Source organism: Leifsonia shinshuensis, from assembly GCF_013410375.1.
Taxonomy (GTDB): domain Bacteria; phylum Actinomycetota; class Actinomycetes; order Actinomycetales; family Microbacteriaceae; genus Leifsonia; species Leifsonia shinshuensis.
The window spans coordinates 282,568-393,723 of sequence record NZ_JACCFL010000001.1 but is presented as its reverse complement, the minus strand read 5'-3'; the positions used below and the strand labels follow the sequence as shown (position 1 = coordinate 393,723).

Genomic DNA, 111,156 nt, shown 5'->3' with positions numbered 1-111,156 from the left:
GCCGGGCGCCGGCGGCACCGACGGGACCGTCGCCGACGCCATCTCCCAGCTCGGCACCGGCCCGAACGCCGTCGACAAGCAGTGGTCGGCCTTCGTCGTCCGCGTCGGGACCGCCAGCAAGACCGAGCAGCAGCAGTCCGACCTCGCCGGCCTGGCCGCGAGCAACGCCACCAACGCGCAGCTCGCGAACTCGTCCGTCGACCTCGACGAGGAGAACATGAACATGCTCACGTTCCAGCACGCCTACCAGGGCGCCGCTCGCGTGATGACCGCCGTCGACGAGACGCTCGACACACTCATCAACCACACCGGACTGGTCGGGAGGTAGCCCGTGTTCACCCGCGTGACCAACGCAACCCAGACGGCGAACGCCCAGCGCAACCTGCAGCTCAGCCTGCAGCGCCAGGCGAAGCTGTACGACCAGGCGACGAGCCAGAAGCAGATCACCCGGCCGTCGGACGACCCGACGGCCACGGCGAGCGCTCTGAACGTGCGTTCCGACCAGGCGGCGACCGCCCAATACCAGCGCAACGTCGACAACGGCGACGGCTGGCTGACCACCGCCGACTCGACGCTGACCAACGTGGAGACGCTGATGCGCCGCTTCCGCGACCTCACCGTGCAGGGCGCGAACGACGGCTCCCTCTCTCCGGAGGCCAAGGAGGCGATCGCGACCGAGCTGGACGGCATCAAGAAGAGCATGCTCGCGCTGGCCAACACCACCTATCTCGGCCGCACGGTGTTCGCGGGCAACTCGGACGCGGGCGTCGCCTTCCAGCCGGACTACACGTTCACCGGCGCAGCCGGCAGTACTGTGGAGCGCAGGATCGGTCCCGGCACGACGGTGCGGGTCGACGCCGACGGCGCCGCCGCGTTCGGCTCCGGCGCCTCGTCGGTGTTCGCCCTCATCGACTCGACCGCGAGCGACCTCCGCTCGGGTGTCAACGTGGGCCCGAGGCTGGCGCAGATCGACGACAGGATGAAGGCGATCGTGGGAGAGCACGCGCAGATCGGCGGACGCCAGACCCGCATCGACAAGGCCAAGGACACGCTCGCCGTCGGTGCGAACTCGCTGGAGTCGCAGCGCGCGAGCCTGGAAGATGTGGACCTCAGCAAGGTGATCCTCGATCTGAAGACCCAGGACGTGAACTACCAGACCGCGATCGCGGTGACCGCCAAGGTCCTGCAGCCGACCCTGATGGACTTCCTCCGGTGAGCGGCGTCCGGTTCATCACCCCTCCGCCCGGCCTGGAGCCGCTCGACGCGTTCGAGCTCACCGCCGTCGCGGGCGCGGACGGACTCTACTCGCTGGCCTCGGTCGAGCGTCCGGAGGTGCGGCTGTTCACCATCGACGCCGAGGTCCACCTCCCCGGCTACTCGCCCGAGCTGCCGGACGATCGCGCCGCGGAGCTGGGCATCGGCTCGGCGGAGGAGGCGATGCTGCTCGCGGTCGTGACGCCGTCGCGGGAGGGGAGCACGGTCAACCTGCTCGCGCCCGTGATCGTCAACCGTGCGACCGGCGCCGCCCTCCAGCTCGTGCTGGACGACGACGCCCTCCCGGTGCGCGCCGAGCTCTCCGCCCTCGCCCGCGCGTGACCACCTCGCGAGTACGCGGATTCTCCGCGTACTCGACGGTTTCCGACCGATTATGCGCGTACTCGACGGTTACTTGGTCGGGCACGGGGCGGCGGCCTTCATGGCCGCGGCCGCCTGGTCCTCCGACCAGGGCAGGGAGGCGACGACCTTGGCGCCCTGCTGCGCCGCCGGCACTTTGGACACGATCGACGCGAGCCGTTCCGCAAGGGACTGCGCGAAGCCCGCTCCCGGGGTCGAGTCGTTCAGGGCCACGACGATGGTGAGGCCCGACGACGGGTCGGCGTACGCCGCCGAGAGGTAGCCGGGAACGGCCGCCGAGGCTCCGCGCAGCGGGCCGACCTGCTGCACGCCGAGTCCGTAGCCGAGCCAGGACGCGCCGGCGCCCACTGTCGCCGCCTGCGCGTCCGCGGACCTGCTGCTGAGCAGCGAGCCGCTGGCGAGCGCCTGCACGAACGCCTTCAGATCCGGGACGTTGGAGACCACGCCCGCGGCCGTCCAGCCCATCGAGGGCGACAGTGCGGTGACATCGTGGGTCTGAGCGCACACTGGCGCACCCGCGGCGTCGAGGGCGGCCGCATAGCCGGCCGGATGCGGCCCGGGGACGGTGAGCACACTGTTATCCGGGAGCGCGCTCGCGGTCATCCCGAGCCTGCTGAACACGTAGCCCTGGTACAGCTGCTGCCAGTTCCGGCCCGCCGCGTTCTGCAGCGCCATTCCGACCAGAAGCGCGTTGGTCTGAGACGGGCTGTACTTCTCGCCGGGGTTGCCCGTGCGCGCCGTGGCGACGCCGTCGCTCACCAGCTCGAGCGGCGGCCAGTAGCGGGTCGGATTCGCCAGGAACTCGGTTCTCAGCTGACCCGCGTAGTCGCCGATCCCCGAGGTGTCCTGGCAGAGTTCGCGCAGGGTCACGCCGCCGACGCCCACCAGCCCCGGCACCCACGTGGCGACCGGGTCGTCGAGTTCCACGGTCCCGTCGTCGACCAGCTCGAGCAGGACGGTGCAGGTCATCGCCGTGGTGAGCTGCCCGGCGCGGAAGGTCATCGCGGGGGAGACCGGCACGGACCCGCCCCGGGTGGTGGTGCCGATCGCGGCCGTCCAGCTCCCGGCCCACGGGGCCCAGACGCCGACGAGCGCGGCGGATCCGCCGGAGAGCGCGATCGCGTCCGTCACCGCCGCCTTGAGCCGCGCGGAGGTCGCGGCGGGGAGGCCGCCCGGCTGCTGCTGCGGGAAATCCGGGTTGGAGACCGTGGTGCCGCACGCGGTGAGCGCGAGCGCGAGGGCCGCGGCGGAGGCGGCGAGGACCGCCCTCCGGAGACCGGCCCCTCGTCCCATCGCATCCCCCCGACGCTTGCGGCCCGGCCCACCACGGCCGCCCTGTGCTGCGATTGTAGCCCGCGGCGGCGTCCCGTCGAAGGGGTCCCGTCCGCGACCAATCCGATCGGCGGCCCGCGCCGAACCAGTGATGAGGCGCGCACGCCGCGCGCCGTCTTCCAAGGAGGAACGACACATGCGCACATCACCGAACCGCCTCGTCGCAACGATCTTCGGCGCGGTCTATCTGCTCGTCGGGCTGCTCGGCTTCGCCTTCACCGGCGGCGTCGGCTTCGTGGCGACCCAGGGCGGCCTGATCCTCGGCATCTTCGAGGTCAACCCGCTGCACAACATCGCCCACCTGCTGATCGGCGCGGCGCTGCTCATCGCCGGCCTCACCCGGCTCGCCGCCGCGAAGGCCGTCAACATCACGGTCGGGGCCGTCTACCTGCTCCTGGGCATCGTCGGCTTCTTCCTCGTGGGGACGGGAGCGAACATCCTCGCCCTGAACACCCCCGACCACTTCCTCCACTTGGTGAGCGCGATCGTGCTCCTCGGTGTCGGTCTCGGCGCCGAGCGGACTGTGCGCGCCTCCTCGGCGACCGTCTGACCGGCTGGGCCACGGCGCTTCCCATGAGCAGGATGAAGGAGTCAGCCCCGGTCGCTCCGGCGACCAGGGCCGTCCTCGCCGTGGCCGCGCTGGGGGCCGGGCTGCTGCACGCGGCACTGGCCCCCAGCGCACCTCCCGCACTGCTCGCGCTCCTGGTGGCGGTCGCCGCCGCGGAGCTGACCTGGGCGGTGCTCGCACTGGCCCGCGAGCGACCTCCCCTGTTCGGCCTGATCCCGGCACTGGCGCTGGCGCCGCTCGGGATCTGGGCCGCGCTCGCGACGGCCGGGGCCACGGCGACGTCGGGCACGGTGCTCACGCTCCCATTCCTGCCGATGGGCGTGGCGTCGCTGCTCGACGTCGTCGTGGCGGGGATCGCCGCGGTGGTCCTGCGCCGCGGCCGGGCAGCGCGGGAGGGCACCGGCGCGCTCCGGTTCGTGGCGGCGCTCGCGGTCAGCGCGTGCGCGGTCTGCGCGGTGACCATCCCGGCGCTCGGCGCCACTGACGCGGGTGTCGCGGCGGTGACGGTGCACCACCACCACTGAGCGAGGCCCGGCTGCGTCCGGCTCGGCTCGGGCGGCTCAGCTCCGGCGGCTCAGCTCCGGCGGCTCAGTGCGAAGGACGCGTTCCCGAACCGCACGATCGACCCGGGGTCGACCTCGTGCCGGGTGTTCGGGTCGCAGGCGAAGGTTCCCTCGCCCGGGTAGGTGATCGTCGTGCCGTTCGCGGAGCCCAGGTCCATCACCCAGAACACGCCGTCGTACTGCCCGAAGGCGAGATGCGCGCGCGACACCGACTTGGCCTCGTCCGCCACGGTCACCAGCTCGATGTGGGCCGGATCCTCGAACTCCGTGCCCGGCGTGTGCGAGGCCGGGTTCCGGCCGATCACCCCGTTGCCCGAGGTCTCGACGTGCTGCCCGTCGCTCAGGTCCATTGCGAACATCACCGCCATCGGCGTCTCCTCTCGTCGGCGCACACGAAGCACCTCGCTTAGCATGCCATGTCGCGCCGCGCGCTCCTAGAGATCGCCCTCCGGGGCGAGACTCACTCGGACGCCACCGGCACCCGCATCGACCGGGCGTCGCGCATGAAGCGCTCCACGTCCGGATCGACCGTGATGTCGCTGGGCCGCAGCGGCCGGGTCAGGTAGAGGCCGTCGAGGCTGGTGATCCGGCTGAGCGCCACATAGGTCTGGCCGGAGGTGAACGCGCGGGTGCCGAGGTCCACGATCGCCGCGTCGTAGGTCTTGCCCTGCGACTTGTGGATGGTGACCGCCCAGGCGAGCCGCAGCGGGAACTGCGTGAACTCCGCGACGACATCCTTCGTCAGCTTCTTGGTCTCGGGGGAGTAGCTGTAGCGGTACTTCTCCCAGATCGCCGGCTCGACCTCGTGGACCTGGCCGTCGACCTCCACATAGACGTTGGAGTCGATGCGCGTCACGGTGCCGATGGTGCCGTTCACCCAGCGCGGGCCGTCGCCCTGGCCGACGTCGTTGCGCAGGAACATCACCTGCGCGCCGACCTTCAGCTCGAGCACCTCCTCGGCCGGGTAGTTGCGGCCGCCGAAGTCGCCGCTCACCTCGGCCTTGGCCGTCAGCGGACGGCCGGGGAGGCGCTCCAGCGCCAGCGCGTTGATCCGGTTCACGGTGTCGTTGCGGGTCGCGAGCGTGATCGTGCCGTCGCGCGGCGCGGGCCGCGCGCCGACCTCGTTCAGCCGGTCGGCGATCTCCTTCGTCACCTGGCCGTGCCGGACGGCGTTGAGCATGTAGCGGAAGTCGGACTCGTGCTGCCGGTGCACCTGCAGCAGCTCCACGATCTGGAGGTCGGCCTCCCGCCACACCTTCGCGTCGAAGAACCACATCGACCGGTAGGTGTCGGCGAAGTAGGCGCGCTCCTCGTGGTCGCCCGGCACCGGCGCCAGCTGGTACGGGTCGCCGAAGAGCACGATCTGCACACCGCCGAAGACCTCCTTCGGCCGCTGCCTGGCCTGGCGGAGGCTGCGGTCGACCGCGTCCATGAGGTCCGCGTTCACCATCGAGACCTCGTCGATCACGAGGGTGTCGATGCTGTTCAGGAGCTTGCGCAGCTCGCTGGTCTGCTCGATGTCGTGGTCCGCGATGACGCCGATCGGCAGCTTGAACAGCGAGTGGATGGTCTGGCCGCCGACGTTCAGCGCGGCCACCCCGGTCGGCGCGGCGATGACGATCGACTTCTCGGTGTTCCACGACAGGTGGTTGAGCAGCGTGGACTTGCCGGTGCCGGCCCTGCCGGTCACGAACACGTGGTCGCGCGTGTGCTCGATCAGTTCGAACACCGCCCGCTGCTCGGGCGAGAGCGAGAGTCCGCCCATCCGGATCCCTTCCCTCGCGCGACCTGCCGAACTACTCTAACCCCGCGTGCAGCGCCGGGGCCGCTTATCCACAGGCCCATAGGATGGCTGCTATGGGCGGGGACGGCAGGGGAGGCGAACTCCGCCCCGTGCTGCTCTGGTCGGGGTTCGGGGTCCTGCTCGTCGCGGCGTTCCTCGCCGCGCTCGGCGCCGTCCAGCGCACGTACTACAGCCCGGAGGGCTTCGTCTCCGCCTACGTCGGGGCGCTCGCCGCCCACGACCTGCCCGCCGCGCTCGCCATGCCGGGGGCGGCGCCGACGAAGCAGGCCCTGAGCGGCGCCGGGCTCCCGACGGACGCCTCCGCCGAGCTGCTGCGGTCCGACCTGCTTCCCCGCTACAGCGGCCTCCGCATCGTGTCCGACACGGCGACGGGGGTCGGCCGCACGGTCGTGGTCCGGGTCCTCGCCGACGGGCACCCGGTGACGGCCTCCTTCGAGCTCCGCCAGACCGGCGCGATCCTCGGCCTGCTGCCCACGTGGGAGTTCGCCCGCACTCCCGTCGGCGTCGCGCGCATCACCGTCGCCCACGCCCAGACGTTCACCGTCGGCGGCCACACCCTGAACCCGCGCGCGGCGGCGCCGGCCCAACCCGCCTCGGCGTTCACGGTCAGCGCCGGCTACCTGGTCCCCGCCCCGTCGCTGTACCGGCTCGGGCACTCGGACACCTACACGCAGGCCGCCGCGGTCGCGCTCCAGCCGTCGCCCGGACGGACAGTGGAGGCGACCGTCGACGCGCAGCCGAACGCGCACTTCACCACGGCTGTGCAGAAGGAGCTCGACGGCTTCCTCGACCAGTGCGCGAAGCAGCAGGTGCTCCAGCCCGCGGGCTGCCCGTTCGGCGTCGTGATCGACGACCGCGTGCAGGGCGCGCCCACCTGGACGATGAAGACCTATCCGCCGGTTCGCCTGGCCGCGGGGGACGGCGCGTGGACGATGCCCTCGACCGGCGGCGTCGTGCACCTCTCCGTGACGGTGCAGTCCATCTTCGACGGCAGCATCGAGCACCGCGAGTCGGACGAGAAGTTCACGGTGTCGCTCACCAGCGTCGTCATCCGGCCGGACGAGTCGCTCGACATCGTGGTGGGGGAGTAGCGGCTAACGCTGCGCCGTGCCGTCCCGGGCCGCGAGCCGGGCGAGCTGCTCGTTGTACGCCTTCAGCTCGGCGTCGTTGGTCCGGTCGGCGTTGCGGTCCTGACGCTTGGTCTCCCGCTCGTCGCTGCGGCTCCACTGGATGGCCACGACGATCGCGAGGATCACGGTCGGGATCTCGCCGACGCTCCAGGCGATCCCGCCCCCGGTCTGCTGGTCGATGAGCGGCGTCGCGCCCCAGGTGCGGCCCATCGCGCCGAACCAGTCGGCCAGGATGAGGCCGTGCATCTGCATGATGGACAGGCCGAAGAAGGCGTGGAAGGCCATCGTGCCGAGCAGGAGCAGCAGCCGGAACGGGTACGGCAGCCGGTACTTGACCGGGTCGATGCCGATCAGCGACTGCACGAACAGGTAGCCGGTGATCAGGAAGTGCATCACCATCCACTCGTGCCCGATGTGGTCGGTCGTCGCCCACCGGATCAGCGGCGTGTAGTAGAACGCCCACAGCGAGCCGGCGAACAGGCCGGCCGCGACCAGCGGGTGCGAGATGATCCCGGCGAAGCGGGAGTGGACGGCGAGCAGGATCCACTCGCGGCCGCCGCGGGAGCCGTCCTGGCGCTTGCGGATCGCCCGGGCGGCGAGCGTCACCGGGGCGCCGGGGACGAGGAGCAGCGGGACCGCCATGGTCAGCACCATGTGGGCGGACATGTGCGCCGAGAAGAGGTACTTCTCGTAGACGTTGACGCCGCCGTTGGTGATGTAGAACAACAGGACGATGCCGAGGGTCCAGAGCACGGTGCGGTAGATCGGCCAGGCGTCGCCGCGCTTGTGCAGCCGCCACACTCCGGCCAGGTAGAAGAACAGCGCGAACGCGCAGCCGAGCACCCACAGCAGGTCGAAGTTCCAGCTGGTGAACAGGCGGCCCCAAGTGAGCTCGGGCGGCAGCTTCTCGCCGGTCAGGATCTCCGCGGGCGTCGGCGTCGCCGCGCGCGTCTGCGGAACCGGCGTCACGGTGCGCGCGAGGGCCGCGGCCACCCCGGACGCGATGCCCATGAACGCCAGTTCGGCGGTGACGATCCACCAGAACGTCCGGCCCTCGCCGAGCCGCTTCAGCCGGTCGATGAGGACACGGCGCTGCATGAGGCCGAACAGGCCGAGCACCACGAGCGCCGCCACCTTGACGAGCACCAGAATGCCGTACGGCGTCGCGAGCTCCGCCAGCGTGCCCACGCGCAGCTCCGCGTTCACGTAGCCGGAGGCGGCGACGACGATGAAGCAGATCAGGGCGATGCTGGAGTAGCGCTCCAGCACCGTCACGAGCCGCCCGCCGCCCAGGGTGCGCTTGATGACGATGAGCGTGACAAGTCCGCCCAGCCAGATCGCGGCGAAGAGCACGTGCAGGCCGAAGGACGTCACCGCGGCGTCGTGGCCGGCCGCCTCCGAACTGTGCCCCTGCTGTGCCATGGGCACGACGGCGGCCATCGCGAGCAGCGTGACGAAGACGATCGCCGTCTGGTTGCGCACGGCGAAGCACAGCACCGTGACGGCGGCGGCGATGAGCGTGATCCCGAGCCAGGCCTGCCCGAGCGAGACGCTGGTGACGAACGAGCTGAGCCCGTTCGTGAAGGTCTGGTCGAACGACCACGGCACGTTGGCGACGCTGACGAAGGTGAAGAGGCCGGTCACCGCGGCGGCGACCGTCATGATCGCCGCGCACGCCGCGGCGAAGTCGAGGGCGATCCCGTACTCGGGGCGGTCCGAGCTGAACGCGAAGCAGGCCAGGACGAGCGCTCCGACAGTCCCGGAGAGGGCGAGGTTGACGACGAGCGTCGAGATGGGGAGGCCCCAGCGCACGAGCGCTCCCGGGTCGAGCAGGAGGGGCGCGGCGGCCCCTCCGCCGAAGGCGAGAGCCGCCACGACGGAGACGAGAGCGGCCGCCAGGAGTACGGCGGGACCGATCACGCGGAGAAGTCGGGGCACCCCTCAAGCCTACGTCTCCGCCGCTGTGCGGCTGCCCACAGGGCTCGCCGGTCGGGGGCCGCGGATCCCTGTCGCCGCAACGGAACGGGGGCGGCGCCGCAGTCGCGACGCCGCCCCCGCAAGAGCCTGGTTCAGGCTGTTACTTGACGGCAGCCTTGAGCTTGGAGCCCGCGGTCAGCTTGACGCGGTGGCCGGCCGGGATCGAGATCTCCTCGCCGGTCTGCGGGTTGCGGCCGGTGCGAGCGGCGGTCTCGGTGCGCTCGGCGGCGAGCCAGCCCGGGATGGTGACCTTGCCGCCACCCTTGACGGTCTCGCTGATCGTGGCGAAGAAGGCGTCGACGACGCTCGAGACGGTGGCCTGGCTCTGACCCGACGCCGCGGCGACGGCAGCAACGAGCTCGGTCTTGTTCAGGTTTTCAGCCATTGAGTGTCCTCCTCGGACCTTGTGCTGGATATTCAGCTGTCTTGTGGAACGGTTGAGGCCACGGTGGGCCGTAACGTTTGGTCGGTTGACCGCCTCGAATGTATCAGAATCCCGCGGAATTACGCGGATTCTCGCGGATTTTCGGCCGGGTTGACACGGCGTGTCCAGGCGAGGATACGACGAAGGGGCGCCCGGCGGATGCCGGACGCCCCTCCGAAGGGTGTCGACCGCTGCCTCTCAGCAGCGAAGGCTGGGTCTTACCAGCTCGACTTGGTGATGCCGGGCAGCTCGCCTCGGTGCGCCATGTCGCGGAAGCGAACGCGCGAGATGCCGAACTTGCTGAGGTTTCCGCGGGGACGGCCGTCCACGGCGTCGCGGTTGCGGACGCGGATGGGGGAGGCGTCGCGGGGGAGCTTCTGGAGGCCGACGCGGGCGGCCTCACGGGACTCGTCGGTGCCGTTGGGGTCGACGAGGGCCTTCTTGAGCTCGGCGCGCTTGGCGGCGTAGCGCTCGACGATGACCTTGCGCTGCTCGTTCTTGGCGATCTTGGACGTCTTGGCCATGGTTTAGCGCTCCTCTCGGAAGTCGACGTGCTTGCGCACGATGGGGTCGTACTTCTTGAGCACGAGACGGTCGGGGTCGTTGCGGCGGTTCTTCTTGGTCACGTAGGTGTAACCGGTGCCCGCCGTCGAACGGAGCTTGATGATCGGACGGATGTCCTGCTGCTTCGCCATTGTTAGATCTTCTCCCCACGGGCCAGGAGGTCCTTCACCACGGACTCGATGCCACGGGCGTCGATGACCTTGATGCCCTTGGCGCTCAGCGTCAGGGTGACGTTACGACGAAGAGACGGGACGTAGTACGTCTTCTTCTGGATGTTCGGGTCGAACCGGCGCTTCGTGCGACGGTGCGAGTGCGAGATGTTGTGACCGAAGCCGGGGGTGGCTCCTGTCACCTGGCACACTGCTGCCATTGCTTTCTTCTCCAATACCGTGATGCAGTTGCATCACCCAAGGTCACTTGTCGGCGCACGACTTCCCGACCGGTTTATGAGGTTGGGGTTTCGTACACGGCTAACGGAGTGGGAGGAGCCCACTCAGCCAAACATTCATGATACGGCACAGATGGCGGTGGCGACAAATCGCAGTAGCGCTTGCCCGGCGCCATTCAGCTATTCCGCGCCTGCCGCCTTCGCCGTGCACCCCGCGCACAGCCCGAACACGTCCACCACATGCTGCGCCTGCGTGAACCCGTGCGACGCCGCCGCGGCGCGCGCCCACTGCTCGACTTCGTCCGCCTCGATCTCCACCGTCAGGCCGCAGTTGCGGCAGATCAGGTGGTGGTGGTGGCCGGTGGTGCAGGCGCGGTAGAGGCTCTCGCCCTCCGGCGACTGGAGCGAGTCGGCGTCGCCCTCCGCGGCCAGGTCGGCGAGCGCGCGGTAGACCGTCGCGAGGCCGATGGGCGAGCCCGTCTCGTGCAGCGACAGGTGGAGTCCCTGCGCGCTGATGAAGCCCTCCGTCGAGGACAGGGCCTCGCGGACGGCCTCCCGCTGCCAGGTGTTGCGCTTCACGGTTCCAGGCTAGCCGTTCTGGCTCACGAGTCGCCGGGAACCCCGGGCGCCCGCCAGCCGGCACACGACGTAGATGAGGAAGGAGATCGTCGTCACGTACGGGCTGATCGGCAGGGAGCTGCCGAGCGCCAGCAGGATGCCGCCGACCACCGAAAGGAGGGCGAAGCCCACGCTCAGCAGCGGGACGACCAGTGGCGACGAGGAGACGCGCATGGCCGCCGCCGCCGGGGTCACCAGCAGGGACAGCACGAGGAGGGCGCCGACGATCTGCACGGAGACCGCGACCGCGAGGCCGAGCAGCACCATGAACGCCAGGGCGACGAACCGGGTCGGGACGCCCCGAGACGCCGCCACGTCGGCGTCGAGGCTGTCGAACATCAGCGGGCGCCACATCAGCAGGAGGCCGACGAGCACGATGGCGCCGATGACGAGCAGCGAGCCGAGCTGCGGGTCGTCGACCGACACGATCTGGCCGGTGAGCAGGCCGAACTTGTTCGCGGAGCGGCCGGGATAGAGCGCCAGGGCCAGGATCCCGAGCCCGAGCCCGAAGGGCATCAGCACCGCGATGATCGAGTTTCGGTCGCGCGCCTTCGCGCCGAGGAGGCCGATCAGGATCGCGGCGATCAGCGATCCGACGATCGACCCGGCGACGACGTTCACGCCGAACAGCAGCGCGACCGCGGCCCCCGCGAACGACAGCTCGCTGATCCCGTGGACGGCGAACGCCATGTCCCGCTGCATCACGAAGACGCCGATCAGGCCGCCGACGACGCCCAGAACGGCGCCCGCGAAGATCGAGTTGCGCACCAGCGCCAGCAGCTGGCCGTAGTCGGTGAAGTTGAAGAGTTGCGACCAGAGATCGTTCATGCGGCCGGCTCCGGGTGCGAGGTTCGGGTGTGCTCGTGGTGCGCGTGGGTCTCGGCGTCCGGGATGCCCACGACGACGATGCGCCCGCGGCTGCGGATGACGTCCACGGGCGTTCCGTACAGGTCGGTGAGCACCTCGCTGCGCAGCACCTCGTCGGGCGTGCCGGTGCGGAACCGGCCTCCCGCCAGGTAGAGGACCCGATCGACCATCCCGAGCACCGGGTTCACGTCGTGCGTCACGAAGACGACGGCGCTGCCGTGGTCGCGCCTGCGCCGGTCGATCAGCTCGCTGACGCCGCGCTGGTGCTGGAGGTCCAGCGACAGCAGCGGCTCGTCGCAGAGCAGCAGCGCGGGATCCCCGGCGAGCGCCTGCGCGACGCGGAGCCGCTGCTGCTCGCCGCCTGACAGCGACCCGACCGGGGTGTCCGCATAGCGGCGCGCGCCGACGGAGTCGATCAGCTGCTCCACCTGCTCCCGGTCGGCGCGGTTCGGGAGGGGGAGCCCCCAACGGTGACCGTTGACGCCGAGCGCGACGAGGTCGCGGGCGCGCATCGGGGTGCCGGCGGGGATGAGCTTCTGCTGCGGGATGTACCCGATCCGCCGGTCGCCGCGCCGGACGGGGCGGCCTTCGAGGACGATGTTCCCGGAGTCCAGCGCCTGCTGGCCGAGGATCGTCTTCAGCAGGCTGGTCTTGCCCGAGCCGTTCGGCCCGAGCACGGCGACGAACTCGCCGGCGTGGACGTCCAGGTCCAGCCCGCTCCACAGTGTGCGGTCGCCGAAGCCGAGCGCGGCGTCGCGCAGGCTGAGCACGACGTCGCGCTCGCCCGGCGCCGCCACGCGCTCGATCGGTTCGCTCACTTGGCGAGCGCCGAAGCGACGGCGTCGAGATTCGCGTTCATCCAGCCAACGTAGTCCTTGCCGGCGGGCAGCGTCTCGGTGACGGGCACGACGGGGATGCCGGCTGCCGTGGCCGCGGCCTTCACGCGCTCGGTCTCGGGGCCGCTGGTCTGCTCGTTGTAGGCGAGCAGTTTGACCTGGTGCCCGCTGAACAGCGCCAGCGTCTCCTGCAGGACGAGCGGGGACACGTCCGTGCCCGCCTCGATCGCCGCACTGAACTTCTCCGGCGTCTTGTTGACGAGCCCGGCGGCCTCCAGGAGGTAGAGCGGCACCGGCTCCGTCACGGCGATGCCGGCACCGGCGTACTTCGCCTTCAGCTCGGCCTCCCGGTTCTGGAGGGCGGCGAGCTTCCCGGAGAAGGCCGCGGCGTTCTTGGTGAAGGTCGCCTTCTGGGCCGGGTCGGCCTTCGAGAGGGCGTCGGTCAGAGTGGTCGTGAACTTCTCGATCGTGGGGAAGTCGTACCAGACGTGCTCGTTGAGCTCGCCGCCGACGGCCTTCTTGCCCGAGATGTCGACCACGTTCAGCACGGTGGCCTTCGTGTTCTTCGAGCCGGTGCGGAGGGTGTTCATGAAGTCGTCGTAGCCGCCGCCGTTCTCGATCAGGATGTCGGCCTTCGAGACGGCGAGCTGGCTCTGGGCGCTCGCCTCGAACGAGTGCGGGTCCTGGGCGGGGTCGGACATGAGGGACGTCACCTCGACGGCGTTGCCGGCGATGGTGGAGGCGATGTCGCCGTAGACGTTGGTGCTGGCGACGACGCGGACCTTGCCGTCGTCGGCGGACGAGCCGGCGGAGCAGCCGGTCAGGGCCGCTACGGTCGCGGCGGCGAGGGCGAGGGCGAAGACGGAACGCTTCTGCATGGGGACCTGTCTAATTCGTGGGTGTACCACGAATGTATCCCTAATTGAGAACGATTGTCAAAATCATTAACGGCCCACGCGCGATTCAGCACGAATGTCGACTCTGAGCGCGCGAGAAGCGACATTCGGCACGAATGTCGAGGGTTCAGTCGAGCAGCAGCGCGGGCTCCTCGATGATGGAGGCGACGTCCGCCAGGAACCGCGAGGCGACATCCCCGTCCACCACGCGGTGGTCGAACGACGCTCCCAGCGTCGTGACGTAACGCGGGCGCACCTCGCCGTCCACGACCCACGGCTTCTGCTTGATCGTGCCGAGCGCCACGATGCCGACCTCGCCCGGGTTCAGGATCGGCGTCCCGGTGTCCATCCCGAACACACCGATGTTCGTGATCGTGATCGTGCCGCCGGCCATGTCAGCCGGGGGAGTCTTGCCCTCGCGGGCGACCAGGGTCAGCTCCTCCAGCGCCTTGGCGAGCTCCAGCAGGGTCATACCCTGCGCCTCCTTGACGTTCGGGACGATGAGCCCGCGCGGTGTCGCGGCGGCGATGCCGAGGTTCACGTAGTGCCGGACGATGATCTCCTCGTCGGTCCACGTGGAGTTCACGGTCGGATTGCGGCGCACGGCCCAGATGATCGCCTTCGCCACGATGAGCAGCGGCGACACCTTGACGCCGACGAAGTCGGGCGAGCTCTTCAGCCGCTTGACGAACTCCATCGTGCGGGTGGCGTCGACGTCCACGAACAGGCTGACGTGCGGGGCGCTGAACGCGCTGGTGGTCATCGCGTTGGCGATCGCCTTGCGCACACCCTTGACCGGGATGCGGTCCTCGCGGTCGTCCGGCCAGGCCGGGGTCTGGATGTTGCGGAACACGCTCGCCTGGGTCGCCTCCCGGAGCACGTCGTCGCGGGTGATGTCGCCGATCGGGCCGGTCGGGGTGACGATCGTGAGGTCGACGCCGAGGTCCTTCGCCAGCTTGCGGATCGGCGGCTTGGCGATGACGGGGGCGCGCCCGGCGGGGGAGGCGCCGGCCGGAGCAGCCGCGGGAGCGGTCGGAGCGGCGGCAGCGGGAGCCGCGGCAGCGGCGGGAGCGGGCGTGAACGTCACCGGGATGGACGCCGTCCCCGGGTGCGTCACGCGGCGCCGGCGGCTGGTCCCGTGACCGGCCGCGCCGTAGCCGACGAGCACGGCGCCCGCCTTCGGCTCGTCGGCCTCGTGCGACACGCTCTGCGCGGCGTCGGCCTCCGCCTCCGCCACTTCGCCCACCGGCTCGGCCGGGGCGGACGGCGCAGACCCGCCGGTGACGGTGATGATCGGCGTGCCGACCTCCACGGTCTGACCCTCGGACACGAGCAGCGCCCCGACCGTCCCCTCGAACGGCGACGGCAGCTCCACGAGCGACTTGGCCGTCTCGATCTCCACGATCACCTGGTTGACCGCGACGGGCTCACCGGGCGCGACCTTCCAGGAGACGATCTCGGCCTCGGTCAGACCCTCGCCGACGTCGGGCAGCAGGAACTGGGACTCGCTCATGTGCGGCTTCTTTCGTTCGTCGCGGGCTCAGTACGCGAGCGCGCGGTCGACGGCTTCGAGGATGCGGTCGGCGTCGGGCAGGTAGACGCCCTCCAGCTTGGCCGGCGGGAAGGGGGTGTCGAAGCCGGCGACCCGCAGCACGGGCGACTCCAGCGAGTAGAAGGCCTTCTCGGCGACCACCACGGCGACCTCGGAGGCCACGGACACGGTGCCGGGCGCCTCCTGCGCGACGATGAGCCGGCCGGTCTTCTGCACCGACTGGAGCACCGGCGCGTAGTCGATGGGTGCGAGCGAGCGCAGGTCGACGACCTCCAGGCTGCGGCCCTCCTCGGCGGCGACCTCGGCGGCGCGCAGCGCGACCGGGACCATGCCCGCCCAGGCCACGATCGTCGCGTCCGTGCCGGTGCGGACCACGCGGCTGGCGTGCAGCGGCACCGGGTTCTCCTCGGTGTCCACGTCGCCCTTCGGCCAGTAGCGGCTCATCGGCTCGAAGAAGATCACGGGATCGTCGGAGGCGATGGCCTCCTGGATCATCCAGTACGCGTCGTTCGGCGTCGACGGCGCGACGATCCGCAGGCCCGCGGTGTGCGCGAAGTACGCCTCCGGAGCCTCCTGGTGGTGCTCGACGGCGCCGATGTGGCCGCCGTGCGGGATGCGGATGACGACGGGCATCGAAACCGCGCCGCCGTGCCGGTTGGTCAGCTTCGCCAGCTGCGTCGTGATCTGGTCGAAGCCGGGGAAGACGAAGCCGTTGAACTGGATCTCGACCACCGGGCGGTAGCCGCGCATCGCGAGGCCGATCGCCGAGCCGATGATGCCCGCCTCCGCGAGCGGGGTGTCGAGCACGCGCTTCGCGCCGAACTCGGCCTGCAGGCCCTCCGTGACGCGGAAGACGCCGCCGAGCGGGCCGATGTCCTCGCCCATCAGCAGGACCTTCGGGTCCGCGGCGAGCGCGCGCCGCAGGCCGGCGTTGAGCGCCTTCACCATCGGCATCGATTGGATGCGCGGGCCGGCGGGCTCGGCAGGAGCCTCCGACTGTGCCGCGACTCCCGGCTGGGGCTCCCCGACCTCCGACTCGGCGTCGATCGCGTCCGCCTGCTCCGGCACCGTCTCGTTCTCGACCACGAACTCGCGCGTCCACTCCTGCTCGGCCACGTGCTCCTCGAGCACGCGCGAGCCGGGCTCGCTCTCCACGATCTCCACCACGTCGATGGCCTGGGTGTCGTCGAACGGCTCGTCGCGCTGCGGCGTCTCGTCCTCCATCAGCTCGGCCTCCACGTATCCGGTCTCGCCTCTCAGGTCGCTCATGCGTCACCTCCGAACGACGCCTCGTACTCCTGCAGCCAGCGTCGCTGCTCGTCCATCACGGGATGCGGCTCACTGTAGACGTTGTCGAACATGCTCTCGATCGGCGGCACGCCCAGCTCCAGCGTGCGGCGGCGCACGTCGGCGGCCAGGTCGGCCGCCTCCTCGTGCGCCGCGTCGAAGAACGCCTGGCCGACGCCCTGGTTCTCCAGGAACGCCCGGAACCGCAGGATCGGGTCGCGCTCGGCCCAGTAGGCGACCTCATCGTCGGTGCGGTACTTGGTCGGGTCGTCGCTCGACGTGTGCGCGCCCATCCGGTAGGTGAGCGCCTCGATCATGCTGGGGCCCTCGCCGTTGCGCGCGTCGTCGAGGTGCTTCGCGGTCACCGCGTAGGCGGCGAGGACATCGTTGCCGTCGAGCTGCACGCCCGGGATGCCGAAGCCACTGGACCGCAGGTAGAGCGGCGTGCGCGACTGCGTCTTCACCGGCACGGAGATGGCCCAGTGGTTGTTCTGCAGGAAGAAGACCTGCGGGGTCTGGTAGCTCGCCGCGAAGACGAACGCCTCGCTGACGTCGCCCTGGCTGGTCGCGCCGTCGCCGAAGTAGGCGATGACCGCCTCGTCCACGTCCGGGTTCCCGGTGCCGACCTTGCCGTCGAGCTTGACGCCCATGGCGTAGCCGGTGGCGTGCAGCGTGTGCGAGCCGATGACCAGCGTGTAGAGGTGGAAGCCGTGGATGGCGGGGTCGGTCGGATCCCAGCCGCCGTGCGTGGTGCCGCGCAGCAGGCCCATGATGCCGACCGGGTCGATGCCGCGGATCATGCCGACGACGTGCTCGCGGTAGGACGGGAACAGATTGTCCTGCGGCTTGGCGGCGCGGGCGGAGCCGACCTGGGCGCCCTCCTGGCCGCGGCTCGGCACCCACAGGCCGAGCTGGCCCTGGCGCTGGAGGTTGGCCCCCTCGTCGTCCACGGCGCGCACGCGCACCATGTCGCGGTAGAAGGTGCGGTAGTCCTCCTCCCCGAGTCGCTCGAGGTAGGGGAGGTACTCGCCGGCCGGGTCGCTCGGCTGGAACCGGCCGTCTGCGGTCAGCAGCTGGACGGTGTTCGCCGGGCGCGGGGTATCGTTCGTCGCAACCACCGTTCTAACCTAACCGCTTGCCGGGGTGCCCATTTGGTAGGTTCCGCACAATATCGGCGGTGACCTCCAGGAGTTTCTCCACAGATTCCTGCTCGCCGACGCTGATCCGGATGCCTTCCGGCGGGAACGCGCGCACGGTCAGGCCCGCGTCGAAGAACGCGTCGTTGGCGGCCGCCGTCTCCGCGCCGGTGTCCAGCCAGACGAAGTTGCCGTTGGCCTCCGGCACGTTCCAGCCCTGCTCGATCAGCGCGTTCCGCAGCTTGTCGCGGCGCATGGCGATCCGTGCCACGCGCTCCATGAGCTCGTCCTCGGCGTCGATGGAGGCGAGCGCGGCGACGCGGGACGCGTCGGTGACGGAGAGCGGGATGGCCGCGGAGCGGGCCGCGTTCAGCACCGCCGCCGGGCCGACCGCGTAACCGATGCGCAGGGCGGCCAGGCCGTACGCCTTGGAGAACGTGCGCAGCACCACGAGGTTCGGGTAGTGCGAGAGCAGCGGGATGCCGTCCACCGAGGCGTCGTCGGTGACGAACTCGTAGTAGGCCTCGTCGAGCAGCACCAGGAGGTCGCGCGGCACTTTGGCCATGAACGCCTCGAACTCGGCGGCCGTGACCACCGGGCCGGTCGGGTTGTTGGGCGTGCAGACGATCACGACGCGCGTGCGGTCGGTGATCGCCGCGGCCATCGCCGGAAGGTCGTGGCCGCCGTCCGGACGGTTCGGCACCTGGACACTGGTCGCGCCCGCGACGGTGACCAGCCCCGGGTAGGCCTCGAACGACCGCCAGGAGTAGACGACCTCGTCGCCCTGTCCTGCTGCCGCGGAGATGAGCTGTGCGAGCAGCGCGACGGAGCCGCTGCCCAGGTGCACCTGCGCCACATCGACGCCGTGCCGCTCGGCGAGCCGCTCCCGCAGGTCGGCGCCGCCCGCGTTCGGGTACCGGTTGAGCTCCGTGAGCGTGGCCGCCACGGCCTCCACGACGGAGGGGAGCGGGGGATAGGGGTTCTCGTTGCTGGACAGCTTGAAACCGTCCGCCGGCGCGGGCCGACCCTGCTTGTAGGCGGGGACCGCCACGATCTCGGGCCGCAGCCGCACGCCGTGCGCGTCTTCGTCAGTCACAGACCCAACTTAGTCGCGGGCGCATTCCCGCGGGAGCATTCCTCTCTATCGGGAGGGCAGCGCGCGACGACGCTCGATGGTGAGGCGGATGGAGGAGTTGAGGAAGGCGGCGGCCCAGAAGACGAACTCGACGACGAGCATCCAGTCGATCGGGGCATGAATTCGTGGACTGAACGCGCCGAACGCACCCCAGGCATAGAAGACAGCGAGCCACCATCCGGCGCGAGGGCGAGCGGTGAGTCGCCACCACGCTCGGGACGGCTCGACCGGCTCCCCGTATCCCCTGAACGACCGCGCGAGCAAGAACTGACCCACGAACAGGAAGGGCTCCGTGATCGAGGAAGCGATGTCCGCCGGAACCACCAGCCGCAGAAGCGACGTGACAAGGAACCCAACGGCCCACAACCCAAGGAGGGCTGCGAGCTTGTGCCACGGATTCATCACCCGCAGCGGCCACCACTGCAGCGGCGGATACACCTTCTTCACGCGCGGCGCGTCGAGGAGCTGCGGCGGCACGAGTCCGTTCGTATCCGGCAACCGGCCGTCTCCATCGGGCATGACCGCGACTCTAGCGGCGAGCCCCTGTCCCGCGCGCCTCCCGTTTGGGAGGATGTGGCCATGCGATTCCTGCTCAAGGTGATCATCAACGCCCTGGCGCTGTGGCTGACGACCCTCATCGTCAGCGGCGTCACCGTCGTGCCCTACGCCCCCGGCTCCACGGCGACCGTCCTGACCTACCTGCTCGTCGCCCTCATCTTCGGCGTGGTCAACGCGATCGTCGGCACGGTGATCCGCATCGTCGCGTTCCCGCTCTACATCCTCACCCTGGGGCTCATCTCGTTCATCGTGAACGGGCTGCTCCTGCTCCTGGTGTCGTGGATCAGCGGCCTGATGGGCTTCGGCCTCCACGTCGCGGGCTTCTGGTGGGGCGTGCTCGGCGCGCTGGTGCTCGGCATCATCGGCTGGCTCATCGGGCTGATCTTCCGGCCGTTCACGCGCGAGCGCTGACCCGCTGGCGCGAGTGCGGGAGAATAGAGGCGAATCCACCACGCCGATCCCGCGAGGAGCCCCATGACCGCCCTGCCTCCCCAGCCGCTCAGCCCCCTGGACGGCCGCTACCGGTCCGCGGTGCTCGGCCTCGGCGACCACCTCTCGGAGGCGGGTCTCAACCGGGCGCGCGTCCAGGTCGAGGTCGAGTGGCTCATCTACCTGACCGGCCACCGGATGTTCGGCTCCTCCCCGCTGACGGACCAGCAGATCGCGCAGCTCCGCGCGCTCGCGGACGAGTTCGGCCAGCCCGAGATCGACCGGCTCGCCGAGCTGGAGGCCACCACCAAGCACGACGTGAAGGCCGTCGAGTACCTGGTCCGCGAGCGCCTGCACGCGCTGGGCCTGGACCACATCGCCGAGCTCACCCACTTCGCCGCGACCAGCGAGGACATCAACAACCTCTCCTACGCGCTCACGGTCAGCGCGGCGGTCGCGCAGGTCTGGCTGCCCGCGTTCCGCAACGTGATCGCCGAGCTGCGCGCCCAGGCCGTCCAGTACCGGGACGACGCCATGCTCGCCCGCACTCACGGCCAGCCCGCGACGCCGACGACGATGGGCAAGGAGCTCGCAGTCTTCGTGCACCGCCTCGACCGCATCCGGAAGCAGGTGGAGGCCACCGAGTACCTGGGCAAGTTCAGCGGCGCGACCGGCACCTTCGCGGCTCACCTCGTGGCCGACCCCGAGGCCGACTGGCCCCGTATCTCGCAGGAGTTCGTGGAGAGCCTCGGCCTCGACTGGAACCCGCTCACCACGCAGATCGAGTCGCACGACTGGCAGGCCGAGCTGTACTCCCGCATCTCGCACGCGAACCGCGTCCTCCACAACCTGTGCACCGACATCTGGACGTACATTTCGCTCGGCTACTTCCGGCAGACCCCGGAGCCCGGCGCGACCGGCTCCTCGACCATGCCGCACAAGGTCAACCCGATCCGCTTCGAGAACGCGGAGGCCAACCTCGAGCTCTCCAGCGCGGTCCTCGACTCGCTCGCCGCCACCCTGGTCACCAGCCGCCTGCAGCGCGACCTGACCGACTCGACCACGCAGCGCAACATCGGTGTGGGCCTCGGCCACTCGCTCCTGGCGCTCGACAACATCCAGCGCGGCCTCGCCCAGATCTCGCTCGACCGCGACGCCCTCGCGGCGGACCTCGACCTCAACTGGGAGGTGCTCGCGGAGGCCATCCAGACGGTGATCCGCGCGGAGGTCACCGCCGGCCGGTCCACGATCTCCGACCCCTACGCGCTGCTCAAGGAGCTGACCCGCGGCAAGCGCGTCGACCACGAGGCGCTGACGGCGTTCGTGGACGGCCTGGAGATCGGGCAGGCCGCGAAGAACCGGCTGCTGGCGCTCACGCCCGCCGGCTACATCGGGCTGGCGTCGGAGCTGGTCGACCGGCTCTGAGGTCTGCGGCCGGGGCCGCTGGACGGTCCCGGCCGACGCCCCCTCTCGGCCGGATGCCGGTCGAGAACGCGTGGGCCGGGCTCAGTGCCCGCGCGGCCCGTCGTCGCGTCCGCGGCGGTCGTCGCGCTCGACGCTCGGCTTCGCCGCGTCGCCGTGGCCTGCGGCCTTCTCCTGCGCCTCCGCGTCCTGCTCGTGGATGTCCTCCACCTCGGCCGCGGTCGGCTTGAAGGCGAGGGCGAACAGCGCCATCAGCACGAGCGACAGGATGAACGCGATCCCGAGCGCGACGCCCGCGAGGATGAACTCGCGCGTCGCGATGAGGACGATGAGGCCGACGAACACCCCGAGTCCGGCGGAGATGCCGAGCAGCTCGGCGGGGAGGAAGCGGTCGCGGCGGGTCGGCTGGAGGCTGTTGGTCACACTGGGGTCTTTCTTGTCGCGCTTGGTCACGATCCGCTCCCCGTCCGGCGTGCGGCCGTGGCGGACCGGGCGGCGGAACGCAGCGACGCCGCTCCGATGCCCTGGAAGACGCCGACGATGACCGCCCAGGCACCGAAGAGGCCGATGGCGAGCACCGCGTCGGCCGGCACGAACAGGAGCACCAGGGCCAGGATCGCGGTGAGCGCCCCGGTGATGAGCCAGTCGCGGGCGGCGGCGTCGCGCCGGCGCTCGCGCACCCAGCTGTAGAGCTCGAGCACGCCCGTCAGCGCGGCCCAGACGGTCACGATGTAGAGGTAGAGGCCGAGGCCGCTGGTGTTGAGGGCGATCGCGATCGCTCCGGCGAGGATGCCGATGCAGCCCTGGACGGCGAAGAGGGTCCGGGTGAGCCCCTTCGCGGCGAAGAGGAGGGTGAGGACGCTGGTCGCGAGGCCGTCGGCCACCGCGAAGACGCCGAAGACGATGAGGCCGAACTGGGCGGTGTGCGCGTCCCGGGTGAAGGTGACGACGGCGGCCGCGGCGAGCGCGACGATCGCGCGCACGGCGGGGACGACCCAATACCGGCTCGAGTTCGGATCGCCCTGATTCTGGGGAACGGCGGGTGCCACTCGGCGACCTCTCTCAGTCAGGATTCGCTTCCCAGTCTAGTCGCGGGCTACCTGCGCGTTTGCCGCGCGACGGCCTCCCGGCGCCGCTACGATCGCGCCATGCGGGTCGGTTTCGGTGTGCTCCGCGCGCTCATCGCGCTGCTGGTGCTGGCGGCGATCGTCGCCCAGCTCGCGACGAGTGTGCGGACGGTGGCCGGCAAGGGCGGCGACGTCGCCGGTTTCGTGGTGAACTTCTTCAGCTTCTTCACAATCGAGTCGAATGCCGCCACCGTCGTGGTGCTCGCGATCGGCGCGGTGCTGCTGCTCGGGACGCGCACGGACGATCCGGCGTGGTTCGGGGCGTTTCGCGCGGCGGTCGTCACCTACATGCTGACCACGGGCGTCGTCTACAACCTGCTGCTGCGCAACATCCCGCTCCCGCAGGGCACGACGGTCGCCTGGTCGAACGAGGTGCTGCACGTCGTCGCGCCGCTCTACCTGGTGCTGGACTGGCTGCTCGCGCCCGGACGCGTACCGCTGCGCCGCCGCACGGTGTGGGGGATCGCGGCGTTCCCGATCGTGTGGGCGGTGTACACGCTGGTGCGCGGACCGTTCGCCGCCGACGCGGTCACCGGGCGGCAGCCGTGGTACCCGTACCCGTTCCTGAACCCTCAGACATCTCCGAACGGCTATCTGTCGGTCGCGTCCTACATCGTGCTGATCGCCGCGGTGATCCTGTGCGCGGGCTACGGCGTGGTCTGGGCGTCGCGGCGCTGGCGGGGCGGCCGCGCCCTCCCGGGCGACTCGGCGACCGCCTGACTCCTCGCCTCTGTCTTAGGCGGCGACCGCGGTCGCGTCGTCGCTGTCGGGCCGCGCCCAGGCGACGATCCCCGCGATGGCGCCCACGATGAGGACGAACGCCCCGGTCGGCAGGATGGTGCTGCTGATCGGGTGGTGCCAGCTGAGCGCCGTCAGGACGCCGGCGGCGGCGCCGAACAGGGTGACGATCGAGAACGCCACGGAGACCACGCGCGCGATCCCGGTCTGGAGGAGCGAACGCACGCCGAGCGCGGCGGCGACGATGACCCAGGTGGCGGCGATCGGCGCGACTACGACCGCGCCGAAGTCGTCGCGGAGCAGGACGCCCGGGACGACGTACACGACGGTCGCGGCGAGCAGGAGGAGCACGCCGACGGCGGCGAAGCCGGTGAGCCGGCCGCGCTCGGAGCCGAGCCGGCCGACGGGCTCGATGAGGGTGGGCCAGGTGAAGGCCAGCGCGAACGACACCACGGCGAGCGCGACGGGCCCTGCGCCCTGCAGCAACGGGATGAGGATGGTGTTCACTCTTCCATTCCACGCGGAACGGCGGCGACGCGCGTCCTCCCTGAGGATGATCCGCGCTCGGAGAACGCTCTCAGCCGGCTTTCGGCCGGCCCAGCGGCGGCGTGCCGGTCAGGGCTCCTCGGCGAACGGGCTACTTCTCCTCAGCGAGCTTGGCCTTCGCGTACCCGACGAGCGCGTTCGCGTGGCCATGCCCCATGCCGAACTCGGACTTCAGCCAGCCCACGACCTCCATGTGCGTGGCACCGGTGTCGAGCCGCTCCACGACGAGGTCCAGCCACTCCTGGACCGGCCGTCCGTAGTTCTTCTCGATGCTCGGGAAGTAGGAGGGCGGCCCCATGACCTTCTCGCCGGGGGCGATCACGGGCGCGACGACGCGGTGCTGGGGCATGGGGGAAGCTTAGCGGTGGGCGCGTTCGGCGGTCAGGTCGGTGCGCGACGCCGGCCGGCCCGCGTACCGCATGAGCGTCGAGTCGCGACGGACGAATCCGACCGACTCGTAGAGGGCGATCGCCGCGGCGCGGCTGGGGCGGGAGGTCAGGTCCAGCGTCCGCAGCCCGCGCTGCTCGGCCAGATCGATGATCGCCTCCAGGAGCTTCCGGGCGATGCCCCTCCCGCGGTGCGCGTCGTCGACCACGACATCGTCGACATGACCACGCCACCCGGTCGGGAGCGGGAACGACGCGAGCGTCGCCATCCCTCCCACCTCGCCATCGATCCGGGCCAGGAACAGGTCGGTTCCCGGGTGGCCGATCATCGCGGCAAGGCGCTCTTCGTCGAAGGCCGCGGAGCGGGACAGCTGCGGCAGCAGCCGGCGCAACGCCTCCACGTCCGTGCTCTCGAGTGCGGCTGGGACGGCGACGTCGATGGTGGTCATGCCCGCCACGCTATCCCTCGGGGGCGTGTCGCGTCGGCTCTGGCTCCGCTCAGATCGGCGCCATGTCCGCGAAGCGGGAGTACATGCCCTGGAAGGCCACCGTCACGGTCTTGGTGGGGCCGTTGCGGTGCTTGGCGACGATCAGGTCGGCCTCGCCGGCGCGGGGGTTGTCCTTCTCGTAGGCCGACTCGCGGTGGAGGAGGATGACGACGTCCGCGTCCTGCTCGATCGAGCCGGACTCGCGGAGGTCGCTCAGGGCGGGGAGCTTGTCGGCGCGCTGCTCCGGGCCTCGGTTCAGCTGGGAGAGGGCGATCACGGGGACCTGCAGCTCCTTCGCGAGGAGCTTCAGCGCGCGGGAGAACTCGCTGACCTCCTGCTGGCGGCTCTCGACGCGCTTGCCGCTCGTCATGAGCTGGAGGTAGTCGATGATGACCATCTTGAGGCCGACCCGCTGCTTGAGGCGGCGGCACTTGGCGCGGATCTCGACCAGCGTCATGTTCGGGCTGTCGTCGATGTAGAGCGGGGCGTCGTTGATGCGGCCGCGGGTGGAGGCGATGGTGGTCCAGTCGCGGTTGTCGACGGTGCCCTTGCGCATGTGCTGCAGCGGCACCGACGCTTCGGCTGAGAGGAGGCGCATCGCGATCTCGCTGCGCCCCATCTCGAGGGAGAAGAAGATGGTCGGCATGTCGTGCTTGATGGCGGCGGCGCGCGCGAAGTCGAGCGCGAGGGTCGACTTTCCGAGCGCGGGGCGGGCGGCGACGATCACCATCTGCCCGGGGTGGAGGCCGTTGGTCAGCTCGTCCAGCTCGGCGAAGCCGGTGGGCACGCCGGTCATCGAGCCGTCCTTGTGCTTGGCGGCCTCGATCTCGTCGATGGCGACCGTCACGGCCTCGGTGAGGGGGACGTAGTCCTCGACCTCCTGGTGCCCCGTCACGGAGTAAATCTCGGCCTGGGCGTTGTTGACGAGGTCGAGGACCTCGCCCTCCGCCTTGTAGCCCATCTGCGTGATGCGGGTGCCCGCCTCCACCAGGCGGCGCAGCAGCGCCTTCTCGGTGACGATGTTGGCGTAGTAGCCGGCGTTGGCGGCGGTCGGGACGAGGCTGGTGAGCGTGTGCAGGTACTCGGCGCCGCCGGCGCGGGAGAGCTCGCCGAGCTTGGTCAGCTCGTCGGTCACGGTGATGACGTCGGTCGGCTCGCCGTGCGAGTACAGCGAGAGGATCGCGTCGTAGATGATCTCGTGCTTGGGAATGTAGAAGTCCGTGCCGCGCACGACCTCCACGACGTCCGCGACGGCGTCCTTGCTGAGCAGCATGCCGCCGAGGGCGCTCTGCTCTGCGAGGAGGTCGTGGGGAGGGGTGCGCTCGGGAGAACGGGCCTCGCCCGGTTCGCGGCTGTCGGCGAGACCGATATGGGCGATCGACACGTGCTCTCCTCACTTCTCCTGTTCGGCACGCACCGTTCGATGCGGCCGCCACTCCAGCCTGCGCCGCCCGCGACCGAACGGCGCGCGGGCACGCCGAGTGCGGCCGCCCCGGTCACGCCCGATTCAGGCTGTCCCGGGGAGACCGCGCCGAAGCGCGTCCGCTCGCAGACTACGGACGGCCACCGACAACGCCCCGCACCCTGTGCGAGCCGATCCTCGGCGGTCTTCCGTCGACGTCGCTCCACCCTACGAAGCGCTCACCGCCCCCACAACTCCACCTGTGGATAAGTGTGGGGAGAATCTGGGCGAAACGCCGACGCGTCTGTGCACAAGATGTGGGATGCGCTGTGGAAAACCAGAATTCTTTGCGGAGAAAACAGCTCTTGACCAGCTTTTTCCTATTCCCCAGGCTGTGTGTAAAAACTTCTCGGCGCCCTGTGATCTGCGGTGTCCACGGGTGTTTCTGCTCTGTGGATGGAGCCGGGGAAAACTCCCTTAACGCGGTGTAGCGGCGGGCCGGAGCCCGCCGCTACACTGTGAGATTTCCGACCGCTACTTGGCGGCGACCACCTGCAGGGAGATGACGGCCGAGAGGTCGTCGTGCAGGCGGACGGTGGCCTCGTGGTCACCGGTCACCTTGATGGGGTTGGGGAGCTCGATCTTGCGCTTGTCGAGCTCGCCGATGCCGGCGGCCTTGACCGCGTCGGCGACGTCGCCCGTCTTCACGGAACCGAACAGACGGCCCTCGCGGCCGGCCTTGACGACGAGCTTGACGCGGGTCGCCTCCAGCTTCGCCTTGAGGTCCTGGGCAGCCTCGATCGTGTGCAGCTCGCGAGCGGCGCGCGCCGCCTTGATCTGCTCGACCTGCTTCTCGCCACCACGGCTCCACACGATGGCGAAGCCCTGCGGGACGAGGTAGTTGCGTGCGTAGCCGTTCTTGACGTCGACGACGTCACCGGCGGAACCGAGGCCGGTGACCTCGTGCGTGAGAATAACCTTCGACATTGTGTCTCTTCTCGTTAACGGCCAGAGCCGGCGTAGGGGAGGAGAGCCATCTCGCGCGCGTTCTTGACGGCGCGGGCGATCAGGCGCTGCTCCTGGACGGAGACACCGGTGATGCGGCGGGCGCGGATCTTTCCACGCTCCGAGATGAACTTCCGCAGGGTCGCGACGTCCTTGTAGTCAATGACGCCGACGCGGACGGACTTCGCCGGGGCGGCGTTCTTCCCGTCCTTGCCCTTGCGGATCGGCTTGCGGCGGTCGCCGCTCGACTTTCCAGCCATGATTTCCTTTGCTTTCCGCCTGGCAGGCGCAGGGCCTGCCAGACAAACTCAGTTGTTCGGACCCGTTAGAACGGGGTCTCGTCGTTGTAGGAGCCCGGAGTGTTCCAGACGTCGGCGCCCGCGGACGGGTCCGCGGGGGCGGAGGCGGCCCACGGCTCCTCGACAGCGGGAGCGCCGCCGCCGAAGCCGCCAGGACCGCGCGACGACTGGGTACGGGTCACCTGAGCGGTGGCGTACCGCAGCGACGGCCCGATCTCGTCGATCTCGAGCTCGATGGAGGTGCGCTTCTCGCCCTCCTTCGTCTCGTAGGAACGCTGCTTGAGACGTCCCTGGGCGATGACGCGGGACCCCTTGGTCAGCGAGCCTGCGACGTGCTCGGCGAACTCGCGCCAGACGCTCGCGCGCAGGAAGAGAGCCTCACCGTCCTTCCACTCGTTCGCCTGACGGTCGAACGTGCGGGGAGTGGACGCGATGGTGAAGTTGGCGACGGCCAGCCCGTTCTGCGTGTAGCGCAGCTCGGGGTCGGCCGTGAGGTTGCCCACCACGGTGATGACGGTCTCGCCGGCCATGGGACTAGGCGCCGGCCTTCTCGGAGACGGCAGCGGCCTTGTCGGCGGAGGAGGACGCCTTGCGGGCGGCCTTCTCGTCGGCGCGCTTCTGAGCGGCCGCGACCTGGGCGATGGCCTCTTCGGCACGGAGCACCTTGGTGCGCATGACGGCCTCGCTGAGCTTCAGCTGGCGGTCGAGCTCCTTCGTGGTGTCACCGGTCGCGGTGAGCTGCACGACGGCGTAGATGCCCTCGGACTTCTTGTTGATCTCGTACGCCAGGCGGCGACGGCCCCAGATGTCGACATTGTCGATGGTTCCGCCGTCGTTGCGAACGACGTTGAGGAACTTGTCAAGGCTGGGAGCAACGGTGCGCTCATCGATCTCGGGATCGAGGATGACCATCAACTCGTACTGATGCATGACTAACCCACCTCCTCTGGTCTCAGCGGCTGCAGACGTTCTGCAGCAGGAGGGTTTGACATCGGTTGCGCAGGCAGGACTCCGCCCGGGCAACTTACCAAGGGTAGCGGATGGGCTGGTCCCGCGCCAATCCGGGCGCTGGTCGGTGGTGGCTGCGACGGTCTCTGCGATGCTCATGCGTCCAGCCTCGCGACGATGCGAGCACCCGAGGCCGGAGATCGACGATGTGTGGAGAACTCGTCCGCCGACCGACCCTGTGGAGGACGACTACCGCGACTCCCACCACGCCAGCAGCCGCCGCGTGGCCTCCTCCTCGCCGAGCGGGCCCTCGTCCAGCCGCAGCTCCAGCAGGAACGCGAGCGCCTGGCCGACCTCCCGCCCGGGCTTCAGACCGAGCAGGCGCATGACCTGCTCGCCGTCCAGGTCGGGCCGGACGGCGTCCAGCTCCTCCTGCGCCTTCAGCTCGGCGATCCGCTGCTCCAGGTCGTCGTAGGCGAACCCGAGCCGGTCGGCCTTGCGCCGGTTGCGGGTGGTCACGTCGGCCCGGGTCAGCATGTGGAGGCGCTCCAGCTCCCCGCCGGCGTCCCGCACGTACCGGCGCACGGCGGAGTCCGTCCAGTGCGCGTCCGAGTAGCCGAAGAAGCGGAGGTGCAGCTCGATCAGCCGCGCGACGGAGTCGATCGTCGCTTTGTCGAAGCGCAGCGCGGTGAGCCGCTTCTTCGCGAGCTTCGCCCCGACGACGTCGTGGTGGTAGAAGCTGACCGCGCCGCCCGGCTCGAACCGCCGGGTCGCCGGCTTGCCGATGTCGTGCAGGAGGGCCGCGATCCGCAGCACCAGGTCCGGCGGCGTCCCGGGGTGACGCTCCTTCTCATAGCCGATCGCCTGGTCGAGCACCGTGAGGCTGTGCTGGTACACGTCCTTGTGGTGGTGGTGCTCGTCCACCTCCAGCCGCAGCGCGGGCACCTCCGGCAGGACGTGGTCCGCCAGCCCGGAGTCCACGAGGAGCTCCACGCCGGGCCGCGGGTCGTCGGCCTGCAGCAGCTTGGTCAGCTCGTCGCGCACGCGCTCGGCGCTGACGATCCCGATGCGGCCGGCCATGTCCGCCATGGCCTCGCGCGTCTCCTCGTCGACGACGAAGCCGAGCTGGGCGGCGAACCGCGCGGCGCGCATCATCCGCAGCGGGTCGTCGCCGAACGACACCTCCGGGCTCGAGGGCGTCGTGATCCGGCGGGCCAGGAGGTCCTCGACGCCGCCGGACGGATCGACCAGGCGGACCTCGGGGACGCGGAGCGCGAGCGCGTTGACCGTGAAGTCCCTGCGCAGGAGGTCCCCGTCGAGCGTGTCCCCGAACTGCACCTCCGGCTTCCGGGTCGCACCGTCGTAGCTGTCGCTGCGGTAGGTCGTGATCTCGACCGTGTCGTCGCCGAAGCGCGCCCCGATCGTCCCGAACGCGCGGCCGATGTCCCACACGGCGTCGGCGATGGGCCGCACGACGCCGAGGATGTCGTCGGGTCGCGCGTCGGTCGTGAAGTCCAGATCGTGCACGTCGCGGCCGAGGAGCGCGTCGCGGACCGGGCCTCCCACGAGCGACAGCTCGTAGCCCGCCGCGGCGAACGCCCGGGCGAGCCGATCGACCGTCGGGGTCTTCGCCAGGGTGCCGAGGCGGTCGAGGGATTCGGCGACGGACTGCATGGTGCCTCAGTTTAATGGGAGGCGGGAGCCCCGCCCACCTCGGCGGACGGCCGCGTGCTCGCCGGGCTCTCACAGGGGCCGGCCTCTAGAATCATCGACATGGAGGCGGAACCGGGAACGTGCGTCGGCGCATGAGCGCATCCGGCTTCACCCTCCGGGGTGCGCGACTGCCTGCTGCCCTGATCGGCGCCGGAGTCGCGCTCGTGGCCCTGCTGGCCGGCCCGGCGGCGGCCCCGGCGACCGCCTCGCCCGCGGGCTCGATCGCCGTCCAGCCGCAGCGCGCGGCCGGCGAAGCCGCTGTCACCGCGTCGCTGACCACCGACAACGGGGGAGTGCTCGCACCCGGGCAGGACCTCGTCGCCTCCGTCACGGTCACCAACAGCACCGGAACGGCGTACGAGCCCGGCTCCGTCGCCCTCTGGCTCGACCCGAAGCCGCGCACCTCGCGGAGCGATCTCGCCTCCTGGCTCACCTCGTCCGACGCCGTCTCAGGCCGCGTCGACCTCGGGAAGGCCACCCTGCAGACCCTGGAGCCGGGCGCCAGCGCGGTCGTGCGGGTGACCGTCCCCGCTGCCGCGATCCCGTTCGGCGCGCGGCCGACGTCCGCCGTGTACGGGATCGGCGCCACCGTGGAGGCCGGCCAGGCCGATGCGAGCGCGCGCGGTTCGGTGGTCTGGAATCCCGGTGCTCCGGCCGCCCGCTCGGACGTCGGCGTGGTCATGCCCATCGTCAGCCCGTCCACCGGGAACGGGCTCCTGTCCGCCGACGAGCTGACGACGTACACGGCGGCGAACGGCGTCCTCACCCGCGACCTCGACGGGGTGCAGAACCACGCCACCGTCGCGATCGGCATCGACCCGATGATCATCGCCTCCATCCGCGCCCTGGGGAACTCCGCGCCGCCGACCGCGACGGCCTGGCTCGACCGGCTGAGCTCGCTCCCGAACGACACCTTCTCACTCGGTTACGGCGACGCGGACGTCGCCGGACAGCTCCAGGCCGGTCTTCCCGCACCACTGCAGCCGACCGCCCTCGGCTACGCGCTCGACCCCAAGAACTTCACGCCGACCCCGACCTCGATCGGCGAACCGCAGACCGCGACGGCGACGCCGGCCGCGACCCCGAGTCCGACGCCCACGCCAGGGACCAGCCCGTCCCTCCCTACGCTGGACCGCCTCCTGGCGTGGAAGTACAGCCTCAGCGGGGTCGCCTGGCCCGGCGACGACACTGTTCGGACCGCCGACCTGGCCCCGCTCGCCGCGTCCGGCCTCGGGACCGTCATCCTCTCCGGGAGCAACACCAACGCGGACAAGCTCGCGGCCACCCCGAACGCCCCCGCTCGCAACGGTTCGTCGACGCTCGCGGTGTCCGACCAGCGGCTGTCCGACGCGCTCCGGCAGGCCGTGTCCGCGCCGAGCGACCTCGCCTGGAACACCGCGATGTCGAAGCTCAACGCTCAGCTGGAGCTGATCAGCGCGGAGGGCACGGCCTCCCACCATGTGCTCGTCGCGATGGACCGCTCCTGGCCGTCGAGCGGGACGCAGCTCCAGCGCACGCTGGACGCCCTGTTCACGAGCCCGTGGGCGGCGCCGTCCACCTTCCCCGCACTGCTCAAGGCGTCGCAGTCCCCCGAGCTGTCGCTCACGGACTCCCCGGAGTCGCAGACCCGGATCGACAGCATCCACCTGCTGCTCCAGGACGAGAAGTCGATGGACGAGTTCGCGACCATCCTGGCCGACCCGACGACGCTCACCGGGCAGACCCGGGCGCAGCTGCTCACCCTCCTCGCGGTCTCCTGGCAGAACCCGCGCACGGACTGGACGGCCGCGGTCGACGCGAGCAGACAGGGCACGATCAGGACGCTGCACGCGGTGCACATCCTGCCGACCGAGAACGTCAACCTGGTGAGCGCGCAGGGCTCCATCCCGTTCACCGTCAGCAACGAGCTCACGAACGAGGCGGTCACCGTCGTGCTCAGCGCGTCGCCGTCGAACAGCCGCCTGGAGATCGACGCGCCGACGACGAAGACGATCCCGCAGGACTCCCGCGCCACGATGCTCGTCCCGGTGAAGGCGAAGGTGGGCAACGGCCAGGTGATCCTGTCGCTGCAGCTGTACAGCCCGACCGGGGTGCCGATCGGGGATCCCAGCTCGGTCACGGTGGATGTGCACGCCGACTGGGAGGGCATCGGCGCACTGATCTTCGGCGGCCTGCTCGTGCTGCTGTTCGGGTTCGGGATCGTCCGCAACATCCTGCGCCGCCGCGATCAGCGCAAGAAGGGGGAGCTGCGGCCGGAGGGCGAGGGCCCTGAGACGGATGACGCGCCCACCGAAGCCGAGCCCTCCGCCGCCGAGCCCTCCGCCGCCGCGCCCTCCGCCGCCGCGCCCTCCGCCGCCGCGCCCACCGCCGCCGATCCCACCGACCGAGAGGCCGAGGCCCCGACCCGTCCGGGAGGCGCCGATGGCTAGCGTCGGCCGCGCGAGCGCGATGCTCGCCTCCGGCACCCTCGTCTCGCGCCTCCTCGGCTTCGCCAAGGCCTGGCTGCTCGTGCAGGCGATCGGTGCGGTCTCGTTCGCCGCGAACGCCTACGCGACGGCGACCACCATCCCGAACAGCCTGTACGCGATCATCGCCCAGGGCATCCTGAACGCGGTGCTCGTCCCGCAGATCGTCCGGGCGTCGGTCAATCCGGACGGCGGCCGCGCGTACATCAACAAGCTCGTGACGCTGGGGATGGTGATCTTCGCGTCGATCGCCCTCGTCGCGACCTTCCTCGCCCCCGCGCTGATCGCGCTGTTCGGCGTCCCCCTCGAGCAGCGCGGGCTGGCGACCGCGTTCGCGTACTGGTCGCTGCCGCAGATCTTCTTCCTCGGGCTGTACACGCTGCTCGGCGAGGTGCTGAACGCCCGCAAGTCCTTCGGACCGTTCACCTGGGCGCCGGTCGTGAACAACATCGTCGCCATCGTCCTGCTCATCGCCTTCATCCTCGCCTTCGGCACGGCGTCGCGCGGCGGCCACGGCACCGAGTGGTCGTTCTGGATGATCGCCCTGCTGGCCGGCGGCGCGACCCTCGGGATCGCGGTGCAGGCGCTCGTCCTGTTCGTCTTCTGGCGCCGCGTCGGGTTGACCTTCCGGTTCGACTTCGGCTGGCGGGGCGTCAACCTGGGGACGGCGGGCAAGGCGGCGGGCTGGACGTTCGCGATGCTCATCGCCACGCAGCTCGCCGGCCTGATCGAGGTCAACGTCTCCAACTCCGCCGGCCCCGGCTACGCGGGCTCATTCGTCATGCAGAACGCCTGGCTCATCTTCATGCTGCCGCACGGCATCATCGCGGTCTCGATCGTCACCGCGTTCTACACGCGGATGGCCGAGCACGCGCACCGGGGCGCGGTGAACTCGTTCCGGCAGGACTTCTCGTCGGCGGCGCGCTCGATCATGCTGTTCATCGTGTTCTCGTCGGCCGCGCTCATTGTCACGGCGTACCCGATCGCGCGGGTGTTCACCGGCGACTTCCAGGCGTTGGGGCTCGTGCTGATCGCCTACCTGATCGGCCTGGTGCCGTTCTCGCTGGTGTTCATGGCGCAGCGGGCGTTCTACTCGCTCGGCGACACCCGCACGCCGTTCTTCTTCACGCTGGCGCAGGTCGTCGTGATCGTGATCGGCGTGCTGATCTGCTTCGCCGTTCCCCCGTCGGTGCGTGCGGCCGCCGTCGCGCTCGTCGTCTCGCTGGCGAGCCTCCTCCAGGCGATCCTCGCGTTCTGGCTGCTGCGCCGGCGCACCGGGGGAGTGGATGGGACCCGGATCTTCGCCTCGCTCTGGCGGTTCCTCGTCGCCGGGGTCGCCGCGATGATCGCCGGCGCGGGCTTCCTCGTCATCCTCGGCGGGGTGTCGCCCGGGGCGTTCCCCGTGAGCAACCCCATCGCCGCCATCGTGTCCACCGCGATCGTGGGCGCCGTGATGCTCGTCGTCTACCTCGGCTTCCTCGGGATCCTGCGTTCAGACGACCTGGAGGCCGGTCTCGCGCCGGTTCTGGAGCGCGCCGCGGGCCGTTTCTCCGCTCGCAGGTGACACGGAATAGCATCCGCCTAGGATGTGTTCTACAGGGCGGTGTCTCCGGACGGAGCACCGCAGACCATCAAGGAGTTCCTCCGTGCGGCAGATCATCATCATCGGTTCCGGCCCTGCCGGTTACACGGCGGCCATCTACGCCGCTCGCGCCAACCTCAAGCCGCTGCTGATCGCCTCCTCCGTCGAGGCGGGCGGCGAGCTGATGAACACCACGGAGGTCGAGAACTTCCCCGGCTTCCCCGACGGTGTCATGGGCCCCGACCTCATGTTCAAGATGCAGGCGCAGGCCGAGAAGTTCGGCACCGACATCGTCCTCGACGACGTCGTGTCCGTCGACCTCTCCGGCGACGTCAAGACGGTGACGCTCGGCTCGGGCGCGGTCCACGAGGCGCTCGCGGTCATCTTCGCCACGGGCTCCGCGTACCGCAAGCTCGGCCTGGAGGACGAGGATCGCCTCTCCGGTCACGGCGTCTCCTGGTGCGCCACCTGCGACGGTTTCTTCTTCCGCGAGCGCACGATCGCCGTCGTCGGCGGCGGCGACTCCGCGATGGAGGAGGCGACCTTCCTGACCCGCTTCGCGGACAAGGTGTACGTCATCCACCGCCGCGACTCGCTGCGCGCCTCCAAGATCATGCAGGAGCGCGCGTTCGCCAACGACAAGATCGAGTTCATCTGGAACTCCGAGGTCGTCGGCATCAGCGGCGACGAGCAGGTGCGCGCGGTGACGCTGCGCAACCTGGAGACCGGCGAGCAGAGCGAGCTGGAGCTGCAGGGCCTGTTCATCGCGATCGGCAACGACCCGCGGGTCCACCTGGTCCACGGCCAGCTGGACCTCACTCCGGAGGGGACCATCGCGGTCGCCGGCCGGAGCTCCAAGACGAAGGTCGCGGGCGTGTTCGCCGCGGGCGACGTGATCGACCCCACCTACCGGCAGGCGGTCACCGCCGCCGCGTCGGGGACGGTCGCCGCGCTCGACGCCGAGCACTACCTCACGACCCTCCCCAAGGACCTGCTGGAGCGCGCCGTGGAGGGCGCGGCCGGCGATCTCGAACTCACGACCACCGCATAAGGAGAAACAGCAACTATGTCAGCAGCACGTTCCGTCACGGACGCCACCTTCGAGCAGGACGTCCTCAGCAGCGGCAAGACCGTCCTCGTGGACTTCTGGGCCGAGTGGTGCGGCCCGTGTCGGGCCGTCGGCCCGATCCTCGACCAGATCGCCGCCGAGCACGCGGACAAGATCGAGATCGTCAAGCTCAACGTGGACGAGAACCCGCAGACCGCGGCGAAGTACCAGATCACGTCCATCCCCGCGATGAAGGTCTACCAGGGTGGCGAGGTCGTCAAGACCGTCATCGGCGCCAAGCCGAAGCCCGCCCTCGAGGCCGACCTGGCCGCCTACCTCGCGTAGCGCGACAGCCAGGCAGCTTCCACACACTGTCAGACCCGTCCGGCGCTCATCCGCCGGGCGGGTCTTTCGTGTATCCGGGAGTCGGCTCGATTTCCAGAGGGATACGTGCCGCCCCTAGCATGAATGAACGACACGAGAAACGGACGATTCGTGACAGAACAGGGCAGCCCTCGCCAGCAGGGCAACAATCTGGACCCGTGGTATCACCACTACGCGCAGCGCACCAGCGGCCTGGCCGCCAGTGAGGTCCGAGCCCTGTTCGCCGTCGCCAGCCGCCCCGAGGTGGTCTCGCTGGCCGGCGGCATGCCGTACGTCGCGGCGCTCCCCGAGGACCTCGTGGTCGGCGCGATGGACCGCGTCATGCGCGAGCAGGGTCCGGTTGCGCTGCAGTACGGCTCCGGTCAGGGCGTTCCCGCGCTGCGGGAGCAGATCCTGGAGGTCATGGCGCTCGAGGGGATCAGCGGCAGCGCCGACGATGTCATCGTCACGACGGGGTCCCAGCACGCGCTGGAGCTCTTCAGCAAGCTGTTCATCGACCCGGGCGACGTCGTGCTCGCCGAGGGACCGAGCTACGTGACGGCGATGGTGATCTTCCGCTCCTACCAGGCGGAGGTCGACCACGTCCCGATGGACGAGCACGGCATGATCCCGCAGGCCCTGCGCGAGCACATCGCGCGGCTGAAGGCAGCGGGCCGGCGGGTGAAGTTCCTCTACACGGTGCCGACGTTCCACAACCCTGCCGGAGTGACGCTGTCGTGGGAGCGCCGGCTGGAGATCCTCGAGATCGCCCGCCAGAACGACATCCTCGTGCTGGAGGACAACCCGTACGGCCTGCTCTACTTCGGCGAGAAGCCGCCTGCGGCGATGCGCTCCGTCGAGCGCGACGGCGTGGTCTACCTCGGCACGTTCTCGAAGACCCTGGCGCCCGGCTTCCGGGTGGGCTGGGCGCTCGCCCCGCACGCCATCCGGGAGAAGCTGATCCTCGCCAACGAGGCGGCCGTGCTGAGTCCGAGCTCCTTCAGCCAGCTCGTGATCTCCGAGTATCTGCGCGACGCCGACTGGCGCGGGCAGATCGACACGTTCCGCGGCGTGTACCGGGAGCGCAAGGAGGCCATGATCTCCGCGCTGGAGGAGTACCTCCCCGAGCTGTCCTGGACGAACCCCAACGGCGGCTTCTACGTGTGGCTCACGCTGCCGCCGCACCTCGACTCGAAGGCGATGCTGCCGCGCGCGGTGACCGAGCTGGTCGCCTACACGCCGGGCACTGCGTTCTACGGGAACGGGTCGGGTGCGCAGAACATCCGGCTGTCGTTCTGCTACCCCACGCCGGAGAACATCAAGGTCGGCGTCCGCCGCCTGGCCAACGTCATCAACGGCGAGCAGGACCTCCTGGACACTTTCGCCGGCACGGGCCCGCTCACCGCGGCGCGCGCCGACCGCACCAGCCCGAACCCGCCGACCGACCTCCGCTGACCGGGCCGTCCGCCCAGAGAAAGAGCAGATCATGGCCCAAAAAGAAGCCCTCGACATCGTCGTTCTCGCCGGCGGCATCTCGCACGAGCGCGACATCTCGCTGCGCAGCGGACGACGGGTCGCCGACGGCCTGCAGTCGCTCGGTCACCGCGTGACGGTGCGCGAGCCCGACGGTGAGTTGCTCGGCTTCCTCACCGACACCCGGCCGGACGTCGTCTGGCCCGCACTGCACGGGTCGAGCGGAGAGGACGGCGCTCTCCGCGCGCTCCTGGAGCTCGCCGGAGTGCCCTTCGTCGGCTCGACGACCGACGCTGCGCGACTCGCTTGGTCGAAGCCGACCGCCAAGACGGTGGTCGCGCGTGCGGGTGTCTCGACGCCGGCGTCGGTGACCCTCCCGAAGGAGACCTTCCGGGAGCTCGGCGCGAACAGCGTGCTGGCGACAGTCATGAGTGCGTTCCAGGTCCCGCTCGTCGTCAAACCGGCCCACGGCGGTTCAGCACAGGGCGTCACCATCGTCACGGCCGCGGACGAGTTGCCGCGCGCGATGGTCGACGCCTACACGTATGCCGACGTCGCACTGATCGAGCAGAAGATCGACGGGGTCGAGGTGTCCGTCGCAGTGCTGGACACCGGGGACGGCCCGATCGCGCTTCCCCCGGTCGAAATCGAGCCGATCGAGGGCACCTACAGCTTCGACGCCCGGTACAACGCGGGGGAGACCCGGTTCTACGTTCCGGCGCGACTCGATTCGAACACGACGGAGGCTGTCTCCGCCGCAGCCACCGCGGCCCACTCCGCTCTCGGCCTCCGCCACCTCTCGCGGGTCGATCTGATCGTGGACGCGAACGGTGTGCCGTGGTTCCTCGAGGCGAACGTCCTGCCCGGGCTCACCGAGACGTCGATCATGCCGCAGGCGATCGCCGCCTCTGGTCGCGACCTCGGCGACGTCTATGCGACGCTCGCCGCGGCCGCCATCGCTGACGCGGGGGAGTAGCCGGGGTTTCACGTGAAACGGGGAGGCCTGGTCAGGCCTCCCCGTTGTCATGTCCGCGGACGTTTCACGTGAAACGGACCGTCGAGCTGCTGTAGGTCGGCTGGCCGATCTCGTCCAGGATGCGGTTCAGGTCCTGGATCGTCGCGAAGTCCACCACGATCTGACCCTTGCGGGCGCCGAGCGTGATCTTGACGCGGGTGTTCAGGCGGTCACCGAGGCGCTCGGCTACCTCGTCGAGGTGCCCGCGGTGCTTGCCGGGGGAGGCCTTGGTACGAACCGGCTTCGGCGCCTTGCTCGCCGCCGCCTCGGCGGCACGGACCGACAGATCCTCATTCACGATCTTGTCCGCGAGGCGGACCATCGCCTCCTCGTCCTCGCCCACCGAGAGGATCGCACGGGCGTGGCCGGCGCTGAGAACGCCCGCCGCCACGCGCGACTGCACAGGCGCGGGCAGCTTCAGCAGGCGGATCGTGTTCGTGATCTGGGGACGCGAGCGGCCGATCCGCGTCGCCAGCTGCTCCTGCGTGATGCCGAAGTCCGCGAGGAGCTGCTGGTAAGCCGACGCCTCCTCCAACGGGTTGAGCTGGGAGCGGTGCAGGTTCTCGAGGAGGGCATCCCGCAGCATGTCCTCGTCGGCGGTGTCCTTGATGACCGCCGGGATGCTGTCGAGCCCGAGCTCCTTGGTCGCGCGCAGCCGGCGCTCGCCCATGATGAGCTCGTACTTGTCCGGCTGACCGACGACCGGACGGACCACGACGGGCTGGAGCACGCCAACCTCGCGAATGCTCGCGACCAACTCATCGAGCGCGTCGCGATCGAACTCCACACGCGGCTGCACGGCGTTGGGAACGATGCTGGCGGGGGAGAGGTTGGCGAGCCGGGCGCCCGGGACCGCGACGAGCTCCTCCGTCATCACAGCCGACGACGACTCCGGGAAGAACACATCGACCGGTCGCGTGGACTGATCGCTCGTCGGGATGAGCGCTCCGATGCCTCGTCCCAATCCGGTGCGCTTCGCTGCCATTAGCGGGGTACTCCTCTTCGTGCGATTTCTGCGGCCGCTTCGAGGTACGAGAGCGAGCCAGACGAGTTGGCGTCATAACTGATGACGCTTTGTCCGTAACTCGGCGCCTCCGAGATCCGTACGGACCGCGGAATGATCGTGTCGAGCACCTCGTCGGGGAAGTGTTGGCGAACGTCCTCGGCCACCTGGTGGGCGAGGTTCGTGCGCGAGTCGTACATGGTGAGAAGGATCGTCGAGACGCGCAGTTTCGGGTTCAGGTGACGCTCGATGAGCTGGATGTTCTTCAGCAACTGGCTCAGACCCTCCAGCGCGTAGTACTCGCACTGGATCGGGATGAGCACCTCAGTGGCGGCGACGAACGCGTTGATGGTGAGCAGCCCGAGCGACGGCGGGCAGTCGATGAGCACGTAGTCGATGTCGTATTCGTCGAGGAACCGGCCGAGCGCCCGGGACAGCCGCTGCTCGCGCGCGACCATGGAGACGAGCTCGATCTCGGCGCCGGCGAGGTCGATGGTGGCCGGAACCACGAAGAGTCCATCGAACTCGGGGCTCTTCTGGATGACGTCTTCGAGCTCTTTGTCGTTGACGATGACGTCGTAGACGCTTGGAGTGCCCTCCCGATGCTCGACGCTGAGTGCGGTGGACGCGTTCCCCTGCGGATCCAGGTCGATCGCAAGCACGCGCGCACCGGATTTCGCCAACGCTGCAGCGAGGTTCACGACCGTGGTGGTCTTGCCGACACCGCCCTTCTGATTGGAGATCGTGAAGATCCTCGTTCGGGCCGGCAGTGGCAGGGTCGTGGACGCGATGGCTTGTCTCCTCCTGGCCAGATCTTGAATCTCCCGCGCAAGTGGGGTCGACGCATCGAATGTCGCTTCACCCACTTCAGCAGGAGCATCCTGATCGGGTTGTTTCACGTGAAACCTCGTCGCTTGGTTCAGTGCACGGCCTCGCCGCGGGGTCGGAACGGGAACGCGGAGCGCACCACTCGTCAACTCTAGCTTGCATGTCCGACCACACCTCCCAGCATCGCGGAGGGTGTGGAGAACGGATCTGTCCTCAGCGAACCTGTGCCCGGATCACCCGGGTGATGTCCTCCAAGACGCCCTCTCCGAGCGTGAGCACCTCGACGTCATGGACCTTGAACTTCCGCAGTTCCTTGGCCGCTGCGTCGACCTCCGCCGCCGCGCCAGCGCCCTTCATCAGCACCAGTTCGCCGCCGTCGCGGAGGAGGGGAGCGGTCAGCGGAATCAGCTTCCGGAAGGCGCTCACTGCGCGTGCGGTCACCTGGTCCAGCTGCCGGGCGAGCCGGACATCCTCGGCCCGATCGCGGACGACGGTGACATTCCCGAGGCCGAGTTCTTCCACCTGTTCGGTCAGCCAGGCGACGCGGCGTTCCATCGGCTCGATCAGCACAAACTCGACGTCGGGCCGTGCGATCGCCAGCACCAGTCCCGGCAATCCGGCACCACTCCCGACATCGCCGACGAGCCCCGGCCGCAGCAGGGGCGCGACGATCGCGCAATTCAGGATGTGGCGCGACCAGATGCGGGGGAGTTCGAGGGGGCCGATCAGGCCACGCTCTTCACCCTGCGCGATGAGGTTGGCAGTGAACGCGCGCGCGACATCGAGGCGCTCACCGAAGAGCTGCGAGGCGACCGCGGGTTCGGTCTCGACGGAATCAGTCACCGTTTCACGTGAAACTACGCGGCGGTGATGACCGTGTGGCGGTCACGACCCTCGCCGCGGGAGTTGGACACGTAGCCGCGCTCGGACACGATGTCGTGCACCAGCTTGCGCTCGTACGACGACATCGCGGGAAGCGACGCCTCCGACGAGCCCTCCTCGAGGCGGGCGATCGCCCGGTCGACTAGGGTGGCCAGCTCCGCCTGGCGCGCGTCGCGCGAGCCGGCGATGTCGAGGATGAGACGCGAGAAGCCACCGGTCTGGTTCTGGACCGCGAGCCGGGTGAGCTCCTGCAGCGCCGCGACCGTCTCCGGCTTCGACAGCAGACGCAGGTTCGTGCCCTCTTCGGCGTTCACCGAGATGTAAGCACGGCCGTTGCGAGTGTCGATGTCGATGTCACCGTCGATGTCGGCGATGTCGAGCAGCTCTTCGATGTAGTCCGCGGCGATGTCGCCCTCGCGGTCGAGGTCGGCGGGGGCCGCCGACGCCGTCTCGCCCTCGACATCGGTGGTGATGGGGGAGTGGACGGCTTCCTCGTCGGAAGGCGTGAACTCGGTCTGCACGTCGGTCATATCCCTACTTCTTTCCGGCCTGCTTCTTCGCGCGGTTCTTGCTCACCGGCTGCGTGCGCTGCGTCGTCACCGGCTTCTGCGGCACTTCGTTCACCTGCAGAACGACGGCGCCGTCCTGCACGAGCTTGCCCTTGCGGGCCAGGCGGGCCTCACGGGCGATGGCCGCGTCGGACCCCGGCGTCGGCATGTTGCGGATGACGAGGAACTGCTGTCCCATCGTCCACAGGTTGGAGGTCAGCCAGTAGAACATGACGCCGAGCGGGAAGGCGAAGCCCGAGAACAGGAACACGAAGGGGAGCAGGTACAGCAGGATGCGCTGCTGCTTGAACTGCGGGCTCGCCTTGGTCTCCGGCGACATGTTCTTGGAGACGATCTGGAGCTGGGTCAGGAACTGCGACCCGGTCATGAGCACGACCATCACCGCGGCGATCACCATGACGGCGACCTGCTGCGGGTGGGCGTTCATCGCGCCCTGGAAGCTCTGGTGCAGCGGGGCGACACCGAACAGCGTCGCACTGCCGAACTGCTCGGCGAGTGTCGCATTCAGCGGACCGACGCCGGCCTTGCCGCTCTGGGCTCCGTTCAGCACCTGGAACAGGGCGAAGAACACCGGCATCTGCAGCAGCAGCGGGAGGCACGAGCTCAGCGGGTTGGTGCCCGTCTTCTTGTAGAGCTCCATGGTCTCGCGCGACATCGCCTCGCGGGAGAACTGGTCCTTCTTGCCCTTGTACTTGTCCTGGATCTTCTTCAGCTGCGGCGCGATCTCCAGCATGCGTCGCTGGTTCTTGATCTGCCGGACGAAGATCGGGATGAGGGCCGCACGCACGACGACCGTCAGACCGACGATGGACAGCACCCAGGTGATACCCGCCGCCGGGTCCATTCCGATGGCGCTGAACACCCAGTGCCAGGCGACGAGGATGAGCTCCACGACCCATTTGATGGGCCAGAGGATGGTACCGATGATGTCCATGTCTGGGTGCTAGGCCTTTCCCTGGCTGGTGGCGACGACGAATCCGAACGGAGTGACCCGGTAGCGGCGCTTCTTCTTGAGGGGGACGTCATCGACCCCTCCGGCTGCCCACGGGTGGCAGCGGGCGATCCTGCGGATCCCGAGCGCGCTCCCGACGATCACTCCGTGCTCCTGAATCGCCTGGAGCGCGTAGGCGGAGCACGAGGGGTAGTAGCGGCAGACGTCGCCGTACAGTGGAGAGATCACAGCGCGGTAGGCCCGGAGCACCAACACGGCAGCGTTCCTCGGAGCGAGGAGCACAGCTGCGATCGCGGTGTTCATGGACGGACGTTGCCTTCGCTGGTGCCGCGCGGACCGAGGTCGCGCGGACGGGTGGTGTGGCGGCTGAGGAACCGGTCGGCGGCACCCGAGACCTCACCGTGCAGGTTAGCCCACGTCAGGTGAGCGGACGCTGGCAATGCCCGGATGACCACGTCGATTCCGGCGCCGTCGATTGCCGCCGGCGCGAGCCGGGGGAGGAGGTCGTAGGCCGCGGCCTTGAGCCGACGTCGCACGCGATTGCGCACGACCGCGTTGCCGACGGCCTTGCTCACGATGAATCCGAAGCGCACCACGTCGGAGTCGCGGTTGAACCGGACGTACGCGACGGTGCTCGCTCCATTGAAGCGAGCACCTCGTCGGACCGTCGCCCGGTACTCCGCGCCCCGCGTGATGCGATGGTTCTTCGCGAGCACGCGTCGTGCCCTTCTCCCGGAAGCGGCTCTGTCCCGGAAGGGATCAGGCCGAGAGCTTCTCGCGACCCTTGGCGCGGCGCGCCGAGAGGATAGCGCGGCCCGCACGCGTGCGCATGCGGAGGCGGAAGCCGTGGGTCTTGGCGCGCTTGCGGTTGTTCGGCTGGAACGTTCTCTTGCTCATATCTATCTCCGTGATGGTCTCTTCACAGGCCGGTGCTGAGTGGATTCGGCCAGCACGGGGAGGCCAGGAAAGTTTCTGGGCAGCCGAAACGGCTGAAGTCAACTGATTAAAACTACGACCTGAGGGTGACCGAGGTCAAACCGATCGTCCCGAAACCCTTGATTATGCACGGGATTAGCAGGAAGCGCGCGATCGACGCGCCGGAGTATTCCGGGAACCGAATTTGATCCACACCTGTGGACAAGTTAGCGTGAACTCGAAAGTTATCCCCAGCCCATCCCAAAAGCGGCCGGAGATCGCTACGGTATTGCACACACAGCGGTGGATAACTCTGTGAATACCCCACGGCGGCATCCTTGCCGCCAGCCCGACGTGAGTCACACGGGGGACGACTCGTCTCACGGCGGGCCGACGGCATCCACGAATTCGAAGACGGGGAACGATGGCAGGCGGCGAAGAGTCCATTTCTGCGGCATGGCAGAACGTGCTCGACAATCTCGAGACGGACGACCGCATCACCCCGCAGTTGCACGGCTTCCTCAGCCTGGTCGAGCCCAAGGGCATCATGGCCGGCACGTTCTACCTCGAAGTGCCCAACGAGTTCACGCGCGGGATGATCGAGCAGCGCAGCCGGGTCCCGCTCCTCAACGCGATCGGCAACCTCGACCAGGCGCTCGAGGTGAACACCTTCGCGATCGTGGTCAACCCCGAGATCCAGCAGGAGTCGATGGCCGGCCCGTCCGAGCCGGAGCCCGCCCCGTATCTGGAGGCCGTCGCGCCCATGGTGGCGCCGCCGACCGAGATCACGGCGCCCCCGCGCAACGGCGACACCCGCCTCAACTCCAAGTACAGCTTCGACAACTTCGTCATCGGCCAGTCCAACCGCTTCGCCCACGCCGCTGCCGTCGCCGTGGCGGAGGCCCCGGCCAAGGCGTACAACCCGCTCTTCATCTACGGCGACTCCGGGCTGGGGAAGACGCACCTCCTGCACGCCATCGGCCACTACGCGATGAGCCTGTACCCGGGCATCCGCGTCCGCTACGTGTCGAGCGAGGAGTTCACGAACGACTTCATCAACTCGATCGCCAACAACCGCGGCTCCTCGTTCCAGGCGCGCTACCGGAACATCGACATCCTCCTGATCGACGACATCCAGTTCCTGCAGCGGGCGGTCGAGACGCAGGAGGCGTTCTTCCACACCTTCAACACCCTCCACGACCACAACAAGCAGGTGGTCATCACCAGCGACCTCCCGCCGAAGCACCTGACCGGCTTCGAGGACCGGATGCGGTCGCGGTTCGAGTGGGGCCTGATCACCGACGTCCAGGTTCCGGACCTCGAGACCCGCATCGCGATCCTCCGCAAGAAGGCGCAGAGCGAGAAGATCCTCGTCCCCGACGACATCCTCGAGTTCATGGCGTCGAAGGTCTCCAGCAACATCCGCGAGCTGGAAGGGACCCTCATCCGGGTCACCGCGTTCGCGAGCCTCAACCGCACCCCGGTCGACATGCCGCTGGTGCAGACGGTGCTGAAGGACCTCATCACCCTCGACGACGACAACGTGATCGCGCCGACGGACATCATCACCAACACCGCGGAGTACTTCAAGCTCAGCGTCGACGACCTCTACGGGTCGAGCCGTTCGCAGGCCGTCGCCACCGCGCGCCAGATCGCGATGTACCTGTGCCGCGAGCTGACCAACCTCTCGCTCCCGAAGATCGGGCAGCTCTTCGGCGGCCGCGACCACACCACCGTGATGTACGCGAACAAGAAGATCAGCGAGCTCATGAAGGAGCGGCGCTCGATCTACAACCAGGTGACGGAGCTCACCAGCCGGATCAAGCAGAACCACCGCTACGGCAAGTAGCCGGCGGCCGGGCACGGGAGCACGCCACGCCGCGGCCGCTCGAGAAAGTTATCCACAGATTGATCCCCAGAGTGGGGAGAGTTCGTTATTAACACCTGGGGATAACTTGTGGAGAAGTTCCGGAAAGTCGCTCGATTAATGGGGACGAACGGTCCACGGCTGTGAAAAGCCGTGCGGCGGCTTCTCGTCCGACATCCTTGTCAACAGTGGGAATCCACCGCTCATCAACAAGTCACGGAGCTGTAGTTCCCGGTGATTGCAAGGTATCCACCGAGTTATCCACATTTTCCACAGCGGTTAACACCATTAATGATTAATCCTTCTCAGTTAAGGCCGGCCGACAACCTCAAGCGCTTGCTCGAATGACAACTTCTGCGCCGAAGGCCAAGCGCTAGGATCGGTGTCGTTCGTATCCGAGCGCCGACCAGGGGAGACTTCGTGAAGTTCCAAGCCAATCGGGATGTCTTCAGTGAGGCCGTCTCCTTCGCCGTGAAGCTTCTTCCGCAGCGGACCACCCTCCCCATCCTGAGCGGCGTGCTGATCGAGACGACCGACACCGGCTTGCAGCTCTCGTCGTTCGACTACGAGGTCTCCGCGCAGACCGAGATCGCGGCCGAGGTCGAGGAGCCGGGGCGCGTCCTCGTCTCCGGGCGCCTCCTCGCGGAGATCGCGGCCAAGCTGCCGAACGCGCCCGTGCGGTTCTCGACGGAGGAGTCCAAGATCGTGGTCCGCGCTGGATCCGCGAACTTCACGCTGCTCTCCATGCCGGTCGAGGAATACCCGAGCATCCCGCAGGTCGGCGGGGAGGCCGGGCTCGTCCCCGCCGAGGAATTCGCCGAGGCTGTCGCCCAGGTGGGCGTCGCCGCGTCGCGCGACGACGTCACCCCGGTCATCACCGGTGTCCAGCTCGAGGTCGGGAACAACACGCTCGGCCTCGTCGCGACCGACCGCTACCGCGTCGCGGTCCGCGAGATCGACTGGGACAACGGGACCACCTCCGGCGAGCCGCAGACCGCGCTGGTCCCCGCGCGCACGCTCACCGAGATCGGCAAGACCTTCGGCCACTCCGGCACGGTGTCGATCTCCATCACCAACCGCGACGACCGCGAGCTGATCGCGTTCACGGCCGACAAGAAGACCGTCACGTCGCTGCTCATCAAGGGCAACTTCCCGCCCGTCCGCCGGCTCTTCCCCGAGCAGGTCGACAACTACGCGGTCATCAACACCGCCGAGCTGATCGAGGCCACCCGCCGCGTGTCGCTCGTCCTGGAGCGCGAGGCAGCGCTCCGCTACACCTTCACCGCCGACGGGCTGACGCTGGAAGCGATCGGCTCGGAGCAGGCGCAAGCATCCGAGAGCATCGACGCTCTCCTCACTGGCCAGGAGACGGTGGTTTCATTGAAGCCGCAGTTCCTGCTCGATGGTCTCGGTGCCGTGCACTCGGAATTCGTGCGCATCTCCTTCACCAAGACCGAGAACCCCAACAAGCCGGGTCCGGTGCTCATCACGAGTCAGACCTCGAAGGATCAGTCCGGTTCGGACTCCTACAAGTACCTGCTGCAGCCCAACCTGCTGCTGCGCTAGGACCCGGTCCCGCTCCACGAGAGAAGAAGGACAATCATGCACATCGGCCTCATCGGTCTCGGACGCATGGGCAACAACATGCGTGCTCGCCTGGAGAAGAAGGGCATCGAGGTCACCGGCTACGACACCAATCCCGAGGTGTCGGATGTGGCCACCCTCGCCGACCTCGTCGCCGCGCTCGCCGCTCCGCGCACCGTGTGGGTCATGGTGCCGGCCGGCCAGATCACCGACTCGGTCATCACCGACCTGGAACCGCTGCTCGAGAAGGGCGACCTGGTCATCGACGGGGGCAACTCCAAGTTCACCGAGGACTTCAAGCACGCCGAGCAGCTGGCGCCCAAGGGCATCGACTTCATGGACGCCGGCGTCTCCGGTGGAATCTGGGGCCTCGAGAACGGCTACGGCCTGATGGTCGGCGGCTCCAAGGAGCAGGTCGAGCGGGTCATGCCGGTCTTCGACGCGCTGCGCCCGGAGGGTCCGCGCGACGAGGGCTTCGTCCACGTCGGGGAGGTCGGCGCCGGCCACTACGCGAAGATGGTGCACAACGGCATCGAGTACGCGCTCATGCAGGCGTACGCCGAGGGCTACGAGCTCCTCGACACCCGGAAGGACATCATCAAGGACGTCACCGGGACGTTCAAGGCGTGGCAGCGCGGCACGGTCGTCCGCTCCTGGCTGCTCGACCTCCTGGTGCGCGCCCTCGAGCAGGACCCGGAGTTCGAGCACATCGAGGGCTTCGTGCAGGACTCGGGCGAGGGCCGCTGGACCGTCGAGGAGGCGCTCAACAACGCCGTCCCCGTGCCGACCATCAGCGCGTCGATCTTCGCCCGCTTCGTCTCGCGCCAGGAGGACTCGCCTGCGATGAAGGCGGTCGCCGCCCTGCGCAACCAGTTCGGCGGCCACGCCGTGAAGGCCGTGGACTAACCCTCCTTGAGAGTTACGCATCTTTCCCTGACCGATTTCCGCAACTATCGCACCGCGGATGTCCCGTTCGCGGCCGGCGCCAATCTGTTCGTCGGCCGCAACGGTCAGGGGAAGACCAACCTCGTCGAATCGCTCGGCTACCTGAGCACCCTCGGGTCGCATCGGGTGTCGAGCGATCAGGCGATGATCCGCAAGGATGCCGAGTCGGCGATCGTCCGGGCGCGCATCGAGCACGACGGTCGCGAGCTCCTCGTGGAGGTGCAGCTCAACCGGTCCTCGCCCAACCGGGCGCAGGTGAACCGCGGCGCGATCAAGCCCCGCGAGCTGCCGCGCTACTTCTCCAGCGTCCTGTTCGCTCCGGAGGACCTCGCGCTCGTCCGGGGTGAGCCGGGGATCCGCCGGCGCTTCCTCGATCAGCTGCTGATCCAGCGGAACCCGCGCTTCTCGGCCGTCATCGCCGACTACGAGCGCGTGCTCAAGCAGCGCAACACCCTGCTCAAGTCGGCTCGCGCCTCGCGGGTGAAGGCCGATCAGCTCGGCACCCTCGACATCTGGGACGAACGGCTGGTCGCGCTCGGCTCGGAGCTCCTGGACGCGCGCCTCGATCTGGTCGCGCGGCTGAGCGATCCGCTGGTCGCGGCCTACCGGTCGGTCGCGGGCGACGACCACCACCCCCGGCTCCTGCCGCAGCTCACCATCCGCGGCGCGCACGTCGACGACGAGGACGATGAGGACGACACCGCTGTAACCACCTCAGCCGGTGACACTGCCGAGGTGTTCCGCGGCGCCCTGGCGGCCGTGCGCCCGAAGGAGCTGGAGCGCGGGCTCACCCTGGTCGGGCCGCATCGCGACGACGTGCTCTTCGAGCTCAACGGGCTGCCGGCCAAGGGGTACGCCAGCCACGGCGAGTCCTGGTCGTTCGCGCTCGCGCTCAAGCTCGCCTCCGCCGAGCTGCTGCGTCGTGAGTCCTCCACCGGCGACCCTGTGCTCATCCTCGACGACGTCTTCGCCGAACTCGATCAGGCCCGCAGGCGCATGCTTGCAACCGCCGTAGCCGGTTACGAGCAGGTGCTCATCACCGCCGCCGTCTACGACGACGTCCCCGAGACCCTCACCGCCCACACCGTGCGGATCGAGGCCGGGACTATCGTGGGATCGTGAGCGAGGCGTCGGCCGTCTACCTGCGGATGAAGGAGCTCTTCACGGGCACCCCCTCCCGCAGCCGTCGCGCCCGCCGCGAGCAGGACGACCCGTCCGCGTCGAAGCCCTTCGGGGCCGGTCGCGACCCGCGCGGCCTCGGCGACGTGGTCGACGCGCTCGCCCAGCAGCTCGGCTGGACCGCGCCGCTGGCGAAGTCCGACCTGCTGGAGGGCTGGGAGCAGCTCGCCGGCGAGGAGACCGCGAAGCACGCCGTCCCCGACCAGATCGCCGACGGCGTCCTGGTGGTGCGCTGCGAGTCCACGGCGTGGGCGACGCAGCTGCGGATGATGCGGTCGGAGCTCCTGGCGCGCATCGGCGAACGCTTCCCCGACGCCGACATCCAGTCGATCCGTTTTCAAGGGCCGGACGCCCCCTCCTGGAAACGCGGTCCCAGGTCGATTCCAGGGCGCGGTCCGCGCGATACTTACGGCTGACTGCACAAAAGAGGTCGCCCGAGCAAAGAAAACGCGTCAGAGGGGCGATTTCGGGCATTCCGGCTCCCTGCCCTTGGTAGAATGGAGAGTCACTGTCGAGTGCGGTCAGGAGCCAAATTTCATATGACGATGGAACCGAACAGGGCCGAGGCGGAACACGACTACGGCGCGAATGAGATCCAGATCCTCGAAGGTCTCGAAGCCGTCCGCAAACGACCCGGAATGTACATCGGCTCCACCGGTCCCCGCGGCCTCCACCACCTGGTGTACGAGATCGTCGACAACTCCGTCGACGAGGCTCTCGCGGGCCACGCCGACAACATCGAGGTGACGATCCTCCCCGACGGCGCCGTCCGGGTCGACGACAACGGCCGTGGCATCCCGGTGGACGAGCACCCCGTCGAGAAGAAGTCGACGGTGGAGGTCGTGCTCACCATCCTGCACGCCGGCGGCAAGTTCGGCGGCGGCGGTTACGCCGTCTCCGGCGGACTGCACGGCGTCGGCAGCTCGGTGGTCAACGCCCTCTCGTCCCGGCTCGACGTCGAGGTCCACCGCCAGGGATTCGCCTGGCGCCAGAGCTACCGCGACGGTGTCCCGCAGGCTCCACTGGAGCAGGGCGAGGCGTCGGAGCGGACCGGAACGATCATCACGTTCTGGCCGAGCCCCGCCACCTTCGAGACCGTCGTCTTCGACTACGACACCCTCCGGACGCGCTTCCAGCAGATGGCGTTCCTCAACAAGGGCCTGCGCATTTCCCTGAGAGACGAGCGCGCGCCCGAGGTCGAGCCCGTCGAGGGCGAGGTCGAGGAGGAGGCCGAGGTCTTCGCCCCCCGCTCGGACGTCTTCCTCTACGAGCGCGGCCTGACCGACTACGTCCACTACCTCAACGCCGCGAAGAAGGCCGAGGTCGTGCACGACGAGATCATCTCCTTCGAGTCCGAGGACACCGATCGCAAGATCGCCCTCGAGGTCGCGATGCAGTGGACGACGAGCTACAACGAGTCCGTCTTCACCTACGCGAACACGATCAACACGCACGAGGGCGGCACGCACGAGGAAGGCTTCCGCGCGGCGCTGACCACGCTGGTCAACCGGTACGCCCGTGAGAAGAACATCCTCAAGGAGAAGGACGACAACCTCTCCGGCGAGGATGTGCGCGAGGGACTGACCGCCGTCATCTCGGTCAAGCTGTCCGAGCCGCAGTTCGAGGGTCAGACCAAGACCAAGCTCGGCAACACGGAGGCCAAGGCCTTCGTGCAGAAGATCGTCGGCGACCAGCTCGGCGACTGGTTCGACCGCAACCCGAACCAGGCCAAGGAGATCATCCGCAAGGCGCTCTCGGCCGCCACCGCCCGCATCGCCGCCCGCAAGGCGCGCGAGACCGCCCGCCGCAAGGGCCTGCTCGAGAGCGGCGGCATGCCGGGCAAGCTCAAGGACTGCGCGTCCAAGGACCCGACGCTGTCCGAGATCTTCATCGTCGAGGGCGACTCGGCCGGCGGCTCCGCCGTCCAGGGCCGCAACCCGGAGACGCAGGCGATCCTCCCGCTGCGCGGCAAGATCCTCAACGTCGAGAAGGCGCGGCTCGACCGCGCCCTCGCGAACAACGAGGTCCAGGCGATGATCACGGCGTTCGGCGCCGGCATCGGCGAGGACTTCAACCCGGAGAAGGCGCGGTACCACAAGATCGTGCTCATGGCCGACGCCGACGTCGACGGCCAGCACATCACGACCCTGCTGCTGACGCTCCTGTTCCGCTACATGCGGCCGCTCATCGAGCTCGGCTACGTGTACCTGGCCCAGCCGCCGCTCTACCGGCTCAAGTGGTCGAACGCCGACCACGAGTACGTCTACTCCGACCGCGAGCGCGACGCCTTCCTCGCGGAGGGCCTCGCCGCCGGCAAGCGCATCCCCAAGGACAACGGGGTGCAGCGCTACAAGGGTCTGGGCGAGATGGACTACAAGGAGCTGTGGGAGACCACGATGAACCCGGAGACGCGCACGCTGCTCCAGGTCACGCTCGACGACGCGGCGGCGGCCGACGAGATCTTCGCCACGCTGATGGGCGAGGACGTCGAGTCGCGCCGGTCGTTCATCCAGAAGAACGCCAAGGACGTGCGGTTCCTCGACATCTGAGGACACCGCAGCGAAGACACCCCCTCGGTTACGAGAAGAGAGCACTGTGACGGACGAGACCCCCACCGGCGAGAGCTTCGGCATCCACGGCAGGATCGACCAGGTCGACCTGCAGTCGGAGATGCAGCGGTCGTACCTCGACTACGCGATGAGCGTGATCGTCGGGCGCGCGCTGCCCGAGGTGCGCGACGGCCTGAAGCCTGTGCACCGCCGCGTGATCTACGCGATGTTCGACGGCGGCTACCGCCCGGACAAGGCCTTCTCGAAGTGCGCCCGCGTCGTCGGCGACGTGATGGGCCAGTTCCACCCGCACGGCGACTCCGCCATCTACGACGCGCTGGTCCGTCTCGTCCAGCCGTGGAGCCTGCGCTACCCGCTGGCCCTCGGCCAGGGCAACTTCGGCTCGCCGGGCAACGACGGCGCGGCGGCCCCGCGGTACACCGAGACCAAGATGGCCCCGCTGGCGCTCGAGATGGTCCGGGACATCGACGAGGAGACCGTCGACTTCCAGGACAACTACGACGGCCGCACCCAGGAGCCGTCGGTCCTCCCCAGCCGCTTCCCGAACCTGCTGGTCAACGGCTCGGTCGGCATCGCGGTCGGCATGGCCACGAACATCCCGCCGCACAACCTGCGGGAGGTCGCGGACGGCGCCCTGTGGCACCTCGCCAACCCCGACGCCTCGCGCGAGGAGCTGCTGGAAGAGCTGATCAAGCGGATCAAGGGCCCGGACTTCCCGACCGGCGCGCAGATCCTCGGCGTCAAGGGCATCCAGGACACTTACCGCACCGGGCGCGGCTCGATCACGATGCGCGCCGTCGTCAACATCGAGGAGATCCAGGGCCGCGTGTGCCTGGTGGTCACCGAGCTGCCGTACCAGGTGAACCCCGACAACCTCGCGATCAAGATCGCCGAGCTGGTGAAGGACGGCCGCGTCGGCGGCATCGCCGACATCCGCGACGAGACCTCCGGCCGCACCGGCCAGCGCCTGGTCATCGTCCTCAAGCGCGACGCCGTCGCGAAGGTCGTGCTCAACAACCTCTACAAGCACACCCAGCTGCAGGAGAACTTCGGCGCCAACATGCTGGCGATCGTGGACAACGTCCCGCGGACGCTCGCGCTGGACGGCTTCATCACGGCGTGGGTCGACCACCAGATCGACGTCATCGTGCGCCGCACCCGCTTCCGCCTCCGCAAGAAGGAGGAGCGCGCCCACATCCTGCGCGGCTACCTCAAGGCGCTCGACGCGCTGGACGAGGTGATCGCGCTCATCCGCCGGTCGCCGACCGTCGAGGACGCCCGCGACGGCCTGAAGGACCTGCTCGACGTCGACGACGTGCAGGCCGACGCCATCCTCGCCATGCAGCTCCGCCGCCTGGCCGCCCTGGAGCGCCAGAAGATCATCGAGGAGCACGACCAGATCGAGCTCGAGATCGCGGACCTCAAGGCGATCCTCGCCGACCCGGTGCGCCAGCGTACGATCGTCAGCGAGGAGCTCACCGAGATCGTCGACCGCTTCGGCGACGACCGCCGCACCGAGATCATGTTCGGCTTCGACGGCGACATGAGCGTCGAGGACCTCATCCCCGAAGAGGAGATGGTGGTCACCGTCACGCGCGGCGGGTACATCAAGCGCACGCGCAGCGACAACTACCGCAGCCAGCACCGCGGCGGCAAGGGTGTCAAGGGCGCCCAGCTGCGCGGCGAGGACGTGGTCGACCACTTCTTCGTGACGACGACGCACCACTGGCTCCTCTTCTTCACCAACAAGGGCCGGGTGTACCGCGCCAAGGCCTACGAGGTGCAGGAGGCCGGCCGCGACGCCAAGGGTCAGCACGTCGCCAACCTGCTCGCCATGCAGCCGGACGAGGAGATCGCGGAGATCCTGGACATCCGTGACTACCAGGCCGCGAAGTACCTGGTGCTCGCCACCCGCGACGGCCTCATCAAGAAGACCGCGCTCGAGGAGTACGACACCAACCGGTCCGGCGGCATCATCGCGATCAAGCTGCGCGAGGACGACGAGCTCGTCTCCGCACTGCTGGTGGAGGAGGACTCCGACCTCCTGCTGGTCTCCCGCAAGGGTATGTCGATCCGGTTCACGGCGAGCGACGAGGCGCTGCGCCCGATGGGACGCTCCACCTCCGGGGTCATCGGGATGCACTTCCGCGGCGAGGACCGGCTGCTCGACGCGGCCGTCGTCTCGGACGAGGGCTACGTCTTCGTGGTGACGGAGGGCGGCTACGCCAAGCGCACCTCGGCCGACCAGTACCGCCTCCAGAACCGCGGAGGACTCGGCATCAAGGTGGCGAAACTGAGCGACGACCGAGGGGATCTCGTGGGTTCTCTCATCGTCGACGAGGACGACGAGGTCCTGGTGGTTCTTGCCAGCGGCAAGGTGGTACGCTCTGCCGTGGCCGAGGTACCCGCCAAGGGCCGAGACACCATGGGTGTCGTTTTTGCACGTTTCGCCGAGTCCGACAAGATCATCGCTCTGGCGAAGAACACCGAGCGCAACCTGGATTCCCAGGAAGCCGATGCAGAATCGGTAGCCGACGATGAAACCGGTCGTGCCGGGAAGGATGAAGCCGTAGATGAGCAGTAGCGTCGCCGAGAAACTCGCGAGGAAGTCGACACGACGACCCACGTCCGCCAAGCAGGTGCGACTGAAGCTCGTCTACGTCGACTTCTGGTCGACCGTGAAGCTCTCGTTCCTCGCAGGCATCTGCCTGGCGATCATCGCGATCGTGGGCACCTTCCTGATCTGGACGGTCCTCGACCGCACCGGCATCTTCGACCAGCTCAACGGCCTGGTGAAGGACATCTCCGGCGCGGGCGGCGGCGACCTCCGGTCGGTCCTCGGCCTCGGCCAGGTCATGGGCTTCTCGCTGGTGGTGGGCATCCTCGACATCGTCGTGGTGACCGCGCTCGGCGCCGTCTTCGCGCTGCTCTACAACCTGTCGGTCAAGATCACGGGCGGCCTGCTCGTGGGCTTCACCAACAACTGAGCGCGGCCGGCACTCGATTTCACCATCCGGGCCAGATCAGGTACCCTCTTATCTGTTGCCCATTCGGGGATATAGCTCAGGCGGTTAGAGCGCTTCGCTGATAACGAAGAGGTCCGAGGTTCAAGTCCTCGTATCCCCACCACGTGCCATGACGGCACCTTCTCCCGGGGCCTTAGCTCAGTTGGTAGAGCGCCTGCTTTGCAAGCAGGATGTCAGGAGTTCGAATCTCCTAGGCTCCACACTCATTTCATTTCGGTGGCTCGATCGGCTTGGCCGGCACTGTGCTCGAGTAGGCGATGCTGGTCGTGACGCTGCCCAGCGTTCCGATGGCGCCGGACACCCGCTCCAGGTGGCGCATCGACGTCGCGACGACCTTCAGGATGAAGCAATCGTCGCCCGTGACATGGTGGGCCTCCACGACCTCCGGGGTCGCGGCCAGCAGTTCGTGGAGCGGTGCATACTGGCTGCTCGGGTAGCGCAGCCGCAGGAACGCGAGGATGCCGTAGCCCACGCGCTCGGGGTCGACCACCGCCCGGTAGCCCGAGATCACGCCGGCCTCCTCCAACCTCCGAATGCGTTCGGCCACCGCACTGTTCGACATGTGGACGGTGCGGGCGAGCTCCGCGATCGACTGCCGGCCGTCCCGCTGCAGCTCTGCGAGGAGTGCGCGGTCGACCCCGTCGGCGGTGAATGGAGGATTCGCGGTCATGGCGCGATTCTGGCATGGAAATCGCGGCTGGCGGCGACCGATGCCGTCGATCGTCTGTTCATTTCAGACTGCGGCCTCAATACCGTTGTGTCCATGACGATGACTTCGACAACCACCTCGACGGCCAGCGAGGCCGCACAGCACTTCGCGGCGAAGCTCCGGTTCGAGACCGACCCCTCCGACGTACGCGCGGCGCAGGTCGCGGGGGAGCGGTTCGTCCTGATCGACAGCCGCGGCGAGGCCGCCTGGCGTCAGGGCCGGATCGCGGGCGCCGTGCATCTTCCGACAGCGGACATCGCGGAGCGCGCCGCGGGGCTGGTGCCGCGCGACCAGCCGGTAGTCGTGTACTGCTGGGGTCCCGGCTGCAACGGGTCTACCCGCGCCGCACTCGCGTTCAGCCTGCTCGGCTACCAGGTGCGGGAGCTGATCGGCGGGTTCGAGTACTGGGCGCGGGAAGGGCTGCCTGTCGAAGACGACAACGGTCCGGTTACCCGCAGCGCCGACCCCCTGACGGCGCCGGTCGACTCCATCAGCTGCGCCTGCTGAGGCCCGAGCGGCTACTTCAACAACCGGGACAGCACTCGATCCGCCAGCGGCTTGCCGCCGGTCTGGCAGGTCGGGCAGTACTGCAGAGTGGAGTCGGCGAAGATCACCTGGCGGATGGTGTCGCCGCAGACCGGGCACGGCTGGCCCGTTCGGCCGTGGACGCGCATGCCCGACTTCTTCTCGCCCTTCAGCTCCGATGCCGCGAGGCCCTCCGAGCGCTCCAACGCGTCGTGCAGCGTCGACTCGAGCGCCGCGTAGAGACGGTCGATCTCCTCGGCGCTCATCGACGCCGGCTTGAACGGGGACATCTTGGCGACGTGGAGGATCTCGTCCGAGTAGGCGTTGCCGATGCCGGCGATGAGCGCCTGGTTGCGCAGCACCCCCTTGATCTGGGCGCGGCCCTGTCCGGCGAGGATGGCCGCGAACGCGTCCCGCGTGAAGGCCGCGTCGAGCGGGTCGGGGCCGAGGCGGGCGATGCCGGGCACCTCCGACGGGTCGCGGACGATCGAGATGGCGAGGCTCTTCTTGGTGCCGGCCTCCGTGATGTCGAGGCCGGAGCCGTCGTCGAGCACCAGGCGCGCCGCCAGCGGGCCCTTGGTCGGGCGCCCGGTCGGCTTCGGAGGAGGGGTGTCGCGCCAGCGGATCCACCCGGCCCGCGCGAGGTGGATGACGATGTGCAGGTCGCCCGCCGCGATGTCGAGGAACTTGCCGTGCCGGCTCACCCCCGTGATCGTCTGGCCTTTCAGGGCCTCCGGTGGCGGATCGAAGGTCTTCAGCGCGGAGAACGCGGCGATGCTCAGCCGGTCGATGACGCGACCGCTGAGCCGCTCGCCCAGGTCGGCGGCGAGGGCGGTGACTTCCGGCAGTTCGGGCACCACCCCATACTGCCGCTCCCCACCGACGAGCGGCAGTAGGGTGTCGGCATGGACATCAGGGTCGCCGCCTACGGCGTCATCGTGGACGGCCCGCGCATCCTGCTCGCGCACTGGAACGAGGGCGGGCGTTCGGGCTGGACGCTGCCGGGCGGCGGGATCGAGCCCGGGGAGGATCCGCTCGACGCCGTCGTGCGCGAGATCGCGGAGGAGACCGGCTTCGAGGCGCGAGCCGACGAGCTGCTCGGCATCGACTCGAAGATCGTCCCGGCCGAGGCGCGCTTCGTGCCGGATGCCGGACCGTTGCACGCGCTGCGCATCGTCTACCGTGCGACGGTGACCGGCGGCAGCCTCCGGAACGAGCTGGGCGGCACCACCGACGAGGCGGCCTGGTTCGCGCTGGCGAGCATCCCGAATCGGCGGGTCGACCTGGTCGACGTCGCGCTGCGGATGGCCGGGCTCGGCGACCTGGCCCGGCCGGAGCGGTAGCCCGGCGTGCGGTAGCCCGGCCGGCGGTGGCTCGGTCGCCCGGGGTCAGACCACCCGGACGTCGCGCTGCTCGGACGGGATGATGATCCACATCGCGATGTAGGCGAGCACCTGCGGTCCCGGCAGCAGCAGGGACAGCAGGAACAGGACCCGGACGGTCAGCGGCTTGAGGCCGAAGCGGCGGGCGAGTCCTGCGCAGACGCCGCCGAGGATGCGGTCGCCAAGGGGTCGTTCCAGTGTGTTCATGCCTCGAGTCTCGTCGTGCGACGAGGCCTGCACCATCGGGGAAACCCCCGATTCGACCCTGGGGCCGGTACTCTGCAGCGTGGTCGGCGTTACTCGCCGGACGGGGCCGTCGGCTCCTCGTCGGCGACCCAGAGCTCGTCGTCGGCGCGGAAGGTCTGCCAGACCGCGTAGAGCAGGCCGGCCGCCGCGACGATCCCGAGACCGACCGCGATCACCGTGCCGGCGCCGGGGCCCGACTTGCCGGTGGCGGCGGACGCGCGCTTGGTGATCTCCTTGCGGGCCTTGGTGAATTCGCCGGCGAAGGCGGCGCTGCGTGCGGCGCGTGCATGGTCGACGACCGACAGGGCCGTTCCCACCGCGGTGCCGACCGCGGGGATCACGTCGCCGACGAGGCGATCGCGCGCGACGCCCGCGTAGCGTCCCGCCGACTCCTTCGCCGTCTGCGCGGCGGGGCGCACATACGACTCGTAGCCCTCGCGCACGCGCGGTGCGAGCTCTTCACGGGAGTAGTGGGCGGCCTGCTTGCGGGCGGCCGCCGCCAGTGCGTTCGCGTTCGCGATCACGTCCTGCTGCTGCTCCCACAGCTGCTGCGCGTCACTCCGCAGACGGTCGAGCTCCTTCTGGCGCTTCCGTGTCAGGCTCATTCTGGACCTCCATTGCGTCGGCTGGGCGAACTCACTCCATCTTGCCACCGAAAGCCCTGAGGATGGCCCGAGAGCCGAAGAGGCTTCCCGAAACCCAACAGGGCCCTGTGCAAGAATTGGTGCCATGTCTAAGCACACCGCTGTCGCCACGCTCCACACTAACTACGGAGACATCAAGGTCAACCTCTTCGGCAACCACGCTCCGAAGACGGTCCGTAACTTCGTGGGCCTCGCGACCGGTGAGATCGAGTGGACGCACCCCGCCACCGGTGAGAAGACCAACAAGCCGCTCTACGACGGCGTGGTCTTCCACCGCATCATCCCCGGCTTCATGATCCAGGGCGGCGACCCGCTCGGTCAGGGCATCGGCGGCCCGGGCTACCAGTTCGACGACGAGATCAACCCCGAGCTCGACTTCACCCAGCCCTACATCCTCGCGATGGCCAACGCGGGCATCCAGGGCGGCCGCGGGACGAACGGCTCGCAGTTCTTCATCACCGTCGCCCCCACCACCTGGCTGCAGGGCAAGCACACGATCTTCGGCGAGGTCGCGGACGACGCGTCCCGCAAGATCGTCGACAAGCTGGCCGAGCTCCCGACCGACGCCCGCGACCGTCCCCTCGACGACGTCGTGATCGAGTCGGTCGAGATCGACCAGGCCTGAGGCCTGCCGGGGGGAACGGGCGGGGAAGGAACGATGTCTCAGCCCGTCGACGCTCCGACGAGCGTCTGCTACCGCCATCCCGATCGCGTCAGCCACGTCCGCTGCCAGCGCTGCGGCCGGCCGATCTGCGGTGAGTGCCAGACTCCGGCAGCGGTCGGGGTGATCTGCCCGGAGTGCATGGCACAGCAGCGTGCCACCGCGCCACGCACGCGCTCGCCCTGGGTGTCCCGCCTGACCGGGCCGGGCGCCCCGGTCGTCACGTACGCGATCATCGGCGTCTGCATCGTGGTGTTCATCCTGCAGAACCTGCCGATCATCGGTTCCCAGGTCACGAACTCGCTGCTGTACGCGGGCGCCTATTCGTACCCGTCCGGGTCGCTGTCGCCGCAGATCGGCTTCGAGCCGTGGCGGATGCTGACCTCGGTCTTCCTGCACGCGAACATCATCCACATCGCGCTCAACATGTACACGCTGTGGATCTTCGGCATGGCGCTCGAGCCCGTGCTCGGCCGCGCGCGGTTCCTCACGCTGTTCCTGATCAGCGGGTTCGCCGGCTCGCTCGGCGTCCTGCTGCTCTCGCCGGCCGGCCAGCCGGTGATCGGGGCCTCCGGGGCCATCTTCGGCATGCTCGGCGCGTTCTTCGTCATCCAGCGGAGGCTCGGCGGCAACGGGATGCAGATCCTGGTGCTGGTCGGGCTCAACCTCGCGATCGGCTTCCTGCCCGGCATGAACATCGCCTGGCAGGCGCACGTCGGCGGCCTGGTGGGCGGCGCCCTCGCAGGCCTGATCTACGTCGAGACCCGCAAGCCCTCGCGCCGCCGCTGGCAGACGCCGCTGATCGTCGCGCTCTGCGTGGTGCTGGTGGGCGCCAGCCTGCTGCACTTCGCCTGACGCCGGCCGCTCCGTCGCGGACCGCTGCGCCGCGGCCACTTCCCACAACGCGTGGATAAGTTATCCACAGCCTTATTAACAGTGGGGATAATTACACCGGTGTAACTCTCCACAGGCTTATTAACACTGGGGAGAAGCCGACTGCGGGAGTGTGGGCTGTGGGGAGAACTGCTGTGGATAAGTGGACGACGGCAGGGTGTGGACGGCTCAGCGCCAGCGGGTGGTCATCAGGAAGCCGATGAAGGCGATCCCGAAGCCGACCAGGATGTTCCACGCGCCGAGGGCCGGGATCGGGTACTGGTTCTGGCTGACGTAGAAGACGATGATCCAGATGAGCCCGAGCAGCATGAAGCCGAACATGACGGGCTTGAACCAGACGGGGTTGGGGGCGTCCTCGCCGGTTGCGGCCGAGCTGCGCTCGGGACGGGCGGAGCGCTCGAGCTTGGTCTTGGACTTGGTGCGTGCCATAGCACACAAGTGTAGCGGGCGGGATCTGAACGTTCGTGGCGACGGAGGCGTGCGGTTCCCGGGAAACATCCCGGTTGACCGGGCGGTCGCCCCTTAGAATCTGTCATATGACCGCACCCGCAGAGCCCGAGCGCACCCGCGCCGGCTCGCGTCGTGCGGCACGTCGTTCCCGCCGCAAGCGCAGCGCCGGCGAGGTCGTTCTGACGGTGATCGGCGAGCTCCTCATCACCGCGGGGGTGCTGGTCGGGCTGTTCCTGGGCTGGCAGGTCTGGTGGAACAACCTCATCCTCTCCGGTCAGCAGACCTCGGTGGCCGAGCAGCAGAGCAAGAAGTGGATCGACGACGCCGTCCGGGCGCCGCGGGCCACCCCGACGGATCCCTCCAGCCCTCAGGCGGTCGACCCTCCCGTGATGGCGCAGCCCGCGGACTACGAGGCGTTCGCGGTCCTCTACATCCCGCGGCTCGGCGCGGACTGGAAGCGCACCATCCGGCAGACCGTGGACGTCGAGAAGGTGCTGAACAGCTACACCGCCGGCGTCGGCCACTATCCCGGCACGCAGATGCCGGGCGGGGTGGGCAACTTCGCCGTCGCGGGCCACGACTCCGGCTGGGGCAACACCTTCATCGACCTGTCCAAGCTGCATCTCGGCGACCGCATCTACGTGCAGACCAAGGACGGCTGGTACACCTACGTCTTCCGCAACTTCGAGTTCGTGCAGCCCACGCAGGTGCAGGTGATCGCGGCGGTGCCGCACCATCCCGACGTGCAGCCCGTCGACCGGCTGATGACCATCACGACGTGCAACCCGCCGTTCCACGCGGGCGAGCGGCTGATCGCGTACAACGTCTTCGAGGGCTTCCAGCCCACGCAGGACGTGCCGAGTGAGATCCGCGCCGCGGTGACGGGAGGCTGAACATGTACGGTGCCCTGTGGCGCATCCTGCCCGGACCGGTCTGGCTGCGCATCCTCATCCTCATCGCCCTCGCCGTCGTGGTGCTCTGGGCGCTGGTGACCTGGGTCTTCCCGTGGGTGGATTCGCTCCTCGGTCCGCAGGAAGGTACCGTTGGGCCGTGACCCGCGTACTCGTCATCGACAACTACGACAGCTTCGTCTACACCCTGAACGGCTACTTGCGTGAGCTCGGCGCCGAAACCGAGGTGGTGCGGAACGACGACATCGCTGTCGAGGACCTCGCCGCCCGCGTGGCCGCGTTCGACGCCGTGCTCGTCTCGCCGGGCCCGGGCAAGCCGGCCGACGCCGGGGTCTCCATCCCCGTGGTCGAACTCGCCCTGGCGACCGGGACGCCGCTGCTCGGCGTGTGCCTCGGGCACCAGGCGATCGCCGAGGCGTTCGGCGGCGTGGTCACGAACGCCGAGGAGCTCATGCACGGCAAGACCTCCCAGGTCGAGCACGACGACAGCGTCCTCTTCGACGGGGTGCCGCAGCCGTTCACCGCGACGCGGTACCACTCCCTCGCCGTCGTCGACGGGACGCTCCCCGACGAGCTGACCGTGACGGCGCGCACTGCCGGCGGGGTCATCATGGCGCTGCAGCACCGCGAGGCCCCGATCTACGGAGTGCAGTTCCACCCGGAGTCGGTGCTGACCGAGGGCGGCTACCGCATGCTCGGCAACTGGCTCGAGCAGGCCGGGCTGGCTGGAGCCGCCGAGGCCTCGCGGTCGCTCAACCCGCTGGTCAAGCTGGGCTGAGACCACCCGGGTCACGCCCGGCGCGGGTCAGCCCGAGCAGTAGGTGAGCCCGACCGTGCTTCCCTGCGGGACGTCTCCCGGCGCGACGGTCTGGGTGTGCACCAGCGGCGCTCCGCTGTTCTGCTTGCAGCTGGCGTCGGCCTTCGGATCGGCCGTCAGCCCGAGCTGCTGGAGCAGCGACGTCGCGGCCGGCAGGGATTGACCGGTGAGGTCGGTCAGCGTGACCTTGCCGCTCGACACGGTGAGGCCGATGGCGTCGCCCTCGTGCGCGTTGCTCCCCGCGGCCGGATCGGTCTGGATGACGACGTTGGCCGGCACCGTGGCGGAGTTCTGCGTCGTGACCGGCCCGAGCGTGAGCCCGGCCGCCGTCAGCGCCTGTTTGGCCGCGTCCTGCGTCATGTTCGTCACGTCCGGGACGGCGACCGCCTTCTTGCCCGTGGAGACGAAGACGTTGATCGTGTCGCCGGTCGCCACGACGATGCCCGCGGCCGGGTCGGTGCGGATGACCTGGCCCTCCGCGTAGGTGGAGCTCGCCTCCGTCGACTGGGTCCACTTGAGCTTGAGGTCCTCGAGCTGCTTGGTCGCCTTGTCGAGCGTCTGCCCGGAAAGGTTGGGCACCTCGCGGGAGCTGTCCGGCATGGTGTTGCTCGGCCCCAGCCGGAGCACCCAGGCCAGGACCGCGACGATCACGACCGCCATCACGGCGATGCCGGCCCAGATCCAGATGACCGGTGGACGGCGCTGCGTGCGGACCATGGTCTGGTCCTCGGCGAGCTGGCGGAACGCGGCCTCCGGGCCGGAGACGGAGCTCGGCGGCGCGCCGAACAGGGTCTCCGAGAACTCGTCGGGCTGCTTGTGGACGGGCACGCGCCCGGCGGCGGCCTCTTCGAGGTCGGCGCGGAAGTCGGCGACGGTCTGGTACCGCTCGAAGCGGTCCTTGGTGAGAGCGCGCGCGACCACCACGTCCATCGCGGGCGAGACCTTGGGGTTGATCGTGCTGGGCGCGACGGGCGTCTCGCTGACGTGCTGGTAGGCGACCGCGACCGGGGTGTCGCCGCGGAACGGCGGCCGCCCGGTGAGCATCTCGAACAGCACGACGCCGGTCGAGTACAGGTCGGTGCGCGCGTCGACCGTCTCGCCCTTGGCCTGCTCGGGCGAGAAGTAGCTGGCGGTGCCGAGCACCGCGGTGGTCTGCGCGACCGTCGCCGAGGAGTCGCTGATCGCGCGGGCGATGCCGAAGTCCATGACCTTGACCTGGCCGGTCGTCGTGATCATGACGTTGCCCGGCTTGATGTCGCGGTGCACGACGCCTGCCCGGTGCGAGTACTCGAGGGCGGTCAGGATGCCCTCGGAGATCCGCACGGCCTCCGCGACCTCGAGCGGGCCGCGCTTGATGAGATCTTTCAGAAGAACGCCGTCGACGTACTCCATCACGATGAAGGGCAGCTGCGCCTCGTGGCCGTTCGGCTCGCGCACCGTCTCCTCGCCTGCGTCGAAGACGCGGACGATGGTGGGGTGCGTCATCCGGGCCGCCGCCTGGGCCTCCTGGCGGAATCGGGTGCGGAAGGCCGGATCCGTCGCGAGGGACGGCTTCAGCAGTTTGATGGCCACGGTCCGGCCCAGCCGGGTGTCCGTTCCGCGGTGCACGTCGGACATGCCGCCGCGGCCGATGAGTTCGCCCACCTGATATCGGCCTGCGAGCAGGCGGCTATCTGGGCTCAAGACGAACTCCTTCTCGGGTGGTGGCGGGTGGCTGACGGCTAGTGTAGCGGGCCGACTCTGGATGTCTCCCCGGGGTGGTGTGCGGACGGTCGGTGTCGGAGGGGCGCCGGGCCGCTCACGGTGTCGGGAGGGAGGTCGAGCCTCCGGCCGGGACGACCGTGTACGGGGTGGTGGGCGACTGGGCCGACTCGACGGACTCGCCCTGGTTGCAGAAGATCGAGTAGCTCAGCGTGTAGTTGCCCGCCGAGGTCGGCGACCACGTGAACTTGCTGTCGTTGACCGGAGCCTGCGGCTGGCCGTTCACGAAGAGGCGTCGCCCGGTGAGGTTCTGGCCGGCCGGGCAGGTCGCCGAGCCGAACGACACCGTGATCTGCGAGTTGGCCGCGCCCTGACCCGAGGGCGGGTTGGCGGAGACCGTGTCGCTCGGCGTCGGGATCGGCGTGACCGGTCCGTAGACCTTGACCGTGATGGTCGAGCCCTTCTGCACCGGGCCGGTCGGGTTCACCGAGTACACCGTGTTGACCTGGCCGGCCGAGGTCGCCGCGCTGCCCGTCTGCACGTCCGCGACCATCCCGACGCCCTGCAGCTTCTGCCGCGCCTGGTCGGCAGTGAGACCGAGGTAGTCGCCCTCGCTGATCTGCACCGTGCTGCTCGTCTCGGTCGGGGTGGCCGACGGCGACGGAGGCGGGGTCGTGTGGACGACGGGAGGCGTGGTCGCCGTCGGCGCCGGCGTCTTCGGCTGCAGGAACAGCGCGATGATCGTGCCGATCAGCACCAGCGCGAGCAGGGCGATGAGCGCGATCAGCGGCCAGGTCCAGGGGCTGCGCTTCTTCTCCTCGACCGGCTCCTCCGTCTCCTCCTCTTCGGTGACGGCGCCGGCCGCCGCCGCGGGCAGCACCGTGGTGGCCTGCGTCGGGGCGGGGTTCTGCGAGGTCATCAGGACGGTGGCGGCGTCGGCCGCGACCGCGGCGCCGAGCACGGCGGGGACGGACGCGGCCGCCGCACGGATGTCGCCGCGCCGCAGGGCCTGCGCCGCGCGCGCCAGGTGGGCCGCGGAGGCCGGCCGGTCGGCCGGGTTCTTCGCGATGCACGCGAACACCAGGTTCCGCACCGGCTCGGCCACGGTCGCCGGCAGCTCCGGCGGGGCCTCGTTGATCTGGGCCATCGCGATCGCGACCTGGGACTCGCCGGTGAAGGGGCGGCGGCCGGCGAGGCACTCGTACGCGACGATGCCGAGCGAGTAGATGTCGGTGGTCGGCGAGGCCGGGTGGCCCGACGCCTGCTCGGGCGACAGGTACTGCACCGTGCCCATGACCTGGCCCGTGGCGGTGAGCGGGACCTGGTCGGCGATGCGTGCGATGCCGAAGTCGGTGATCTTGACCCGGCCGTCCGGCGTGATGAGCAGGTTGCCCGGCTTGATGTCGCGGTGGACCAGCCCGGCTGCGTGCGCGGCGTGCAGGGCGGCGGCGGTCTGCGCGACGATGTCGAGGGTGCGGTCGGTGCTGAGGACGTGCTCCCGCTCCAGGATGGTCGAGAGCGCCTCACCGGGTACCAGCTCCATCACGAGGTAGGCGCTGCCCTCCTCCTCGCCGTAGTCGTAGACGTTCGCGATGCCTTCGTGGTTGACGAGCGCGGCGTGCCGGGCCTCTGCGCGGAAGCGCTCCAGGAAGCCGGGGTCGCCGAGGTACTCGTCCTTGAGGATCTTGATCGCGACGGTGCGGCCGATGACCAGATCGGTCGCCTGCCAGACCTCGCCCATGCCGCCGATCGCGATGCGCGACTGCAGCTCGTAACGTCCTCCGAAGGTGAGCCCTGCTGTGGGTCTCATTTATTCAGCACCGCCTCTAGTACTTTTCTCGCGATCGGCGCGGCGACTTGGTTGCCCGTGCCGCTCTGACCGAGTCCACCGCCATTTTCAACGACTACCGCCACAGCGAACTGAGGGTCGTTCGCCGGCGCGAACCCTGTGAACCACAGGGTGTACGGGTCGGTCGCGCCGTTCTGCGCCGTCCCCGTCTTACCGCCGACCTGGACCCCGTCTATTCTTGCATTGCTCGCAACGCCGTGATCGACGCCGTCGACCATCATCTGCTTGATGGTGTCGGCGTTCTGCTGGGTCATCGGCTGCGAGAACTGCTGGGGCTGGAAGGTCTCGATCGGCTGCAGGTCCGACGAGCGGATCGAGTCGACCAGGTTCGGCGTCATCAGCTTGCCGCCGTTCGCGACCGCCGCGGAGACCATCGCCATCTGCAGCGGCGTGGCCCGGTCGTCCTTCTGTCCGAAGGAGCCGAGCGCGCGCTCCGCCGGGTCGGTGTAGAGCGGGTAGACGCTCTTCTCGACCGGGATCGGGATGCTCAGCGACTGGTTGAAGCCGAACTTGTCGGCCTGGTCCTTGATGACCTCCGGCTTGAGCTGCATGCCGAGCTCGGCGAACGGGATGTTGCAGGAGAGGATCTGCGCGGTCGCGATCGACACCGTCGCGCCGGGACCGCAGGTGGTCAGCGAGTCGTTCCGCACGACGGTGGGGGAGTTCGGCAGCGTCAGCTCGGCCGGGTTCGGCAGCTGGCTGTCCTTGGTGTACTGGCCGGTGCCGAAGGCGGACGCGCTCATCACCGGCTTGAAGGTGGAGCCGGGCGGGTTGAGGTTGCCGCCGATGGTCCGGTTGGTGAGCGGGCTGCCCGAGGCGTCGAGCAACTGCTGGTAGGCCGCGTTGACGGCGGCGGTGTCGTGGGAGGCGAGCACGTTCGGGTCGTAAGTGGGCTTCGACACCATCGCCAGGATCTTGCCGGTCTTCGGCTCCAGCAGCACGACGGCGCCCTGGTAGTTGCCGAGCGCGTTCCAGGCGGCCTGCTGCGCCTTCGGGTCGATCGTGGTCTCCACGGTCGCGCCCTGCGGGTTCTTCCCGGTCAGGATCGAGTTGATCCGCTCGAAGAACTGCGAGTTGGAGGTGCCGGACAGCTTGTCGTCGAGGGCGCCCTCCAGCCCGGTGGCCTCGCCGTTCACCGGGTAGAAGCCGGTCACGGCCGAGTACAGCGGCCCATTGCTGTACTGGCGCTGCCACTTGTACACGTCGCTGGAGGGGACCGACTGCGCGATCGGCTGCCCGGCGACGAGGATCGCGCCGCGCTGGGCCGAGTAGCTGTCGTTGCGCGCGCGGGTGTTGCGCGCGTCGGCGGCCAGGTTGTCGGCCTGCACCACCTGGAGGATCGACGTGGACACCAGGAGTGCCAGGAACATCACGAGCACGATCGTGCTGACCCGCTTGATCTCGCGATTCATCGTTCAGCTCACCACCAGACGGGGTTGGTTGCGGACGGTGTCGGACAGCCGGAGCAGCAGCGCGACGATGATCCAGTTCGCGACCAGGGACGAGCCTCCCGCCGCGAGGAAGGGAGTGGTCAGACCGGTCAGCGGGATCACCCGCGTCACGCCGCCGATGACGATGAAGCACTGGAGGCCGACGGTGAAGGAGAGGCCGACGGCGAGCAGCTTGCCGAAGTCGTCCTGCCCGGCGAAGCCGATCCGGAGTCCCCGCGCGACGAAGATCAGGTAGAGCGCGAAGATGGCGAACAGGCCGGCCAGCCCGAGCTCCTCGCCGATGCTGGCGATGATGTAGTCGCTCTGCGACACCGGGGTGACCCAGGGCTGCCCCTGGCCGAGCCCGGTGCCGATGAGGCCGCCGTGCGCGAGGCCGAAGAGGCCCTGGACGAGCTGGAAGCTGCCGCCCTGCGCGTCGTAGACCTTCTGGGCGAACGGATCGAGCCAGTTCTCGAACCGGTCGTGGACGTAGGGGAGCAGCTGGCTGGCGACGATCGCGCCGCCGCCGATCAGCAGCACGCCGAGGATGACCCAGCTGATCCGGGCGGTGGCGACGTACACCATCACGAGGAACAGCCCGAAGATGAGGAGACCGGTGCCCAGGTCGCGCTGGAACACGATAACGGCCATCGACATCAGCCAGACGATGAGCAGCGGGCCGAGGTCGCGGGCGCGCGGGAAGCGGATGCCGAGGACCTTCTTGCCCACCATGGAGAGCGAGTCCCTGGCCTGCACCAGGTAGCCGGCGAAGAAGATCGCGAGGCACAGCTTGGCGAGCTCGCCGGGCTGGAAGCTGAACGGGCCGATGCCGATCCACACGCGCGCGCCGTAGATCTCGCGGCCGATGCCGGGCAGCATCGGCAGGAGGAGCAGCACGAGCGCGGCGAGGCCGAAGATGTAGGTGTAGCGCTGCAGGACGCGGTGGTTGCGGATGACGACGATGACGCCGATCGCGCAGGCGATCGCGATGGCCGCCCAGGCGATCTGCTTGACGCCCGCGCTGTCCCAGCCCGCGTCCTTGAAGTGGATGTCGATCCGGTAGATCTCGGCGATCCCGATGCCGGTGAGGACGGTGGCGATCGGCAGCAGGAACGGGTCGGCCTGCGGGGCGACGATCCGCAGTGCGATGTGCATCCCGATCACCAGCGCGGCGAGCCCGGCGCCGAGGTACACGAGCGTGAGATCCAGGTGGCCCAGCGCGCCGAGCTGGACGAGGACCACCGCCGCGGCGTTGATGCCGCAGGCGATGAGGAGGAGGAACAGCTCGAGGTTGCGCAGCTTGGCGGGCAGGCGCAGCCGCTTGACCGGGCCGGTGGCCGGCCCGGCCTGGTTCCGCTCCTGGACGCTAGTGTTTTGCGGCATCGGTCAACTGGTCCACTATGGCCCGGGCTGCTGCCAGGTCGTCGGCGTTGATGGTCTGCTGCACGAGCTGCTTGTCGTACTGCGGGAGGCTCTTGACGGACACGGTGGACTCCTCGTACACGTGCGAGAGCACGATCGGTCCGAGGTTCTGCTGCACCCCCTGGTAGATGGCGACCTTCCCGGCGGGGGAGGCCCCGACGAAGAAGCGGGACTGGGTCCACTGGTAGCCGAAGAGCACGGCGAGGACGATCGCGACGACGAGCGCCGCCAGGCCGATCATCCAGGTCAGCCGTCTGCGCCGCGCCCGGCGCTCGTCCTCCTCGATGAGCTCGTCGAGGTAGTCGTCGGACTGCGGCTCGAAGTGCGTCGGCCCGGTCGCCGGCCGCATCGGGTGGAGCCGCAGCGTGGGGAGGCGGGCGGCGCGCGTCGTCGGCTTGGGCTCGCCGAACTGGAGCGGCGCCGCGGCCGAGCCGACCGTGATCGGCTCCTTCACGATGTCGCCGCGCGCGACGTCGGCGATGTCGAGGATCACGACGGTCACGTTGTCGGGCGCTCCCGCGTCCAGGCTCTGCTTGAGGAGCTTGTCGGCGACCTGCTTGGGGGCGTCGCGCGTGGCGAGGGCCGCGAGGAGGTCATCGTGCTTGACGACGCCGCTGAGCCCGTCCGAGCAGATCAGCCAGCGGTCGCCCGGCCGGGTCGCGAGGATCAGGGTGTCGATCTCGGGGGAGGCGTCGACGTCGCCGAGCACCCGCATCAGCACCGAGCGGCGCGGGTGGACCATCGCCTCCTCCTCGGTGATCCGGCCGCTGTCGACCAGGCGCTGCACGAAGGTGTGGTCCACCGACACCTGGCTGAGCTCGCCGTCGCGGAAGAGGTAGATGCGGGAGTCGCCGATGTGGGCGATCGCCATCTCGTCGCCGACGCGCATGAGCGCGCTGACGGTGGTGCCCATCCCGGTGAGCTCCGGGTGCTCGAAGACCGTCTCGGCGAGCAGCGAGTTGGCGGCGATCAGCGCCGACTGCAGGGCGAACTCGGCCTCGGCGGCCGTCTGGTACTCGCCGTCGGCCTCCCGGATGCGGTTGACCGCGATCGCGCTGGCGACGTCGCCGCCGGCGTGGCCGCCCATGCCGTCGGCCACCACGAACAGCTCATGACCCGCGTAGCCGGAGTCCTGGTTGTTCGAGCGGATCTTCCCGACGTGGGAGACGGCCGCCGCGCGATTGCCTGCCACGGGTTACCGTCGCAGCTCGAACGTGGTCGTCCCGATCTTGATCGGGGTGTCGAGCGGGACCTGGGTCGGGACGGTGACGCGGCGGCCGTCGAGGAACGTGCCGTTCGTCGAGTCGAGATCCTGGATCATCCACTCGTCGTTCCACAGGAGCAGGCGGGCGTGGTGTGTCGAGGTGTAGTCGTCGCGGATGACGAGCCCGGACTCGCTGGAGCGCCCGATCGTGATCGGGTCGCGTCCCAGCGCGAGCTCGGTGCCGGCGCGGGGCCCGGAGGTGATGACCAGGCGGTGGGCGGTCTGGACGCTGGCGTTGGTGCCGCCGACCGCCGTGTTCGCGCCGGCCGGGAGGCTGGAGACCGGCGCGTGCTTCATGACCGGCTCGGTCGGGCCGGCGGGGCCGGGAGCGACGACCGGCGCCGGAGCCGGTGCGGCGGGAGCGGCGGCGGGCGTCGGGAAGGGCGAGGCGGGCGCCTGCGACTCCGGGAGCTTGCGGACGCGCTGGCCGAACAGGTCCGTGCGGAGGGCGTAGACGATGCCGAAGACGAACAGCCACAGCAGCAGCAGGAAGCCGAACCGCAGCACCAGGAGGGTGAGCTCGCTCGGGTTCACGAGGTGCTCCAGAAGTTGTCGCCCTGCGGGGAGTGCGGGGAGGGCGCCGCCTGGGGGAGCACGCGGAACACGATGCGGGTGCGGCCGATGGTGACGACGGAGTCGGGTTCGAGGATCGCCTTCTTCACCGGCTGCCCGTTCAGCTTCGATCCGTTGGTGGAGCCGAGGTCCTCGACCTGGGCTCGGTGGCCGTCCCAGGTGATCAGCACGTGGCGGCGGGAGATGCCGGTGTCGTCGACGGTGATGTCCGCGTCGCTGCCGCGCCCGACGACGGTGCGGCCGCCGGTGAGCGGGTAGTGCCGGCCGTCGATGTCGAGCACCGGGGTCCAGGCGACGTCGCCCTTGACGTTCTCCGAGTCGATCTGCAGCATCCCCACGCTGATGTCGGGATCCTCCCGCAGCTCGATGGAGAGGCCGCCGGCGAACGCGTAGTGCTGGCTGGTGGCGTGCTTCTGCGCGAACGAGACGAGCTCGTCGGTGAGCGCCGCCCCCATCGAGCTCATGCGCTTGTAGTCGGCGGCCGACATCCGCAGCACGAAGCGGTTGGGAGCCAGGACCCGATCCCGGGCGACGACGGCCGCCTTGGTGTCCATCTCCTTGCGGATGGCGCTGGTGAGCTCCACGGGCTGCAGCCCGGAACGGAAGGTCTTCGCGAACGCGCCGTTGACCGCGCGCTCGAGCCCCCGCTCGAAGTTGTCCAGAATGCCCACTAGTCTCCCGCTCCCGGCTTGCCAGCTACATGCATGTTAGTCGGAACGTCCTGGAAGGCACCCCCGCGCGGCTGACTGCCAGGTGAAGATCATCCCCAGGGCCCACCCGCGGATTCGTCTGCGGAGACGGTGTCGTGTTACTCTTCCTTGGTTCGCGCGAGTGGCGGAATTGGCAGACGCGCTGGCTTCAGGTGCCAGTGCTCGAAAGGGCGTGGGGGTTCAAGTCCCCCCTCGCGCACGAACGAGAAGGCCGGATCGACGGAAGTCGATCCGGCCTTCTGTGTTGACTGGCCTTCTGTGTTGACTGGCCTTCTGTGTTGCTGTGGGCCCGGCCCTCTCACGGCGCCGGGAGGATCTCGACCAGCGCCAGGTCCCACAGGTCGGTCGTCGGCGCGGTGTCGTTGATGGTCACGGCCGTGCCCGCCGCCGCGGTCGGGGCGTTCGTCCGCTGCAGCCAGTAGGTGTCGCCCGAGGGGGAGAGGTACTGGTCGACGAGCGTCTGGCCGGCGCCGACCGTCCGTGCGCGCGCCGCGGTCCAGTCGGTCCCGACGCCCCACACCCAGGAGCCGGCGCGGGTCGTGGTGAGCGTCGCACTCGGCGCGCCGCTCGAACCGTTCGCGGCGGTGACCGCTCCGGCGCCGCTGTCGGCGCCGAGGAACCCGGCGACCGTGAGCGACGACTGCCACGATCCCGACTTCTGGGTGGCCGTGACGGTCACGTTCGAGAGCGGCGTCGGCGCCACGGCCTGCCAGACCTCCGCCGTGCCCGCTTGGATGTTCGCGCGCTGCCGCAGCGTCCAGGTCAGGCCGCCTCCGCTTACCGAGCCGATCTGGGCGGCGTTCCCGCCGTCGGAGCTGATGAAGGCGAGCAGGAGCTCGTTCGTGCCGGTCGTCGTGAGGCCGCCGACCGCGACCGTGGAGGCGGCCGTGCCCTGATGTTTCGTCACGAGCTTGTCGACGGTGATCGCCTTCGGTCCGGACACGGCGGTGGCCGTGGCGCTGTTGGAGGCCGCGCTGACGTTCCCCGCCGCGTCCTGCGCGGTCACCGTGTAGGTGTAGGAGGTGCCGCCCACGACCGCGGCGTCCGTGTAGCCGGTCCCGGTCGTCGTCGTGAGCGGCGAGCCGTTCCGGGTGATGTTGTAGCGGACGACGCCCACGTCATCCGTGCTCGCCGTCCAGCTGAGCGCAATGCCCGCCGCCCCGGCCGACGCGGTGAGGTTGCCGGGCGCGGAGGGCGGGGTCGTGTCGGCGAGTGCGGTCCCGGAGACCTCCCCCGAGGGCGGGCTCGCGTTCCCGGCCGCGTCCACCGCTTCGACCTGGTAGTAGTACGTGCCGGCCGCGAGCCCGGTGTCGGTGTAGCTCGTCGTGCTGCCGCCGACCTGCTTCACCAGGTTCGCCGCGCTCGGGGTGAAGCCGGAGGTGGTGGACCGGTAGATGTCGTAGCCCGTCACTCCCACGTTGTCGGTGGAGGCGGTCCAGCCCAGCGTGACGCTGCCGACCGCTCCGGTCGCCGTCGGGGCGCCGGGCGCCGTCGGGGGGACGGTGTCTTCGTAGGGCGCGGGGAAGCGCACCATGGCGGCGGTGGAGGGCACGCCCTTGCCGTTCACGATCGTGAGCATGTAGTAGCCGGGGGGCGCCCAGTTCCCGTTGGGCGGCAGCTGCACGTTCAGTCCGCCCGCCGTCTGCGTGAACGACAGCTGCATCCCGCGGGTGTTCTGGTCGAACGCGTGGGTGTCCGAGCCGGTCCGGATCAGCGAAACCGAGGTGATGCCTGCCGCATCCGGGGTCTGGATGAACGCGGTCGAGCCGTACTGGACCGTCGACGGAGCGGAGGTGATGGTCGGCCGCGCGCCCTTGAACAGGTAGGGAGGCGAGTAGATCTGGTAGCTCAACTGGTTGGTCACGCCGTTGTCGCCTCCGCCGCCGGAGACGAACACGCGACCGTCGGGGAGCAGGAGCGCGACCGAGTGGTACAGCCGCGGCGCGGTCAGGGCGGCCACGGTCGTCCAGGTCCCGGTGCCGGGGTTCCAGATCTCGGCGGGCTTCACCGCCTTGGTGACGTCCTGCCCGGACTTGTCGGTCCCGCCGCCGGTGGCGAGCACGGTCCCGTCGGGGAGGTTGGTGAGATCGACGAAGCTGCGCGGGTAGGCCATGGAGGCGGTCGCCTTCCAGGCCGGGTTCGGCTGGTTCATGTCGAGGGTGTAGGCGGTGTTCGCCGACAGGCCGGTGAAGCCGCCGTCGGACGCGGTGCCCGCCTTCAGGAACTTGCCGGGGGCGTAGTTGGTGATGGACGCGCCGTCCAGCACCTGGCTGTCGATCGTGGTCCACTGCTGCTTGGCGACGTCCAGGGCCTGGGTCGACGTGGCCTGTTCCGACGCGCCGGCCTGGAGCACCCTCCCGTCCGGCAACTGGTACATGAACGGGTAGTAGGGGATCGGGTTGCTCGCGGCGGTGAGGTCCGTCCAGGTGTTGGCGGGCGGGTTGTACACCTCGGGGATCGGGACGATGTCGGTCAGGCCGGTGTTCGATCCGGAGGTGACCAGGACGCGGCCGTCGGCGAGCGTTGTCCCGGTCGGGTACCAGCGCGGATGGTTCATCGACTTCAGCGGCGCCCAGGTCTGGGTGCTCGGATCGAAAGCGTTCACCGCGGTGATCCCGAGGCCGCCGCTCGTCGCGGTCCCGCCGATCACGGCGATCCGGCCGTCGGCGAGCACGGCCTGGCCGGCGCAGAACAGGTCGACGGCGCCGTTCGGGACCTGGATGTAGTCGCCGCTCACCGGATCGAGCAGGTATTGCTGGCCGTTGGCGGAGAAGTCGCCCTGCCAGGTGAGGACCTTGCCGGTGTCGGTGAGCGCCGCATGGATCGAGACTTCGGGCCACGGGACGACCGGACCCCAGGATCCGACGACCGACGGATCGTTCGCGCTGTTGCTCACGGTGACCGTGACCGGCGGAGCGGTGGCCTGGTTGTCGGCGCCGTCGCGCGCGGTCGCGGACAGGGTGTGTGTCCCGTTGGCGACCGAGGTGCTGTCCCACTGGATCGTGTACGGAGAGCTGGTGACGACCGCACCCACCGGCGCTCCGTCGAGCAGGAACTGCACGGAGGCGACCCCGACGTTGTCGGTGGCGGTCGCCGACACCGCGACCGTGCCGGTGACGGTGCTGCCGTCGGCCGGGCCGGACATGCTGACGGTGGGCGGAGTCGTGTCCTGCGTGTTCGCCGGGAGGACCTCGATCGCGGCGAGGTTCCACCGGTCGTTCGTCGGCGCGGTGTCGTTGATGGTGACGCTCGTCGGTGCGGCCGCGGTGGTCACGGACGTCTGCCGCTGCGTCCAGAACGTGTCCCCGGATGACGCCAGGTCCTCATCGACTTTGGTCTGGCCGGACCCGACCGTTCGTGCGGCGGCGTTGTCCCAGTCCTCGCCGACTCCCCAGACCCAGGAACCCGTCCGCGTCGTGGTGAGCGTCGTGGAGGGCGCGCCCGACGCACCGCTCGCGCCCGCGACCGCGCCCGCCGTGGCGGTGTCGGCGCCGGTGAAGCCGACGACGGTGATGGCCGCCAGAGCGGAGCCGCCGTGGGTGGCCGTGACGGTGGCGTTGGTGATGACGCTGCCGGAGACGGCCTGCCAGATCTCCGCGGTCCCGTACTGCGCGTTGACCCGCTTGCGGAGCTGCCAGGTGAGGCCGGCGCCGGTGACCGAGGGGAAGGTCTCGCTCCCCGCCACCGCCGGTCCGTCGGCGGTGACAAAGGCCAGGAGCAGCTCGCCGCTCTGCGTCGTGCTGAAGACGGGTGAGACCACGGTGGAGGACGCGGTGGTCTGGTGCCCGCTGACCACCACGTCGGTGGCGAGGCCGGTGGCGGCCGTCGCGGTGGACACCGGGGTGAGGGTGAGGGCGGCGAGGCCGGCGAGGGCGGCGAAGGCGGCGAACCGGCTCCGATGCGGCACAAACATGAGCAAACCTCATTCAGATTGATATCTGAGAGGGTCCTCCAATCGCCGCTCGTTGTAAATAGGCGAGCGTCAACGCGCGAGTCGCACCCGCACCGCCCGGTAGCCGACACCCACCGCCAGCACCACGACCCCCGCGACGATCGATCCGAGCGGCAGCGTCACCACCAGCACCAGGCAGCCGAGGGCTCCCAGCAGCGCGAGCACCCGCGGGTAGCGCCGGTTCGCGCGGTCCTGCGTCCACGCCGACAGGTTCGCGACGAAGTAGTAGAGGAGCACGCCGAACGACGAGAAGCCGATCGCGCCTCGCAGATCGGTGACCGCGACGAGCACGCAGACCACCAGACCGAGGGCGAGCTCCGCACGGTAGGGGACGTGGAAGCGGGGGTGCACCGCCGCGAACCAGCCGGGGAGGTCGCGGTTGCGGGCCATCGCCAGGCTCGTGCGGCCGATCCCGGCGATCATCGCCAGCAGGGCGCCGAGGGCGGCCGCGGCCGCGCCGATCCGGATGACGACGCCCGGCCAGGCGGCTCCGGTCGTGTCGGCGACCGCGCTGAGCGGCGCCGTGGCCGAGGCCAGGCCGGCCGGGCCGAGCGCATGGAGGGCGGATACCGCCACCAGCGCGTAGACCACGAGGGCGATCGCCAGGGCGGTCGTGATCGCCCGGGGGATGGTGCGCGCCGGGTTCACGACCTCCTCGCCCATCGTGGCGATCCGGGCGTAACCGGCGAACGCGAAGAACAGGAAGCCGGCCGACTGGAGGACGCCGTACGGGGTCACGGCGACGCCGGGCGCGGCGGCGCTCGCCGCCGTGTGGCTGAAGCCGATCACGATCGCGACGGTCAGCGCGAGCAGCGACACCGCGACCAGGATGCGGGTGAGCAGCGCGGTCCGGGTGATCCCGAGCGTGTTGACGACCGTCAGCGCCAGCACCGCGAGGATGGCCACCGGCTTCACCCATGCCGCCGGAACCGCGTAGGTGGCGAAGGTGATCGCCATCGCCGCCGAGCTCGCGGTCTTGCCGACCACGAACGACCAGCCGGCGACGAAGCCGGGCCAGGCGCCGAGCCGCTCGCGGCCGTAGACGTACGTGCCGCCCGAGGTCGGGTACTGGGCCGCCAGCTGCGCGGAGGAGGTCGCGTTGCAGAACGCGATGAAGCCGGCCAGCACCAGGCCGATCAGCAGCCCGGCGCCTGCGGCCGCCGCCGCGGGGGCGAACGACGCGAAGATCCCGGCGCCGATCATGGAGCCGAGGCCGATCACGACGGCGTCGCCCAGGTTCAGCCGCCGGGCGAGCGCACCGGACGGAGGGGAGGCGGGAGCGGTCACGGCGGAAGCTTAGCGAGACGAGATGACCACCAATTAGACAGTTCAGACTGCACAGTTCGGACTGATCAGTTAGACTGACGATATGCCCGATCCCTCCGCCTCCTCCGTCCGCGCGGCGCTCGACCTCCGCGTCGCGTTCGCCCGCCTCCGCCGCCGCCTCCGGGAGGTGGCGACCGAGGGCGCCGGGCTGAGCGCGCAGCAGTCGTCCGCGCTCGCGCGCATCGGCAAAGGCGAGGCCGGCACCGCCTCCCGCCTCGCCGAGCTGGAGGGCGTCCGGCCGCAGTCGATGGCGACCACCATCGCATCGCTCGAGGAGCTCGGCCTGGTGACCCGCACGCCGGACCCGACCGACGGCCGCCGCCAGCTCGTCTCGCTGACCGACGCCGGCCGGGAGGCGGAGAGCGGCAACCTCGACGCCCGCCGCGAGTGGCTCGCGCACGCGATGGAGGACCGGCTCACCGAGGAGGAGCGCCGGACCATCCTCGCGGCGACCGCGCTCATCGAGAAGCTGGTGCGTCCGTGATCGACCTCATCGCCGCCAAGCCCGGTCCGGCGGACCGCTTCGACCGGCGGCTGCTCGCGCCGATGATGATCGGCGCCGTGCTCAACCCGGTGAACTCGTCCATCATCGCCGTCGCGCTCGTCCCGATCGCGACAGCGCTCGGCGCACCGGCCTCCCAGACGGCATGGCTGGTGTCGTCGCTCTACCTGGCGACCTCGATCGGCCAGCCGCTCGTCGGGCGGCTGGTGGACATGTTCGGCCCGCGCCGGCTCTCCATCGCGGGGGCGATCCTCACCGGGCTCGCCGGAGTGATCGGCGTCTTCGCGCCGAACATCGCGATCCTCGTCGTCGCGCGCGTCATCCTCGGCTTCGGCACCTGCGCGGGCTATCCGGCCGCGATGTACCTGATCCGCAGCGAGGCCACCCGCACGGGGATGCGGAGCCCGGCGGGCGTGCTGACCGCGCTCTCGGTGACGACGCAGACGATCGCGGTGATCGGGCCGACGCTCGGCGGCCTCCTGATCCAGGTGGGCGGCTGGCGCGCCACCTTCGCGGTCAACATCCCGCTCGCGCTGGCGTCGCTGGTGCTCAGCCTCCTCTTCCTTCCGCGGACCACGGCGCTCGATCCGAGCCGGACGGACGCGGACCGGCCCGCCCGCAGCCGGCTGGACTACCTCGGGATCGCGCTGTTCGCGGGCACGCTGGTGTCCCTCCTGCTGTTCCTCATGGACATCCGCCTCGCCCAGCTCTGGCTCCTCGCGCTGGCCGCGGTCCTCGGCGCGGCGTTCGCGCTGTGGGAGCTGCGCCGGCCCGACCCGTTCATCGACGTCCGGGTCTTCGCCGGCAACGTCCCTCTGCTCATCACCTACGCGCGCGGAGTGCTGGCGGCGACCGTCTCGTACTGCTACCTCTACGGCTTCACGCAGTGGCTGGAGGGCGGGCGCGGTCTCTCCCCGGCGGCGGCCGGGCTCATCCTGCTGCCGACCTTCGGCATCGGGATCCTGGTGGCGTCCGTGTTCGGCCGTCGCCCGGAGATCCGCTGGAAGCTCCTCGTCGGCGCCGCCGGTCAGGTGGTGATGGCGGTGCTGCTGCTCCTGGTCGGACCGGAGGCCGCGCTCTGGTTCCTCGTCCTCATCGCGGTGGTCGTCGGCGTGCCGCAGGGGCTGGTGAACCTCGCCATCCAGAACACGCTGTACCACCAGGCCGACCCGGCCCGGATGGGCGCGACCTCCGGACTGCTGCGCACCTTCATGTACGTGGGCGCGATGCTCGCGTCGGCGGCGACGGGCGCCTTCTTCCACACCACCGCCGACACGGCAGGGCTGCACGATCTGGCCTGGTTCATGCTCGGCGCGAGCGCTCTGTTCCTGGTCATCACGCTCGTGGACCGCTCGCTGCGCCGCGTCGACCGGCTCGCGACCGGCGCGGCGGAGGCCTGAGCCCGTCGGTGAGCCATCGACGGGCCCCTCGAGCCACGCCTCCCGAAGCACCCCGGCCCCGGCGGATCGCCGCGCCGTAGAATCGTCGCGTGTCCGAGGACGTCCCGGTGCTGAGCGAGCCGCTCTTCGACGTGTTCGCGAGCGGGAGCTGGATCTTCCTGCCCGCCGGCCCGGCTCGCGCCGTGGCGACCGAGCTCGAGGCGGAGATCCTCGACGAGCAGTTCTCCTGGTGCGAGAACCCGCACCTCGGCGAGGGCTCCGGGCTGCTCGTCCTCACCTCCGCGATGAACGGGTGGATGCTGCTCAACGGGGCCAGCGAGACCGTCGGCTGGGCCGCCGGGCTGCTCAGCGAGCAGCGCGACGTCTACCGGGCGACCATCGACGTCCGCCTGCCGGCGATGAGCTGGAGCTTCCTGGAGCGCGGCGCGGCCACCCGATCGGTCTCGGTCGAGCTCGGCGACGACGGCGACCTGGTCACGCGCACCTCCGGTCACCCGCTGCCGTTCGAGGCGGACGGCGTGCACCTGCCCGGCACCGGCACCGCGTACGACGCGTTCTTCTACCCGGTCGCCATCCTGGGCGAGCACGGCGTCACCGTGAGCGACCTGGAGTTCGCGCTCGACCGGCCCAGCGTCACCCTGCGGGTGGCGTGACCCGGTAACGGAGCATCACGGTCCCGGACGGGAACGCGTGCTCCTCGCGCAGCTCCAGGTGGAGCATCAGGTCGGTCGGCAGGGCGGGAGTGCCGCCGCCGACGGACACCGGGACGAGGAAGAGCTGCACCTCGTCGACGAGGCCGGCGCGGAAGGCCTCCGCCGCGAGGGTGGGGCCGCCGATCGAGACGTCCGTGGGCGCGGCCTCCACCAGGGCCCGGACGGCCGCGGGGTCGAAGGCCGGCTCGACCCGCGTGCGCGGCGTCGTGACGCCGCTGAGCGTCGCGGAGTAGACGATCTTGTCGGCCGCGCGCCAGATGTCGGCGTACTCCCGCATGACTGCGGGGACCTCGTCGCCGCCGATGTCCTGCCAGACGCGCATCGTCTCGAACATCCGGCGGCCGTAGAGATAGGTGCCGATCCCGCGCTCCCTGGCGTTGACGGCGGCGTGCACCTCCTCATCGGGTGCGGCCCAGTCGAACGAGCCGGAGGCGTCGACGGTGTAGCCGTCGAGGGACGCGAGAGCGGAGAAGACGAGGGACATGCCGCGACCCTATGCTCGCGCGCCCGGAAAGGGGAGGGCTCAGTGCGGCAGGAGCACGGCCAGCGCGCGCAGTTCGTTCCCGAAGACCAGCGGCACGACCACGTCGAGCGCGAATCCGATCGCGAGAACCAGCAGCGCGGCGCCGGCCGCGAGGATGACCAGCAGCGAGAGCAGCCTGAGGTAGGCGTTGTCCGCCACGCCCGCGAGCGTTCCCCGTGCTCGCACCAGTCCCCCCTGGTGGTGGCGGTGCCCCAGCGTGGTCATCGGTCTCCCCTCCTCCGCCGGCCGTCCGGCCGGTCGGGAGCGGCCCGCCCCTGCATGCGGCCGGCCACGACATCGAGTCAAGCCGGGGCGCGCCCGGCGGACATCGGCCCGAGGTCGGGACCGGGTCATCCCGTGGGATGATCCTGCGGGGTCAGGCGCGGGCGCCGACCGTGCAGCCGCAGCCGGTGTCCGGGGCGCCGGGCAGGGCGGACAGGTCGCCCGTCGCGGAGGCGAGCCGCCGGGCCAGCTGCTCGCGCCGCGCCTCCAGCACGGCGATCGCGGCCTCCACCTCGGCGAGGCCGTCGAGGTAGGCGGCGACCGAGGCGGGGCACTCGTCGCTGCGCGCGTGGCCGGCGCCGAGGCAGGCCACGAAGGGCGCCGCCTTGCCGGGCGGGATGCCGGTGGCGGCGAGGTCGCGGATCTCGCGCACCGCGCGCAGCTGGGCGTCGTCGTAGTCGCGGTAGCCGTTCGACAGCCGCCGCGGCGCGAGCAGTCCGAGGCGCTCGTAGTAGCGGACGGCCTTCACCGTGACGCCGGCGCGCTCGGCCAGTTCTCCGATCTGCATGTCCCACCTCGCGGAGCGCAGACGTTTCCGCTCCGCCGTCAGCGTAAACCCTGACCCCCGGGTCATGGTCAAACCGCGCTACACTATTAGTTAGTACACTAACGAATAAGAATGTCGGTAGGAGAATCGTGATGTCCGGTCGCTTCGCTCAGTGGTATGCGAACTGGAACGCCAAGCTGATCCGCGTCGCCGGCCCGGCGCAGCTCGGCGCAGGCCATCCCGAGGGACCGGACCTCCGCTCGGCGGCCGCGCCGTGCCCGATGTGCGGTCGCCCGATGACCGAGCACTCCGTGCTCCGGCCCGAGGGACAGCGCGACGCCACCCGGCTGGTCTGCCCGGTCGCGGCCTGACCGCTCGCCCGCGAGGGCGTTCAGCGCTCTCGGCTCTCGGGCCTCAGCGCTCGCGGACGGCCGCGGCGATGATGGTGCGCAGGCTCTCCCGGAGGTTCAGGATGTCCTCCATCGGCAGCCCGAGCCGCTCGACGATCCGCGGCGGGATCTTCTCGGCCTCGGCGCGGAGCTCGCGCCCGGCCGGGGTGAGCGTGACCTCCAGCGCGCGCTCGTCGGCGGCCGAGCGCCTGCGCTCGACGTAGCCGGTCGCCTCCAGGCGCTTCAGCAGCGGGGAGAGGGTCGCCGGCTCCAGCTGCAGCGCGTCGCTGAGCTCCCGCACCGAGCGCGGCTCGCGCTCCCAGAGCGCGAGCATGACGAGGTACTGCGGGTGGGTCAGGTTGAGCGGCTCCAGCACCGGCCGGTACAGGGCGATCACGCTGCGCGCGGCGACGGCGAGACCGAAGCAGACCTGGTTCTCCAGGGCGAGGAGGTCTTCGGACACGTCGGTCATTCTAGGCTCCGTCCCGTCACTCGGCGCGGGAGAACTCCGACGCCCTGGCCACCTGGTCCGGGGTGAGCGCGACGCCGGTGTACCGCTCGAACTGCCGCGCCGCCTGCAGCGCGATCACCTCCGCGCCGGTGATGAGCCGCTTGCCCGCGGCGCGTCCCGCCGCGATGAGCGGTGTCTCCGAGGGGAACGCGACCACGTCGAAGACGACGGCGGCGCGGTCGACGAACTCGTGGTCGAACGCGACCGTGTCCTCGTCGGCGCCGCGCATGCCGAGCGGCGTGACGTTCACGATGACGTCGAAGTCGGGCGCGGGCTCCGCCGCCGTCCAGGAGTAGCCGTACTTCTCGGCCAGGGCGTTCCCCGCCGCCTCGTTCCGCGCCAGCACGGTGAGGTCGTCGAACCCGGCTCCGCGAAAGGCCGCGACGACGGCCTTGGCCATACCGCCGGAGCCGCGCAGGATCACCCGCGACGCGGGGTCGACGGCGTGCTCGGCGAGGAGCTGGGCCACGGCCTCGTAGTCGGTGTTGGACGCGGTGAGCAGGCCGTCCTCGTTGACGACGGTGTTGACCGACTCGATCGCGAGCGCCGACGGCTCGAGGTTGTCGACCAGCGGGATGATCGCCTCCTTGAACGGCATCGACACCGAGCAGCCGCGGAAGCCGAGCGCCCGGATGCCGCGGACCGCGCCCTCCAGGTCGTCGGTGCTGAACGCCTTGTAGACGAAGTTCAGCCCGAGCTCGTCGTACAGGAAGTTGTGGAACCGCGTGCCGATGTTGCTCGGGCGGCCGGAGAGCGAGATGCAGACCTGCATGTCCTTGTTCAGGATGGGCATGGATCCATTGTGGCAGGGCGCCTGAACACCTTCGCAGCCGTCCAGGCCGAACCGTTACGTTCACAACTTGACTACATCTCAGCGATCATTCACTCTTATCGCATGACCGCCACTCCGGGTCTTCCCCCGCGTGGCGCACGCAATCCCGGGTCGCAGGGCGCGCTGAGGCACTTGAACCAGGAGCGGCTCGTCGAGTTCCTCCTGGCCAACGGACCATCCACCCAGGCAGAGCTGGCGCGCGGGACGGGACTCTCCACCGCCACCGTCTCCAACATCGTGCGGGACATGGCGGTCAAGGGCGTCGTGGCGACCTCGCCGGTGACCTCGAGCGGCCGCCGGGCGCTGCTGGTGCAGCTGACCGACACGGGTGACATCGCGGTCGGGGTGGACTTCGGCCGCAGGCACGTGCGCATCGTGCTCTCGACCCTCGGCTACGAGGTGATCGCCGAGGAGGCGATGGCGCTGCCGCTCGGCTACGACGTCCCCGGCGCCGTGCTCCAGGCGGCGGCGCTCCTCGACCGGATGCTCGTGGCCGGCGCGCATGACCGGCTCTCGGTGCTCGCGGTCGGGATCGGCATCCCCGGCCCCATCGACCGGCGCACGGGAACGGTGCTCCAGGGCGCCATCCTCCCGGAGTGGGTCGGTGTGCGACTGCGCGACCTGGAGGAGGCGTTCCGGTTCCCGGTGGTCGTGGACAACGACGCCAACCTCGGCGCCCTCGCCGAGGTCACCTGGGGCGCCAACCGCGGGGTCCGCAACCTGATCTTCGTCAAGATCGGCACCGGCATCGGCGCCGGGCTGATCCTCAACGGCCTGCCGTACTACGGGTTCCTCGGGATCACGGGCGAGCTCGGGCACACCCCGGTCGCCGAGCAGGGCGTCATCTGCCGCTGCGGCAACCGCGGCTGCCTGGAGACGATCGCGTCCACGAGCGTGATGATCGAGACGCTCGGCCACGGGGTGAACGCGCCGGTCAGCACCGCTGACATCCTGCAGCGGGGACGCGAACGCGACCCCGCCGTGCTGCGCGTGGTGAGCGACGCCGGCACCGCGATCGGGCAGGCGATCGGCAACATCGCCAACGTCATCAACCCGGAGCTGGTGCTCATCGGCGGACCGCTGGTCGGGCTCGGCGACGCCCTGCTCGGGCCGATCCGGCGCGGCATCCAGCGCAACGCGATCCCCGTCATCGCCGAGACGACGATCGTGCGGATCTCCTCGCTCGGCGACCGCGCCGAGTCGCTCGGCGCCGCGGCCCTGGTCATCCAGGGCGCCCTCGACGGCAACGAATAGCCCTCCGGGACGCGCGGACGCGGGCGCGGGCGCAGGCGCCGAAGCCGGTGGGCCACTGGCCGCCACCGGTGGACCGTGCGGTCCACCTCGTCGTTACCGATCCGTTGTCTTCACTATTTGACGTCAAGACTGAATTTAGCGTTTACTACTTAGGCGCAACCCACGCACCCGCACAGCGGGGACCCAGCCCGAACAGCACACCAAGGAGCGACGATGCCGTCGAACGCAGTCATCCTGCAGATGCGCGCGATCACCAAGGAGTTCCCGGGCGTGAAGGCGCTCGAGGATGTCTCCCTCACCGTCCACGCCAACGAGATCCACGCCATCTGCGGCGAGAACGGCGCGGGCAAGTCCACGCTGATGAAGGTCCTGTCCGGCGTCTACCCGTTCGGGACTTATACGGGCGACATCGTCTACCAGGGCGAGGTGATGCGGTTCAAGGACATCCGCTCGTCCGAGCAGCGCGGCATCGTCATCATCCACCAGGAGCTCGCGCTCATCCCCGAGCTCTCGATCACCGAGAACATCTTCCTCGGCAACGAGCCGGGGCGCGGCGGCGTCATCGACTGGAACGAGGCCAAGCGCCGCGCCGTCGAGCTGCTCGCCCGCGTGGGCCTGAGCGACGACCCGGACACCCAGATCAAGAACATCGGCGTCGGCAAGCAGCAGCTCGTCGAGATCGCCAAGGCGCTCAACAAGGACGTCAAGCTCCTCATCCTCGACGAGCCGACCGCCGCGCTGAACTAGGCGGAGTCCGCCCACCTGCTCGACCTCATCGTCGGTCTGAAGCACAAGGGCGTCAGCTCCATCATCATCAGCCACAAGCTCAACGAGATCGAGAAGGTCGCCGACCAGATCACGATCATCCGCGACGGCCGCGCGATCGAGACCCTCGACGTCAAGGGCGACGGCGTGGACGAGGACCGCATCATCCGCGGGATGGTCGGCCGCACGCTCGAGAGCCGGTTCCCCGACCGCACGCCGAACATCGGCGAGGTCCTGTTCGAGGTCCGCGACTGGGTCGTGCAGCACCCGCAGGTCGCCGACCGGCTCGTGGTCAAGGGCTCCAGCTTCACCGTGCGCCGCGGCGAGATCGTCGGCTTCGCCGGCCTGATGGGCGCCGGGCGCACCGAGTTCGCGATGAGCGTCTTCGGCCGCTCCTACGGCACCTTCGTCTCCGGCGAGGCCTACAAGGACGGCAAGCAGATCCAGCTCCGAACCGTCTCCGAGGCGATCGACAACGGCCTCGCCTACGTGAGCGAGGACCGCAAGGTGCTCGGCCTCAACCTCCTCGACGACATCAAGCAGTCGATCGTCTCCGCCAAGCTGACCAAGATCGCGAAGCGCGGCGTCGTGAACCACCAGCGCGAGCACGCGATCGCCGAGGACTACCGGACCAGCCTCCGGATCAAGACCCCGGACGTCGACCGCGGCGTGAGCACGCTCTCCGGCGGCAACCAGCAGAAGGTCGTCCTGGCCAAGTGGATGTTCACCGACCCGGACATCCTCATCCTCGACGAGCCGACCCGCGGCATCGACGTCGGGGCCAAGTACGAGATCTACGGCATCATCCAGCAGCTCGCCGCGCAGGGGAAGGGCGTCATCGTCATCTCCTCCGAGCTCCCCGAGCTGCTCGGCATCTCGGATCGCATCTACACGATCTTCGAGGGGCAGATCACCAACGAGCTTCCGATCGCGGAGGCGACCCCCGAGACCCTCCTGAAAAGCATGACCTCGGCCAAGAAGAAGGCAACCCGATAATGACCACTCAGATCGAAGCGAAGAAGAAGTCCGGCGGGATCCGCGACCTGGGCAAGATGTTCGGCGGCGGCCAGTCCACCGGACGCCAGTTCGGCATCCTCGGCGCGCTCGTCGTCATCGTCCTGCTGTTCGAGATCCTCACCGGCGGCAAGACCCTCGACCCGGTGAACCTGATCAACCTGGTCAACCAGAACGCCTACGTGCTGGTGCTGGCGATCGGGATGGTCATGGTCATCATCGCCGGCCACATCGACCTGTCGGTCGGCTCGGTCGCCGCCGTGGTGGGCATCATCGTCGCGCAGGCGATGACGCAGTGGAACCTGCCCTGGCCGCTGGCCATCGTGCTCGGCCTGGCTGTCGGCGCGGTGATCGGCGCCTGGCAGGGCTGGTGGGTCGCCTACGTCGGCGTCCCGGCGTTCATCGTGACCCTCGCGGGCATGCTCATCTTCCGCGGCCTCAACCAGCTCATCGGAAACGCCAACACCATCCCCGTGCCGGACGGCTTCACCTTCATCGGCGGCGGCTTCCTGCCCGAGTGGGGTCCGAACACCGGCTACAACAACTCCACGCTGCTGCTCGGCATCGTCATCGCGGTCGTCATCGCGCTGCTCGAGGTCCGCACCCGCCGCAACCAGACGAAGATGGGCTCCGACAAGGCGCCGCTCTGGGTGAGCGTCTTCAAGGTCGTCGTGCTGGACGCCGTCGTGATCTACTTCACGTTCCTGTTCGCGGGCGGCCGCGTCGGCACCTCCTTCCCGGTGTCGGGCATCATCCTCGGCGTCCTGATCATCCTGTACTCGTTCATCACGCGGAACACGATCTTCGGTCGCCACATCTACGCGGTCGGCGGCAACTCGCACGCCGCGGAGCTGTCGGGCGTCAAGATCAAGCGCGTCAACTTCTACGTGATGATGAACATGTCGGTGCTCGCCGCGCTCGCCGGCATGATCGCCGTCGCCCGCTCGGTCTCCTCCGGCCCGCAGGACGGCCTCGGCTGGGAGCTCGACGCCATCGCGGCCGTCTTCATCGGTGGCGCCGCGGTCTCCGGCGGCATCGGAACCGTCGCCGGCTCCATCGTCGGTGGTCTCGTCATCGCGGTGCTCAACAACGGGCTCCAGCTGCTCGGCGTGACCAGCGACTGGGTGCAGATCATCAAGGGCCTCGTCCTCCTGATCGCCGTCGGCATCGACGTCTACTCGCACCGCCGCGGCGGCCCCTCCCTGATCGGGCGCCTGTTCGGCGGCGGCGGACGCCGGGAGGCCGCGGCCGACGCCGCGGGCGCCGAGCAGCCCCCCGTGCTCCCCACCAGCGACCCCGCCGAGGACTCGGCGCGCTCGCTCACCTCCTGACCCGCACCTCCCGAACCCTGCACCATCACAACCAGAGAAAGAGATAAGAATGCGCAAGATCGCACTCGCGACAGTGGCTGTCGCAGCTGCCGCCGCGCTGGCCCTGTCCGGCTGCTCGAGCCGTGACGGCTCCGGCACCGCCTCGACGGCCTCCGGCTTCGCCAAGGACGCCTCCATCGGCGTCGCGCTCCCGACCAAGACCTCGGAGAACTGGGTGCTCGCGGGCGGCCTGTTCACCGACGGCCTCAAGGCCGCCGGCTTCAAGGGCGACGTGCAGTACGCGGGCGGCTCGGGCGTCTCCGACCAGCAGTCCCAGATCCAGTCGATGATCACCAACGGCGCCAAGGTCGTCATCATCGGCGCCGTCGACGGCGGCCAGCTCGCCGCGCAGGCCAAGGCCGCGCACGACGCCGGCGCGACCGTGATCGCCTACGACCGCCTCATCCTCAACACCAAGGACGTCGACTACTACGTCGCGTACGACAACGAGAAGGTCGGCGAGCTTCAGGGCCAGGCCCTCGTCGACGGCATGAAGGCCAAGTACCCGGGCAAGACCAAGTTCAACATCGAGCTGTTCTCGGGCTCGCCCGACGACGCCAACTCGAAGGTCTTCTTCGACGGCGCCATGAAGGTCCTGCAGCCGAAGATCGACGACGGCACGCTGAAGGTCGTCTCCGGTGAGACCGACATCAAGCAAACCGCCACCCAGGGCTGGCTGCCGGCGAACGCGCAGACCCGGATGGACACCCTGCTCGCCAAGAGCTACGGCTCGACCGAGCTGGACGGAGTCCTCTCGCCGAACGACACCCTCGCGCGCGCCATCATCACCTCGGTGAAGGGTGCGGGCAAGCCGGTCCCGGTCGTCACCGGTCAGGACTCCGAGGCCGAGTCGGTCAAGTCGATCATGGCGGGCGAGCAGTACTCGACCATCAACAAGGACACCCGCAACCTGGTCAAGCAGGCCATCCAGATGGTCAAGGACCTGCAGGCGGGCAAGAAGCCGGAGACGAACGACGACAAGTCGTACAACAACGGCGTCAAGGTCGTCCCGGCCTACCTCCTCAAGCCGGTCATCGTCACCAAGGCGAACGCGGCGGAGGCCTACGCCAACGACCCGACCCTGGAGCCGCTGACCAAGTAAGCGTCAGCCCCACGAGTCACCAGCACAGAGCAGAAGGCCGGTCCCTTTCGGGACCGGCCTTCTGTCGTCCCCCCTGGACTGCCCCCTCTGGCCGGGCCTGATGACACGGTAGAGCGCGGGCCGCCCGCGCGGCATCCGGGCCACCACGGATATCCGCACCCGTGGTGGCACCCACGGCGGGAGGGCGCGGGCCGGTTCGCGAGGTCAGAGGGATGCGAGGACCTCGCCGATGCGACTGACGTAGCCGTCGATGACCAGGACCGCGGCGCGGCCGTCCCGCCTCAGCGTGGCCTCGCGGAGGTCGCGGGTGAAGCGCGAGACCACGAGCGGGTCGAGCCGGCCGTGCAGCTTGCGGCCGAGCCGGCGGACCTGGGGGAGGACGTTGCCCAGCGTCCGGATGCGCACGTCGTTGCCCTCGATCCGTGCGAACGCGACGACGAGATGCTCGAAGACCGTGATGAAGCGGACGGTGTCGTCCTCGGTCGCCGCCGCGACCAGCTCGGTCTGGATGTCGCCGGTCAGCTCGTCGTCCTCCTCGTCCCAGGCCGGGATGCCGTGCAGCGCGGCGCCCGACCACAGGTCGGCGGCGACGTGGACCGACTCGAGGACCCCGGTGATGTCGAACTCGGAGACCCGCGTGTAGCGGTTGCGCTCCATCTCGATCAGGCCTTGCTCGGCCAGGCGGTCGAGGGCGTGGCGGATCGGGGTGCGCGAGATCCCGAGCCACTCGACGAGGTCGGAGTCGCGGAGGCGTTCCCCCGGCTCGAGGGTGCCGTCCATGATGGCGGCTTCGATACGGACGTACGCCTCTTCGGAGAGCGAGATCCGCGCGACGTGATCGGTGGGCATTGGCATGTTCGGGTGCTCCTGGCTCGGGGTCCCGGGACGGGTGTCCGGTTCCCGTGGGTCGGTGAAGGCCAGAGCGAGGGTGGAACGAATGGTTTGCTCTGGTCAGATTCTTACTGGTAATCTAGAAATATACCAGCAGCTGACTGTGTTCACGAAACGAGCCCCCCATGACCCTCGAAGAACTCCGCGCACGATACCCATCCCTCGCCGCCGATCGGCGCCTCTTGCGCAACGACGTGTACCAGGTCCTCCTGGTCGGCATCCTCACCGGCGACCTCGCTCCCGGCGAGAGACTGAAGGACGGAGAGCTCACCGAAGCCCTCCGCGTCTCCCGCACGCCGGTGCGGGAGGCGATCAGCAAACTCCAACAGGTCGGGCTGATCCGCACGGCCCCCAACCGCTACACGCTCGTCGCCCCGATGGAGATCAAGGAGATCCTCAACGTGATCGGGGTGATGCGGCTCCTCTTCCCGACGGCGATCGGCGAGGCCCTCCACGTCGTCGACGTCGACATGGAGCTCGAGCTGACCGTGCTCGCCGAGCGCCTGGAGCGCGAGGCGGAGGCCCCCGTCGTCGACGCCTTCCAGCGCGCGACCACCGTGGTGCTGGACGCGATCCCGGATCGGGTGCTCGCCGAATCGATCGAGATGCTCATCCCGCGCTTCGTCCGCTACGTGTCGCTGTCGCCCGAGGGCGCAGAGGCGCTCTCCCGGCAGCACGTCCTCGACTTCGCGCGGGCGATGGCCCACAGCGAGGAACGGGCTGTCGACCTCATGGACGCGGCGCTCCAGGGACTGGTGGACGATCTGCGTCCGCGCGTCGGCGGAGCCGGCTGAGCACCCGCGCCGGGAAGACCAGCAGCAGGAGCGCCAGCACGAGCAGGATCCCGCACCCGGCGAGGATCGCCGCCGTCGGGCCGAGGGTCACGTCGAAGACGAAGGAGACCACTCCCGACGTCAGCAGCGCCACGAGCGCCAGCGTGATCTTCAGCAGACGGTTGGCGATCGCCACGGTCTGCGCCTTCTCGTGGTGCCGGAACAGCTGCCGGTGCAGGGCGACGGGAGCCAGGCCGAGCCCTGTCGCGCCGGCGGCGAGGAGGACGAGGACGAGGTAGAAGCCCACCTGGAAGGCGTCCAGCGTGCCGAACCGCTGCTGGAACGCAATGGCGAGCAGGAAGCCGCTGATCAACTGAGTGCCCGTCTGCGTCACCCGCAGCTCCTGGAGGATCTCGTTCCAGTTGCGGTCGGCGCGCTGCGTGGCGGACTCGGGACGATCGTCCTCCGGGTCGATGTCGGCCGCGCCGCTCTGCGTCATCGCCCCATCGTCGTCCCGGTCGGTGAGGGACGCAATGGGCGCGCCCCCTGCGCTGCCAGCGCCGCGCGGTAGAAGCGCACGAGCTCCGCCGCGCTCGGCCGCTCCGCCGCCATCGTGGCGGTGTCCGAGCGGCGGGCGGCCATGTGGTGCCGCCACGACTCGGCGGCGCAGCGGTGGTCCCAGGCCACGCCGGCCGCGGCCTCCAGGGTGCGGCACCAGCCGATCAGCTCCCGGCCCTCCGAGCTCGGCGCCCAGGTGACGACGCGGAACCAGACGTCCGGACGGTTGGGATCACCGAACGCGAAGCGCCGCACGACGGCGTACGGCATCCCGAGGGCACCCTGGCTCAGCAGCCATTCCGTGGGCTGCGCGTTCGCCACGGGATGCCAGGATGCGGTCACGTCAGAACGTTAGAGACGGCCGCCGACAGCGACGCGGCGGCTCTGCCCGACTGCCGAACGGCTCAGGTCAGGAGGCGGATGAGCGCCGCGACCACGGCGGCCGCCGGCACCACGACGATGAACGGGACGCGCAGGGCGTACAGGCCGGCGGCGATCGCGACCGCGGGGAGCCGGGCGTCGAGCTGCAGCGACTGCCCGGCGCCGAACGTCTGGACGCAGATCAGCGCGGCGAGCAGCGCGGCGGTGAGCAGGTCGCTGGTGCGGGCGACCGTGGGGTGGTCGAGCGCCTTGGGCGGGACGAGCCAGCCGGCGGCCTTGAGCGCGAGCACCGCGATGGAGCCGAGCAGGATGATGTTCCAGGTCGTCACGGCTCCACCTCCCGCTCCATCGGGATCGGGTCGGGGTGGGGCCGGTCGTCGCCGCGCCCGAAGAGGTCGAGGACGCCGAAGACGATCGCCGCCACGGCTGCGGCCAGGACCGGCAGCCCCGGCATCAGGAACGGGGTGAGCAGGGTCGCGACGAACCCTGCCGCGACGGCCACCGCCTGCGTCTGGCGGGCCTTCAGCCGGGGCCACAGGAGCCCGAGGAAGGCCGCGGCCGCCGCCGCGTCGAGGCCGTACGCCTTGACGTCCCCGATCAGGTTGCCGAGGAGCGCCCCGGCGAGGGTCATGAGGTTCCAGCCGAGGTAGACGACGAGCCCGGTGACCCAGAACCCGATGCGCTGAGCGCGCGGCTCGGTCTGGGCGGTGGCGACCGCGGTGGACTCGTCGATGGTGAGCTGGGTGGCGGCGGAGCGGCGCCAGAATCCGGGTCCGATGATGCGCGACAGCCGCAGCGCGTAGAAGGAGTTCCGGACGCCGAGGAGGGCGGCCGACGCGATGGCCGTGCCGCCGGCGGCGACGCCGCCGGACGCGAGGACGCCGATCAGCGCGAACTGCGAGCCGCCGCTGAACATGACCAGGCTGAGGACGCACGCCTGCCAGACGTCGAGGCCGGACGCGGTCGCGAGCGCCCCGAACGAGATGCCGTACAGAGCCGTCGCGACGCCGACCGCCCAACCCGAGCGGGCGGCCGCGCGCTCCTGTGCGGTTCGTGGGCGGCGTGCCATCCTGTCGAGACTAGCGGGCGCGACCGGGCGGAGGCGGCCCTACTCCGCGGACGCCGGCTCGTCGGAGCCGAGGCCGGAGCCGGCGCCGGGCTGGAACAGCCGCGCGACCACGTCGTCCGCGGTGGAGTCGTCGAGCATCCAGGGCTGGAAGATGACGCGGTAGACGATGGGGGCGATGACGACGTCCATCACGTCGTCCTCGGTGACCGAGGTCTCCGGGTGCCGCGCGAGCAGCATGCCGGCCTCCGTGCGCCGGTTGCGGAGGCAGTCGGAGGTGCGCTCGCCCGCAGCGCTCGCACCGCCGCGCAGCAGGGCGGCGTTCACCGGCTTGCGGAAGTGGGCGACGATGTCGCGCGCCCAGTCGGTGAGGTCGGCGCGCAGGTCGCCACGGTCGGCGAGCGGCCGCTCGGGGTCGAGATGGTACGTGGCGATGTCGTTGATGAGGGTCGGGAGGTCGCCCCAGCGCCGGTAGATGCTGGTCGGGTTGACGCCCGCGCGCTCGGCGACCATCGGGACGGTCACGCGCTCGGGGCCCTTCTCGCGGACGAGCTCCTCGACGGCGGTGCGCACGCTGTGGATGACCGCGGCGCTGCGTCCGCCCGTCCGCTTCGACGGTGTGGTCGTAGTCATGGGAATAGCTTAAAGCAAAAATCGTTGCTTTTTACCAGATCCCGCTCTATAGTCCGTTAAAGCAATCAAATTTGCTTTAGGAGGCCGAGATGTCCACTTCAGGGGAAAGCTGCCCGACCCTCGCCCGACCGGCGATCGCGACCGGCTCGGTCGCCGTGAGCGCGCCCCGGCGGCGTTCGTTCCGGCTCCGTCCGACCGCCGCCTTCGCCGGCACCGCCCTGGCGTTCGTCGCCGTTGCGCTCGCCGTCGGCGCGCCCAGCCCGCTGTTCGTCCTGTACCAGCAGGAGTGGGGCTTCCCGTCCTGGCTGCTGACCGTGGCGTTCGCGATCTACGCGGTGACGCTGCTCATTACGCTGCTGGTCGCCGGCTCGCTGTCGGACCACATCGGCCGCCGCCCCGTCCTGGTCGGTGCGCTCGCGCTGCAGGTCGCCGCGATGCTGATGTTCCTGTTCTCGAGGGACATCGGCGCGATCATCGCGGCCCGCTCGGTGCAGGGTGTGGCCACCGGCGCGGCGATGAGCACGTTCACGGCCGCGCTGGTCGAGCTCGCGCCCGAGCGTCAGAAGAAGCTCGGTGCGACGATCGGCTCGACGGCCCCGGTCGGCGGGATCGCGCTCGGCGCGTTCTTCACCGGTCTGGCAGTCCAGTTCACCTCCCAGCCGACCACGCTCGTCTTCGTCACCCTGGCGCTGCTGTTCGTCGCCGGGATCCTCGTGGTGCTCGCCTCCCCGGAGACCGTGGCCGCGCGTCCCGGCGCTCTCCGCTCGCTGACCCCGCGGTTGTTCATCCCGCGCGCGGCTCGCGGCGAGTACGTGGCGGCGCTCCCGCTGTTCCTGGCGACCTGGATGCTCGCCGGGCTGTTCATTGGGCTATCCCCGTCGATCCTGCACGGCGTCTTCCACCTGGACTCCGGCATCCTGAACGGCGCCATCGTGGCCGTTCCTCCCGCGGTCGGCGCGATCGCCGGCCTCGTGCTGACCCGCGCGCCCGCCCGGACGACCACCATCTGGTCGATGGCGGCGATCATGCTCGGGATCGCGCTGACGGCGGTCGGGATCGCCGCCGGCCTCCTGCCCGTGCTGTTCGCCGGCGCCGTGGTCGCGGGCGCCGGCTTCGGCGCCGGGTTCTCGGCGATGCTGCGGATCATCGCGCCGCTCGCCCCCAACGATCAGCGCGCCGAGCTCTTCGCCGGCGTGTTCCTGGTGAGCTACCTCGCCTACGGCGTCCCGGCGCTGGCGGCGGGGGAGCTGATCGGGGTGATCGGGATCCTGCCGACCGCTCTCGGTTACGCGGCGGCCATCGCCGCGGCCGCCGCCGTCGCGATGGTGGTGCAGATCGTGCGGCTGGCGCGCACCGTGCGTGGCGACGCGGAGGCCGCCGCGCAGCCGGAACTCACGCCACGTCGATGAGTACCTTGCCCACGGCGCCGTCCTTCACGGCGTCGTGGGCCTTCGCCGTCTCCTCCAGCGGGAAGCGGGTGAGCGGGAGGCCGTGCTCCGTGCCGACCGGGAGCGCCCCCGCCGCGACCGCGGCCGAGACGGCGCGGACGGCGGCCGCCTTCGCGGCCGGCGCGACCGTGTAGGTGAGGACGAACTGCCAGCGGAGGTTCTTCTGCATCGACGGCCGGATCGGCATCGTCACCTCGGTCGACCCCGGCGCGTCCGCGTAGACGGCGATCGTGGCGTTGCCGGCGGCGACCTTCGCGTCGAGCTCGGCGTTCGCGGTGGCGTTGACCTCCACGATGATGTCGACGCCCCGCGGCGCCAGGGCCCCGATCGCCTCGGCGGTGTCCGGCTCGCGGTAGTTCACGACGTGATGCGCGCCGGCCGCGCGCGCCAGCTCGGCCTTCTCGTGGCTGCTGACGGTCGCGATCACGGTGGCGCCCGCCCACACGGCGAGCTGGATCGCGGCGTGGCCCACCGCGCCGGCGCCGCCCTGGACGAGCACCGTGCGGCCGTCCAGCGACCCGGGCGCGAGTTCGCCCGGCGCCTGCTCGTATGCGGTGAGCGCGCGGTGCGCGGTGAGGGCCGGGATTCCGAGCGAGGCGCCGACGTCGAAGCTCACGCCCTCCGGCAGCGGCACGACATGGTCCTCCGGGAGGACGACGAGCTCCTGGGCCGTGCCGTCCGGGCGCTGGTACGCGGCGTCCCACACCCAGACCCGGTCGCCCGGCCGCAGCCCGGTGACCCCGTCGCCGACCTCGTCGACCACGCCCGCGCCGTCCTGGTTCGGCACCTGGGGGCGGGGGAGCTCCGCCGGGCCGGCGCCCTGGCGCGCCTTCCAGTCGGTCGGGTTGACCCCGGAGACGTGGATGCGGACCCGCACCTCGCCCGCGCCGGGGTGCGGTTCGGGGCGCTCGCCGAGGGTGAGCACGTCGGAGTCGCCGGTCGAGGTGTAGCTGACAGCCTTCATGGGTCAAGCCAACCACGGGACGGTGCGAATCGTCAGCCCGCGGAGCAGGCCCCCGAGCTGATGGGCGCGGAGCCGACGGCGCCGAGCACCGGACGGAGCTCGTCCAGGGTCAGCGCGTAGCCGGTCTGCGGGTCGACGGTCGAGCGCGCGAACACGACGCCGACCACCTGGCCGCCCTGGTCGAGCAGCGGGCCGCCGGAGTTGCCGGGCCGGATGGTCCCGCGCAGCGAGTAGATCTGCCGCTCCACCGCGCCGGTCTGGTAGATGTCGGTGCCGCGCGCGGTCAGCTGGTCGCGGACGCGCTGCGGGCTGATGCTGAACGGGCCGTCGCCGGGATAGCCGGCGGCGTAGGCCGGGTCGCCTGCCGCGAGGTTCTGGCCGAGCTTCAGCGCGGGGGCGCGGAGGTCGGTGACGTCGAGGACGGCGAGGTCGCGCTCCGGGTCGAACGCCACCAGCGTCGCCCTGTCGACCGTCGTGCCGCCGGACTCGCGCACCACCACCGACGAGGCGCCGGCGACGACGTGCGCGTTCGTGACCACACGGCCCGGCTGGACCACCCAGCCGCTGCCCTCGGAGTCCACGCCGCAGGCCGGCTTGGAGGCCAGGACGGTGACGGTCGACTGCTGCGATGACGCGACGGCCGCGGGGATGTTCGGATCGGGCGCTCCGATGCTCTTGATCGACTCGCCGCCCTCGAAGACCTTCGGCAGGCCGGCGCCGGCGAGGGCGTCGTCCACGGCCCCGAGCACGGTCGAGGAGGGGATCGGCGCGATGCTGTTGAGCGTCGAGACGACCTGCGACGAGTTCGCGGCCTGGACGACCGTCGCGAGGCTGGTCGCCATCGCGAAGCCGGCGACGAGCCAGACGACGACGGCCCAGGTGACGAAGCCGAGGACGGCGCCGATCAGCGAGTCCAGCCACTTGATCGGCCCGTGCCGCAGCACCTTGCCGATGACGGACGCCGCGGCCGTCGCCAACGCGTAGACGACGCCGGCGCACACGACCAGGACCACGGCGGCCACGATCGAGCGCTGACTGACGCCGGTGAGCCCGGACGCGGCCATCCAGTTCACGACCATCGGGGCGAGCAGGAGGCCGAGCGAGAGCCCGACGCCGAGACCGATCAGCGCACCGGCAGCACGGATCGCACCATTGCTCCACCCCGCCGCCATCGCGAGGACGGCGAGCACCAGCAGCACGACGTCGACCACGATCTCCACGGCTCTCACCATGCCCCACCAGGCTGGGCGCGGGCTGGGGTACGGATGTACGGATCCGGGGTCGGATGTCCGCGTGGGTATATTACGAGGAAACGCCGGGTGCCCGAGCCCGTCTGAGGAGGTAGCCGTGCCCAAGGGAGCGAACCTCCCGGCGATCGCCGCGTTCAACGAGACCGTCGTGCTCGACGCCGTGCGGCGCTCGGAGGGCGGGTTGAGCCGTGTCGAGCTGGCGTCGGTCACGGGGCTGTCCGCCCAGACCGTGACGAACGTGACCCGCCGGCTGCTGGGCCAGGGGCTGATCCGGGAGGCCGGCAAGCAGAGCGAGGGGAGCCCGGGAAAGCCGCGCACCCTGCTGCGCCTCGATCCGGCCGGCGCCTACGCGGTCGGCGTGCACCTCGACCCCACCGTCATCACGTGCGTGCTGCTCGATCTGGAGGGTGAGGTGGTCGAGCACGTGCGCCAGCCCGCGCCTCCCGACGGCGACGCGAAGGCGACGCTCGCGGTCGTCGTCGACGCCATCCGGGCGGTCCTCGCGACGCCGGGCGCGGACCCGTCGCGCGTCATCGGGGTCGGCGTCGCAGCGCCGGGACCGATCGACGCGGAGACGGGCGTCGTCGTGCGGCCTCCGCTGGTCCCCGGCTGGAACGACTTCCACCTGCGCGACGAGCTCACCGCGGCGACCGGGCTGCCGTCGCTGGTCGCGAAGGACGTCATCAGCGCCGCCGTCGCCGAGCGCTGGCGCGACCCCACCGGCGCCAGCAAGGACTACGCGTTCATCTACTACGGAACCGGCGCCGGCATCGGGCTCGTGCTGGGCGGCGAGGTCTACACCGGGTCGACCGACAACGCGGGCGACGCCGGCCACGTGCTCGTGGAGCCGGGCGGCGCCCTCTGCGCCTGCGGCCGCCGCGGCTGCTGGGGCGAGTCGGTCCGGCCGCAGCGCCTCGTGCTGCAGGGACTCTGGGCGGGCGTCCTGCCGGCGCCGGACGGGGAGCAGGTCGCGGACGGCGTCGACCTCGACCTCGATGTGGACACGGTCGACGCGCTGTTCACCCGGCTGACGGAGGCCGCGGACGCGGGCGACGAGCGCGCAGCCGCGATCATCGACCGGTCCATCCGCAACACGGCGTTCTACCTGTCCAACCTCACAGCATTGCTCGACCTCGACCGGGTCGTGTTCGGCGGCCCGTCCTGGTCGCGCGTCGAACACCGCTACCTCGACCAGCTCCCCGAGCGGCTGGCCGAGATCGACATGGGGATCCTGACCCACCCGGTGCTGCTGGAGGGCAGCGCGGTCGGCGACGATGTCGCGGCGGTGGGGGCGGCGTGCCTGGTGCTGAACGAGACGTTCTCGCCGCGGGTGGGGCGGGGGTGAATCCGGGCTACGGACTATTGTTCCAGTGCTAAGGTGCTAAATCTCAGAGCGACAACGGCTGTCGCTCGAGAGGAGATGCATCGTGATCACCAGAATCAAGCGGTGGCGCGTCAGGAGCGCGCTCGCCGTGCTCCTCACCGCCGCGGCGCTCGTCACCGCATCCGGAGCGCCGGCCCAGGGCGTCCCGGATGACGGAACCTCGTCGGTCCGCGGCTTCCTCGCCCAGTACGGCGCGGATGAAGCCACCCAGGATCGGCTTCTCGCCGAATATCGCGCCGGACGGGTCTGGGACTCGATGTCGAGCTCGAAGCAGCCGGTCTCGACCCGGAGCTTCACGGAGGCGGACGGCGCATACACGGTCGGCACCTACGCTGACGGTTCGATCGCCGTCACCAGGGCGGAAGTGCCCGATCCCAACGTGTCGGACCGTGCGAAGGGCATCAGCGGCTGCGGTGTGAGTGGGAAGGTTTACAGCAACTGCAAGATCGACATGTGGGTCGGACTCGTTCAAATGGCCTTCCGTGCCTCATACAACCTCGGCACGAACCAGGTCACGAACGCGTATGGGGCCGAGTACACGATTCTCACCGCGTGCGGTGCATCGCCAAGTCTCAACAGGCCGGCCGCCAACATCGCGCGGCTGAACGTTGCGGCGCAGATGTGTGCCCTCCCGTACGCCACCGTCTTCTGGCTGCAGCTCACGGTCAGCGGTGGATCCGCGCGGGTGAGTTGGAATGACAACTGAGGAGGCGCCGTGATCCTGTGGAACACCCTCGGCACGATCGGCATCGCTCTGACCGTGGCTGTCATCGTGCTCGCAGTGATCTGGCTTAGACGCCTAAGCCGGAAGTAGACATCGGGTCATACCTCGGCCCCGGCCCCGCAACCAGGGGGCCGGGGCCGATCCGTCTTCTTCACCCCCACCCGAGGGCAGACGACCAATTTCCCGAACTCTCTTTACTTGTAAATCAAATTGATTTATAAATTACCAAGAGTCCGCGGCATGGGAGCCGGGGGCCTCAATGCAAAGGAGCATCGATGAAGCGCAGCAGGGTAATGGCCGCAGCAGTCGCCGCCGCCGCTCTCGTCGCACTGGCGGGCTGTTCGTCCTCGTCCGGGGGCGGGGACGGCAAGACCATCAAGGTCGCCTTCCAGGACTTCGGGTCGGACATCATGGCCAACTTCATGAACAAATCCAAGACCGAGTTCGAGAAGGCCAACCCCGGCACGACCATCACGCTGGTGCCGATCAAGGCGGCGGAGAACGACTACTACACCAAGCTCTCGCTGATGAACCGGGCCGCCACCACGGCGCCGGACGTGATGAGCGAGGACACCTTCCTCATCCGCGCGGACGCCCAGGCCGGTTATCTCGCGCCCCTCGACTCCTACGTCTCCAAGTGGTCCGACTGGTCGAACTTCTTCGACAACGCCAAGGACGCCGGCAAGGGCGACGACGGCAAGGTGTACGGCATCCCCACCGGGACCGACACCCGCGGGCTCTGGTACAACAAGCAGATCTTCGAGAAGGCCGGCATCCCCACGCCGTGGCAGCCGAAGACCTGGGACGACGTGATCGGCGCGGCCAAGAAGATCAAGGCCGCCGACCCCGGCGTCATCCCGCTCAACATCTTCTCCGGCAAGGCCGCGGGCGAGGCCAGCTCGATGCAGGGCTTCGAGATGCTGATGTACGGAGCGAGCGAGAAGGGCCTCTACGACGACTCCACCTCCAAGTGGATCACCGGCTCCAAGGCGTTCACCGACGCGCTCGACGTCATCAAGGAGGTCTACCAGGGCGGCCTCGGCCCGAGCCAGGAGATCACCAGCGACACCAACTACCAGAACACGGTCAACAACCAGCTGGTGCCGCAGGGCAAGCTCGCGATCAACCTCGACGGGTCCTGGGCCTCCAACGCGTGGCTGCCCACCGGCGCCACGCCCTGGGCCGACTGGGACAAGGTGATGGGCACCGCCAAGATGCCGACCCAGAAGGGCCAGGAGCCCGGCTCGATCAGCCTCTCCGGCGGCTGGACCTTCTCGATGGGCGCCAAGAGCTCGGCGAAGGACACGGCCTGGAAGTTCATCACCTTCCTGACCGACAAGGAGCGCTCGCTCGAGTACAACATCAACACTGCGGGTATCCCGGTGCGCAAGGACGTGGCGAACGACGAGAAGTACAAGACCTCCAACCCGACGTCGGAGTTCTTCTCCTCGCTGGTCGCGGTCACCAAGTTCCGCCCGGCCACCCCGGACTACCCGAAGATCTCCAACGGCATCCAGGTGGCGATGGAGTCGGTGATGACCGGGCAGGCCACGCCGGCGCAGGCCGCCAAGACCTACGACGACTCGGTCGTGGGCATCGTCGGCAAGGAAAAGACGGAGTCCAAGTAACGTGACCTCCACCCTGGATGCCGTCGGCTCCGACGCGCGCGGCCGGACCACCCCGGTCCGGCCGCAGCGCGGGCCGAAGACACGTTCGCGCGCACACGCCCGGCGCTCCCTCGCCCGGGCCGTCCCCCTGGTCCCGGCCATCGGCCTGCTGGTCGTCTTCCTGGTCGGGCCGATCCTGTCGTCGTTCTACGGCTCCTTCACGAACATGTCGCTCACCGGCTCCTCGGCCGCGTCGGCGGAGTGGGTAGGCCTCCAGAACTACATCGACCTGTTCAAGAGCCCGGACTTCCCGGTCTCGGTCTGGCTGACGCTGGTGTTCCTGATCGGCTCGGCGGTCATCGGCCAGAACGTGGTCGGCATGGCGCTCGCGCTGCTGATGCGCAGCGGCAGCCGCTGGGTCGGCGCGCTGGTCTCGACCTTCGTGGTCGGCGCCTGGGTGCTGCCGGAGATCGTCGCGGCGTTCGCCTCGTACGCGTTCTTCAGCCAGCACGGCACGCTCAACGCCATCCTGGCCGCGTTCGGGATCGTCGGGCCCTCGTGGCTGTTCGCCTTCCCGATGCTGTCGATCATCCTCGCCAACACCTGGCGCGGCGCGGCGTTCTCGATGCTGGTCTACTCGGCGGCGCTGCAGGAGGTCCCGCCCGAGATCACCGAGGCCGCCGAGGTCGACGGCGCCAACGGGGCCAAGCGGTTCTTCCTGGTCACGCTGCCGATGATCCGGCGCAGCATCTCCACGAACCTCATGCTGATCACGCTGCAGACGCTCTCGGTCTTCACGCTCATCTACGTGATGACCGGCGGCGGCCCGGGCAACAAGAGCATGACCCTGCCGGTGCTGGCCTACCAGGAGGCGTTCAAGTTCTCCGAGCTCGGCTACGGCACGGCCATCGCGACCATCCTGCTGCTCGTCGGCGCGGTCTTCGCGATCGTCTACGTGCGCGCCCTCAAGACGGAGGTGGACTGATGAAGCTCTCGTCGCCCAACGGCATCGCTCTCAAGTGGACGGCCAACATCCTGCTGCTGCTCATCGGCGTGGTCTTCGTGCTGCCGCTGGTCTGGGTGGTGCTCGCCTCGTTCGACGGCGGCGCGACCCTCTCCGTCGCGTGGCCGAAGCAGTGGACGCTGGAGAACTTCCAGAAGGTGCTGACGCCGGAGCTGGCGTTCCTGCCGCTGTGGAACAGCCTCCTGCTGTCGGCCGGCTGCGCGATCGTCACCGTGGTGATCGCCGTGCTCGCCGCCTACCCGCTGTCCCGTTACCGCAACCGGTTCAACCGGCCGTTCCTCTACGCCATCCTGTTCGGGACCTGTCTGCCGATCACGGCGATGATGGTGCCGGTCTACAGCCTGTTCGTGTCGCTCAACCTGATCGACTCGCTCGGTGGGACGATCCTGTTCATGGCGGCGTCGTCGCTCCCCATGGCGATCTGGATGACGAAGAACTTCGTCGACTCCGTGCCGATCTCCCTCGAGGAGGCGGCCTGGGTCGACGGGGCGTCGAGCATGAAGACGCTCTGGACCGTCGTCGTCCCGCTCGTGCGTCCGGGCATCGCCGTCGTGTTCATCTACGTGTTCGTCGCGGCGTGGGGGAACTTCTTCGTCCCGTTCGTGCTGCTGCTCAGCCCCGGCAACCAGCCGGCCGCGGTGAGCATCTTCACGTTCTTCGGGCAGTACGGGGCCGTCGCCTACGGTCAGCTCGCCGCCTACTCGCTCATCTACTCCGTCCCCGTCATCGCGCTCTACGTGATCGTGTCCCGAGCGCTCGGCGGTTCGTCCGCGCTCGCCGGCGCGGTCAAGGGCTAGTGCGTACCTCTCTATAGAAGGAGCCGTCCTTGTACCAGCAGAACCAGCTCGCCGAGTTGCGGGTCGACCGTTTCGTCCGCGAGCGCCTGACGCCCGCCCTCGAGCGGGCGGCCGTGCCGGTGACCGTGGAGGCGTGGGAGGTGCCGGACGAGCCGGTGCCGTTCGCGCAGGCGGTGCAGGGCCCGTTCGAGCCCTTCGCCGTCGGCCGGCCGTGGGGGCGGCCGTGGGGCACGGTCTGGTTCCGCGTGACCGGGACGGTCCCGGCCGAGTGGCAGGCCGCTCCCGACGAGGTGGAGCTCGTGGTGGACCTCGGCTTCTCGGCGGGCCAGGTGGGATTCCAGGCCGAGGGTCTGGTCTGGGCGACGGACGGGACGATCCTGAAGGCGCTGGAGCCGCTCAACAACTACGTGCGCCTCCAAGCGGCGCCGGGGGAGTCGTTCGAACTGTTCGTGGAGGCGGCCTCCAACCCCGACGTGGGATCGGACTGGTCGTTCCGGCCGACGCCGGTCGGCCGCAAGTCGACCGCGCCGACGGACTCCATCTACACGCTGCGGCGGGTGGACGTCGTCCACCGCGACCGGGAGGTGTGGGAGCTGATCCAGGACATCTTCACCGTCCGGACCCTCGCCGCCGAGCTCCCGGCGACCTCCCCGCGCCGCGCCGCCCTGTTCGCCGCGCTGGAGGACGCGGTGACCGCCGTCGACCCGTTCGACGTCGGCGCGACCGCCGCCGCCGGCCGGGAGGCGCTCGCCGCTGTGCTGGCCTCGCCCGCGGCGGCGACCGCCCACCGGGTGTTCGCGGTCGGCCACGCCCACATCGACTCCGCCTGGCTGTGGCCGGTGCGCGAGACGATCCGCAAGTGCGCGCGCACCTTCTCCAACGTCCTCGACCTCATGGACCAGGACCCGGGCTTCGTGTTCGCCTGCTCGTCGGCGCAGCAGTTCGCCTGGATGCAGCGGTTCTACCCCGAGCTGTTCGAGCGCATCCGCGTGCGCGTCGCCGAGGGCCGGTTCGTCCCGGTCGGCGGGATGTGGGTCGAGTCGGACACCAACCTGCCCGGCTCGGAGGCGATGGCCCGCCAGTTCGTGGAGGGCAAGCGGTTCTTCCTGGAGGAGTTCGGCTACGAGCCGCGCGAGGTCTGGCTGCCGGACTCGTTCGGCTACTCGGGCGCCCTGCCGCAGATCGCCCGGGAGGCCGGGATGGACCACTTCCTCACCCAGAAGATCTCCTGGAACGAGACCAACAGGTTCCCGCACCACACCTTCGAGTGGGAGGGCATCGACGGGACGCGCATCTTCACGCACTTCCCGCCGGTCGACACCTACAACTCCATCCTCTCCGGGGGCGAGCTGGCGCACGCCGAGCAGAACTTCGCCGACAAGGGCCGCGCGAACACCTCGCTCGTGCCGTTCGGGTTCGGGGACGGCGGCGGCGGCCCCACCCGGGAGATGGTGGCCGCGGCCGCCCGCACGGCCGATCTGGAGGGCTCGCCGACCGTGCGGATCGCGGCGCCGTCGGCGTTCTTCGCCGCCGCGCGCGCCGAGTTCGACCCGGCGCCGGTCTGGGCGGGGGAGCTCTACCTGGAGTTCCACCGCGGCACCTACACGTCGCAGGCGCGCACCAAGCAGGGCAACCGCCGCAGCGAGGCGCTGCTGCACGAAGCCGAGCTGTGGGCGGCGACCGCCGCCGTGCGGACCGGTGCCGCCTATCCGGCGGAGGAGCTGCGGGAGGCCTGGCGGACGGTGCTGCTGCAGCAGTTCCACGACATCCTGCCCGGCTCGTCGATCGGCTGGGTGCACGACCAGGCGGTCGAGAACTACGCCGAGGTGGCGCGCAGCCTGGAGGACGTGATCGGGAGGTCGCTGGCGGCGCTCGCCGCAGAAGACGAGCACGAGTCTGCCGCCGCCGCCGTCGCCAACGCGTCGCCGTTCGCGGTGGACGGGATCGCGCCCGGCGGCGCCGGCGTCCCCTCGCGCGGCGCGGACGCCCGGGTCGAGCGCGACGGCGACGGCTTCCGGCTCGTCAACGACCGGATCGCCGTCACGGTCGACGCCGAGGGCCTCATCCCGTCGATCGTGGAGGTCGCGACCGGCCGGCAGGCCGTCCCCGCCGGCGCCCGCGCGAACCTCCTCCAGCTCTTCCGGGACACTCCCACGCAGTGGGACGCCTGGGACGTCGACATCGAGTACCGGCTGTCCGGCGAGGACCTCACGCGCGTGGAGTCCCTCGACGTGGCCGCCGAGACCCCGGAGGCGGTGTCGCTGCGGCTGGTCCGGCGGTTCGGCGCCTCGACCGTCACGCAGACGCTGACCCTCGCAGCGGGCTCGTCCGCGCTCGACATCGAGACCCACGTGGACTGGCACGAGCGGCAGCGGATGCTGAAGCTCGGCTTCCCGGTCGACGTGCACACCGCATCGGCGCGGTCCGAGATCCAGTTCGGGCACATCGAGCGGCCGACGCACACCAACACCAGCTGGGACGTCGCCCGCTTCGAGACCAGCGCGCACCGCTGGGTGCACGTCTCCGAGCCCGGTTTCGGCGTGGGCATCGCGAACGACGTCAGCTACGGCCACGACATCACCCGGCACTCCCGCGACGGAGGCGGGACGTACTCGCTGGTGCGCCAGACGCTGCTGCGCGCCCCGCTCTTCCCCGACCCCGAGGCCGACCAGGGCGAGCACACGCTGCGCAGCTCGATCGTGGTCGGCGGGGCGGACGCGGCGATCGAGGCCGGCTACCGGCTCAACCTCCCGCTGCGCCCGGCCGCCGCGGCCGTCGAGCCGCTTGTGGCCTCCTCCTCGCCCGCCGTGGTGGTGGAGACGGTGAAGCTCGCCGAGGATGGCTCCGGCGACGTCGTCGTGCGGCTCTACGAGGCGCACGGGTCGCGGGCCGAGTCCACGCTCGCCGTCGGGTTCCCGTACCAGCGGATCCAGCGCACCGACCTCCTGGAGCGCGAGACCGGCGCGGGCACGACGACGCTCGCGCTGCGCCCCTTCGAACTCGTCACGCTGCGGTTCGTCCGCGGCTGACCCCGACCGCCCGCCCCGGGCCGCGCGAACCCCGGGGCGGGCAACATCAGCGCCCGGCCGGTCGCGCGTCCCGAACTGGGGGCGCGCGACCGGGCGGAAGCATTCCTTCCGCCCGGTTATCCTTTCCAGCGTGGCGGTCGGTACGTGGCGGAGGCGGGTCCTGGTGGTCGAAGACCACGCCCTGATGCGCTCGCTCGTCGCCGACGCCTTCGCGCAGCGCGGCTTCGAGATCAGCACGGCCCCCTCAGCGGTCGAGGCGCTGCGCCTCGTCGACTCCGCCGACCCCGACCTGCTGGTGACCGACATCGACCTGGGGTCGCGCCCGAACGGCGTCGAGCTCGCGACCATCCTGCGCGAACGGGCGCCGCACATCGCGGTGATGTTCCTGAGCAACCTGTCGCGGGAGGCCGCCGCCGCGCAGGCGCGGGACACGGTCGAGGGCGCCTCGTTCGTCAACAAGGGAGCGATCGGCTCCGTCGCCGAGCTGGTCGACGCCGCGGAGGCGGTCCTCGCAGACCGCCCCGTCGAGCACCTCTCCGGCGCCAGCGGAGCGCAGGGCGCCCTGCTCCGGCTCAGCCCGGCGCAGCGGGAGACGACCCGGCTGCTCGCCGCCGGGCTCACCAACGCCGAGATCGCACGGCGCCGCGGCGTCTCCGTGCGCGCAGTCGAGAAGAGCGTCGAGCGGGTCTTCCAGGCGCTCGGGCTCACCGGTGACGACGGCATCGCGCCGCGGGTGGCGGCCGCGACCCTCTACACCGCGACCTTCGGGGACCCGGAGGCGGGCTTGTGACGCCTGCGGTCGCCCCCTGGATGCGACGTGCCGTGGTCCGGGCGACCGGGCCGTCGGCGCTGACCTGGTGGTCCTGGCTGGTGACTCTCCCGTTCGCCGTCACCGTGATGTCCGGGCTGCAGTACATCAGCGGAGGCCCGTGGGCGGTCGCCGCGGTCGGCGCGCTGGAGCACGCGGCGGTCGGAGCGACGATGCTGGCCGGCTGGGCGGTGCTCCGCGTGACGCCGCACCGGGTGCGCGTGCCGGTGGTCTTCCTGGTGTTCGCCGCGATCGGGCTGCTGCGGCCGCTGCTGTTCCTCGCCTCGGGCCGGGTGCTCGGCATCCCGGTCGCGGCGGGCGACCTCGTCAGCAGGATCTTCATCAACGTCGTCACGACCATCGCGATGCTCTCGCTGATCGCGGCGGCGGTCGACCTGGTGCGCGACCACCTCGGGGTCTACCGGCGCCTGCGCGCAGCGCAGCGTGCGTCCGCGCGCGACGCCGAGCGGACGGCGGAGCGCATCGCCGCACTCCGCTGCTCGGTCGTCGAGACCGTGCTGGAGCAGCTCGACGACGCAACGGCGGCGGCCGCGGCGCACGGCATCCGGCCCGCCGACGCCGCCCGGCTGCTCCGCGACCTGGCCCAGGAGGTCGTCCGGCCGGCGAGTCACCGCCTGTACTCCGACGAGGTCGCCCTTCCGGAGGAGAGCAGCACGGAGGGCCCTGTGCGCCGGCTCGACTGGGTCGGCTCCGTCCTGCTCGGCATGCGGACGGCCCCCGCGCTGCCGCTCGCCCTCCTGTTCGCGGTGCTGATGACCCCGTTCGGCGTCGCCCAGTACGGGTTCCTGTTCTGCCTGGCTCCGCTCGTCTGCGGGTTCGCGGTCGTCTGGGCGGGGAACGTCGGGCTGGACCACCTCGTCCGGAGCATCCGGCCCGCGCTGCGGGCGCCCGTGCTCCTGCTCGGGTACGGAGCCATCGGCGTACTCCTGGCCCTGACCACCACGCTCGTGGTCCAGGCTCTCGGCGGCGACCCCGATCTGGCGTGGGTCGAGGCCGTGACCTACCCGGCCGTCGGCTTCGGCGCGGCCCTCGTCACGTCGCTGTCCGCGCGCGTCCGGCGGGATCAGGCCGAGCTCGAGGCGGCCCTGCAGGCGAACGTCCGGGAGGCCGCGGCCGGCCGCGAAGCGCTGGACCGCGAGCGCGCGGGGCTGGCGCGCCTCCTGCACTCCGGCGTCCAGTCGGAGCTGATCGCCGCGGCCCTCGCGCTCGGCGCCGGGACCGGCGACGACGCCTCCGACGGCGTCCGCGAGGTGGTCTCCCACATCCGTGCAGAGCTGAGCGCGCCGCGCAGCGAACCGGACCCCGCCGACCGGATCGCGGTGCTGGTCGAGAGCTGGGGCTCCGCCATCCCGCTGCGCTCCTCGTTCGGCGACAGCGTGTGGGAGCGGCTCCGCGAGCCGGGCCGCGCGGAGGCCGTCGTGGACGCGATCTCGGAGGGTCTGGCGAACGCGGTGCGGCACGGCGACGGCTCCGAGGTCACGCTGGAGGTGCTCCCGGAGACGGGCAGCGGCGTGTCGGTCGTCGTCGTCTCGGGCGGTGCGCTGTCGAGCGCGCAGCCGGGCATCGGGCTCCGGCAGCTGGCCGAGCGCGGCGACGTCGCGCTGCGCGAAGTCGCGGGCCGGGTCGAGCTCGCGGTGGCGATCCCGTAGCGTCCCGCGGGAGCGTCGCGCCGGCAGTCGTAGCAGCCGTACCTCCGGCGTCCTGAGCGGACTCGAAGGGTTACGGTCGGGATGATCGGACCCCGCATCCGACCGCATCCGGGACGGGGTGTAGCCGCGCGACCCGAACGCGCGGGATGCGCCCCGCCCCCGGTTTTCCGCGGGTCTCGCCGATCGCCCGCTCGTCTCTCCGCGCTCGTGCGCTAGACGGCCTTCGTGCGAATTCGCCGGATCTATTCGTCTGCATTGATAGAACGTCCAGCGGAAATTTGATAAGAATGATCGGGTACGCCTGAAACGTCGTCCCCCCGCGACGTCCGGACGCCACCGTCCCAGGCTGCTCCCGTTCGTCCCCAGGAAGGCCAGCTTGCCCGAGTCCTCTGCCCCTCTGCGGTCTCGCCGCAGCCTTCGGGGACCCGTCGTACTCGACGTGGACGAGCAGACGCAGGCGGTCGCCGACCCGATCACGGACTTCACCCGGGCCGAGTCGCTGGTGCCGCCCGCGCCGGTCGTCCCCGCCGCTCCCGCCGCGCCGGCTCCGCTGAGCCGCCGTGCCGCGCTGGAGGCGGAGCGGGCGCAGTCCCGCCGCAAGCCGGCCGCGGCGAAGCCGCAGGCGGTCGCGTCCCAGGCCGCAGCGCCGGCCGCCGCGGGCCAGACTCTCGAGTCGCTGTTCAGCGAGAGCCCCGCTCCCGTGAGCCCGGCCGCCCCGAGCCCTGCCGCCCAGCGCTCCGCCATCGAGCCGCACACGGCACCGCGGAAGAAGAAGCGGGTCGTCCGCGAGCGCGTCGTCGTCAAGCCGACCCGCCCCTCGCGCGCCGAGCGCCGCGCCGCCATCGCCCAGCAGTCGGCCGTGCCCGGCGCGCTGGTGTCCGCCGGCCCGTCGGTCGCCGATCCCGCGAACCCCAAGCACCCGCGCCGGGGCATCTACCGCAAGCTCCACACCGAGAGCCGTCGCCGTCGCGGCTTCCACCTCTTCGTGCTCGTCGCGCTCACCGCGTTCTTCGGCACCGCCTCTCTTCCGGCCTACGCGACCACGGGCGAGGCCTCGGTCGCCGGCGCCGCCCGCACGGCGCTCGCCGTCCAGACGCTGACCGGCGGCAACGCCACGGCGCAGGTCGTCTCCCGCGACGGCCTCGGCATCGCCGAGAGCCCGCAGGCGCTCGACTCCACCACTAACAACGCCGTCTCGCCCACCGTGCAGGCCCTCGCCGTGCAGCTGATGGGCGCCGTCGCAGCGGGCCGCCTGGTCGGCTCCACTCCGGACCACATCCCCGAGATCGCGAACCTGGCCGAGGGCAAGGTCGTGCCGAACTGCGGCGTCGACTACCGCGTGCTGCAGGCCATCTCGGTCGCGCTGGACAACTTCAGCCAGGTCGGCGTCAGCGACATCAACCGCAGGTGCACCGGCCAGATCGAGGGCGCGGGCACCGACTCCGCCCACTACGCCGACGGGGGCGGCCACGCGGTCGACTTCTACCTCCTCAACGGCTCGGCGCTCACCGGCGGCGACGCCAAGTCCCTCCAGCTGATCCGCCTCCTCGACCCGCTGGTCCCGAAGGGCTCCGGCCTGGGCCAGGCGGAGTGCCGCGGCTCGATCAGCGTGCAGAACTTCGCGCCGTTCGACGACACCTGCAACCACGTCCACATCGACTTCCTGAAGTCCCAGGGGGCGACGCTCCGCTACGGGTGATCGCGGAGTGGCCGCGCCGCCGAAGCGACGCGACCACCTGACCGCTGTCAGTTGCCCTTCACGTTGACGAGCTGGCACAGCGTGTGCCGCACCTCGACCAGCTCGGCCGCGTCGGTCATCACCTGGTCGATCGGCTTGTACGCCTGCGGGATCTCGTCCAGGAATGCATCCGTGTCCCGGAACTCGATCCCCGTCATGGCCTCCCTCAGCTGGTCGATCGTGAACGTCCTCCGCGCGGCGGACCGCGAGAACTGCCTTCCGGCGCCGTGCGGCGACGAGTGCAGCGCGAGCGGGTTCCCGAGCCCGGCGACGACGTAGGACGCCGTCCCCATCGAGCCGGGGATCAGTCCGAGCTGTCCCTCGCGCGCCGAGATGGCGCCCTTGCGGGACACCCAGACGTCCTTGCCGAAGTGGCGCTCGCGCTCGGTGAAGTTGTGGTGGCAGTTGATCCGCTCCACCTCCACGACCGCCTGGCCGAGGTACTCCGCCGTCTGACGGATGACGCGATCCATCATCTCCTCGCGGTTGAGCAGGGCGAAGTGCTGCGCCCAGCGCAGCTCCGAGATGTACGCGTCGAACTCCGGCGTCCCGTCCACCAGGTAGGCCAGGTCGCGATCGGGGAGGTCGATCCACCACTTGTCCATCAGCGCCTGAGCGACCTCGATGTGGTGACCCGCGATCCGGTTCCCGACCCCGCGGGAGCCCGAGTGCAGGAACAGCCACACCGTGTCGGTCTCGTCCAGGCTCACCTCGATGAAGTGGTTGCCGGAGCCCAGCGACCCGAGCTGGCGCTGCCAGTCCTTCACGTAGGCGGACGGGTCGAAACCGATCTCGTCCGCCATCCGGGTCAGCTCGGCGACGCGCGGCTCCGCTGTCGCGACGACGCGGTTGTTCTTGCCGCCGGCCGAGAGCGGGATGGCGCGCTCGATCGCCTCGCGCAGCACCGACAGCGGCGCCTGCGCCGAGGCGATGTCGTCACGGGTGAACCGGGTGCGGACCGCGATCATGCCGCAGCCGATGTCCACGCCGACAGCCGCGGGCATCACGGCGCCGAGCGTGGGGATGACCGAGCCCACGGTCGCGCCGAGGCCCAGATGCGCGTCCGGCATCAGCGCGACGTGCGGGTGGATGAACGGCATCCGCGAAGTGGTGACCGCCTGGTCCCTGGTGCTGTCCTCCAGCAGGGAGGCCCAGTTCAGCAGGCGGTTCGAGATTCTCTCCATTGTCCTTTCGTCTCTTCTCGTGGGTGGTCCGGAACGGTCCAACGCACCTCGAAGAGACGAGGAGAGGACAGCCCCGGGGAACGGTCGGGGCTGTGCGGCATCCGTGGATGCGGTGCTACAGCCCCCGCGAGCGCTCACTCTGCCGGAGGGCGCGCTGATAGCGCTTCAGGTCGGTGTTGTGCCGCATCCTGATTCCTTCCGTCATGAGCGTCCGGTGGGGCCGCCCTGCGCCGGTCGGCGCAGGATTCCAGACCTTACACGCTCCCGCAGCGCCGTGTCCAGCACCGGGCCTCACCCCAACGGCACCGCCGTCCCCGATCCCAGCCGCTTCATCACCAGTGTCGACGTCATCCGCTGGATGCCCGGGAGGCCGCCGAGCTCGCCGTCGTAGAGCTCCTGGTAGGCCGCGAGGTTCGGGGTGAGGATGCGCAGCATGTAGTCAGGGTCGCCGAAGAGGCGCTCGGCCTCGATCACGCTCGGGATGGCGACGACCGCCTCCTCGAACGCCCCGACGGTGTCCGGGTCGGTGCGGCTGACCGTCACGAAGACGATCGCCTCGAACGTCAGGCCGACCGCGGTCGGCGACACCACCGCGCGGTAGTGCTCGATGACCCCGGACTGCTCCAGTTCGCGCACCCTGCGATGGCACGCGGACAGGCTCAGCCCCACCCGCGCGGCGAGCTCGGTGACGCTGATCCGGCCGTCCTGCTGGAGGGTTGAGAGAATCTCCCGGTCGAGGCTGTCCATGCAGATTATTCTCCCGCGCATTCGGCGATTCTGCCGCAGATATCGAAGCACCTTTCGCGAAGGATCGCGTAGCTTCTGCGACATGAATCCCGTCCTCGTCGCGCAGTTCTGGACGATCGCCGTCCTGCTCGCGCTGACGCCCGGCGCCGACTGGGCGTACATCATGGGCGCCGGGGTTCGCGCGAAGTCCGCGGCGCCGTCCATCCTCGGGATGCTGACCGCCTACGCCGTGGTGATCGTGGCCGTCGCGCTCGGGGTCGGGACGCTCGTCACGCAGTACCCCGTCGTGCTCACCGTGCTCACGCTCGGCGGCGCGGCCTACCTGATCTGGCTCGGGGTCACCGCCCTCGTGAAGCGGGCGGAGCCGGTCGGTCCGCACGGCGAGCCGATCACCGGCAGCGCTGCCGCCCAGTTCCTCCGCGGTGCGGGCGTCTCCGGGATCAACCCCAAGGGGCTCCTGCTGCTGCTCGCGCTGCTGCCCCAGTTCACCTCGCCGACCGGGATGCCGGCAGCGGCCCAGATGCTGGTGCTCGGCGCGCTGCACCTCGCGGACATCGCCGTGATCTACACGCTCGTCGCCCTGCTCGCCCGGCGGCTGCTGCGGACCCGGCCGCGCGCGCTGGCGCTCGTGGGGAGGCTGTCAGGAGCGATGATGGTGCTCATCGGCGTGAGCCTGCTCGTGGAGCGCTTCCTGCAGCACTGAACGCCCAGGCAGGAGAGCGCCGGTCAGAACAGGTTCAGCGCCGCCCACTGCAGCAGGATGACCGTCTTCCCGTCGGCGATCCGGCCGTCAGCCACCATCGCGAGGGCGTCGTCGTAGGGGACGACGACGGGCTCGATCTCCTCGCCCTCCTCGGCGACACCGCCGCCGCCCGCGATCTCGCCCGGCCGGTACTCGGCCGCGAAGAAGTGGACGCGCTCGGTCACCGAGCCCGGGCTCATGAACAGGTCGAAGAGGTGCCGGAGGTCGCCCACCTGCACGCCCAGCTCCTCGGCGGCCTCGCGGCGGATGGCCTCCTCCGGGGCGTCGCCGTCGAGCAGGCCGGCGGCGGCCTCCACCAGCATCCCGTCGGGGTGGCCGTTCACGTAGGCGGGGAACCGGAACTGCCGGGTGAGCAGGATCGTGCGCGCCTCCGGGTCGTAGAGCAGGACGGTGGCGCCGTTGCCGCGATCGTAGGTCTCCCGCGATTGCGACACCCAGGCGCCGTCGCGTCCGCGGTAGTCGAAGGTGGTCCGGCGCAGCACGTGCCAGCCGTCGGAGACCACCTCCACGTCGGTCACCCGGACGTCCGGGTTGCCCGCCGCCGAACGGCCGGTGCGGTGCAGCCCGGTGCGCCCTCTGCTGTCGGGGACGTCGTGCCCGGGTCGTGCGTCGTGCTGCGTGGATCCGTCACCGCTCATGGAAGGAGGGTATCGGAGGTCTCTCCCGTCCGAATGTACAACCCCACCACCTCGCGGACCTCCACGCCGCCGCCCTGCCAGGTGGCCGGGTTGCGGCGGGCGATCGCGAGCGCCGCGTCCTTGTCGGGGGCCTCGACGATGCCGATGCCCGCGATGATCTCCTTGCTCTCGGTGTACGGCCCGTCGGTCACGCCGTCGCCGCGGATGGAGGTCGCCTCCGTGAACGGGGCGAGCGCGAACGCCGCGGTCAGCGAGCCGTCGCGGATCAGGTCCTCCGAGTGGCGGTCGTGCTCGGCGAGCTCCTCCGGCGTCCCGGCGACACCGTTGCCGTAGATGAAGATGGCGAACTGGGCCATGATGATCCTCTCTGTCGTCACCAGTGCGTCGAACTGCACGGCGCCGATTCGACAGCGTCAGCGCAGCTTCCGGC

The 111,156-nt window shown here is 69.9% G+C and carries 117 protein-coding genes, 3 tRNA genes and 1 pseudogene (2 of these 121 cut by a window edge); 53 read left to right on the top strand and 68 right to left on the bottom strand.

What is annotated here, in order from left to right:
* The 3 genes in view from flgK to HNR13_RS01920 are tightly spaced (at most 15 nt apart) and all read left to right on the top strand, a layout consistent with a single transcriptional unit that may run on beyond the window.
* Positions 1-328: the 3' end of a flagellar hook-associated protein FlgK gene (flgK, locus tag HNR13_RS01930; protein ID WP_179604188.1), read on the top strand. It extends 1,097 nt beyond the left edge of the window; 328 of the gene's 1,425 nt are visible here — the last part of the coding sequence; its start codon lies beyond the left edge, outside the window; the stop codon is at positions 326-328.
* A 15-nt stretch (positions 329-343) separates the two neighbouring features.
* The gene (gene flgL / locus HNR13_RS01925) at positions 344-1,216 is read left to right on the top strand and encodes a flagellar hook-associated protein FlgL (protein ID WP_343063408.1); all 873 of its coding nucleotides are present in this window, start codon (positions 344-346) and stop codon (positions 1,214-1,216) included.
* Positions 1,213-1,596, top strand: coding sequence for a flagellar assembly protein FliW (locus HNR13_RS01920; protein ID WP_179604186.1), 384 nt, complete (start codon positions 1,213-1,215; stop codon positions 1,594-1,596). Before flgL ends, HNR13_RS01920 begins: the two co-directional genes overlap by 4 nt.
* A gap of 69 nt (positions 1,597-1,665) precedes the next feature.
* Here the strand turns inward: HNR13_RS01920 and HNR13_RS01915 are convergent, their stop codons facing one another.
* A complete protein-coding gene (locus HNR13_RS01915; protein WP_179604185.1) occupies positions 1,666-2,928 on the bottom strand; it encodes a serine hydrolase domain-containing protein in 1,263 nt (420 codons plus the stop codon).
* Positions 2,929-3,103: 175 nt separating this feature from the next.
* On the opposite strand from HNR13_RS01915, the gene HNR13_RS01910 reads away from it, so the two are divergent.
* Both HNR13_RS01910 and HNR13_RS01905 read left to right on the top strand, forming a co-directional pair.
* Positions 3,104-3,517: a DUF4383 domain-containing protein gene (locus HNR13_RS01910; protein WP_179604184.1), complete on the top strand. Its 414-nt coding sequence runs from the start codon at positions 3,104-3,106 to the stop codon at positions 3,515-3,517.
* 32 nt (positions 3,518-3,549) lie between these two features.
* A complete protein-coding gene (locus HNR13_RS01905; protein ID WP_246312697.1) occupies positions 3,550-4,059 on the top strand; it encodes a hypothetical protein in 510 nt (169 codons plus the stop codon).
* A 50-nt stretch (positions 4,060-4,109) separates the two neighbouring features.
* On the opposite strand, the gene HNR13_RS01900 is transcribed toward HNR13_RS01905, so the two are convergent.
* Positions 4,110-4,466 carry an FHA domain-containing protein gene (locus HNR13_RS01900; protein WP_179604183.1) on the bottom strand — a complete coding sequence of 119 codons (357 nt, stop codon included), beginning with the start codon at positions 4,464-4,466 and terminating at the stop codon, positions 4,110-4,112.
* Between the two features lie 92 nt (positions 4,467-4,558).
* Positions 4,559-5,863, bottom strand: coding sequence for an ATP-dependent DNA helicase (locus HNR13_RS01895; RefSeq protein WP_179604182.1), 1,305 nt, complete (start codon positions 5,861-5,863; stop codon positions 4,559-4,561).
* Positions 5,864-5,955: 92 nt separating this feature from the next.
* Here HNR13_RS01895 and HNR13_RS01890 point away from each other — a divergent pair, with 92 nt between their 5' ends.
* A complete protein-coding gene (locus HNR13_RS01890; protein WP_179604181.1) occupies positions 5,956-6,993 on the top strand; it encodes a hypothetical protein in 1,038 nt (345 codons plus the stop codon).
* Between the two features lie 3 nt (positions 6,994-6,996).
* On the opposite strand, the gene HNR13_RS01885 is transcribed toward HNR13_RS01890, so the two are convergent.
* The 14 genes from HNR13_RS01885 to HNR13_RS01820 form a co-directional block, all read right to left on the bottom strand.
* Entirely contained in the window at positions 6,997-8,970 is a 1,974-nt protein-coding gene (locus tag HNR13_RS01885; protein ID WP_343063407.1) for a bifunctional copper resistance protein CopD/cytochrome c oxidase assembly protein, read from the bottom strand.
* 139 nt (positions 8,971-9,109) lie between these two features.
* Entirely contained in the window at positions 9,110-9,394 is a 285-nt protein-coding gene (locus HNR13_RS01880; RefSeq protein ID WP_281369267.1) for an HU family DNA-binding protein, read from the bottom strand.
* A 257-nt stretch (positions 9,395-9,651) separates the two neighbouring features.
* A complete protein-coding gene (gene rpsN, locus HNR13_RS01875; protein WP_179604180.1) occupies positions 9,652-9,957 on the bottom strand; it encodes a 30S ribosomal protein S14 in 306 nt (101 codons plus the stop codon).
* A gap of 3 nt (positions 9,958-9,960) precedes the next feature.
* A complete protein-coding gene (gene rpmG / locus HNR13_RS01870; protein ID WP_055922173.1) occupies positions 9,961-10,128 on the bottom strand; it encodes a 50S ribosomal protein L33 in 168 nt (55 codons plus the stop codon).
* A 2-nt stretch (positions 10,129-10,130) separates the two neighbouring features.
* Entirely contained in the window at positions 10,131-10,367 is a 237-nt protein-coding gene (gene rpmB, locus HNR13_RS01865; RefSeq protein ID WP_047561095.1) for a 50S ribosomal protein L28, read from the bottom strand.
* A gap of 198 nt (positions 10,368-10,565) precedes the next feature.
* Positions 10,566-10,964 carry a transcriptional repressor gene (locus tag HNR13_RS01860; protein WP_179604179.1) on the bottom strand — a complete coding sequence of 133 codons (399 nt, stop codon included), beginning with the start codon at positions 10,962-10,964 and terminating at the stop codon, positions 10,566-10,568.
* A 9-nt stretch (positions 10,965-10,973) separates the two neighbouring features.
* On the bottom strand, positions 10,974-11,831 hold the full coding sequence (locus HNR13_RS01855; RefSeq protein WP_179604178.1) for a metal ABC transporter permease: 858 nt from the start codon (positions 11,829-11,831) through the stop codon (positions 10,974-10,976).
* Positions 11,828-12,688 carry an ATP-binding cassette domain-containing protein gene (locus HNR13_RS01850; protein ID WP_179604177.1) on the bottom strand — a complete coding sequence of 287 codons (861 nt, stop codon included), beginning with the start codon at positions 12,686-12,688 and terminating at the stop codon, positions 11,828-11,830. Before HNR13_RS01850 ends, HNR13_RS01855 begins: the two co-directional genes overlap by 4 nt.
* Positions 12,685-13,584 (bottom strand): metal ABC transporter solute-binding protein, Zn/Mn family, encoded by a 900-nt coding sequence (locus tag HNR13_RS01845; RefSeq protein ID WP_179604176.1) that lies wholly within the window; start codon positions 13,582-13,584, stop codon positions 12,685-12,687. Before HNR13_RS01845 ends, HNR13_RS01850 begins: the two co-directional genes overlap by 4 nt.
* Before the next feature lie 145 nt (positions 13,585-13,729).
* Positions 13,730-15,115, bottom strand: coding sequence for a dihydrolipoamide acetyltransferase family protein (locus tag HNR13_RS01840; RefSeq protein ID WP_179604175.1), 1,386 nt, complete (start codon positions 15,113-15,115; stop codon positions 13,730-13,732).
* 27 nt (positions 15,116-15,142) lie between these two features.
* Positions 15,143-16,108: an alpha-ketoacid dehydrogenase subunit beta gene (locus HNR13_RS01835; protein WP_179609032.1), complete on the bottom strand. Its 966-nt coding sequence runs from the start codon at positions 16,106-16,108 to the stop codon at positions 15,143-15,145.
* A 311-nt stretch (positions 16,109-16,419) separates the two neighbouring features.
* Positions 16,420-17,559, bottom strand: a complete 1,140-nt coding sequence (locus tag HNR13_RS01830; protein WP_179604174.1) for a thiamine pyrophosphate-dependent enzyme — start codon at positions 17,557-17,559, stop codon at positions 16,420-16,422.
* A gap of 4 nt (positions 17,560-17,563) precedes the next feature.
* Positions 17,564-18,673, bottom strand: coding sequence for a histidinol-phosphate transaminase (locus HNR13_RS01825; protein WP_343063406.1), 1,110 nt, complete (start codon positions 18,671-18,673; stop codon positions 17,564-17,566).
* A 45-nt stretch (positions 18,674-18,718) separates the two neighbouring features.
* Complete coding sequence (locus HNR13_RS01820) at positions 18,719-19,231, bottom strand: hypothetical protein (RefSeq protein WP_246312696.1); 513 nt, start codon at positions 19,229-19,231, stop codon at positions 18,719-18,721.
* 60 nt (positions 19,232-19,291) lie between these two features.
* Here HNR13_RS01820 and HNR13_RS01815 point away from each other — a divergent pair, with 60 nt between their 5' ends.
* Together HNR13_RS01815 and purB are read left to right on the top strand one after the other, a co-directional pair.
* Entirely contained in the window at positions 19,292-19,681 is a 390-nt protein-coding gene (locus HNR13_RS01815; protein ID WP_179604173.1) for a phage holin family protein, read from the top strand.
* Between the two features lie 63 nt (positions 19,682-19,744).
* Positions 19,745-21,124 carry an adenylosuccinate lyase gene (purB, locus tag HNR13_RS01810; protein ID WP_179604172.1) on the top strand — a complete coding sequence of 460 codons (1,380 nt, stop codon included), beginning with the start codon at positions 19,745-19,747 and terminating at the stop codon, positions 21,122-21,124.
* 81 nt (positions 21,125-21,205) lie between these two features.
* Here purB and HNR13_RS01805 read toward each other — a convergent pair whose 3' ends face one another.
* Together HNR13_RS01805 and HNR13_RS01800 are read right to left on the bottom strand one after the other, a co-directional pair.
* Positions 21,206-21,574, bottom strand: a complete 369-nt coding sequence (locus HNR13_RS01805) for a hypothetical protein (RefSeq protein ID WP_343063405.1) — start codon at positions 21,572-21,574, stop codon at positions 21,206-21,208.
* Positions 21,571-22,170 carry a DUF308 domain-containing protein gene (locus HNR13_RS01800; protein ID WP_179604171.1) on the bottom strand — a complete coding sequence of 200 codons (600 nt, stop codon included), beginning with the start codon at positions 22,168-22,170 and terminating at the stop codon, positions 21,571-21,573. The genes HNR13_RS01805 and HNR13_RS01800 overlap by 4 nt, the downstream gene beginning before the upstream one ends.
* Before the next feature lie 99 nt (positions 22,171-22,269).
* On the opposite strand from HNR13_RS01800, the gene HNR13_RS01795 reads away from it, so the two are divergent.
* Entirely contained in the window at positions 22,270-22,968 is a 699-nt protein-coding gene (locus HNR13_RS01795) for a Pr6Pr family membrane protein (RefSeq protein WP_179604170.1), read from the top strand.
* A 15-nt stretch (positions 22,969-22,983) separates the two neighbouring features.
* Here HNR13_RS01795 and HNR13_RS01790 read toward each other — a convergent pair whose 3' ends face one another.
* The 9 genes from HNR13_RS01790 to HNR13_RS01750 form a co-directional block, all read right to left on the bottom strand.
* Complete coding sequence (locus HNR13_RS01790; RefSeq protein WP_179604169.1) at positions 22,984-23,493, bottom strand: hypothetical protein; 510 nt, start codon at positions 23,491-23,493, stop codon at positions 22,984-22,986.
* 130 nt (positions 23,494-23,623) lie between these two features.
* Positions 23,624-23,881: a DUF4287 domain-containing protein gene (locus HNR13_RS01785; RefSeq protein ID WP_179604168.1), complete on the bottom strand. Its 258-nt coding sequence runs from the start codon at positions 23,879-23,881 to the stop codon at positions 23,624-23,626.
* Between the two features lie 9 nt (positions 23,882-23,890).
* Complete coding sequence (locus HNR13_RS01780; RefSeq protein WP_179604167.1) at positions 23,891-24,367, bottom strand: GNAT family N-acetyltransferase; 477 nt, start codon at positions 24,365-24,367, stop codon at positions 23,891-23,893.
* Between the two features lie 49 nt (positions 24,368-24,416).
* Complete coding sequence (dnaB, locus tag HNR13_RS01775) at positions 24,417-25,790, bottom strand: replicative DNA helicase (RefSeq protein ID WP_179604166.1); 1,374 nt, start codon at positions 25,788-25,790, stop codon at positions 24,417-24,419.
* Positions 25,791-26,342: 552 nt separating this feature from the next.
* Positions 26,343-26,795: a 50S ribosomal protein L9 gene (gene rplI / locus HNR13_RS01770; protein ID WP_179604165.1), complete on the bottom strand. Its 453-nt coding sequence runs from the start codon at positions 26,793-26,795 to the stop codon at positions 26,343-26,345.
* Positions 26,796-26,809: 14 nt separating this feature from the next.
* On the bottom strand, positions 26,810-27,073 hold the full coding sequence (rpsR, locus tag HNR13_RS01765) for a 30S ribosomal protein S18 (protein ID WP_018189012.1): 264 nt from the start codon (positions 27,071-27,073) through the stop codon (positions 26,810-26,812).
* Between the two features lie 65 nt (positions 27,074-27,138).
* Positions 27,139-27,642 carry a single-stranded DNA-binding protein gene (locus HNR13_RS01760; RefSeq protein ID WP_179604164.1) on the bottom strand — a complete coding sequence of 168 codons (504 nt, stop codon included), beginning with the start codon at positions 27,640-27,642 and terminating at the stop codon, positions 27,139-27,141.
* Between the two features lie 4 nt (positions 27,643-27,646).
* Positions 27,647-28,042, bottom strand: a complete 396-nt coding sequence (rpsF, locus tag HNR13_RS01755; RefSeq protein ID WP_179604163.1) for a 30S ribosomal protein S6 — start codon at positions 28,040-28,042, stop codon at positions 27,647-27,649.
* A gap of 267 nt (positions 28,043-28,309) precedes the next feature.
* Positions 28,310-29,734: a CCA tRNA nucleotidyltransferase gene (locus tag HNR13_RS01750; protein WP_179604162.1), complete on the bottom strand. Its 1,425-nt coding sequence runs from the start codon at positions 29,732-29,734 to the stop codon at positions 28,310-28,312.
* Between the two features lie 131 nt (positions 29,735-29,865).
* Here HNR13_RS01750 and HNR13_RS01745 point away from each other — a divergent pair, with 131 nt between their 5' ends.
* The 6 genes from HNR13_RS01745 (at position 29,866) to HNR13_RS01720 (ending at position 37,680) form a co-directional block, all read left to right on the top strand.
* Complete coding sequence (locus HNR13_RS01745) at positions 29,866-32,202, top strand: DUF6049 family protein (RefSeq protein WP_246312695.1); 2,337 nt, start codon at positions 29,866-29,868, stop codon at positions 32,200-32,202.
* Positions 32,195-33,802, top strand: coding sequence for a murein biosynthesis integral membrane protein MurJ (gene murJ, locus HNR13_RS01740; protein ID WP_179604161.1), 1,608 nt, complete (start codon positions 32,195-32,197; stop codon positions 33,800-33,802). Before HNR13_RS01745 ends, murJ begins: the two co-directional genes overlap by 8 nt.
* An 82-nt stretch (positions 33,803-33,884) precedes the next feature.
* Complete coding sequence (gene trxB, locus HNR13_RS01735; protein ID WP_179604160.1) at positions 33,885-34,871, top strand: thioredoxin-disulfide reductase; 987 nt, start codon at positions 33,885-33,887, stop codon at positions 34,869-34,871.
* Between the two features lie 15 nt (positions 34,872-34,886).
* Positions 34,887-35,213, top strand: coding sequence for a thioredoxin (trxA, locus tag HNR13_RS01730; RefSeq protein WP_179604159.1), 327 nt, complete (start codon positions 34,887-34,889; stop codon positions 35,211-35,213).
* A gap of 150 nt (positions 35,214-35,363) precedes the next feature.
* Positions 35,364-36,686, top strand: a complete 1,323-nt coding sequence (locus HNR13_RS01725; RefSeq protein WP_179604158.1) for an aminotransferase class I/II-fold pyridoxal phosphate-dependent enzyme — start codon at positions 35,364-35,366, stop codon at positions 36,684-36,686.
* Between the two features lie 31 nt (positions 36,687-36,717).
* Positions 36,718-37,680: a D-alanine--D-alanine ligase family protein gene (locus HNR13_RS01720; RefSeq protein ID WP_179604157.1), complete on the top strand. Its 963-nt coding sequence runs from the start codon at positions 36,718-36,720 to the stop codon at positions 37,678-37,680.
* A 64-nt stretch (positions 37,681-37,744) separates the two neighbouring features.
* Here the strand turns inward: HNR13_RS01720 and HNR13_RS01715 are convergent, their stop codons facing one another.
* The 8 genes from HNR13_RS01715 to rpmH all read right to left on the bottom strand — a co-directional run bounded on the left by HNR13_RS01715 (position 37,745) and on the right by rpmH (position 42,850).
* Positions 37,745-38,704 carry a ParB/RepB/Spo0J family partition protein gene (locus HNR13_RS01715; protein ID WP_179604156.1) on the bottom strand — a complete coding sequence of 320 codons (960 nt, stop codon included), beginning with the start codon at positions 38,702-38,704 and terminating at the stop codon, positions 37,745-37,747.
* Positions 38,704-39,621 (bottom strand): ParA family protein, encoded by a 918-nt coding sequence (locus tag HNR13_RS01710; protein WP_343063404.1) that lies wholly within the window; start codon positions 39,619-39,621, stop codon positions 38,704-38,706. The genes HNR13_RS01715 and HNR13_RS01710 overlap by 1 nt, the downstream gene beginning before the upstream one ends.
* Positions 39,622-39,763: 142 nt before the next feature.
* Positions 39,764-40,393 (bottom strand): 16S rRNA (guanine(527)-N(7))-methyltransferase RsmG, encoded by a 630-nt coding sequence (rsmG, locus tag HNR13_RS01705; RefSeq protein WP_179604155.1) that lies wholly within the window; start codon positions 40,391-40,393, stop codon positions 39,764-39,766.
* Between the two features lie 14 nt (positions 40,394-40,407).
* On the bottom strand, positions 40,408-40,962 hold the full coding sequence (locus tag HNR13_RS01700) for a Jag family protein (protein WP_179604154.1): 555 nt from the start codon (positions 40,960-40,962) through the stop codon (positions 40,408-40,410).
* A gap of 4 nt (positions 40,963-40,966) precedes the next feature.
* Positions 40,967-41,935 carry a membrane protein insertase YidC gene (gene yidC, locus HNR13_RS01695; protein ID WP_179604153.1) on the bottom strand — a complete coding sequence of 323 codons (969 nt, stop codon included), beginning with the start codon at positions 41,933-41,935 and terminating at the stop codon, positions 40,967-40,969.
* A gap of 9 nt (positions 41,936-41,944) precedes the next feature.
* Positions 41,945-42,256, bottom strand: a complete 312-nt coding sequence (gene yidD, locus HNR13_RS01690) for a membrane protein insertion efficiency factor YidD (RefSeq protein WP_179604152.1) — start codon at positions 42,254-42,256, stop codon at positions 41,945-41,947.
* Positions 42,253-42,669, bottom strand: coding sequence for a ribonuclease P protein component (rnpA, locus tag HNR13_RS01685; protein WP_179604151.1), 417 nt, complete (start codon positions 42,667-42,669; stop codon positions 42,253-42,255). Before rnpA ends, yidD begins: the two co-directional genes overlap by 4 nt.
* 43 nt (positions 42,670-42,712) lie before the next feature.
* Entirely contained in the window at positions 42,713-42,850 is a 138-nt protein-coding gene (rpmH, locus tag HNR13_RS01680; protein WP_055922080.1) for a 50S ribosomal protein L34, read from the bottom strand.
* Between the two features lie 442 nt (positions 42,851-43,292).
* Here rpmH and dnaA point away from each other — a divergent pair, with 442 nt between their 5' ends.
* From dnaA to HNR13_RS01630, 10 genes are all read left to right on the top strand, one after another.
* On the top strand, positions 43,293-44,717 hold the full coding sequence (dnaA, locus tag HNR13_RS01675; RefSeq protein WP_179604150.1) for a chromosomal replication initiator protein DnaA: 1,425 nt from the start codon (positions 43,293-43,295) through the stop codon (positions 44,715-44,717).
* A 438-nt stretch (positions 44,718-45,155) separates the two neighbouring features.
* Positions 45,156-46,301, top strand: coding sequence for a DNA polymerase III subunit beta (gene dnaN / locus HNR13_RS01670; RefSeq protein WP_179604149.1), 1,146 nt, complete (start codon positions 45,156-45,158; stop codon positions 46,299-46,301).
* Between the two features lie 36 nt (positions 46,302-46,337).
* Positions 46,338-47,225, top strand: a complete 888-nt coding sequence (gene gnd, locus HNR13_RS01665; protein ID WP_179604148.1) for a phosphogluconate dehydrogenase (NAD(+)-dependent, decarboxylating) — start codon at positions 46,338-46,340, stop codon at positions 47,223-47,225.
* Positions 47,226-47,231: 6 nt separating this feature from the next.
* Positions 47,232-48,386 (top strand): DNA replication/repair protein RecF, encoded by a 1,155-nt coding sequence (gene recF / locus HNR13_RS01660; RefSeq protein ID WP_179604147.1) that lies wholly within the window; start codon positions 47,232-47,234, stop codon positions 48,384-48,386.
* Positions 48,387-48,412: 26 nt separating this feature from the next.
* Positions 48,413-48,859: a DciA family protein gene (locus tag HNR13_RS01655; RefSeq protein WP_179609024.1), complete on the top strand. Its 447-nt coding sequence runs from the start codon at positions 48,413-48,415 to the stop codon at positions 48,857-48,859.
* A gap of 123 nt (positions 48,860-48,982) precedes the next feature.
* The gene (gene gyrB / locus HNR13_RS01650) at positions 48,983-50,992 is read left to right on the top strand and encodes a DNA topoisomerase (ATP-hydrolyzing) subunit B (protein ID WP_179604146.1); all 2,010 of its coding nucleotides are present in this window, start codon (positions 48,983-48,985) and stop codon (positions 50,990-50,992) included.
* A gap of 46 nt (positions 50,993-51,038) precedes the next feature.
* Positions 51,039-53,597, top strand: coding sequence for a DNA gyrase subunit A (gyrA, locus tag HNR13_RS01645; protein WP_179604145.1), 2,559 nt, complete (start codon positions 51,039-51,041; stop codon positions 53,595-53,597).
* Positions 53,587-54,000 carry a DUF3566 domain-containing protein gene (locus HNR13_RS01640; RefSeq protein ID WP_179604144.1) on the top strand — a complete coding sequence of 138 codons (414 nt, stop codon included), beginning with the start codon at positions 53,587-53,589 and terminating at the stop codon, positions 53,998-54,000. The genes gyrA and HNR13_RS01640 overlap by 11 nt, the downstream gene beginning before the upstream one ends.
* Before the next feature lie 65 nt (positions 54,001-54,065).
* A tRNA-Ile gene (locus HNR13_RS01635) sits at positions 54,066-54,142 on the top strand.
* A 24-nt stretch (positions 54,143-54,166) separates the two neighbouring features.
* A tRNA-Ala gene (locus HNR13_RS01630) sits at positions 54,167-54,239 on the top strand.
* A gap of 8 nt (positions 54,240-54,247) precedes the next feature.
* Here the strand turns inward: HNR13_RS01630 and HNR13_RS01625 are convergent.
* The gene (locus tag HNR13_RS01625) at positions 54,248-54,709 is read right to left on the bottom strand and encodes an Lrp/AsnC family transcriptional regulator (protein WP_179604143.1); all 462 of its coding nucleotides are present in this window, start codon (positions 54,707-54,709) and stop codon (positions 54,248-54,250) included.
* Between the two features lie 99 nt (positions 54,710-54,808).
* Between HNR13_RS01625 and HNR13_RS01620 the strand changes: the two genes are divergently transcribed.
* On the top strand, positions 54,809-55,255 hold the full coding sequence (locus HNR13_RS01620; protein ID WP_179604142.1) for a rhodanese-like domain-containing protein: 447 nt from the start codon (positions 54,809-54,811) through the stop codon (positions 55,253-55,255).
* Between the two features lie 11 nt (positions 55,256-55,266).
* Here HNR13_RS01620 and HNR13_RS01615 read toward each other — a convergent pair whose 3' ends face one another.
* Positions 55,267-56,130, bottom strand: coding sequence for an Fpg/Nei family DNA glycosylase (locus tag HNR13_RS01615; RefSeq protein WP_179604141.1), 864 nt, complete (start codon positions 56,128-56,130; stop codon positions 55,267-55,269).
* Between the two features lie 48 nt (positions 56,131-56,178).
* Between HNR13_RS01615 and HNR13_RS01610 the strand changes: the two genes are divergently transcribed.
* On the top strand, positions 56,179-56,616 hold the full coding sequence (locus HNR13_RS01610) for an NUDIX hydrolase (protein ID WP_179604140.1): 438 nt from the start codon (positions 56,179-56,181) through the stop codon (positions 56,614-56,616).
* Positions 56,617-56,661: 45 nt separating this feature from the next.
* Here HNR13_RS01610 and HNR13_RS01605 read toward each other — a convergent pair whose 3' ends face one another.
* Together HNR13_RS01605 and HNR13_RS01600 are read right to left on the bottom strand one after the other, a co-directional pair.
* Positions 56,662-56,862, bottom strand: a complete 201-nt coding sequence (locus HNR13_RS01605) for a PspC domain-containing protein (protein WP_179604139.1) — start codon at positions 56,860-56,862, stop codon at positions 56,662-56,664.
* Positions 56,863-56,951: 89 nt separating this feature from the next.
* The gene (locus HNR13_RS01600) at positions 56,952-57,506 is read right to left on the bottom strand and encodes a hypothetical protein (protein ID WP_179604138.1); all 555 of its coding nucleotides are present in this window, start codon (positions 57,504-57,506) and stop codon (positions 56,952-56,954) included.
* Positions 57,507-57,630: 124 nt separating this feature from the next.
* Between HNR13_RS01600 and HNR13_RS01595 the strand changes: the two genes are divergently transcribed.
* Positions 57,631-58,170 carry a peptidylprolyl isomerase gene (locus HNR13_RS01595; RefSeq protein WP_179604137.1) on the top strand — a complete coding sequence of 180 codons (540 nt, stop codon included), beginning with the start codon at positions 57,631-57,633 and terminating at the stop codon, positions 58,168-58,170.
* Between the two features lie 33 nt (positions 58,171-58,203).
* The gene (locus HNR13_RS01590; protein ID WP_179604136.1) at positions 58,204-59,061 is read left to right on the top strand and encodes a rhomboid family intramembrane serine protease; all 858 of its coding nucleotides are present in this window, start codon (positions 58,204-58,206) and stop codon (positions 59,059-59,061) included.
* Positions 59,062-59,268: 207 nt separating this feature from the next.
* Here the strand turns inward: HNR13_RS01590 and HNR13_RS01585 are convergent, their stop codons facing one another.
* Entirely contained in the window at positions 59,269-59,529 is a 261-nt protein-coding gene (locus tag HNR13_RS01585; protein ID WP_179604135.1) for a cell division protein CrgA, read from the bottom strand.
* Between the two features lie 107 nt (positions 59,530-59,636).
* On the opposite strand from HNR13_RS01585, the gene HNR13_RS01580 reads away from it, so the two are divergent.
* From HNR13_RS01580 to HNR13_RS01570, 3 genes are read left to right on the top strand one after another with little or no spacing between them, the layout of a single operon-like run.
* On the top strand, positions 59,637-60,443 hold the full coding sequence (locus HNR13_RS01580) for a class E sortase (RefSeq protein WP_179604134.1): 807 nt from the start codon (positions 59,637-59,639) through the stop codon (positions 60,441-60,443).
* Positions 60,444-60,445: 2 nt separating this feature from the next.
* Positions 60,446-60,604: a hypothetical protein gene (locus tag HNR13_RS01575; RefSeq protein WP_179604133.1), complete on the top strand. Its 159-nt coding sequence runs from the start codon at positions 60,446-60,448 to the stop codon at positions 60,602-60,604.
* Complete coding sequence (locus tag HNR13_RS01570) at positions 60,601-61,239, top strand: glutamine amidotransferase-related protein (RefSeq protein ID WP_179604132.1); 639 nt, start codon at positions 60,601-60,603, stop codon at positions 61,237-61,239. The genes HNR13_RS01575 and HNR13_RS01570 overlap by 4 nt, the downstream gene beginning before the upstream one ends.
* Before the next feature lie 27 nt (positions 61,240-61,266).
* On the opposite strand, the gene pknB is transcribed toward HNR13_RS01570, so the two are convergent.
* The 7 genes from pknB to HNR13_RS01535 all read right to left on the bottom strand — a co-directional run bounded on the left by pknB (position 61,267) and on the right by HNR13_RS01535 (position 70,188).
* Positions 61,267-62,961: a Stk1 family PASTA domain-containing Ser/Thr kinase gene (gene pknB, locus HNR13_RS01565; protein WP_179604131.1), complete on the bottom strand. Its 1,695-nt coding sequence runs from the start codon at positions 62,959-62,961 to the stop codon at positions 61,267-61,269.
* Positions 62,962-63,076: 115 nt separating this feature from the next.
* Positions 63,077-64,789 (bottom strand): serine/threonine-protein kinase, encoded by a 1,713-nt coding sequence (locus HNR13_RS01560; RefSeq protein ID WP_179604130.1) that lies wholly within the window; start codon positions 64,787-64,789, stop codon positions 63,077-63,079.
* A complete protein-coding gene (locus HNR13_RS01555; protein ID WP_179604129.1) occupies positions 64,786-66,240 on the bottom strand; it encodes a peptidoglycan D,D-transpeptidase FtsI family protein in 1,455 nt (484 codons plus the stop codon). Before HNR13_RS01555 ends, HNR13_RS01560 begins: the two co-directional genes overlap by 4 nt.
* A 3-nt stretch (positions 66,241-66,243) precedes the next feature.
* On the bottom strand, positions 66,244-67,641 hold the full coding sequence (locus tag HNR13_RS01550) for an FtsW/RodA/SpoVE family cell cycle protein (protein WP_179604128.1): 1,398 nt from the start codon (positions 67,639-67,641) through the stop codon (positions 66,244-66,246).
* On the bottom strand, positions 67,625-68,872 hold the full coding sequence (locus HNR13_RS01545) for a protein phosphatase 2C domain-containing protein (protein ID WP_179604127.1): 1,248 nt from the start codon (positions 68,870-68,872) through the stop codon (positions 67,625-67,627). The genes HNR13_RS01550 and HNR13_RS01545 overlap by 17 nt, the downstream gene beginning before the upstream one ends.
* Before the next feature lie 3 nt (positions 68,873-68,875).
* Entirely contained in the window at positions 68,876-69,478 is a 603-nt protein-coding gene (locus tag HNR13_RS01540) for an FHA domain-containing protein FhaB/FipA (protein WP_179604126.1), read from the bottom strand.
* Positions 69,475-70,188, bottom strand: coding sequence for an FhaA domain-containing protein (locus HNR13_RS01535; protein WP_179604125.1), 714 nt, complete (start codon positions 70,186-70,188; stop codon positions 69,475-69,477). The genes HNR13_RS01540 and HNR13_RS01535 overlap by 4 nt, the downstream gene beginning before the upstream one ends.
* Before the next feature lie 154 nt (positions 70,189-70,342).
* On the opposite strand from HNR13_RS01535, the gene HNR13_RS01530 reads away from it, so the two are divergent.
* Positions 70,343-70,426: transfer RNA gene (locus tag HNR13_RS01530), tRNA-Leu, on the top strand.
* 99 nt (positions 70,427-70,525) lie between these two features.
* On the opposite strand, the gene HNR13_RS01525 is transcribed toward HNR13_RS01530, so the two are convergent.
* The gene (locus HNR13_RS01525) at positions 70,526-74,140 is read right to left on the bottom strand and encodes a galactose oxidase-like domain-containing protein (protein ID WP_179604124.1); all 3,615 of its coding nucleotides are present in this window, start codon (positions 74,138-74,140) and stop codon (positions 70,526-70,528) included.
* Between the two features lie 69 nt (positions 74,141-74,209).
* Positions 74,210-75,466, bottom strand: coding sequence for an amino acid permease (locus tag HNR13_RS01520; protein WP_179604123.1), 1,257 nt, complete (start codon positions 75,464-75,466; stop codon positions 74,210-74,212).
* Positions 75,467-75,548: 82 nt separating this feature from the next.
* On the opposite strand from HNR13_RS01520, the gene HNR13_RS01515 reads away from it, so the two are divergent.
* The 3 genes from HNR13_RS01515 (at position 75,549) to HNR13_RS01505 (ending at position 78,060) form a co-directional block, all read left to right on the top strand.
* A complete protein-coding gene (locus tag HNR13_RS01515) occupies positions 75,549-75,989 on the top strand; it encodes a MarR family winged helix-turn-helix transcriptional regulator (protein ID WP_179604122.1) in 441 nt (146 codons plus the stop codon).
* Positions 75,986-77,407 carry an MFS transporter gene (locus HNR13_RS01510; RefSeq protein ID WP_343063403.1) on the top strand — a complete coding sequence of 474 codons (1,422 nt, stop codon included), beginning with the start codon at positions 75,986-75,988 and terminating at the stop codon, positions 77,405-77,407. The genes HNR13_RS01515 and HNR13_RS01510 overlap by 4 nt, the downstream gene beginning before the upstream one ends.
* An 89-nt stretch (positions 77,408-77,496) precedes the next feature.
* Entirely contained in the window at positions 77,497-78,060 is a 564-nt protein-coding gene (locus HNR13_RS01505; protein WP_179604121.1) for a hypothetical protein, read from the top strand.
* Here HNR13_RS01505 and HNR13_RS01500 read toward each other — a convergent pair.
* The 3 genes from HNR13_RS01500 to HNR13_RS01490 form a co-directional block, all read right to left on the bottom strand.
* Complete coding sequence (locus HNR13_RS01500; protein ID WP_179604120.1) at positions 78,041-78,604, bottom strand: dihydrofolate reductase family protein; 564 nt, start codon at positions 78,602-78,604, stop codon at positions 78,041-78,043. The genes HNR13_RS01505 and HNR13_RS01500 overlap by 20 nt on opposite strands.
* Before the next feature lie 39 nt (positions 78,605-78,643).
* Positions 78,644-78,868 carry a hypothetical protein gene (locus HNR13_RS01495; protein WP_179604119.1) on the bottom strand — a complete coding sequence of 75 codons (225 nt, stop codon included), beginning with the start codon at positions 78,866-78,868 and terminating at the stop codon, positions 78,644-78,646.
* A 151-nt stretch (positions 78,869-79,019) separates the two neighbouring features.
* A complete protein-coding gene (locus HNR13_RS01490; RefSeq protein ID WP_179604118.1) occupies positions 79,020-79,433 on the bottom strand; it encodes a MerR family DNA-binding transcriptional regulator in 414 nt (137 codons plus the stop codon).
* 131 nt (positions 79,434-79,564) lie between these two features.
* Between HNR13_RS01490 and HNR13_RS01485 the strand changes: the two genes are divergently transcribed.
* Positions 79,565-79,783, top strand: a complete 219-nt coding sequence (locus HNR13_RS01485) for a hypothetical protein (RefSeq protein WP_179604117.1) — start codon at positions 79,565-79,567, stop codon at positions 79,781-79,783.
* A gap of 43 nt (positions 79,784-79,826) precedes the next feature.
* Here HNR13_RS01485 and HNR13_RS01480 read toward each other — a convergent pair whose 3' ends face one another.
* Positions 79,827-80,264, bottom strand: a complete 438-nt coding sequence (locus HNR13_RS01480; RefSeq protein ID WP_343063402.1) for a MarR family winged helix-turn-helix transcriptional regulator — start codon at positions 80,262-80,264, stop codon at positions 79,827-79,829.
* A 25-nt stretch (positions 80,265-80,289) separates the two neighbouring features.
* Positions 80,290-81,105, bottom strand: a complete 816-nt coding sequence (locus tag HNR13_RS01475) for a shikimate 5-dehydrogenase (RefSeq protein WP_179604115.1) — start codon at positions 81,103-81,105, stop codon at positions 80,290-80,292.
* A 102-nt stretch (positions 81,106-81,207) separates the two neighbouring features.
* On the opposite strand from HNR13_RS01475, the gene HNR13_RS01470 reads away from it, so the two are divergent.
* From HNR13_RS01470 to HNR13_RS01455, 4 genes and pseudogenes are all read left to right on the top strand, one after another.
* On the top strand, positions 81,208-82,398 hold the full coding sequence (locus tag HNR13_RS01470) for an ROK family transcriptional regulator (RefSeq protein ID WP_179604114.1): 1,191 nt from the start codon (positions 81,208-81,210) through the stop codon (positions 82,396-82,398).
* A gap of 213 nt (positions 82,399-82,611) precedes the next feature.
* Positions 82,612-84,159, top strand: a pseudogene (gene mmsA, locus HNR13_RS01465) (multiple monosaccharide ABC transporter ATP-binding protein).
* Entirely contained in the window at positions 84,159-85,508 is a 1,350-nt protein-coding gene (gene mmsB, locus HNR13_RS01460; protein WP_179604113.1) for a multiple monosaccharide ABC transporter permease, read from the top strand. The pseudogene mmsA and the gene mmsB overlap by 1 nt, the downstream one beginning before the upstream one ends.
* Before the next feature lie 49 nt (positions 85,509-85,557).
* Positions 85,558-86,649 carry a substrate-binding domain-containing protein gene (locus HNR13_RS01455; RefSeq protein ID WP_179604112.1) on the top strand — a complete coding sequence of 364 codons (1,092 nt, stop codon included), beginning with the start codon at positions 85,558-85,560 and terminating at the stop codon, positions 86,647-86,649.
* A gap of 204 nt (positions 86,650-86,853) precedes the next feature.
* Here the strand turns inward: HNR13_RS01455 and HNR13_RS21260 are convergent, their stop codons facing one another.
* Positions 86,854-87,504 (bottom strand): GntR family transcriptional regulator, encoded by a 651-nt coding sequence (locus HNR13_RS21260; RefSeq protein ID WP_218881142.1) that lies wholly within the window; start codon positions 87,502-87,504, stop codon positions 86,854-86,856.
* 161 nt (positions 87,505-87,665) lie between these two features.
* On the opposite strand from HNR13_RS21260, the gene HNR13_RS01445 reads away from it, so the two are divergent.
* Positions 87,666-88,334, top strand: coding sequence for a GntR family transcriptional regulator (locus tag HNR13_RS01445; RefSeq protein ID WP_179604111.1), 669 nt, complete (start codon positions 87,666-87,668; stop codon positions 88,332-88,334).
* Here the strand turns inward: HNR13_RS01445 and HNR13_RS01440 are convergent.
* The 5 genes from HNR13_RS01440 to HNR13_RS01420 form a co-directional block, all read right to left on the bottom strand.
* A complete protein-coding gene (locus tag HNR13_RS01440) occupies positions 88,270-88,812 on the bottom strand; it encodes a DUF6328 family protein (protein ID WP_179604110.1) in 543 nt (180 codons plus the stop codon). The genes HNR13_RS01445 and HNR13_RS01440 overlap by 65 nt on opposite strands.
* Positions 88,809-89,213 (bottom strand): hypothetical protein, encoded by a 405-nt coding sequence (locus HNR13_RS01435; protein ID WP_179604109.1) that lies wholly within the window; start codon positions 89,211-89,213, stop codon positions 88,809-88,811. Before HNR13_RS01435 ends, HNR13_RS01440 begins: the two co-directional genes overlap by 4 nt.
* A gap of 62 nt (positions 89,214-89,275) precedes the next feature.
* Entirely contained in the window at positions 89,276-89,581 is a 306-nt protein-coding gene (locus HNR13_RS01430; protein ID WP_179604108.1) for an AzlD domain-containing protein, read from the bottom strand.
* Entirely contained in the window at positions 89,578-90,321 is a 744-nt protein-coding gene (locus HNR13_RS01425; RefSeq protein ID WP_179604107.1) for an AzlC family ABC transporter permease, read from the bottom strand. Before HNR13_RS01425 ends, HNR13_RS01430 begins: the two co-directional genes overlap by 4 nt.
* Positions 90,322-90,360: 39 nt before the next feature.
* Positions 90,361-90,951 carry a TetR/AcrR family transcriptional regulator gene (locus tag HNR13_RS01420; RefSeq protein WP_179604106.1) on the bottom strand — a complete coding sequence of 197 codons (591 nt, stop codon included), beginning with the start codon at positions 90,949-90,951 and terminating at the stop codon, positions 90,361-90,363.
* A gap of 89 nt (positions 90,952-91,040) precedes the next feature.
* On the opposite strand from HNR13_RS01420, the gene HNR13_RS01415 reads away from it, so the two are divergent.
* The gene (locus tag HNR13_RS01415) at positions 91,041-92,360 is read left to right on the top strand and encodes an MFS transporter (RefSeq protein ID WP_179604105.1); all 1,320 of its coding nucleotides are present in this window, start codon (positions 91,041-91,043) and stop codon (positions 92,358-92,360) included.
* Here the strand turns inward: HNR13_RS01415 and HNR13_RS01410 are convergent.
* Together HNR13_RS01410 and HNR13_RS01405 are read right to left on the bottom strand one after the other, a co-directional pair.
* Positions 92,344-93,363 carry an NADPH:quinone reductase gene (locus tag HNR13_RS01410; RefSeq protein WP_179604104.1) on the bottom strand — a complete coding sequence of 340 codons (1,020 nt, stop codon included), beginning with the start codon at positions 93,361-93,363 and terminating at the stop codon, positions 92,344-92,346. The two genes, HNR13_RS01415 and HNR13_RS01410, sit on opposite strands and share 17 nt — an antisense overlap.
* Before the next feature lie 32 nt (positions 93,364-93,395).
* On the bottom strand, positions 93,396-94,595 hold the full coding sequence (locus tag HNR13_RS01405) for a MarP family serine protease (protein ID WP_218881141.1): 1,200 nt from the start codon (positions 94,593-94,595) through the stop codon (positions 93,396-93,398).
* Between the two features lie 115 nt (positions 94,596-94,710).
* On the opposite strand from HNR13_RS01405, the gene HNR13_RS01400 reads away from it, so the two are divergent.
* The 9 genes from HNR13_RS01400 to HNR13_RS01360 all read left to right on the top strand — a co-directional run bounded on the left by HNR13_RS01400 (position 94,711) and on the right by HNR13_RS01360 (position 107,355).
* Complete coding sequence (locus tag HNR13_RS01400) at positions 94,711-95,958, top strand: ROK family protein (RefSeq protein WP_179604103.1); 1,248 nt, start codon at positions 94,711-94,713, stop codon at positions 95,956-95,958.
* A gap of 82 nt (positions 95,959-96,040) precedes the next feature.
* The gene (locus HNR13_RS01395; RefSeq protein WP_179604102.1) at positions 96,041-96,703 is read left to right on the top strand and encodes a hypothetical protein; all 663 of its coding nucleotides are present in this window, start codon (positions 96,041-96,043) and stop codon (positions 96,701-96,703) included.
* Positions 96,704-96,996: 293 nt separating this feature from the next.
* Positions 96,997-98,349, top strand: a complete 1,353-nt coding sequence (locus HNR13_RS01390) for an extracellular solute-binding protein (protein WP_179604101.1) — start codon at positions 96,997-96,999, stop codon at positions 98,347-98,349.
* A 1-nt stretch (position 98,350) separates the two neighbouring features.
* The gene (locus tag HNR13_RS01385; RefSeq protein WP_179604100.1) at positions 98,351-99,313 is read left to right on the top strand and encodes an ABC transporter permease subunit; all 963 of its coding nucleotides are present in this window, start codon (positions 98,351-98,353) and stop codon (positions 99,311-99,313) included.
* Positions 99,313-100,149: a carbohydrate ABC transporter permease gene (locus HNR13_RS01380; protein WP_179604099.1), complete on the top strand. Its 837-nt coding sequence runs from the start codon at positions 99,313-99,315 to the stop codon at positions 100,147-100,149. Before HNR13_RS01385 ends, HNR13_RS01380 begins: the two co-directional genes overlap by 1 nt.
* A 29-nt stretch (positions 100,150-100,178) precedes the next feature.
* Positions 100,179-103,178, top strand: coding sequence for an alpha-mannosidase (locus HNR13_RS01375; protein WP_179604098.1), 3,000 nt, complete (start codon positions 100,179-100,181; stop codon positions 103,176-103,178).
* A 130-nt stretch (positions 103,179-103,308) separates the two neighbouring features.
* Positions 103,309-103,968, top strand: a complete 660-nt coding sequence (locus tag HNR13_RS01370) for a response regulator transcription factor (RefSeq protein WP_343063400.1) — start codon at positions 103,309-103,311, stop codon at positions 103,966-103,968.
* Entirely contained in the window at positions 103,965-105,656 is a 1,692-nt protein-coding gene (locus HNR13_RS01365; RefSeq protein ID WP_343063399.1) for a hypothetical protein, read from the top strand. The genes HNR13_RS01370 and HNR13_RS01365 overlap by 4 nt, the downstream gene beginning before the upstream one ends.
* Positions 105,657-106,095: 439 nt before the next feature.
* On the top strand, positions 106,096-107,355 hold the full coding sequence (locus HNR13_RS01360; RefSeq protein WP_343063398.1) for a hypothetical protein: 1,260 nt from the start codon (positions 106,096-106,098) through the stop codon (positions 107,353-107,355).
* A 47-nt stretch (positions 107,356-107,402) separates the two neighbouring features.
* Here HNR13_RS01360 and HNR13_RS01355 read toward each other — a convergent pair whose 3' ends face one another.
* Both HNR13_RS01355 and HNR13_RS01350 read right to left on the bottom strand, forming a co-directional pair.
* Positions 107,403-108,578, bottom strand: coding sequence for an RtcB family protein (locus HNR13_RS01355; protein ID WP_179604097.1), 1,176 nt, complete (start codon positions 108,576-108,578; stop codon positions 107,403-107,405).
* A 291-nt stretch (positions 108,579-108,869) separates the two neighbouring features.
* Positions 108,870-109,325 carry an Lrp/AsnC family transcriptional regulator gene (locus HNR13_RS01350; RefSeq protein WP_179604096.1) on the bottom strand — a complete coding sequence of 152 codons (456 nt, stop codon included), beginning with the start codon at positions 109,323-109,325 and terminating at the stop codon, positions 108,870-108,872.
* A gap of 82 nt (positions 109,326-109,407) precedes the next feature.
* On the opposite strand from HNR13_RS01350, the gene HNR13_RS01345 reads away from it, so the two are divergent.
* A complete protein-coding gene (locus tag HNR13_RS01345; protein WP_179604095.1) occupies positions 109,408-110,028 on the top strand; it encodes a LysE family translocator in 621 nt (206 codons plus the stop codon).
* 23 nt (positions 110,029-110,051) lie between these two features.
* Here the strand turns inward: HNR13_RS01345 and HNR13_RS01340 are convergent, their stop codons facing one another.
* The 3 genes in view from HNR13_RS01340 to HNR13_RS01330 are tightly spaced (at most 18 nt apart) and all read right to left on the bottom strand, a layout consistent with a single transcriptional unit that may run on beyond the window.
* Positions 110,052-110,726 carry an NUDIX domain-containing protein gene (locus HNR13_RS01340; RefSeq protein WP_179604094.1) on the bottom strand — a complete coding sequence of 225 codons (675 nt, stop codon included), beginning with the start codon at positions 110,724-110,726 and terminating at the stop codon, positions 110,052-110,054.
* A complete protein-coding gene (locus HNR13_RS01335; RefSeq protein ID WP_343063397.1) occupies positions 110,723-111,121 on the bottom strand; it encodes a YciI family protein in 399 nt (132 codons plus the stop codon). Before HNR13_RS01335 ends, HNR13_RS01340 begins: the two co-directional genes overlap by 4 nt.
* An 18-nt stretch (positions 111,122-111,139) precedes the next feature.
* Positions 111,140-111,156, bottom strand: the final stretch of a protein-coding gene (locus HNR13_RS01330) for a YhjD/YihY/BrkB family envelope integrity protein (protein WP_179604093.1). 964 nt of this gene lie beyond the right edge of the window; the window shows 17 of its 981 coding nt (coding positions 965-981); its start codon lies beyond the right edge, outside the window — the gene reads right to left on this strand; its stop codon occupies positions 111,140-111,142.

Coding starts and splice junctions, on each gene's coding strand:
- HNR13_RS01915 (WP_179604185.1), bottom strand. CDS start 2,928: ATGGGACGAGGGGCCGGTCTCCGGAGGGCGGTCCTCGCCGCCTCCGCC.
- HNR13_RS01910 (WP_179604184.1), top strand. CDS start 3,104: ATGCGCACATCACCGAACCGCCTCGTCGCAACGATCTTCGGCGCGGTC.
- HNR13_RS01905 (WP_246312697.1), top strand. CDS start 3,550: ATGAAGGAGTCAGCCCCGGTCGCTCCGGCGACCAGGGCCGTCCTCGCC.
- HNR13_RS01900 (WP_179604183.1), bottom strand. CDS start 4,466: ATGGCGGTGATGTTCGCAATGGACCTGAGCGACGGGCAGCACGTCGAG.
- HNR13_RS01895 (WP_179604182.1), bottom strand. CDS start 5,863: ATGGGCGGACTCTCGCTCTCGCCCGAGCAGCGGGCGGTGTTCGAACTG.
- HNR13_RS01890 (WP_179604181.1), top strand. CDS start 5,956: ATGGGCGGGGACGGCAGGGGAGGCGAACTCCGCCCCGTGCTGCTCTGG.
- HNR13_RS01880 (WP_281369267.1), bottom strand. CDS start 9,394: ATGGCTGAAAACCTGAACAAGACCGAGCTCGTTGCTGCCGTCGCCGCG.
- rpsN (WP_179604180.1), bottom strand. CDS start 9,957: ATGGCCAAGACGTCCAAGATCGCCAAGAACGAGCAGCGCAAGGTCATC.
- rpmG (WP_055922173.1), bottom strand. CDS start 10,128: ATGGCGAAGCAGCAGGACATCCGTCCGATCATCAAGCTCCGTTCGACG.
- rpmB (WP_047561095.1), bottom strand. CDS start 10,367: ATGGCAGCAGTGTGCCAGGTGACAGGAGCCACCCCCGGCTTCGGTCAC.
- HNR13_RS01855 (WP_179604178.1), bottom strand. CDS start 11,831: ATGAACGATCTCTGGTCGCAACTCTTCAACTTCACCGACTACGGCCAG.
- HNR13_RS01845 (WP_179604176.1), bottom strand. CDS start 13,584: ATGCAGAAGCGTTCCGTCTTCGCCCTCGCCCTCGCCGCCGCGACCGTA.
- HNR13_RS01840 (WP_179604175.1), bottom strand. CDS start 15,115: ATGAGCGAGTCCCAGTTCCTGCTGCCCGACGTCGGCGAGGGTCTGACC.
- HNR13_RS01835 (WP_179609032.1), bottom strand. CDS start 16,108: ATGCCGATGGTGAAGGCGCTCAACGCCGGCCTGCGGCGCGCGCTCGCC.
- HNR13_RS01820 (WP_246312696.1), bottom strand. CDS start 19,231: ATGCCCGATGGAGACGGCCGGTTGCCGGATACGAACGGACTCGTGCCG.
- HNR13_RS01815 (WP_179604173.1), top strand. CDS start 19,292: ATGCGATTCCTGCTCAAGGTGATCATCAACGCCCTGGCGCTGTGGCTG.
- purB (WP_179604172.1), top strand. CDS start 19,745: ATGACCGCCCTGCCTCCCCAGCCGCTCAGCCCCCTGGACGGCCGCTAC.
- HNR13_RS01795 (WP_179604170.1), top strand. CDS start 22,270: ATGCGGGTCGGTTTCGGTGTGCTCCGCGCGCTCATCGCGCTGCTGGTG.
- HNR13_RS01785 (WP_179604168.1), bottom strand. CDS start 23,881: ATGCCCCAGCACCGCGTCGTCGCGCCCGTGATCGCCCCCGGCGAGAAG.
- HNR13_RS01780 (WP_179604167.1), bottom strand. CDS start 24,367: ATGACCACCATCGACGTCGCCGTCCCAGCCGCACTCGAGAGCACGGAC.
- rplI (WP_179604165.1), bottom strand. CDS start 26,795: ATGTCGAAGGTTATTCTCACGCACGAGGTCACCGGCCTCGGTTCCGCC.
- rpsR (WP_018189012.1), bottom strand. CDS start 27,073: ATGGCTGGAAAGTCGAGCGGCGACCGCCGCAAGCCGATCCGCAAGGGC.
- HNR13_RS01760 (WP_179604164.1), bottom strand. CDS start 27,642: ATGGCCGGCGAGACCGTCATCACCGTGGTGGGCAACCTCACGGCCGAC.
- rpsF (WP_179604163.1), bottom strand. CDS start 28,042: ATGCATCAGTACGAGTTGATGGTCATCCTCGATCCCGAGATCGATGAG.
- HNR13_RS01750 (WP_179604162.1), bottom strand. CDS start 29,734: ATGCAGTCCGTCGCCGAATCCCTCGACCGCCTCGGCACCCTGGCGAAG.
- HNR13_RS01745 (WP_246312695.1), top strand. CDS start 29,866: ATGAGCGCATCCGGCTTCACCCTCCGGGGTGCGCGACTGCCTGCTGCC.
- murJ (WP_179604161.1), top strand. CDS start 32,195: ATGGCTAGCGTCGGCCGCGCGAGCGCGATGCTCGCCTCCGGCACCCTC.
- trxA (WP_179604159.1), top strand. CDS start 34,887: ATGTCAGCAGCACGTTCCGTCACGGACGCCACCTTCGAGCAGGACGTC.
- HNR13_RS01720 (WP_179604157.1), top strand. CDS start 36,718: ATGGCCCAAAAAGAAGCCCTCGACATCGTCGTTCTCGCCGGCGGCATC.
- HNR13_RS01715 (WP_179604156.1), bottom strand. CDS start 38,704: ATGGCAGCGAAGCGCACCGGATTGGGACGAGGCATCGGAGCGCTCATC.
- HNR13_RS01700 (WP_179604154.1), bottom strand. CDS start 40,962: ATGACCGACGTGCAGACCGAGTTCACGCCTTCCGACGAGGAAGCCGTC.
- yidC (WP_179604153.1), bottom strand. CDS start 41,935: ATGGACATCATCGGTACCATCCTCTGGCCCATCAAATGGGTCGTGGAG.
- yidD (WP_179604152.1), bottom strand. CDS start 42,256: ATGAACACCGCGATCGCAGCTGTGCTCCTCGCTCCGAGGAACGCTGCC.
- rpmH (WP_055922080.1), bottom strand. CDS start 42,850: ATGAGCAAGAGAACGTTCCAGCCGAACAACCGCAAGCGCGCCAAGACC.
- dnaA (WP_179604150.1), top strand. CDS start 43,293: ATGGCAGGCGGCGAAGAGTCCATTTCTGCGGCATGGCAGAACGTGCTC.
- gnd (WP_179604148.1), top strand. CDS start 46,338: ATGCACATCGGCCTCATCGGTCTCGGACGCATGGGCAACAACATGCGT.
- HNR13_RS01655 (WP_179609024.1), top strand. CDS start 48,413: ATGAAGGAGCTCTTCACGGGCACCCCCTCCCGCAGCCGTCGCGCCCGC.
- gyrB (WP_179604146.1), top strand. CDS start 48,983: ATGACGATGGAACCGAACAGGGCCGAGGCGGAACACGACTACGGCGCG.
- HNR13_RS01640 (WP_179604144.1), top strand. CDS start 53,587: ATGAGCAGTAGCGTCGCCGAGAAACTCGCGAGGAAGTCGACACGACGA.
- HNR13_RS01625 (WP_179604143.1), bottom strand. CDS start 54,709: ATGACCGCGAATCCTCCATTCACCGCCGACGGGGTCGACCGCGCACTC.
- HNR13_RS01620 (WP_179604142.1), top strand. CDS start 54,809: ATGACTTCGACAACCACCTCGACGGCCAGCGAGGCCGCACAGCACTTC.
- HNR13_RS01610 (WP_179604140.1), top strand. CDS start 56,179: ATGGACATCAGGGTCGCCGCCTACGGCGTCATCGTGGACGGCCCGCGC.
- HNR13_RS01605 (WP_179604139.1), bottom strand. CDS start 56,862: ATGAACACACTGGAACGACCCCTTGGCGACCGCATCCTCGGCGGCGTC.
- HNR13_RS01600 (WP_179604138.1), bottom strand. CDS start 57,506: ATGAGCCTGACACGGAAGCGCCAGAAGGAGCTCGACCGTCTGCGGAGT.
- HNR13_RS01595 (WP_179604137.1), top strand. CDS start 57,631: ATGTCTAAGCACACCGCTGTCGCCACGCTCCACACTAACTACGGAGAC.
- HNR13_RS01590 (WP_179604136.1), top strand. CDS start 58,204: ATGTCTCAGCCCGTCGACGCTCCGACGAGCGTCTGCTACCGCCATCCC.
- HNR13_RS01585 (WP_179604135.1), bottom strand. CDS start 59,529: ATGGCACGCACCAAGTCCAAGACCAAGCTCGAGCGCTCCGCCCGTCCC.
- HNR13_RS01580 (WP_179604134.1), top strand. CDS start 59,637: ATGACCGCACCCGCAGAGCCCGAGCGCACCCGCGCCGGCTCGCGTCGT.
- HNR13_RS01575 (WP_179604133.1), top strand. CDS start 60,446: ATGTACGGTGCCCTGTGGCGCATCCTGCCCGGACCGGTCTGGCTGCGC.
- HNR13_RS01560 (WP_179604130.1), bottom strand. CDS start 64,789: ATGAGACCCACAGCAGGGCTCACCTTCGGAGGACGTTACGAGCTGCAG.
- HNR13_RS01555 (WP_179604129.1), bottom strand. CDS start 66,240: ATGAATCGCGAGATCAAGCGGGTCAGCACGATCGTGCTCGTGATGTTC.
- HNR13_RS01550 (WP_179604128.1), bottom strand. CDS start 67,641: ATGCCGCAAAACACTAGCGTCCAGGAGCGGAACCAGGCCGGGCCGGCC.
- HNR13_RS01525 (WP_179604124.1), bottom strand. CDS start 74,140: ATGTTTGTGCCGCATCGGAGCCGGTTCGCCGCCTTCGCCGCCCTCGCC.
- HNR13_RS01515 (WP_179604122.1), top strand. CDS start 75,549: ATGCCCGATCCCTCCGCCTCCTCCGTCCGCGCGGCGCTCGACCTCCGC.
- HNR13_RS01500 (WP_179604120.1), bottom strand. CDS start 78,604: ATGTCCCTCGTCTTCTCCGCTCTCGCGTCCCTCGACGGCTACACCGTC.
- HNR13_RS01495 (WP_179604119.1), bottom strand. CDS start 78,868: ATGACCACGCTGGGGCACCGCCACCACCAGGGGGGACTGGTGCGAGCA.
- HNR13_RS01490 (WP_179604118.1), bottom strand. CDS start 79,433: ATGCAGATCGGAGAACTGGCCGAGCGCGCCGGCGTCACGGTGAAGGCC.
- HNR13_RS01485 (WP_179604117.1), top strand. CDS start 79,565: ATGTCCGGTCGCTTCGCTCAGTGGTATGCGAACTGGAACGCCAAGCTG.
- HNR13_RS01475 (WP_179604115.1), bottom strand. CDS start 81,105: ATGCCCATCCTGAACAAGGACATGCAGGTCTGCATCTCGCTCTCCGGC.
- HNR13_RS01470 (WP_179604114.1), top strand. CDS start 81,208: ATGACCGCCACTCCGGGTCTTCCCCCGCGTGGCGCACGCAATCCCGGG.
- mmsB (WP_179604113.1), top strand. CDS start 84,159: ATGACCACTCAGATCGAAGCGAAGAAGAAGTCCGGCGGGATCCGCGAC.
- HNR13_RS01455 (WP_179604112.1), top strand. CDS start 85,558: ATGCGCAAGATCGCACTCGCGACAGTGGCTGTCGCAGCTGCCGCCGCG.
- HNR13_RS21260 (WP_218881142.1), bottom strand. CDS start 87,504: ATGCCAATGCCCACCGATCACGTCGCGCGGATCTCGCTCTCCGAAGAG.
- HNR13_RS01445 (WP_179604111.1), top strand. CDS start 87,666: ATGACCCTCGAAGAACTCCGCGCACGATACCCATCCCTCGCCGCCGAT.
- HNR13_RS01440 (WP_179604110.1), bottom strand. CDS start 88,812: ATGACGCAGAGCGGCGCGGCCGACATCGACCCGGAGGACGATCGTCCC.
- HNR13_RS01425 (WP_179604107.1), bottom strand. CDS start 90,321: ATGGCACGCCGCCCACGAACCGCACAGGAGCGCGCGGCCGCCCGCTCG.
- HNR13_RS01420 (WP_179604106.1), bottom strand. CDS start 90,951: ATGACTACGACCACACCGTCGAAGCGGACGGGCGGACGCAGCGCCGCG.
- HNR13_RS01415 (WP_179604105.1), top strand. CDS start 91,041: ATGTCCACTTCAGGGGAAAGCTGCCCGACCCTCGCCCGACCGGCGATC.
- HNR13_RS01410 (WP_179604104.1), bottom strand. CDS start 93,363: ATGAAGGCTGTCAGCTACACCTCGACCGGCGACTCCGACGTGCTCACC.
- HNR13_RS01405 (WP_218881141.1), bottom strand. CDS start 94,595: ATGGTGAGAGCCGTGGAGATCGTGGTCGACGTCGTGCTGCTGGTGCTC.
- HNR13_RS01390 (WP_179604101.1), top strand. CDS start 96,997: ATGAAGCGCAGCAGGGTAATGGCCGCAGCAGTCGCCGCCGCCGCTCTC.
- HNR13_RS01380 (WP_179604099.1), top strand. CDS start 99,313: ATGAAGCTCTCGTCGCCCAACGGCATCGCTCTCAAGTGGACGGCCAAC.
- HNR13_RS01355 (WP_179604097.1), bottom strand. CDS start 108,578: ATGGAGAGAATCTCGAACCGCCTGCTGAACTGGGCCTCCCTGCTGGAG.
- HNR13_RS01350 (WP_179604096.1), bottom strand. CDS start 109,325: ATGGACAGCCTCGACCGGGAGATTCTCTCAACCCTCCAGCAGGACGGC.
- HNR13_RS01345 (WP_179604095.1), top strand. CDS start 109,408: ATGAATCCCGTCCTCGTCGCGCAGTTCTGGACGATCGCCGTCCTGCTC.
- HNR13_RS01340 (WP_179604094.1), bottom strand. CDS start 110,726: ATGAGCGGTGACGGATCCACGCAGCACGACGCACGACCCGGGCACGAC.